The 82,762-nt window shown below is 72.2% G+C and carries 67 protein-coding genes, 1 pseudogene and 2 riboswitches; of the genes and pseudogenes, 45 read left to right on the top strand and 23 right to left on the bottom strand.

Annotated features, from left to right (window positions below; translation table 11 throughout):
- A partial coding sequence (locus ABT232_RS29800) for a maltotransferase domain-containing protein (RefSeq protein ID WP_351845475.1) occupies nucleotides 1-776 on the bottom strand: 776 nt, incomplete at its 3' end.
- Between the two features lie 1,002 nt (nucleotides 777-1,778).
- Here ABT232_RS29800 and ABT232_RS29795 point away from each other — a divergent pair.
- On the top strand, nucleotides 1,779-4,397 hold the full coding sequence (locus ABT232_RS29795; protein WP_351845473.1) for a glycosyltransferase family 1 protein: 2,619 nt from the start codon (nucleotides 1,779-1,781) through the stop codon (nucleotides 4,395-4,397).
- Between the two features lie 7 nt (nucleotides 4,398-4,404).
- On the opposite strand, the gene ABT232_RS29790 is transcribed toward ABT232_RS29795, so the two are convergent.
- The 9 genes from ABT232_RS29790 to glgX all read right to left on the bottom strand — a co-directional run bounded on the left by ABT232_RS29790 (nucleotide 4,405) and on the right by glgX (nucleotide 20,369).
- Nucleotides 4,405-4,917: a DUF1990 domain-containing protein gene (locus tag ABT232_RS29790; RefSeq protein WP_351845471.1), complete on the bottom strand. Its 513-nt coding sequence runs from the start codon at nucleotides 4,915-4,917 to the stop codon at nucleotides 4,405-4,407.
- A gap of 70 nt (nucleotides 4,918-4,987) precedes the next feature.
- Nucleotides 4,988-6,655: a M4 family metallopeptidase gene (locus ABT232_RS29785; RefSeq protein ID WP_351845469.1), complete on the bottom strand. Its 1,668-nt coding sequence runs from the start codon at nucleotides 6,653-6,655 to the stop codon at nucleotides 4,988-4,990.
- Between the two features lie 213 nt (nucleotides 6,656-6,868).
- Complete coding sequence (locus ABT232_RS29780) at nucleotides 6,869-8,917, bottom strand: M4 family metallopeptidase (RefSeq protein ID WP_351845467.1); 2,049 nt, start codon at nucleotides 8,915-8,917, stop codon at nucleotides 6,869-6,871.
- A gap of 256 nt (nucleotides 8,918-9,173) precedes the next feature.
- The gene (locus ABT232_RS29775; RefSeq protein WP_351845465.1) at nucleotides 9,174-10,943 is read right to left on the bottom strand and encodes an ABC transporter ATP-binding protein; all 1,770 of its coding nucleotides are present in this window, start codon (nucleotides 10,941-10,943) and stop codon (nucleotides 9,174-9,176) included.
- Nucleotides 10,940-12,658: an ABC transporter transmembrane domain-containing protein gene (locus ABT232_RS29770; protein WP_351845481.1), complete on the bottom strand. Its 1,719-nt coding sequence runs from the start codon at nucleotides 12,656-12,658 to the stop codon at nucleotides 10,940-10,942. The genes ABT232_RS29775 and ABT232_RS29770 overlap by 4 nt, the downstream gene beginning before the upstream one ends.
- A gap of 56 nt (nucleotides 12,659-12,714) precedes the next feature.
- On the bottom strand, nucleotides 12,715-14,565 hold the full coding sequence (locus tag ABT232_RS29765) for an ABC transporter ATP-binding protein (protein ID WP_351845463.1): 1,851 nt from the start codon (nucleotides 14,563-14,565) through the stop codon (nucleotides 12,715-12,717).
- Complete coding sequence (locus ABT232_RS29760; protein ID WP_351845461.1) at nucleotides 14,562-16,445, bottom strand: ABC transporter ATP-binding protein; 1,884 nt, start codon at nucleotides 16,443-16,445, stop codon at nucleotides 14,562-14,564. The genes ABT232_RS29765 and ABT232_RS29760 overlap by 4 nt, the downstream gene beginning before the upstream one ends.
- Nucleotides 16,446-16,498: 53 nt before the next feature.
- Nucleotides 16,499-17,908: a sulfatase family protein gene (locus ABT232_RS29755; protein ID WP_351845459.1), complete on the bottom strand. Its 1,410-nt coding sequence runs from the start codon at nucleotides 17,906-17,908 to the stop codon at nucleotides 16,499-16,501.
- A gap of 229 nt (nucleotides 17,909-18,137) precedes the next feature.
- A complete protein-coding gene (gene glgX, locus ABT232_RS29750; protein ID WP_351845457.1) occupies nucleotides 18,138-20,369 on the bottom strand; it encodes a glycogen debranching protein GlgX in 2,232 nt (743 codons plus the stop codon).
- Between the two features lie 153 nt (nucleotides 20,370-20,522).
- Between glgX and ABT232_RS29745 the strand changes: the two genes are divergently transcribed.
- From ABT232_RS29745 to ABT232_RS29725, 5 genes are all read left to right on the top strand, one after another.
- Nucleotides 20,523-21,770 (top strand): L,D-transpeptidase, encoded by a 1,248-nt coding sequence (locus ABT232_RS29745; protein ID WP_351845455.1) that lies wholly within the window; start codon nucleotides 20,523-20,525, stop codon nucleotides 21,768-21,770.
- Between the two features lie 160 nt (nucleotides 21,771-21,930).
- A complete protein-coding gene (locus tag ABT232_RS29740; protein WP_351845453.1) occupies nucleotides 21,931-23,190 on the top strand; it encodes a L,D-transpeptidase in 1,260 nt (419 codons plus the stop codon).
- An 89-nt stretch (nucleotides 23,191-23,279) separates the two neighbouring features.
- Nucleotides 23,280-24,047, top strand: a complete 768-nt coding sequence (locus ABT232_RS29735) for an enoyl-CoA hydratase/isomerase family protein (protein ID WP_351845451.1) — start codon at nucleotides 23,280-23,282, stop codon at nucleotides 24,045-24,047.
- A gap of 262 nt (nucleotides 24,048-24,309) precedes the next feature.
- The gene (locus tag ABT232_RS29730; protein ID WP_351845449.1) at nucleotides 24,310-24,813 is read left to right on the top strand and encodes an ATP-binding protein; all 504 of its coding nucleotides are present in this window, start codon (nucleotides 24,310-24,312) and stop codon (nucleotides 24,811-24,813) included.
- A 117-nt stretch (nucleotides 24,814-24,930) separates the two neighbouring features.
- A complete protein-coding gene (locus ABT232_RS29725; RefSeq protein WP_351845447.1) occupies nucleotides 24,931-25,566 on the top strand; it encodes an ADP-ribosyltransferase in 636 nt (211 codons plus the stop codon).
- Here the strand turns inward: ABT232_RS29725 and ABT232_RS29720 are convergent.
- A complete protein-coding gene (locus ABT232_RS29720; RefSeq protein ID WP_351845445.1) occupies nucleotides 25,520-26,197 on the bottom strand; it encodes a GNAT family N-acetyltransferase in 678 nt (225 codons plus the stop codon). The two genes, ABT232_RS29725 and ABT232_RS29720, sit on opposite strands and share 47 nt — an antisense overlap.
- Before the next feature lie 47 nt (nucleotides 26,198-26,244).
- Here ABT232_RS29720 and ABT232_RS29715 point away from each other — a divergent pair.
- The 3 genes and pseudogenes from ABT232_RS29715 (at nucleotide 26,245) to ABT232_RS29705 (ending at nucleotide 27,963) form a co-directional block, all read left to right on the top strand.
- Nucleotides 26,245-26,891 (top strand): annotated as a pseudogene (locus ABT232_RS29715) (helix-turn-helix domain-containing protein).
- 50 nt (nucleotides 26,892-26,941) lie between these two features.
- A complete protein-coding gene (locus ABT232_RS29710) occupies nucleotides 26,942-27,154 on the top strand; it encodes an EF-hand domain-containing protein (protein ID WP_351845443.1) in 213 nt (70 codons plus the stop codon).
- The gene (locus tag ABT232_RS29705; protein WP_351845441.1) at nucleotides 27,151-27,963 is read left to right on the top strand and encodes an NADPH-dependent F420 reductase; all 813 of its coding nucleotides are present in this window, start codon (nucleotides 27,151-27,153) and stop codon (nucleotides 27,961-27,963) included. Before ABT232_RS29710 ends, ABT232_RS29705 begins: the two co-directional genes overlap by 4 nt.
- A gap of 1 nt (nucleotide 27,964) precedes the next feature.
- Here the strand turns inward: ABT232_RS29705 and ABT232_RS29700 are convergent, their stop codons facing one another.
- The 5 genes from ABT232_RS29700 to gcvT form a co-directional block, all read right to left on the bottom strand.
- Entirely contained in the window at nucleotides 27,965-28,507 is a 543-nt protein-coding gene (locus ABT232_RS29700; protein WP_351845439.1) for an MOSC domain-containing protein, read from the bottom strand.
- A gap of 32 nt (nucleotides 28,508-28,539) precedes the next feature.
- Nucleotides 28,540-29,907 carry an L-serine ammonia-lyase gene (locus ABT232_RS29695; protein WP_351845437.1) on the bottom strand — a complete coding sequence of 456 codons (1,368 nt, stop codon included), beginning with the start codon at nucleotides 29,905-29,907 and terminating at the stop codon, nucleotides 28,540-28,542.
- 63 nt (nucleotides 29,908-29,970) lie between these two features.
- A complete protein-coding gene (gene glyA, locus ABT232_RS29690; protein WP_351845435.1) occupies nucleotides 29,971-31,233 on the bottom strand; it encodes a serine hydroxymethyltransferase in 1,263 nt (420 codons plus the stop codon).
- 14 nt (nucleotides 31,234-31,247) lie between these two features.
- Nucleotides 31,248-31,625 (bottom strand): glycine cleavage system protein GcvH, encoded by a 378-nt coding sequence (gene gcvH / locus ABT232_RS29685; protein WP_351845433.1) that lies wholly within the window; start codon nucleotides 31,623-31,625, stop codon nucleotides 31,248-31,250.
- A gap of 120 nt (nucleotides 31,626-31,745) precedes the next feature.
- Nucleotides 31,746-32,864: a glycine cleavage system aminomethyltransferase GcvT gene (gcvT, locus tag ABT232_RS29680; RefSeq protein ID WP_351845431.1), complete on the bottom strand. Its 1,119-nt coding sequence runs from the start codon at nucleotides 32,862-32,864 to the stop codon at nucleotides 31,746-31,748.
- Nucleotides 32,865-32,911: 47 nt separating this feature from the next.
- Nucleotides 32,912-33,023, bottom strand: a riboswitch (glycine riboswitch).
- Nucleotides 33,024-33,123, bottom strand: a riboswitch (glycine riboswitch).
- Nucleotides 33,124-33,302: 179 nt separating this feature from the next.
- On the opposite strand from gcvT, the gene ABT232_RS29675 reads away from it, so the two are divergent.
- The 10 genes from ABT232_RS29675 (at nucleotide 33,303) to ABT232_RS29630 (ending at nucleotide 44,170) form a co-directional block, all read left to right on the top strand.
- Nucleotides 33,303-33,971 carry an AAA family ATPase gene (locus ABT232_RS29675; protein WP_351845429.1) on the top strand — a complete coding sequence of 223 codons (669 nt, stop codon included), beginning with the start codon at nucleotides 33,303-33,305 and terminating at the stop codon, nucleotides 33,969-33,971.
- Nucleotides 33,972-34,041: 70 nt separating this feature from the next.
- Entirely contained in the window at nucleotides 34,042-34,836 is a 795-nt protein-coding gene (locus ABT232_RS29670) for an enhanced serine sensitivity protein SseB (RefSeq protein ID WP_351845427.1), read from the top strand.
- A 141-nt stretch (nucleotides 34,837-34,977) separates the two neighbouring features.
- On the top strand, nucleotides 34,978-35,775 hold the full coding sequence (locus ABT232_RS29665) for an enhanced serine sensitivity protein SseB C-terminal domain-containing protein (RefSeq protein ID WP_351845425.1): 798 nt from the start codon (nucleotides 34,978-34,980) through the stop codon (nucleotides 35,773-35,775).
- A 327-nt stretch (nucleotides 35,776-36,102) separates the two neighbouring features.
- Nucleotides 36,103-37,110, top strand: a complete 1,008-nt coding sequence (locus tag ABT232_RS29660; protein WP_351845423.1) for an ABC transporter permease — start codon at nucleotides 36,103-36,105, stop codon at nucleotides 37,108-37,110.
- A gap of 70 nt (nucleotides 37,111-37,180) precedes the next feature.
- Nucleotides 37,181-38,980 carry an ABC transporter substrate-binding protein gene (locus tag ABT232_RS29655; protein ID WP_351845421.1) on the top strand — a complete coding sequence of 600 codons (1,800 nt, stop codon included), beginning with the start codon at nucleotides 37,181-37,183 and terminating at the stop codon, nucleotides 38,978-38,980.
- A 108-nt stretch (nucleotides 38,981-39,088) separates the two neighbouring features.
- Nucleotides 39,089-40,087: an ABC transporter permease gene (locus tag ABT232_RS29650; protein ID WP_351845419.1), complete on the top strand. Its 999-nt coding sequence runs from the start codon at nucleotides 39,089-39,091 to the stop codon at nucleotides 40,085-40,087.
- Nucleotides 40,084-41,178, top strand: a complete 1,095-nt coding sequence (locus ABT232_RS29645; protein ID WP_351845417.1) for an ABC transporter ATP-binding protein — start codon at nucleotides 40,084-40,086, stop codon at nucleotides 41,176-41,178. Before ABT232_RS29650 ends, ABT232_RS29645 begins: the two co-directional genes overlap by 4 nt.
- A 14-nt stretch (nucleotides 41,179-41,192) precedes the next feature.
- Nucleotides 41,193-42,554, top strand: a complete 1,362-nt coding sequence (locus ABT232_RS29640; RefSeq protein ID WP_351845416.1) for an ABC transporter ATP-binding protein — start codon at nucleotides 41,193-41,195, stop codon at nucleotides 42,552-42,554.
- Nucleotides 42,555-42,618: 64 nt separating this feature from the next.
- On the top strand, nucleotides 42,619-43,296 hold the full coding sequence (locus ABT232_RS29635; protein ID WP_351845415.1) for a trimeric intracellular cation channel family protein: 678 nt from the start codon (nucleotides 42,619-42,621) through the stop codon (nucleotides 43,294-43,296).
- A gap of 25 nt (nucleotides 43,297-43,321) precedes the next feature.
- Nucleotides 43,322-44,170 (top strand): thioesterase family protein, encoded by an 849-nt coding sequence (locus tag ABT232_RS29630; protein ID WP_351845413.1) that lies wholly within the window; start codon nucleotides 43,322-43,324, stop codon nucleotides 44,168-44,170.
- Between the two features lie 304 nt (nucleotides 44,171-44,474).
- Here the strand turns inward: ABT232_RS29630 and ABT232_RS29625 are convergent, their stop codons facing one another.
- Entirely contained in the window at nucleotides 44,475-45,101 is a 627-nt protein-coding gene (locus tag ABT232_RS29625; RefSeq protein WP_351845411.1) for a TetR family transcriptional regulator, read from the bottom strand.
- Nucleotides 45,102-45,213: 112 nt separating this feature from the next.
- On the opposite strand from ABT232_RS29625, the gene ABT232_RS29620 reads away from it, so the two are divergent.
- From ABT232_RS29620 to ABT232_RS29610, 3 genes are read left to right on the top strand one after another with little or no spacing between them, the layout of a single operon-like run.
- A complete protein-coding gene (locus ABT232_RS29620) occupies nucleotides 45,214-45,381 on the top strand; it encodes a hypothetical protein (RefSeq protein WP_351845409.1) in 168 nt (55 codons plus the stop codon).
- 44 nt (nucleotides 45,382-45,425) lie between these two features.
- On the top strand, nucleotides 45,426-45,692 hold the full coding sequence (locus ABT232_RS29615) for a DUF4190 domain-containing protein (protein ID WP_351845407.1): 267 nt from the start codon (nucleotides 45,426-45,428) through the stop codon (nucleotides 45,690-45,692).
- 53 nt (nucleotides 45,693-45,745) lie between these two features.
- Nucleotides 45,746-46,909, top strand: a complete 1,164-nt coding sequence (locus tag ABT232_RS29610) for a cysteine desulfurase family protein (protein ID WP_351845405.1) — start codon at nucleotides 45,746-45,748, stop codon at nucleotides 46,907-46,909.
- A 332-nt stretch (nucleotides 46,910-47,241) separates the two neighbouring features.
- Here ABT232_RS29610 and ABT232_RS29605 read toward each other — a convergent pair whose 3' ends face one another.
- Nucleotides 47,242-47,907 carry an N-acetylmuramoyl-L-alanine amidase gene (locus tag ABT232_RS29605; RefSeq protein ID WP_351845403.1) on the bottom strand — a complete coding sequence of 222 codons (666 nt, stop codon included), beginning with the start codon at nucleotides 47,905-47,907 and terminating at the stop codon, nucleotides 47,242-47,244.
- Between the two features lie 60 nt (nucleotides 47,908-47,967).
- Between ABT232_RS29605 and mnmA the strand changes: the two genes are divergently transcribed.
- A complete protein-coding gene (gene mnmA / locus ABT232_RS29600; protein WP_351845401.1) occupies nucleotides 47,968-49,098 on the top strand; it encodes a tRNA 2-thiouridine(34) synthase MnmA in 1,131 nt (376 codons plus the stop codon).
- 106 nt (nucleotides 49,099-49,204) lie between these two features.
- Here mnmA and ABT232_RS29595 read toward each other — a convergent pair whose 3' ends face one another.
- Together ABT232_RS29595 and ABT232_RS29590 are read right to left on the bottom strand one after the other, a co-directional pair.
- Nucleotides 49,205-49,990, bottom strand: a complete 786-nt coding sequence (locus ABT232_RS29595; protein ID WP_351845479.1) for an alpha/beta fold hydrolase — start codon at nucleotides 49,988-49,990, stop codon at nucleotides 49,205-49,207.
- Between the two features lie 37 nt (nucleotides 49,991-50,027).
- Nucleotides 50,028-50,351 (bottom strand): DUF427 domain-containing protein, encoded by a 324-nt coding sequence (locus ABT232_RS29590; protein WP_351845399.1) that lies wholly within the window; start codon nucleotides 50,349-50,351, stop codon nucleotides 50,028-50,030.
- A 51-nt stretch (nucleotides 50,352-50,402) separates the two neighbouring features.
- Here ABT232_RS29590 and ABT232_RS29585 point away from each other — a divergent pair, with 51 nt between their 5' ends.
- From ABT232_RS29585 to gatB, 9 genes are all read left to right on the top strand, one after another.
- Nucleotides 50,403-50,942 (top strand): LOG family protein, encoded by a 540-nt coding sequence (locus tag ABT232_RS29585; RefSeq protein ID WP_351845397.1) that lies wholly within the window; start codon nucleotides 50,403-50,405, stop codon nucleotides 50,940-50,942.
- A gap of 27 nt (nucleotides 50,943-50,969) precedes the next feature.
- Nucleotides 50,970-51,659 carry an SDR family oxidoreductase gene (locus ABT232_RS29580; protein WP_351845395.1) on the top strand — a complete coding sequence of 230 codons (690 nt, stop codon included), beginning with the start codon at nucleotides 50,970-50,972 and terminating at the stop codon, nucleotides 51,657-51,659.
- Between the two features lie 48 nt (nucleotides 51,660-51,707).
- The gene (locus tag ABT232_RS29575; protein ID WP_351845393.1) at nucleotides 51,708-52,715 is read left to right on the top strand and encodes a methionine synthase; all 1,008 of its coding nucleotides are present in this window, start codon (nucleotides 51,708-51,710) and stop codon (nucleotides 52,713-52,715) included.
- Nucleotides 52,716-52,730: 15 nt separating this feature from the next.
- A complete protein-coding gene (gene ligA, locus ABT232_RS29570; protein WP_351845391.1) occupies nucleotides 52,731-54,923 on the top strand; it encodes an NAD-dependent DNA ligase LigA in 2,193 nt (730 codons plus the stop codon).
- A 258-nt stretch (nucleotides 54,924-55,181) separates the two neighbouring features.
- Entirely contained in the window at nucleotides 55,182-57,425 is a 2,244-nt protein-coding gene (locus ABT232_RS29565) for a putative bifunctional diguanylate cyclase/phosphodiesterase (RefSeq protein WP_351845389.1), read from the top strand.
- A gap of 290 nt (nucleotides 57,426-57,715) precedes the next feature.
- Nucleotides 57,716-58,012 carry an Asp-tRNA(Asn)/Glu-tRNA(Gln) amidotransferase subunit GatC gene (gene gatC / locus ABT232_RS29560; protein WP_004925108.1) on the top strand — a complete coding sequence of 99 codons (297 nt, stop codon included), beginning with the start codon at nucleotides 57,716-57,718 and terminating at the stop codon, nucleotides 58,010-58,012.
- A gap of 6 nt (nucleotides 58,013-58,018) precedes the next feature.
- Complete coding sequence (gene gatA / locus ABT232_RS29555) at nucleotides 58,019-59,512, top strand: Asp-tRNA(Asn)/Glu-tRNA(Gln) amidotransferase subunit GatA (RefSeq protein WP_351845387.1); 1,494 nt, start codon at nucleotides 58,019-58,021, stop codon at nucleotides 59,510-59,512.
- On the top strand, nucleotides 59,509-59,748 hold the full coding sequence (locus ABT232_RS29550; RefSeq protein WP_215166631.1) for a hypothetical protein: 240 nt from the start codon (nucleotides 59,509-59,511) through the stop codon (nucleotides 59,746-59,748). Before gatA ends, ABT232_RS29550 begins: the two co-directional genes overlap by 4 nt.
- Nucleotides 59,749-59,760: 12 nt before the next feature.
- On the top strand, nucleotides 59,761-61,278 hold the full coding sequence (gene gatB / locus ABT232_RS29545) for an Asp-tRNA(Asn)/Glu-tRNA(Gln) amidotransferase subunit GatB (RefSeq protein ID WP_351845477.1): 1,518 nt from the start codon (nucleotides 59,761-59,763) through the stop codon (nucleotides 61,276-61,278).
- Between the two features lie 56 nt (nucleotides 61,279-61,334).
- Here the strand turns inward: gatB and ABT232_RS29540 are convergent, their stop codons facing one another.
- Nucleotides 61,335-62,138 (bottom strand): SAM-dependent methyltransferase, encoded by an 804-nt coding sequence (locus tag ABT232_RS29540; RefSeq protein ID WP_351845385.1) that lies wholly within the window; start codon nucleotides 62,136-62,138, stop codon nucleotides 61,335-61,337.
- A 188-nt stretch (nucleotides 62,139-62,326) separates the two neighbouring features.
- On the opposite strand from ABT232_RS29540, the gene ABT232_RS29535 reads away from it, so the two are divergent.
- From ABT232_RS29535 to ABT232_RS29505, 7 genes are all read left to right on the top strand, one after another.
- A complete protein-coding gene (locus ABT232_RS29535; RefSeq protein ID WP_351845383.1) occupies nucleotides 62,327-62,644 on the top strand; it encodes a hypothetical protein in 318 nt (105 codons plus the stop codon).
- 157 nt (nucleotides 62,645-62,801) lie between these two features.
- Complete coding sequence (locus tag ABT232_RS29530; RefSeq protein ID WP_351845381.1) at nucleotides 62,802-65,060, top strand: MMPL family transporter; 2,259 nt, start codon at nucleotides 62,802-62,804, stop codon at nucleotides 65,058-65,060.
- A complete protein-coding gene (locus ABT232_RS29525; protein ID WP_351845379.1) occupies nucleotides 65,038-65,613 on the top strand; it encodes a GNAT family N-acetyltransferase in 576 nt (191 codons plus the stop codon). Before ABT232_RS29530 ends, ABT232_RS29525 begins: the two co-directional genes overlap by 23 nt.
- A gap of 35 nt (nucleotides 65,614-65,648) precedes the next feature.
- Nucleotides 65,649-66,302, top strand: a complete 654-nt coding sequence (locus ABT232_RS29520) for a hypothetical protein (protein WP_351845377.1) — start codon at nucleotides 65,649-65,651, stop codon at nucleotides 66,300-66,302.
- Between the two features lie 173 nt (nucleotides 66,303-66,475).
- Complete coding sequence (locus ABT232_RS29515) at nucleotides 66,476-66,661, top strand: hypothetical protein (protein WP_351845375.1); 186 nt, start codon at nucleotides 66,476-66,478, stop codon at nucleotides 66,659-66,661.
- 332 nt (nucleotides 66,662-66,993) lie between these two features.
- On the top strand, nucleotides 66,994-70,050 hold the full coding sequence (locus ABT232_RS29510; protein ID WP_351845373.1) for a helix-turn-helix transcriptional regulator: 3,057 nt from the start codon (nucleotides 66,994-66,996) through the stop codon (nucleotides 70,048-70,050).
- A gap of 37 nt (nucleotides 70,051-70,087) precedes the next feature.
- Nucleotides 70,088-70,303 (top strand): DUF6191 domain-containing protein, encoded by a 216-nt coding sequence (locus tag ABT232_RS29505; protein ID WP_351845371.1) that lies wholly within the window; start codon nucleotides 70,088-70,090, stop codon nucleotides 70,301-70,303.
- 9 nt (nucleotides 70,304-70,312) lie between these two features.
- Here the strand turns inward: ABT232_RS29505 and ABT232_RS29500 are convergent, their stop codons facing one another.
- Nucleotides 70,313-71,485 carry a PQQ-dependent sugar dehydrogenase gene (locus tag ABT232_RS29500; protein WP_351845369.1) on the bottom strand — a complete coding sequence of 391 codons (1,173 nt, stop codon included), beginning with the start codon at nucleotides 71,483-71,485 and terminating at the stop codon, nucleotides 70,313-70,315.
- Nucleotides 71,486-71,627: 142 nt separating this feature from the next.
- The gene (locus tag ABT232_RS29495; protein WP_351845367.1) at nucleotides 71,628-72,626 is read right to left on the bottom strand and encodes an aldo/keto reductase; all 999 of its coding nucleotides are present in this window, start codon (nucleotides 72,624-72,626) and stop codon (nucleotides 71,628-71,630) included.
- A gap of 76 nt (nucleotides 72,627-72,702) precedes the next feature.
- Here ABT232_RS29495 and ABT232_RS29490 point away from each other — a divergent pair, with 76 nt between their 5' ends.
- From ABT232_RS29490 to serA, 6 genes are all read left to right on the top strand, one after another.
- Nucleotides 72,703-73,677: a 2-hydroxyacid dehydrogenase gene (locus ABT232_RS29490; protein ID WP_351845365.1), complete on the top strand. Its 975-nt coding sequence runs from the start codon at nucleotides 72,703-72,705 to the stop codon at nucleotides 73,675-73,677.
- Between the two features lie 197 nt (nucleotides 73,678-73,874).
- A complete protein-coding gene (locus tag ABT232_RS29485) occupies nucleotides 73,875-77,066 on the top strand; it encodes a putative bifunctional diguanylate cyclase/phosphodiesterase (protein WP_450871962.1) in 3,192 nt (1,063 codons plus the stop codon).
- Between the two features lie 237 nt (nucleotides 77,067-77,303).
- Complete coding sequence (locus ABT232_RS29480) at nucleotides 77,304-79,160, top strand: acetolactate synthase large subunit (protein ID WP_351845361.1); 1,857 nt, start codon at nucleotides 77,304-77,306, stop codon at nucleotides 79,158-79,160.
- A gap of 29 nt (nucleotides 79,161-79,189) precedes the next feature.
- Nucleotides 79,190-79,714: an acetolactate synthase small subunit gene (gene ilvN, locus ABT232_RS29475; RefSeq protein ID WP_043504310.1), complete on the top strand. Its 525-nt coding sequence runs from the start codon at nucleotides 79,190-79,192 to the stop codon at nucleotides 79,712-79,714.
- 129 nt (nucleotides 79,715-79,843) lie between these two features.
- On the top strand, nucleotides 79,844-80,842 hold the full coding sequence (gene ilvC, locus ABT232_RS29470; protein WP_351845359.1) for a ketol-acid reductoisomerase: 999 nt from the start codon (nucleotides 79,844-79,846) through the stop codon (nucleotides 80,840-80,842).
- 227 nt (nucleotides 80,843-81,069) lie between these two features.
- Entirely contained in the window at nucleotides 81,070-82,659 is a 1,590-nt protein-coding gene (serA, locus tag ABT232_RS29465) for a phosphoglycerate dehydrogenase (protein ID WP_351845357.1), read from the top strand.
- Nucleotides 82,660-82,762 lie beyond the last annotated feature (103 nt).

Below are 82,762 nucleotides of genomic sequence, written 5' to 3'. Positions count from 1 at the left end.
CGCTCCGCCGTCCGGAACGTGCCGTGCGGCCGCTCCGCCGTCCCCTCGGAACGCGGGAAGAACTCGTACCAGGACCCGAACAGCGCCCGCTCCCGCTCCACCAGCAGGGGCAACGGGTCCGAGGCGGTGACCAACTCCCGCAGCGGGTACCGGGCGAGAACCGCCTCCACCTCCGGCGTCAGCGCCGCGGCCAGCCGGGCGGCGGCGGACCGGGACTCGTCGCGCAGGGCCTCCGCGGCGGCCAGGACCGGCCCCCGCTCCCCGGCGGGCGCCTCCTCGGCCGCTCGTTCGTACAGCCGTGCGCCCTCCTCCAGGACGAGGTCGGTGTCGATGCCGGCCGGGATCTTGATCCGGGCATGGTGCCGCCAGGTGGCGACCGGGTCGCTCCAGGCCTCGACCGTGTAGGTCCAGCGGCCGGGCGCCCCCGCGGTGACGGTGGCGCCCCAGCGGTCGGTGCCGGGGGCGAGTTCACGCATCGGGGTCCACGGGCCGGGCCGGCCCTCGGGATCCCGCAGGACCACATTGGCCGCGACGGCGTCATGGCCTTCGCGGAACACGGTGGCCGAGACCTCGAACGCCTCGCCGGTGACCGCCTTCGCGGGCCGGCGGCCGTGCTGGACGACCGGGCGGACGTCGAGGACCGGTATGCGCCCGACGGCGGTGACGTCTCCCGCGGAGGATGGCTCCGGGGCCGACGGGCCGGTGCCCGGCGGGTGCGCGGGAGGGGCTTCGGGCTTGAGGGTCGGGGGTGCTGACGAGTGGTGCGTGGCGGGCATCACCGCTCCTGTCCGCGTCAACGTGGGTGGGCGGATTGCTGTGGGGAGGTGGTTCTGCGTGAGGTGCCTGTGAGGTGTACCGCAGGAGCCTTCCCACCCTATTCGGGTGGGCAATCCGGCACTTTGTTAACTACTCACGCGTATGTCTACACACAAGACCGGCCCCGCCCGGGACGAACGGAGCCGATGGCCGGACTGTGCCATCAACAGCGCGGTATTTGAAGAAGTCCGCGCGCTGGGCCGGGCCCCCGGTCCGGCACCCCGCCGGTCGCCGCACCCGCCGTGAGCGCGCCCGCGAACGGGTCCCGCCCGACCCTCGGACGGCCCGCCGGACACCGCGCGGCAACGCCCGTGACATGCGAGGACGCCATGGCCGTACCGGAGTGCGCCGCCTTCGCCGGGCCGCTCCCGCGCGACCCCGGGGTGAGGCCGGCACGGCAGGCTCACAGGTGCCCCGCGGGGCCGTGGCCGCGGCGGGACGAGCGGGTGTGCCGCGGCCCGGCGGGGCTCGCGACGGGGGCCCGGCGGGCGCTCACTTGCGACGAAAGACTGGCCGGAAGTACACCCTCGCGAGGCGGCGCCGCGGCCGCCACCGACGGCCGTGCGCGACCCACGCGGTCCGAGCTGTCCGTGCCGTCCCAGTCGTCCGTGCCGTCCGAGGCGATGGCGTCACCGCGGCGATGGCGTCGCCGTCGGCGAAGTCCCGGTCGCGTCCCGCTCGCTCGTACGGCCCAGCCGGCGCGGACCGTGCCGCGGGGGTGGCTGAGGCGCCCCCGTACTTCTCGGCGATGCCGGGTCCGGCAGCCGACGCAGGGTCCGTTCCCCCTTTCGGCGTCACCGGGCGACTGCCGCGGGCGGAGCCGGGTCACGGGAAGCGGCGCATCGGGGCGGGCCGGGCGCGGCGGACCCCGGAGTCGGCCACGGCGACGCGGGGTAGCCACTACCGTCGAGAAGGACAAACGACGCACACCGCGTCCGTCAGCGCAGCGACAAGGTGGAACCGTGAAGGCGATCCGTCGATTCACCGTCCGTCCCGTTTTACCCGAACCCCTCCGGCCGCTGAGCGACCTGGCGCGCAATCTGCGCTGGTCCTGGCATGCGGAGACGCGCGACCTCTTCCAGTCCGTCGACCCCGACCGCTGGGCCGCCTGCGGCGGCGACCCGGTACGGCTGCTGGGCAGCGTGCCGCCGGCCCGGCTCGCCGAGCTGGCCGAGGACCGCCGCTTCCTGCGGCGGCTGACCACGGTCACCGACGATCTGCACGACTACGTCACCGGCGACCGCTGGTACCAGACGCAGACCGGGGAACTGCCCGCGGCCGTCGCCTATTTCTCCCCCGAGTTCGGCATCACCGCCGCCCTGCCCCAGTACTCCGGCGGCCTCGGCATCCTCGCCGGCGACCATCTGAAGGCGGCCAGCGACCTCGGCGTCCCGCTGATCGGGGTCGGCCTGCTCTACCGGCACGGCTACTTCCGCCAGACCCTGTCCCGGGACGGCTGGCAGCAGGAGCACTATCCCGTCCTCGACCCCAACGAGCTGCCGCTGGCCCTGCTGAAGGAGCCCGACGGCACCCCCGCCCAGGTGACCCTGGCGCTGCCCGGCGGCCGGTCGCTGCGGGCCCGGATCTGGCTGGCCCAGGTGGGCCGGGTGCCGCTGCTGCTGCTCGACTCGGACGTGGAGGAGAACGACCTCGGTGAACGCGGCGTCACCGACCGGCTCTACGGCGGCGGCAGCGAGCACCGGCTGCTCCAGGAGATGCTGCTCGGCATAGGAGGAGTGCGGGCCGTGCGGACGTACTGCCGGCTCACCGGCCATCCGCGGCCCGAGGTCTTCCACACCAACGAGGGCCACGCGGGCTTCCTCGGCCTGGAGCGGATCGCCGAACTGTGCGCGCAGGGCCTGGAGTTCGACGCGGCGCTGGAGGCGGTCAGGGCGGGCACCGTCTTCACCACCCACACCCCCGTCCCGGCCGGCATCGACCGCTTCGACCGTGAGCTGGTAGCCCGGCACTTCGGTGCCGACGCCGAGCTGCCCGCCATCGATGTGCACCGCATCCTCCAGCTCGGCATGGAGACCTATCCCGGCGGCGAGCCCAATCTGTTCAACATGGCGGTGATGGGCCTCAGGCTGGCCCAGCGCGCCAACGGCGTGTCCCTGCTGCACGGCAGGGTGAGCCGCGAGATGTTCTCCGGGCTGTGGCCGGGCTTCGACCCGGAGGAGGTGCCGATCACCTCCGTCACCAACGGGGTGCATGCCCCGACCTGGGTGGCGCCCGAGGTGCTGCGGCTCGGCGCCCGGCAGATCGGCGCCCAGCGCACCGAGGACGCGCTGACCATCGGCGGCTCCGACCGCTGGGACGCGGTCGCCGACATCCCCGACCAGGACATCTGGGAGCTGCGCCGCTCCTTGCGCGAGCAGCTGGTGACGGAGGTCCGGGAGCGGCTGCGGACGGCCTGGCGGCAGCGCGGGGCCGGGACGGCGGAGCTGGGCTGGATCGACGGGGTGCTCGACCCGGACGTGCTGACCATCGGGTTCGCCCGCCGGGTCCCCTCGTACAAGCGGCTGACGCTGATGCTCCAGGACCGCGACCGGCTGATGGACCTGCTGCTGCATCCGGAGCGGCCGGTGCAGATCGTGGTGGCGGGCAAGGCGCACCCGGCCGACGACGGCGGCAAGCGGCTGATCCAGGATCTGGTCCGGTTCGCCGACGACCCGCGGGTGCGGCACCGGATCGTCTTCCTCCCGGACTACGGCATGGCGATGGCGCAGAAGCTCTACCCGGGCTGCGACATCTGGCTGAACAATCCGCTGCGCCCGCTGGAGGCGTGCGGGACGAGCGGGATGAAGGCGGCGCTGAACGGCTGTCTCAACCTGTCCGTGCTGGACGGCTGGTGGGACGAGTGGTTCCAGCCGGACTTCGGCTGGTCGATCCCCACCGCCGACGGCGCCGCCACCGACGCGGAGCGGCGGGACGCCATCGAGGCCGCGGCCCTGTACGACCTGCTGGAGCAGCGGATCACCCCGCGCTTCTACGAGCGCGGGCAGGGCGGGCTGCCCGACCGCTGGATCGAGATGGTCCGGCAGACCCTCACCCTGCTGGGTCCGAAGGTGCTGGCGGGCCGGATGGTCCGCGAGTACGTGGAGCGGCTGTACGCCCCCGCGGCGCACGCCCATCGCGCCATGGACCCGGACGCGGCACGGGATCTGGCCGAGTGGAAGGCGCGGGTGCGCTCCGCCTGGCACGGGGTGACGGTCGACCATGTGGAGACCTCCGCGACGCGGGCCACCGCCGAACTGGGCACCACCCTCACCCTGCGGGTCCGGGTCGGCCTCGGTGAGCTGGCCCCGGACGACGTCGAGGTGCAGGCGGTCTCCGGCCGCGTCGACTCCGAGGACCGCATCGCCGACGCGGCCGCCGTCCCGCTGAAGCCGGCCGGCGGTCCGGATCTGGAGGGCCGCTGGGTGTACGAGGGTCCGCTGTCGCTGGACCGCACCGGGCCCTTCGGCTACACGGTCCGCATCCTGCCGGCCCACCGGCTGCTGGCCTCCGGGGCGGAGCTGGGGGTGCTCGCGGTGCCGGCGGACGAGCTGGGGGAGGCGGCGGGGGTGCTGATGAGGTGAACCGCCGTCACTGCGCCGACTCGCACAGCCGGCGCAGCACCTTTCCGCAGCGGCGGGCGTAGGCGTGCTGCACGCCGCGGGTGGCCGGGCCGCCGGCTTTGGCGTACCACCTGGCGGCGCGGCTGAAGGCGGAGATCGTCAGCCAGACCGTGCCGTCGCCGGTGCGGTGCACGACGAAGGACTCCTCGCCGCACTCGGGGTGGCCGGGCAGGGTGCCGTAGGCCCAGCCGGCGCGGCGGGGTTCCTCGACCGTCCACACCACGCGGCAAGGGGCCTTGAGGATCCCGGCGACGGTGACGGTGACGTCGACGTCCGGTGCGGCGCGGTCCGCGCCGGCGTCGATGCCGACGCCCATCGCCCGGTGCATCTCCCAGGTGCACACCGCCTCGGCGGCCCGGTGGAAGACGGCCTCGCCCTCGCCTATCCGGGTGCGGACGTGCAGGGGCCGGAAGCCGGGCGGGCAGAAGCCCGGCCGGCGGGTGGCGCCGACGTCCTCGTACGTGAACTCCCCAAGAGACATGCGCCCCAGAGTAGGGCGGCACCCGGCGTCGACCGCCCGCCGGGTGCCGTCTCGTGGGCCCAGCCGTGCGTCAGGCGACGTTGACGGCCGTCCAGGCCGCCGCCACCGCCTTGTACTCGGTGCTGGAGGCGCCGTACAGGGCCGACGCCGCGCTCAGGGTCGCGGTGCGGGCGCCCTTGTAGTTCGTCGTCGACGTCATGTACGTGGTCAGCGCCTTGTACCAGATCGCCGCGGCCTTGGCGCGGCCGATGCCGGTGACGGCGGCGCCGTTGTAGGTCGGCGAGTTGTAGCTGACCCCGCCCACCGTCTTGGCGCCGCTGCCCTCGCTGAGCAGGTAGAAGAAGTGGTTCGCCGGGCCGGAGGAGTAGTGCACGTCGAGGCTGCCGAGGCTCGACGACCAGTAGTCCGCCGACGCGCCGTCCTTGCTGGGCTTGTCCATGTAGCGCAGCGGGGTGCCGTCGCCGTTGATGTCGATCTTCTCGCCGATGAGGTAGTCACCGGGGTCGGAGGCGTTGTTCGCGTAGAACTCCACCGCCGTGCCGAAGATGTCGGAGGTGGCCTCGTTGAGGCCGCCGGACTCGCCGGAGTAGTTCAGGCCGGCGGTGTTCGAGGTGACGCCGTGGGTCATCTCGTGGCCCGCCACGTCCAGCGAGGTGAGCGGCTTGGTGTTGCCCTCGCCGTCGCCGTAGGTCATGCAGAAGCAGCTGTCCGACCAGAACGCGTTGACGTAGGCGTTGCCGTAGTGGACCCGCGAGTACGCGGCCTTGCCGTCGTTCTTGATGCCGCTGCGGCCGAAGGTGTTCTTGTAGTAGTCCCAGGTCACCTGGGCGCCGTAGGCGGCGTCGACGGCGGCCGTCTGGTCGCTGGTGGAGCTGGAGGCGGTGCCGGTGCCCCAGGTGTCGTCGGCGTCGGTGAACAGGGTGCCGGCCGCGGAGCTGGTGGAGCGGGCCTTGTTGTACGTCTTGTGGCCGCCGCGCGAGGTGTCGTGCAGCTGGTACGTCGAGCCCGACAGATAGGTGCCGAGGGTGACGGTGCCCGAGTAGAGGCCCTTGCCGGTGCCGGTCTCGATGCCCTGGTACTCGTAGAGCTTCTCCCCGGTGGCCGCGTCGGTGACGACGTGCAGCTCGTTCGGGGTGCCGTCCTCCTGGAGGCCGCCGACGACGGTCTCGTAGGCGAGGACCGGCTTGCCGTCGCCGGCCCAGACGACCTTGCGGGGTGCCTGGGCGGCGTCGGAGTCGGTACCGCCGAGCGCCTTGGCGCGCTTGACGGCCTGGGACTCGGCGGCGGCTCTGGTGATCTCCGGGGTGAGGTCGGCGACCGCGATCCGCGCCTTCGTCGCCCTGGTGACGCCCTCGCGCTCGCCGGTCGGGCTCCGGTGGACGACGAGGTCGCCGCCGAGGACGGGCAGGCCGTCGTAGGTGCGCTCGTAGCGGGTGTGCAGGCTGCCGTCGGCGTCCTTGACGACGTCCCGGACGACCAGTTCCTCCTTGGCGCCGAGGCCTATCTCGTCGGCGGTCCGCCCGGTCGCGGCGTCGGCCTGGCGGATCAGGGCCGTACGGGTCGCGGCGGAGAGCGCCAGCGGGGTGGCGGCGCGCGCGGCCGTGGTGTCGGAGGGGGTCTGGGCGGTGGCGGAGCCGGTGGTGAGACCGGTGGTCAGGAGGGCTCCGGCGGCGACGGCGGTGGCCAGCGCCAGGGTGGTGCGCTTGTGACGCGCGTAGAGGCGGGTCGTGGGGGACACACAAACTCCTTGGGTGGGGGCCTGCTGGGAAGTCGTGCGGCGGGTGAGGGAAGAGTGACACCTGTGGTGTGCACATGTCAGGACCCCCGAAGTGATGTTGACCGAAAACCAACTCCCAAAAAAACGTTTCGGGAATGTAAAGAGAAAACCGGAAAGGGCGCCGCCCCAAGGGATTTGCCCCTGGAGCGACGCCCGCGCGCTGCCCGGTCCGGTCTACGGGAAGGTCAGCTTCCAGCTGTTGATGTAGCCGGTGTCCTGCGCCGCCTGGTCCTGGACCCGCAGCTTCCAGACGCCGTTGGCGACCTCGGAGGAGGCGTTCACCGTGTAGGTGGTCTGCACGTTGTCCGCCGAGTCGGAGGAGCTGAAGTTCTTCAGCCGGTACGCCGTCCCGTCCGGAGCCACCAGATCGATCACCAGGTCACCGCGCCAGGTGTGGATGATGTCCACGCCCACCTGGAGGTTGGAGGGGGCGTTGCCGGTCCGGCCGGTCACCGTCACCGAGGAGGTCACCGCGGCGCCGTTGTCCGGGACCGAGACGTCGGCGGTGTTCTCGAAGGAGGTGCCGCCGCCACCGCCGCCGCCGGAGCGGGAACCGACCGCGACGCCGGCCCACGCGTCCTGCACCGCCTTGTACTCGGCGCTGGTGGTGCCGTACAGCTCACCGGCGACCGCGAGGGTGCCGGTGCGGGCGCCCGCGTAGTTGGTGGTCGAGGTGAACTTGGTGGTGAGCGCCTTGAACCAGATCTGCTCCGCCTTGGCGCGGCCGATGCCGGTGACCGGCAGCCCGTCCGAGGTCGGCGAGTTGTAGGTGACACCGTTGATCGTCTTGGTGCCGCTGCCCTCGCTGAGCAGGTAGAAGAAGTGGTTCGCCGGGCCGGAGGAGTAGTGCACGTCGATCGAGCCGATACCGGAGTACCAGCTGTCCTTCGACGCGCCGTCCTTGCTCGGCTGGTCCATGTAGCGCAGCGGGGTGCCGTCGCCGTTGATGTTGATCTCCTCGCCGATGAGGTAGTCACCGACGTCGGAGGAGTTGTTGGCGTGGAACTCGACGGCCGCGCCGAGGATGTCGGAGGTCGCCTCGTTCAGACCGCCGGACTCGCCGCTGTAGACGAGCTTCGCGGTCACCGACGTCAGACCGTGCGTCATCTCGTGCGCGGCCACGTCGATCGAGGTGAGCGGGTTGGCGTTGCCGGAGCCGTCGCCGTAGGTCATGCAGAAGCAGCTGTCCGACCAGAACGCGTTGACGTAGTTGTTGCCGTAGTGGACCCGCGAGTAGGCGCCGACGCCGTCACCGCGGATGCCGCTGCGGCCGTGCACGTTCTTGTAGTAGTCCCAGGTGAGCGCCGCCCCGTAGTGGGCGTCGGCGGCGGCCGACTCCAGGTTGGACGGGCTGCCGTTGCCCCACACGTCGTCGGCGCCCGAGAACAGGGTGCCGGTGCCGGAGGTGCCGCGGTTCAGGTTGTACGTCTTGTGGCCGCCGCGGGCGCCGTCGGTCAGGTTGTACGTCGACCCCGACTGGGTGGTGGTGAGCGGGACCGTGCCGCTGTACACGGTGTTGCCCGTACCGGTCTGGACCGCCTCCCACTCGAACAGCTTCTTCCCGGTCGCCGCGTCCGTGACGACGTGCAGCTCCTGCGGGGTGCCGTCGTGCTGGAAGCCGCCGACGACGGTCTCCCAGGCCAGGGTCGGGGTGCCGCTCGCGGCCCAGATCACCTTGCGCGGGGCGCGGTTGACGTCCGGGCTGTCGGCGTCCTCCGCCTCGGCGGCGGCCAGCGCCTGCCGCTCGGCGCGCGCGGCGGCGACCGCCGGGGTGAGCGTGGCCGGCTTGACGGCGGCCCGGGTGGCGCGGGTGATGCCCTCGGTCGAGCCGTCCTTCGCCGTCTCGACCACCAGGTCGCCGCCGAGGACCGGCAGACCGTCGTAGGTCCGCTCGTAGCGGGTGTGCAGGGTGCCGTCGCGGTCCTGTGCGACGTCCCTGACCACCAGCCTCTCCTCGGCGCCGAGACCGAGGTCCTTCGCGGTCCGCGCCTTCGCCGCCTCGGCCTCGCGTATCAGCTCGGCGCGCTGGGCGGGGGTGAGCTTCTTCGGCAGGGCGCCGGGGTCGGCCTCGGCCGAGAGGGACGGCGCCCGCTCGGGGGCCGCGGTCGCGGCGCCGGACTGCACGGCGGCGGCGACCAGGGCGGCGACGCCGACCAGGGCGACGGCCGCGGCACGACGGTGGGGGGTGTGGGAGGTGCGTCTGTGAGAGGGACTGCTGCTCAACACTGACTCCTTCTGCGCGGCCGCGGATCGCGCGGCCAGGGGAGACCGGGCGGCGGGTGGGCCGTCCGGGCGTGCGTGGAGCTGGGCCGTCGGCACAGCGGCGGTGCGCCGAGCTGTGGGGTTGCTGTGAGGCGGCCGTGGGAAGAGTGGCAGCAGTGCGCGGCTCCTGTCAGGAGCGCGTCAGAAAGTTGGCCGGAAATCGTCCGTTGTCCGGGAGTTCACGTTCGATATACGGACCGGCTGCCGAAGCGGGCCCCTACGGGCGCGCCTCCCCGTGCCAGGTCCGCCACAGCCGCGCGTACGCCCCGCCCGCCGCCACCAGCTCCTCGTGCGTGCCGAGTTCGGTGAGCCGCCCGGCCTCCATCACGGCCACCCGGTCCGCGTCGTGCGCCGTGTGCAGCCGGTGTGCGATCGCGATGACCGTACGGCCCTCCAGCACGGCCGCCAGCGCGCGCTCGGTGTGCCGGGCCGTCGCCGGGTCGAGCAGGGCGGTCGCCTCGTCCAGGATCAGCGTGTGCGGGTCCGCCAGCACCACCCGCGCCAGCGCCAGCTGCTGCGCCTGCGAACCGTCCGTGCGGTGCCCCGTCGCGCCCAGCCCGGCGTCCAGCCCGCCCGGCAGCTCGCGCACCCAGCCGTCCGCGCCGACCGCGGTGAGCGCCGCCCACAGCCGCTCGTCACCGGCGTCCGGCTCGGCGATGCGCAGGTTGTCGCGGACCGAACCCAGGAAGACATGGTGCTCCTGGGTGACCAGGACGACCTGCCGTCGCAGCCGCTCCGGGCCCAGCCCGGCGACCGGCACCCCGCCCACCGTCACCGAGCCCGCGGTCGGCGCGTCGACACCCGCCAGCAGCCGGCCCAGCGTGGACTTGCCCGCGCCCGACGGGCCCACCACCGCCAGCCGCTCCCCGGGCCGCACCGTCAGATCGACCCCGTGCAGCACCTCGCCGCCGCGCTCGTAGGCGTACCGCGCGCCGGTGACGTCGACGCGGTCGCCGTCCGGGTCCGGGCCGTCGGCCGGTGTCGCCCGCGGCGCCTCGGCCAGGCCCTCCACCCGGGCGAACGAGGCGTTGCTGCTCTGCAACTGCTCGACCCGCACCAGGATCTCGTCCAGCGGCTCGGTCAGCTGCCGCAGATACAGCGCCGCCGTCACCACCGCCCCCACGCTCACCTGCCCCCGCGCGTGCAGCGCGCCCCCCGCCAGCAGCACCGCCACCACCGGGACGACGTAGGAGAAGTCCACCGGAAGAAAAAAGCCGGTCCGCAGGGACAGCGTGCGCAGCCGGGTGCGGCGGGCCTCGGCGAGCGCGTCCCGCGAGGCGGCGATCCGGCGCTCCTGGAGACCGAACGCCTCGACCGTGCGGGCGCCGGCCGCGGTGGCGGCCAGGATCTCCGCGACCTCGGAGGTGGCCGCGCCCTCGGCGAGATACGCGGGCCGCGCCCGGCGCAGGTACCAGCGCACCGGGAACCAGATCCCGGCCAGCGACAGCAGCGCGCACAGCCCGAGCAGCGGGTCGAGCACCACGACCGCGCCGACCAGGAACAGCGCCTGGAGCGAGGCGATCAGCAGCACCGGACCGGCGTCGCGCAGCGTGGTGCCGACCGTGGCGACGTCGGCGGTGCCGCGCGCGGTGAGGTCACCGGTGCCCGCCCGCTCCACGACCGAGGCGGGCAGCGCCAGCGCCCGGTCGACGAAACGCTCCCGGATCCGGGCCAGCGTCCGCTCGCCGAACCGGTGGCCCGCGTACCGGGCCCAGCGGGCGAGCAGCAGCTGAGCCAGCGCACAGGCCAGGAGCACCAGGGCCAGCCGGTCCACGACGTCCACGCCCGCGCCGCCGCGCACCTCGTCGACGATCCGGCCCAGCACCCACGGCCCGGCCAGCCCCGCCACGGCGGCCAGCGCGTTCAGCGCCACCACCGCCGCGAACCCCCGCCCGTCCGCCCGCACCAGGCCCAGCACGGCCTGCCGCACTCGCGCGGGCGCGGCCACCGGCAGGCCGCCCGGCGGCCGTCCCGTCCGTCCGCTCATCGATGGTCCTCCGCCACTCCGGTGCCGGCGTCCCGCGCCACCAGCGCCCGGTAGCCCGGTGAGCGGGCCAGCAGATCGTCATGGCTGCCGGTCGCCTCGACCTTGCCGTCGACCAGGTGGTGCACGAGGTCCGCCACGTCCAGCACCAGCGGGGACGTACTGGTCACCACCGTCGTACGGCCGCCGCGCGCCGCCCGCAGCCGGGCCGCCACGGCCGCCTCGGTGTGCGCGTCGAGCGCGGACGTCGGCTCCACCGCGAGCAGCACCTCCGGGTCGGCGAGCAACGCCCGTGCCAGCCGGACGCGTTGCCGCTGGCCGCCGGAGAGATTGCGGCCCTGCGCGTCGATGGGGGTGTCCAGGCCGTCCGGCAGCCCCCGGACGATGTCGTCGGCGGCCGCCGCGTACAGCGCCCGCGCGACCGCCGTCTCGTCCCGCTCCCGGCGCCCGCACAGCACCTCGCGCAAGGTCCCCGCGAACAGGTCGGCCTCGTGGTCGGCGACCAGGACGCGGCCTCGTACCCGCGCCGACGCGATCCGGTCGAGCCGCACCCCGCCCCAGGTCGCCTCCGACGACGTGTACCGGCCCAGCCGGTCGACGACGGCCGAGGCGTCGGCGGACCGGGCCGCGGCCAGCACGGTCAGCCGCCCCGGCGGCACCCGCACCCCCGACTCCGGATCGTGCAGCGCCGACGGCTCGGCCGGGGCGTCGAGGTCACCGACGTCCGCCGGCGGGTCGAGCCGCAGGAACCGCACCACCCGCCGCGCCGCCACCAGCCCCCGGCTGATCTGGTGGCCGAACTCCAGGACGTACGCCACCGGCACCACCAGCACCGCCACATAGCCGTACACCGAGACCAGCTCACCCACGGTGATCTCGCCCCGCGCGACGAGCCGGGCCGCGAGCCAGGTGACCAGCGCCAGGAACACCGTCGGCAGGCCGAGACCCAGCGCCTGGATCCAGCTGGTCACCGCGCCCACCCGGTACCCCTCGTCGCGCAGCCGCCGCGAGTCCCGCCGGAATGCCTCGGCGACCAGCTCCTTGCCGCCGAGCCCGCCCAGCACCCGCAGTCCGCCCGCCAGATCGGCGATCCGCGCGGTCAGCGCCAGCTGCCGCTCCCGGTAGGCGGTCTCCACCCCCTGCAACCGGCCCATCAGCGGCCCGACGAGGACGGCGGTCACCGGCACGCCCAGCAGCACCACCACCGCCAGCAGCGGTGACACGGCCAGCAGCAGCCCGGCCACCAGCCCGTACGCCGCCACCGCGCCCACCCCCGGCCCGACGACCGTCAGCGACTGGCTGATGGTCTGCACATCGCCCACGCCGATGGTCACCACCTCCCCGGCCGCCACCTGCCGGGGCAGCGAGGCGCCGAGCCGGACCGCCTGCCCCATCACCACCTTCACCGTGCGGAAGTTGGCGTCCATCCGGACCCGGGTCATCGTGCGGTGCCGCATGATGTTCAGCCACGCCTGCACCGCCCCGGCCGCCAGCACCACGCCGGACCACCCGGCCAGCGCCGCCCCGTCGCCCGGCTCCAGCCCGTCGTCGATCGCCCGCGCCAGCAGATACGGCACCAGCGCCGGCACCGCCAGCGACACACAGCCCAGCAGCGCCCCGGCGGCCGACCGGCCCGGCTGGCTGCGCACCAGCCACCACAGATACCGGCCCGCGCCACGGTGGTCCGGACGCCCCGGATCCTCGTGCGCGTCGATCACCGGCCGCCGAACCGGCCCGCCCGCGCTCGCACCCGTGCTCACGCCCGCGCCCGCGCTCACGCCAGGCTGTCCCGCCACGCGCGGTGCAGATCCGCGAACCGGCCGGTCCCCGCGACCAGTTCGGCCGGGCTGCCGTCCTCCACGATCCGGCCGCGCTCCATCACCAGCACCCGGTGCGCGATCTCCACCGTCGACAGCCGGTGCGCGATGACCACCGCGGTACGGCCCCGCAGCACCGTCGCCATCGCCCGCTGCACCGCCCGCTCCCCGGGGATGTCCAGCGAACTGGTCGCCTCGTCGAGGATCAGCACGCCCGGGTCGGCCAGCAACGCCCGCGCGAAGGCCACCAGCTGCCGCTGACCGGCCGAGATCCGGCCACCCCGCTTGCGCACGTCCGTGTCGTAGCCGTCGGGCAGCGCGGTGATGAAGTCGTGCGCGCCGATCGCCTTCGCCGCCTGCTCGATCTCCGCGCGGCTCGCGTCCGGACGGCCGATGGCGATGTTGTCGGCGACCGTGCCGGAGAACAGGAACGCCTCCTGCGTCACCATCACCACCCCGCGCCGCAGCTCCGCCACGGCCAGGTCGCGCAGATCCACCCCGTCCAGCAGCACCCGGCCGTCGGTCGGGTCGTAGAACCGGGCGAGCAGCTTGGCCAGCGTGGACTTGCCGGCGCCGGTGGAGCCGACCACCGCGACGGTCTGCCCGGCCGGCAGGGTGAGGTCGAAGCGGGGCAGCACCTCGCCGCCGGTGCGGTAGGCGAACCGCACCCCGTCGAAGACCACGGTGCGGCCGGGGTGCTCCGCGCTGCTCAGGGGCGGCAGCGGGGTGGGCGTCGCCGGCTCCGGCACGGTCGGCGTCTGCGCCAGCAGCCCGGCGATCTTCTCCAGCGAGGCCGCCGCCGACTGGTACGAGTTGAGGAACATGCCGAACCGGTCGATCGGGTCGTACATCCGCCGCAGGTACAGCACCGCCGCCGCCAGCACACCCAGCGCCAGCGTGCCGTCCGCCACCCGGTAGGCGCCCCACAGCACGATCAGCGCGACCGCGGTGTTGCCCACGATCCGCGAGCCGGTGACATAGCGGGCCATCTCCAGCAGCGCGTCTCCGTTGGTCCGCTCGTGGCGCCGGTTCAGGACCGCGAACTGCGCGTCGTTGGCGGCCTCCCGGCGGAAGGCGCGGACCGGCCGGATGCCGTTCATGGTCTCCACGAACTTCACGATCACCGCGGCGATCGCGCTGGAGCGCTGGAGATACACCCGCTGCACCCGGCGCCGGTACAGCCGCACCAGCCACCACAGCGGCAGGAACGACGCCACCGCCACCCCGCCGAGCCCCAGGTCCAGCCAGAGCAGCAGCACCGCCGTGTACACACAGGACAGGATCACCATCACCAGCTCCTGGAGACCGTCCTCCAGCAGCTCGCGCAGGGACTCCACGTCGCTGGTGGAGCGGGAGATCAGCCGGCCCGAGGTGTAGCGCTCGTGGAAGTCGACGCTGAGCGCCTGGGCATGGCGGAAGATCCGGCCGCGCAGATCCAGCAGCACGTCCTGGCTGACCCGGGCGGAACCGCGTACGAACGCGTACTGCAAGGCGCCGGCCGCCAGCGCGCACAGCAGATAGCCGGCCGCCACCGCGATCAGCGGACCGTGGTCGTCGGCGCGCAGCGCGGGCACCGCGCGGTCGATGGCGTAGGCCACCAGCAGCGGGCCCGCCTGCACCGCCGCCTGCTGGAGCAGCAGCACCAGCGCGGTCAGCGCGACCCGGGCCCGCATCGGGGCGAGCAGGGAGCGCAGCAGGGCGCCGGTGGCGCCGGGCGGGGTGGGCAGGACGTCCTGGTCGAACGGGTCGCCGCCGGGTGCGCGGTCGCCGGGTTCGTCCTTCGGCGGCGCGCTGGTGGTCACCGTCATCGGCGGTCCTCCTGTTCCCCCGAGCGGTCCTCGCAGTCCCCGCCCGACATCAGCCGGGCGTATTCGGCGTTCTCGCGCAGCAGTTGGTGATGGGTGCCGACGGCGGTGATCCGGCCGTCGGACAGCAGGGCGACCCGGTCGGCCAGCAGCACGGTCGACGGGCGGTGGGCCACGATCAGGGCGGTGGTGTCGGCGAGGACGTCCCGCAGCGCGGCCTCCACGGCCGCCTCGGTGTGCACGTCCAGTGCCGACAGCGGGTCGTCCAGCACCAGGAACCTCGGCCGCCCGACGACCGCCCGCGCCAGCGCCAGCCGCTGCCGCTGGCCGCCGGACAGACTCAGGCCCTGCTCGCCGACCTGGGTGTCCACACCCTGGGGAAGAGCGTGCACGAAGTCCGCCTGGGCGACCGCCAGCGCCCGCTCCACCTGTGCCGGGCCCGCGGCGGCGGACGCGCCCATCAGCACGTTCTCGCCGACGCTCGCGGAGAACAGGGTGGGCTCCTCGAAGGCGACGGCGACCTGGCCGCGCAGCTCCTCGCGGGACATCGCGGTGATGTCCGCCCCGTCCAGCGTGATCCGCCCGGCCGTCACCTCGTGCAGCCGCGGCACCAGCGCGGTCAGCGTCGTCTTGCCGCTGCCGGTCGCGCCGACGAGCGCCAGCGACTCCCCGGGCCGCACGTGTAGATCGACCCGGTCGAGCACCGGCGGTGAGCCGGGCGGGGCGTCCGGGTAGCGGAAGGTGACGCCGTGGAACCGCAGACCCCGGTCGTCACTGTCGCTGTCGCTGTCGCCGTCGCCGTCACCGCCGGCCGCCCGGTCCGCCGGTCCGCCGTCCGCGGCCGGCTCCGGCTCCGGCTCCGCGTCCATCACCTCGAAGTAGCGCTCCGTGGCCGTCGCGGCCTCCTGGCTGAGGGCGAGGAGGAAGCCGATGGAGTCCACCGGCCAGCGCAGGGCCAGTGCCGTGGAGAGGAAGGCGACCAGGGTGCCCGCCGACAGGTCCCCGTCGGCGACCCGCACGGCGCCCAGCACCAGAGCCGCGCCGACGGCCAGTTCGGGCAGCGCCATCATCGCGGCCCAGATGGTCGCCAGCAGCCGCGCCTTGTACAGCTCGGTGCCGCGCAGGGTCCGCGACAGCTCCCGGAACGCCCGCGCCTGACTGCGATGGCGGCCGAAGCCCTTGATGATGCGGATGCCGAGCACGCTCTCCTCGACGACCGTCGTCAGATCGCCGACCTGGTCCTGCGCCTGCCGCGCGGCCAGCGCGTACCGCTTCTCGAAGACCACGCAGACGACCATCACCGGCAGCGCCGGACCCAGGATCACCAGCCCCAGCGTCCAGTCCTGGACCAGCATGATGATCACGCCGACGAGGATCGTCACCCCGTTCACCAGCAGGAAGGTCAACGGGAAGGCGAGGAACATCCGCAGCAGCATCAGATCGCCGGTGCCCCGGGACAGCAACTGTCCCGAGGCCCAGCGGTCGTGGAACGCCACCGGCAGCCGCTGGAGATGCCGGTACAGATCCGCCCGCATCGCCGCCTCGACACCCGCCAGCGGCCGGGCCACCAGCCACCGCCGGAACCCGAAGAGCAACGCCTCGGCGAACCCGAGCAGCAGCAGGTACAGCGCTCCCAGCCACACCCCGGCCGGGTCGCGCCCGGCGACCGGTCCGTCCACCAGCCACTTCAGCACCAGCGGGATGACCAGGCCGACGCACGAGGCGACGACCGCGACGAACGCGGCGGTGAACAGCCGCGCCCGCACGGGTCTCACGTACGGCCAGAGGCGGAGCAGGGAGCGTACGGCTGAGCGGTCCTCGACCTGGTCTTGTGGACGGTCCCCGGAACGCTCTTCTTCGGCGGTGGCACGTGTCGTCGGCATCACTGGTGAGGTTACGGACAGCCACCGGCGACGCCCACCGGATTTCGCCCGGCTCAGGCGCCCGGGTAGGGCAGCAGCCCCTTCGCGATCGCCTCCCACGCGCCCTTCAGCTCGGCCAGCAGCTCCGGCCGGCCGGCGGCCAGGTCGGCCTGCTCGCGGACGTCGTCGGCGAGGTTGTACAGGTGATCCTTGCCCGAGGAGTCCTGGTAGTACTTGAAGTCACCGCGCCGCAGCGCCCGGTTGCCCCGCACCCGCCAGAACAGGTCCCGCTCGGGCAGGGCCTGGCCGCGCAGCAGATAACCGGCGAGGCTGTGGCCGTCGAGCGGGTAGGCCGGGTCGGGGCGGGCGCCGCCGAGCTCCAGCAGCGTCGCCGTCCAGTCCGGGGAGTACACCGGCTCGTGGCTGACCTGCCGCCCGTCGATCCGGGCCGGCCAGCGCAGGATGGTCGGCACCCGGATGCCGCCCTCCAGCAGCTGCGACTTCGCGCCGCTGAGCGGCCACTGGTAGGAGAACCGCTCGCCGCCGTTGTCGCTGGCGAAGACCACCACGGTGTTCTGCTCCTGGCCGGACCGGCGCAGCGCGGTGAGCACCCGGCCGATCGCGGTGTCCAGGCTCTGCACCATCTCCGTGTACTTCTCCACCGAGCCGCCGTCGTTGTGCAGCAGCCCCGGCAGCACCTGTCCGGCGCGGATCTTCGCCGCGACCTCGGCGCCCGCCTCCTCGTCGCCCTCGGCGAGCCACGGCCAGTGCGGGGTGGTGAAGTTCAGGTTGAGCAGCCAGGGACGCTCGTGGTCCCGGCCGACGTAGTCGACGGCCCGCTCGGTGAGGACGGTCGTGTAGTAGCGCAGGTCCTGGTAGGTCGCGTCACCCTCGTAGAGGTCGTACTCGCCGAGCTGGCCCAGCTTGGAGAAGTACTCCAGGGCGCCCCCGAAGTTGCCGAAGAACTCGTCCCAGCCGGACCGGGTCGGGCTGTAGTCGGGCAGGAAGCCGCAGTGCCACTTGCCGATCAGGGCGGTGTCGTAGCCGGCCTTCTTCAGCAGCGAGGCCAGGGTGGGGTGGTTCGGGTCGAGGCCCTGGGTGCGGTTGCCGATGGGTTCGGCCAGTCCGCCGCTGGTGCGGCCCGGGTAGCGCCCGGTGTAGAGGCTGAACCGGGTGGGGGAGCAGGTCGCCGAGCCCGAGTAGCCGTCGGTGAAGCGCACGCCCTGCGCGGCGAGCCGGTCCAGGTTCGGCGTCTTGATGTGCGGGGCGCCGTACACCGAGAGGTCGGCCCAGCCGAGGTCGTCGGCGAGGATGAACAGGAAGTTGGGCCGGCGCTGCGAGCCCTGGCCGGCGGGGCGCGCCCGGAAGGGGCGTTCGGCGGTGGCGGTGGGGGTGGCGGCCTCGGCGGGGGCCGTGCTCGCGAGCGTGGCCGCGGCGCCACCGCCGACGAGACCACCGAAGACACGGCGGGATATTTCGGGCATGACGGAATCCTCTGGGCAGACGTGTCCCAGGGCGGGGACACGCGAAGGGGAAGAACGGCGGAGCCGGGGGACGGCTCAGCGACAGCGCGAGGGGGACGGCCTCATGACCATGGACGGTGCCAGCGGGCGTACCGCGAGGTCAACGCTTCTCCCGGGTAGTTCATGGACTGGCAACACCTTCACCCGCCCGCAACACTCCGGCACCTTCACCCGCCCGCGACACTCCGGCTCAGCCCGCCACCTTCAGCAGCAGCACCGACCGCGGCGGCACCGTGATCACCGCCCCCGCGCGGTGCTCCGTCCCGGGGGCCGCCGCCTGCTCCTCCAGCGAGGTGTCGACGACCACCTCGTAGCGCTCCGCCCACGGCGGCCCCGGCAGCACGAACTCCACCGGCCGCTCACCGGCGTGCAGCAAGGCCAGGAAGCTGTCGTCGACGATCGGCGCGCCCCGCTCGTCGCGGCCCGGGATGTCCCGCCCGGAGAGGTACATGCCGAGCGTGGCGGCGGGCGCGTACCAGTCGCGTTCCGTCATCTCGGTGCCCCGCGCGGTGAACCAGGCCAGGTCCCGCAGGCCGTCCACCGAGTGGGCCCGCCCCGAGAAGAAGGCCCGGCGGCGCAGCACCGGATGCCGGTGCCGCAGCGCGATCAGCCGCGAGGTGAGGTCGAACAGCGCCTTCCAGCCGGGGTCCGACAGCAGCCCCCAGTCGATCCAGCTGATCTCGTTGTCCTGGCAGTAGGCGTTGTTGTTGCCGCCCTGGGTGCGGCCCAGTTCGTCGCCCGCGACCAGCATCGGCACGCCCGTGGACAGCAGCAGGGTGGTCAGCAGATTGCGCAGCTGGCGGCGGCGCAGCGCCCGGACCCGCTCGTCGTCGGTCTCGCCCTCGGCGCCGCAGTTCCAGGAGCGGTTGTCGTTCGAGCCGTCCCGGTTGCCCTCGCCGTTGGCCTCGTTGTGCTTGCGCTCGTAGGACACCAGGTCGCGCAGGGTGAAGCCGTCGTGCGCGGTGACGAAGTTGACCGAGGCGTACGGCCGCCGCCCGCCCCAGGCGTACAGGTCGCTGGAGCCGGACAGCCGGTAGCCCATCTCCCGCACATCCGGCAGCGCGTGCCGCCAGAAGTCCCTGACGGCGTTGCGGTACCGGTCGTTCCACTCGGTCCACAGCGGCGGGAAGGCGCCCACCTGGTAGCCGCCGGAGCCCACGTCCCACGGCTCGGCGATGAGCTTGACCCGGCGCAGCACCGGGTCCTGGGCGATGACCGCGAGGAACGGGGAGAGCATGTCGACGTCGTGCATGGAGCGGGCCAGCGCCGCCGCCAGGTCGAAGCGGAAGCCGTCGACGCCCATCTCGGTCACCCAGTAGCGCAGCGAGTCCGTGATCAGGCGCAGCACATGCGGCTGGACCACGTGCAGGGTGTTCCCGCAGCCGGTGTAGTCGGCGTACCGGCGGGCGTCCGACTGGAGGCGGTAGTAGCCCCGGTTGTCGATGCCCTTCAGGGAGAGCGTCGGGCCCAGCTCGCCGGCCTCCGCGGTGTGGTTGTAGACCACGTCGAGGATGACCTCGATGCCGGCCGCGTGCAGCGCGCGGACCATCCGCTTGAACTCGCCGACCTGCTGCCCTCGGGTGCCGGAGGCGGCGTAGGCGGCGTGCGGGGCGAAGTAGCCGACGGAGTTGTAGCCCCAGTGGTTGACCAGCCCGCGGCTGAGCAGGTGGTCCTCGTGGGCGAACTGGTGGACGGGCAGCAGCTCCACGGCCGTGACGCCCAGCTTGGTCAGGTGTTCGATCGCCGCCGGGTGGGCCAGCCCGGCGTAGGTGCCCCGCAGGTCCTCGGGGATGCCCGGGTGCAGCTTGGTGAAGCCCTTCACGTGCAGCTCGTAGATCACCGAGTCGGCCCACGGGGTCTTCGGGCGGCGGTCGTCGGCCCAGTCGTCGTCGTCGTGGACGACGACGCCCTTCGGCACGAACGGCGCCGAGTCCCGGTCGTCCCGCACGGTGTCGGCGACCTGCTGCTGCGGCCAGTCGCGGACATGCCCGTACACCTCCGGCGGCAGCGCGAACTCGCCGTCCACCGCCCGCGCGTACGGATCGAGCAGGAGCTTCGCCGGGTTCCAGCGACCACCGGTCCACGGGTCCCAGCGGCCGTGCACCCGGTAGCCGTAGCGCTGTCCGGGCAGCACGCCCGGCACGAAGCCGTGCCAGATCTCGTGGGTCAGCTCGCTCAGCCGCACCCGCCGCTCGTCGCCCCGGTCGTCGAAGAGGCACAGCTCGACCGCCTCCGCCCCGCCCGCCCACAGCGCGAAGTTGGTCCCCGCCACCCCGTCCGGGCCGACCCGGAACCGCGACCCCAGGGGCATCGCCGCCCCCGGCCACACCGGCACCGGCGGCGCCTGGCGCGCGGCGCCGTTCACGAGAGCGGCAGGGCGCCCTTCCCCGACACGCGTCTCCTGCTCGGCTGCGCTGGACACCAGTACGCCTCCCACGGCTCATGGAACAACGCGCCGAGGGCCCTGTGGCGTCCCGACCGCGGCTCCCCGTCGCGTCGTCCTCCCCACTGTTCTGCCCAGAGCTTGGCTCGCACTCACGTTTCCCCAGGGCCGCCGCCGTCGTTGGACACTTTTGTGAGGCACGTACAAGGGCGCGCACGGCGCGCGAGGGCCGCACTGGCCGCCGTAGTGACATGGGCAGGACTGCTGGCCGGGACCGTCGGCTGCACCGGAGAGGCGCCGGGCGCGGTCGGTCTGGGAGGGCTGGGCAAGCCACCGGCCCCGCAGGACGTCGTCCGGGTGCATCCGGACGACGGCAGCAAGGGCGTCAGACCCGACACGGAGCTGGCCGTCCGGGTGCCCGGCGGCCGGCTGGAGTCGGTGAAGGTGACGAAGACCCAGGACGCCCGAAGGACACCGGTGCCGGGCCGGATCTCCGCGGACGGCCGGCACTGGGAACCGCACGACGACCGGCTGGCGCTCGCCGCCGAGTACACCGTCGACGCGGTCGCGGTCGACGCCGAGGGCCGCCGCTCGGCCCGGCACACCACCTTCACCACCTACGTCCCGAAGGAGCGCTTCATCGGGTACGTCAGCCCGGAGGACCGCGCCACGGTCGGCACCGGCATGATCGTCTCCCTGGAGTTCAACCGGGAGATCCGGCGCCGCGCGGCCGTGGAACGCGCCATCCGGGTCACCTCGGAGCCGGCCGTCGAGATCCGCCCGCACTGGTTCGGCGACGGCCGGCTGGACTTCCGCCCCGAGCACTACTGGAAACCCGGCACCGAGGTCACCGTCGACCTGCGCCTGCGCGACGTCGAGGCGGCGCCCGGCGTCTACGGTCTCCAGCACAAGACGTTCACCTTCACCGTCGGCCGCAGCCAGGTCTCGGTCGTCGACGCCGCCGACCACACCATGGAGGTCCGGCGCGACGGCGAACTCCTCGGCACCGTGCCGATCACCGCGGGCGCCCCGAAGACCACCACCTACAACGGCAAGATGGTCATCACCGAGATGCTCGAAGTGACCCGGATGAACGGCGCCACGGTCGGCTTCAAGAAGAAGAACGGCAAGGGCGAGTACGACATCCCGGACGTCCCGCACGCCATGCGCCTCACCGAGTCCGGCACCTTCCTGCACGGCAACTACTGGGCCCCGGCGAGCGTCTTCGGCCGCTCCAACGTCAGCCACGGCTGCGTCGGTCTGCGCGACGACAAGGGCGGCGGCTCCGACACCCCGGCCGGCTGGTTCTTCGACCGCAGCCTCGTCGGGGACGTCGTCGAGGTGGTCAACAGCAATGACAAGGTGGTCTCTCCGGACAACGGCCTCGGAGGCTGGAACATGAGCTGGAAGGAGTGGCGGGCGGGCAGCGCCGTGAAGTGACCCGGCGGGGGGAACGGTTGGGACCGAACGGTGACATTTCCGGGGCGTTCACCGCGCTGACCATATGGTTAATATGCGCCGAGCGCGCGGGACGCGCTGGGGAGCGGGCCCGACGGGGCCCGGTGTGGGCCCGGTTCCGGGCCCGTTGAGGGGAGACAACTTGAACGTGCGGCCGATATCGGGGGCGTCGGTTGACGCGCGCGGGGGGCGCGGCGGCAGGGGACTGCTCGCGCTGATACTCGGGGTGCTGCTGCTGGCCGTCACCGCGTGCGGTGGCGGCTCCGGCTCGTCCGGCTCCGGATCGGGTGACGGCAAGGGCGAGGGCAAGGCCTCCGGCTCGGCCGCCACCGAGAGCAAGCAGTCCGAGGCGGTCGTCTCCATCGCCCCGAAGGACGGCGCCGATTCGGTCGACACCAGCGGCGCGCTCAAGGTGAGCGCCGCGAAGGGCAAGCTCACCGAGGTCGTCGTGAAGGACGCCGAGGGCGGGAAGATCGACGGCGAGATATCCGGGGACGGCGCCACCTGGACGCCGTCCACCCACCTGGCCGCGGCCACCACCTACCAGGTGCACGCGGTCGCCGAGGACTCCGCCGGGCGCACCGCCGCCGAGGACTCCAGCTTCACCACCCTGACGCCGCAGAACACGTTCATCGGCACCTTCACCCCCGAGGACGGCTCCACGGTCGGCGTCGGAATGCCCTTCTCGCTCCGCTTCACCCGGGGCATCACCAACCCCGACGACGTCGAGAAGGCCATCGAGATCAAGACCGAGCCGGCCGTCGACGTCGAGGGCCACTGGTTCGGCAACGACCGCCTCGACTTCCGGCCCGAGGCGTACTGGAAGGCCGGCACCAAGGTCACCGTCCGCCTCAACCTCGACGGCGTCGAGGGCCGTCCCGGTGTCTACGGCGAGCAGGACAAGTCGGTCTCCTTCACCATCGGCCGCGAGCAGGTCTCGGTCGTCGACGCCAAGAAGCTGACCATGAAGGTCACGCGGGACGGCAAGGTCCTCAAGACGATCCCGGTCACCACCGGCGCCCCCGGCTACGAGACCTGGAACGGCCAGATGGTCATCAGCGAGAAGCTGACGGTCACCCGGATGAACGGCGAGACGGTCGGCTACGGCGGCGAGTACGACATCAAGGACGTGCCCCACGCCATGCGGCTGAGCACCTCCGGCACCTTCATCCACGGCAACTACTGGGGCGGCGACGCCTTCGGCAACCGCAACGCCAGCCACGGCTGCGTCGGCCTGCGCGACGTGCGCGGCGGCTGGGACGAGAAGGCGCCGGCGGCCTGGTTCTTCGACCAGTCGATGATCGGTGACGTGGTCGTGGTCAAGAACTCCGACGACGCCACCATCGCCCCGGACAACGGCCTCAACGGCTGGAACATGTCCTGGGAGGACTGGAAGGCGTAACCGGCGCGCGATCGCCGCGGACCCGGTGCCGGCTCGGTGTGAGCTACGGCACCGGGTCCGCTGCCGTTAGTCCCCGTTAACCTGCCTGCATGACCGTACATCTCGAAGTCGCGGACGGCGTCGGAACGCTGCGCCTGGACCGCCCCCCGATGAACGCGCTGGACATCGCCACCCAGGACCGCCTCAAGGAGCTGGCCGAGGAGGCCACGCGCCGGGACGACGTGCGGGCCGTGGTGATCTACGGCGGCGAGAAGGTGTTCGCGGCGGGTGCGGACATCAAGGAGATGCAGGAGATGGACCACACGGCGATGGTCCTGCGCGCCCGCGCCCTCCAGGACTCCTTCACCGCGGTGGCCCGCATCCCCAAGCCGGTGGTGGCGGCGGTGACCGGCTACGCGCTGGGCGGCGGCTGCGAGCTGGCGCTGTGCGCGGACTTCCGGATCGCCGCGGAGAACGCCAAGCTCGGACAGCCGGAGATCCTGCTCGGCCTGATCCCGGGCGCCGGCGGCACCCAGCGGCTGGCCCGGCTGGTCGGCCCCTCGAAGGCGAAGGACCTGATCTTCACCGGCCGCCAGGTCAAGGCCGACGAGGCGCTGACGATCGGCCTGGTGGACCGGGTGGTGCCGGCCGACGAGGTGTACACACAGGCGCACGCCTGGGCGGCCCGGCTGGCCCAGGGGCCGGCGCTCGCGCTGCGCGCGGCGAAGGAGTCCGTCGACACCGGACTGGAGACCGACATCGAGACGGGTCTCGCCGTCGAGCGCAACTGGTTCGCGGGCCTGTTCGCGACGGAGGACCGGGCGATCGGGATGCGCAGCTTCGTGCAGGACGGACCGGGCAAGGCGAAGTTCCTCTGAGGCAGAAGTAATTGACGGGGTGTCCGATACGGATCCCTCGATGGGGCGGTTTGTGGAACCCTTGGGGCGACCTTGGGCCCGCCGCGTCGAGGGAGTCCGTCCTTTGCCGTCGATCGAGTCGTCCTCGCAGGTCAGCGGGGCCGCCACCGGCTCCGCTTTGCCTGCGGCACATGCCGATCGAAACGCGCAGGACGAAGCTCCCCGGGGGGCGTATTCGCCGGGAACGGCCCCGGGGGGCGCGCGGGGCGGCCATGATGGGGGCATGGCGGGGCTGGAGGGCATCGAACAGCCGCGGGGACGCGGCCGTGCGACCGCGGCGCGCTGGTCGCCCGCGGTCGAGGACGAACAGGCGCTCAAGGCACTGGAGTCGTACGGCAACCCGACGGAACGGGAAGTCGCGCTGCCGTCCCGCCCCGAGTCCGCGGCGATCGCACGGCGGCTGGCCCAGGTGGTGGTCCTGCGCCAGTGGGGCCTGTCGCCCAAGACGACCGAGGACGTCGTCCTGCTCGTCTCCGAGCTCGTCGGCAACGCCGTACGCCACACCGGCGCCCGTGTCTTCGGCCTCCGGATGCGCCGCCCCCGCGGCCGTATCCGCATCGAGGTCCGCGACCCGTCCCGGGGCCTGCCCTGTCTGATGCCGGTGCAGGAACTCGACGTCAGCGGCCGGGGCCTCTTCCTGGTCGACAAGCTGTCCGACCGCTGGGGCGTCGACCTGCTGCCCCGCGGCAAGACGACCTGGTTCGAGATGCGGGTGGCGGACCGCTGAGCCACTCGCCGGGGCCACCGCCCCCCGGCATCTTCCGCTGACCCGTAGTCAGTTGACACGCCGCCGGGCGGGTGACGGTCCGCACCGCGCCACCCTGGACGGACCATCGTGCACAGCATGATCACTACTCGTGTGCGGCGGCGTGCCGCCGCCGTCCTCTCCCTGTCCGCCGTCCTCGCGACGACCGCCGCCACCTCCCCGGCGTCCGCCGGTGCCGCCGCCCCCGCCTCCGCTCCCGCCTTCGTACGGGCCGCCGCCGAACCCGGCACCTGCCCGGTCCAGTACGACGACAAGGTCAAGGCGGCCGCCGACCGCCGCGTGGACGTCGACCGGATCACCCCGGAGCCGGTCTGGCGCAAGAGCTGTGGCACGCTCTACCGCGCCGACGGCCGCGGCCCCTCGGTGGTCTTCGAGGAGGGCTTCAAGCCCAAGGACGTCGTGAACGGCCAGTACGACGTGGAGCAGTACGTCCTGGTCAACCAGCCCTCCCCGTACGTGTCCACGACCTACGACCACGACCTGTACAAGAAGTGGTGGAAGTCGGGCTGGAACTACTACATCGACGCCCCGGGCGGCGTCGACGTCAACAAGACCATCGGCGACACCCACAAATGGGCCGACCAGGTCGAGGTGGCCTTCCCCGGCGGCGTCGACCGGAAGTACATCATCGGCGTGTGCCCGGTGAACAAGACCACCAAGGTCGAGATCATGAGCGGCTGCGAGAGCAACCCGCACTACGAGGCCTGGCACTGAGCAGCGCCTCCGAGCCCACCGGCCGGTAGCCCGCCGCCTGGAACGCCCGCAGACTGCGGGCGTTCCCCGCCGACACCTGCGCCCACACCGGCTCGCCCCCGGCCAGCTGCCGCGCCGCCGTCGCCAGGGCCCGCCCCAGCCCCCGGTGCCGCGCCCCCTCGGCCACCTCGACCGCCACCTCCAGACGGCCCGCGACGCCCCGGCCGAGCACCAGCAGCCCGCCGTCCGCCGCCCACACCCGCACCTCGTCGCGCCGCCGCAACGAGCTGACCACCCGGGGATGACCGGGGTCGTCGATCCGCCGCAGGGCGACCCGCGGTTCGCCCGGCAGCGGCGCGGCGGCCGTCAGCACGTCGACGGTGTCCATCCGGCGCCCGGTCCGCGCCATGAGCGCCGCGAGGAACAGCGGGTTCATCGTCGCCGCCAGCGCGTCGCAGTCCGCCTCGGTCTCCCGCAGCGCGGCCCGGACCCACTCGGGGTCCTCGTCCGTGAAGACGACCGAGTGCGCGGTGAGGGCGAGCACGCCCGCGTCCCGCCCGGACGGCTGCGCGACCACGGTCGTACGGCCGTCCGCGGGCGGGAAGACGCCCCGCGCCGCCGCGTCGAGTATGTCCCGCAGGCTCCCCGCCACCACCGCTCCTTGAGTCTCCACCCACTGGAAGGCCCAGACTCGCAGACATGATCGACGACGGCACCGGACTTCTCACCATCGGCGAGCTGGCCCGTGCGACCGGACTGACCGTGCGCACCATCCGCTACTGGTCCGACGAGGGCGTCCTGACCCCGGTGACCCGCTCCACAGGCGGCTACCGGCTCTACGACGCCGCCTGCGCCGCCCGCCTGGAGCTGATCCGCACGCTGCGCGAGCTGGGGCTGGGCCTCGACGACGTCCGCCGCGTGCCGGCCGGGGAGCGGACCGTCGCGGAGGTCGCCGCGGCCCATGTCGTGGCGCTGGACGCGCGGATCCGTTCGCTGCGGACGACCCGTGCGGTGCTGTCGACCGTGGCGCGACGCGGCTCGACCGCGGAGGAGATGACGTTGATGAACAATCGTCCCTGTGGTTCGCCCGCCGGCTGATCCAGCTGGCCGGCGCGGCCCGGGCGCGCGGGATCGCCCCGACCGCACCCGAGGCCGACGAGGTGCTGGGCGAACTGCTCGGCGACGCGGATCGGGCGGCGGTGCTGGAGCGCATGGAGTCGGCGTCCCACGACCGCCTCGCCCGCTACCGCGAACTCCTCGGCGTGCTCAAGGGCACACCCGTGCCGGCGCACCGGGAGGAGTTCGCGTGGGTGGTCGCCGCGCTGCGCGCTCGGGCGGGCCGTTAATCTGACCTGCGTCAGTACGACAGCAAGGCATGAGGAAAAGGGGCGGACCGGTGGCCGACATCGAGGAAGCACGCAAGCAGTTCGAGCGGATCGACACGGACGGTGACGGTCAGATCACCGCGGCCGAGTTCAAGACCGCCCTGGCCCAGGGGGGCGACTGGAACGTCACGGAGACGGTCGCCGAGGCGATCATCGCCAGCCGTGACCTGAACGGCGACAGCCTGCTGTCGTTCGACGAGTTCTGGGCCCACCTGAACAAGTGACGCGTGCGCCGCAGGGGCGCCCGTCCCGCACCGGGACGGGGCGCCCCTGCGTCGTCACCCGTACGCGTGATGCCCGGAATAGCCCGCTCCGAGCGGCGGTTGGTGCTCGTCACACGACAGGAACACCGACAGCGGAAAGGCCGGCCATGAAGATCGGCATCATCGGCGCGGGCAACATCGGCGGCAACCTCACCCGGCGGCTCACCGCCCTGGGCCACGACGTCTCCGTCGCCAACTCCCGCGGCCCGCACACCCTCACCGCGCTCGCCGAGGAGACCGGCGCCACCCCCGTCCCGGTGGCGGAGGCGGCCCGCGGCGCCGAGATCGTCGTCGTCACCGTCCCGGTGAAGGCGGTGCCGGACCTGCCGTCCGGCCTGCTGGACGAGGCGGCCGACGGGGTCGCCGTCATCGACACCGGCAACTACTACCCGCGGCACCGGGACGGCCGGATCGCCGGGATCGAGGACGAGGGGCTCACCGAGAGCGGCTGGACGCAGCGGCAGCTCGGCCACCCCGTCGTCAAGGCGTTCAACGGCACCTACGCCCAGGACATCCTCGACCGCCACCGCCCGGCCGGCGACCCCGAGCGGCAGGCGCTGCCGGTCGCGGGCGACGACGAGGCGGCCAAGCGCAAGGTGCGGGCGCTCATCGACGAACTCGGCTTCGACACCGTCGACGCGGGCGGCCTCGACGAGTCCTGGCGCCAGCAGCCCGGCACCCCGGTGTACGGGCTGCGCGCCGGAGTCGAGGGCGTCCTCAAGGCGCTGGCTGAGGCGTCGCCGGAGCGCACCCCGGAGTTCCGGGGCTGAGCTAGACGATCTCCAGCGGCCGGTGCGGTCCGTCCGGCGGCTCGACCCGCACCGGGTCCCCGGGCCGCACCACGCCGCCGGTGAGGACGACGCTCATGATCCCGGCCTTGAAGCGCGTCCCGCCGTCGGCGTCCCGCTCCACGACCTGCTTCATCAGGCCCTTGCGGAACCCGTCGATCTGCGCGCACGGGTTCCGCAGCCCGGTCACCTCGACCACGGCCTCGTCGCCGAGCCGCAGCCGGGTGCCGGTGGGCAGGCCCAGCAGATCGATCCCGCGAGTGGTGACGTTCTCGCCGAGCTGACCGGCGGCGACCTCGAAACCGGCGTCGCGGACCTCGGCGAACAGCTCCTCGTGGATGAGGTGCACCTGCCGCAGGTTCGGCTGCGACGGGTCCCGCTTCATCCGGAACCGGTGCTTCACCGTCGTCCCGGCGTGCACGTCGCCCTCCACGCCGAGACCCGCGAGCAGTGTGATGCCGTCGCGGTTCGGCTTGGAGAAGGAGTACGTGCCGTTGCTGCTGACCGCAGCGATCGTCCCACCCATGCGCACAGGGTATCGAGCGGGTGTGCGCGCGGTCAGCACTCGATGATGTTCACCGCCAGCCCGCCCCGGGCCGTCTCCTTGTACTTGACCGACATGTCCGCGCCGGTGTCCTTCATGGTCTTGATGACCTTGTCCAGGGACACCTTGTGGGAGCCGTCGCCGCGCATCGCCATCCGCGCCGCCGTGACCGCCTTCACCGCGGCCATGCCGTTGCGCTCGATGCACGGGATCTGGACGAGGCCGCCCACCGGGTCGCAGGTCAGACCGAGGTTGTGCTCCATGCCGATCTCGGCCGCGTTCTCCACCTGCTCCGGGGAGCCGCCCAGCACCTCGGCGAGCGCGCCCGCCGCCATGGAGCAGGCGGAGCCGACCTCGCCCTGGCAGCCGACCTCGGCGCCGGAGATGGAGGCGTTCTCCTTGAAGAGCATGCCGATGGCGCCGGCGGCGAGCAGGAAGCGGACCACGCCGTCCTCGTCGGCGCCGGGCACGAAGTCGATGTAGTAGTGCAGGACCGCGGGGATGATGCCGGCCGCGCCGTTGGTGGGGGCGGTCACGACCCGTCCGCCGGCCGCGTTCTCCTCGTTCACGGCCATCGCGTAGAGGGTGATCCACTCCATCGCGTGGGCCAGCGGATCGCCCTCGGCGCGCAGCTGGCGCGCGGAGACCGCGGCCCGGCGGCGCACCCGCAGTCCGCCCGGCAGGATGCCCTCGCGGGACATGCCGCGCGACACGCAGGCCCGCATGACCCGCCAGATCTCCAGCAGGCCCTCGCGGATCTCCTCCTCGGTGCGCCAGGCCCGCTCGTTCTCCAGCATCAGCGAGGAGATCGACAGCCCGGTCTCCTTCGTCAGGCGCAGCAGCTCGTCGCCCGTGCGGAAGGGGTACTTCAGGACGGTGTCGTCCAGCTTGATCCGGTCCGCGCCGACCGCGTCCTCGTCGACGACGAAGCCGCCGCCCACCGAGTAGTACGTCTTGGTCAGCAGCTCGGCACCGGACGCGTCGTAGGCCCACAGCGTCATGCCGTTGGCGTGGTACGGCAGCGCCTTGCGGCGGTGCAGGACCAGGTCGGTGTCGAAGTCGAAGGCGATCTCGTGGTCGCCGAGGAGCCGGATGCGGCCCGACTCCTTGATCTGCTCCACCCGCTCGTCGGCGCTCTCCACGTCGACCGTGCGCGGCGAGTCGCCCTCCAGGCCGAGCAGCACCGCCTTGGGCGTGCCGTGGCCGTGGCCGGTGGCGCCGAGCGAGCCGTACAGCTCGGTGCGGACCGAGGCGACCGAGCCCAGCGTGTCCTCGTTGCGCAGCCGGCGGGCGAACATGCGCGCGGCGCGCATCGGGCCGACCGTGTGGGAGCTGGAGGGGCCGATGCCGATCGAGAACAGGTCGAAGACCGAGATGGCCACGTCAGACTCCTCAATGCGGGTGGTGGCGGGGCACCCGGTGGGGTGCCCCGCGCGGGGTGGTGCTTACTTGCCCACGCTCGGGTAGAGCGGGTGCTTGTCCGCCAGGGCGGTGACCCTGGACTTGAGCGCCTCGGCGTCGTAGGACGGCTTCAGCGCCTCGGCGATCACGTCCGCGACCTCGGTGAAGTCCTCGGCGGTGAAGCCGCGGGTGGCGAGGGCGGGGGTGCCGATCCGCAGGCCGGAGGTCACCATCGGCGGGCGCGGGTCGTTCGGGACCGCGTTCCGGTTGACGGTGATGCCGACCTCGTGGAGCCGGTCCTCGGCCTGCCGGCCGTCCAGCTCGGAGTCGCGCAGGTCGACGAGGACGAGGTGGACGTCGGTGCCGCCGGTGAGGACGTTGATCCCGGCTTCGCGGGCGTCCGGCGCGGTCAGCCGGTCGGCGAGGATTTTCGCGCCTTCCACTGTACGGCGCTGGCGCTCCTTGAAGTCCTCCGAGGCGGCGACCTTGAAGGAGACCGCCTTGGCGGCGATCACATGCTCCAGCGGGCCGCCCTGGAAGCCCGGGAAGACCGAGGAGTTCAGCTTCTTGGCGAACTCCTGCCTCGCCAGGATGATGCCGCCGCGCGGGCCGCCCAGCGTCTTGTGGGTGGTGGACGTCACGACGTCCGCGTAGGGCACCGGGTTCGGGTGGAGGCCGGCCGCGACCAGGCCCGCGAAGTGCGCCATGTCGACCCACAGCCGGGCCTCGACCTCGTCGGCGATCCGGCGGAACTCCGCGAAGTCCAGCTGCCGCGGGTACGCCGACCAGCCGGCGATGATCACCTTCGGGCGGTGCTCCTTGGCGAGGCGCTCGACCTCGGCCATGTCGACCAGGCCGGCCTCGTCGACGTGGTACGCGACCACGTCGAACTGCTTGCCGGAGAAGTTCAGCCGCATCCCGTGGGTGAGGTGGCCGCCGTGCGCCAGGTCCAGGCCCAGGATGGTGTCGCCGGGCTGGGCGAGGGCGAAGAGCGCCGCCTGGTTGGCGGAGGCGCCCGAGTGCGGCTGGACGTTGGCGTACTCGGCGCCGAACAGCTCCTTGACCCGGTCGATCGCGATCTGCTCGGCGACGTCGACGTGCTCGCAGCCGCCGTAGTAGCGGCGGCCCGGGTAGCCCTCGGCGTACTTGTTGGTGAGGACCGAGCCCTGCGCCTCCATGACCGCCAGCGGGGCGAAGTTCTCGGAGGCGATCATCTCCAGCGTGGACTGCTGGCGGCGCAGCTCGGCGTCGACCGCGGCGGCGATCTCCGGGTCGAGCTCGTGCAGGGACGTGTTCAGGACAGTCATCGGTGGCGGGCTCCTCAGCCGGCGGTGTGGGCGGCGTACTCGTCGGCGGAGAGCAGGTCGGCCGGCTCCTCCGCGACGCGCACCTTGAACAGCCAGCCGCCCTCGAAGGGGGCGGAGTTCACCAGCGACGGGTCGCTGACGACGTCGTCGTTGATCTCGGTGATCTCACCGGAGACGGGCGAGTACAGGTCGCTGACGGACTTGGTCGACTCCAGCTCGCCGCAGGTCTCGCCCGCGGTCACCGTGGAGCCGACGGCCGGGAGGTCGGCGTAGACGACATCGCCGAGCGCGTTGGCCGCGAACTCGGTGATACCGACCGTCGCGACGCCGTCCTCGGCGGCCGACAGCCACTCGTGCTCCTTGCTGTAGCGCAGCTGCTGGGGGTTGCTCATGGCCTGAATTCTCCTGTACGCGGGGGAGTGGTGATGAAGAGGGGACTGCCGGCGCCATGCCTGAGCAGCGGGAATGTGCCCGGGTTCACACAGGTGCCGGGTGCGGACCGTGCTCGGTGGCTACTTCTGGCGCTTGTAGAAGGGGAGTGCCACGACCTCGTACGGCTCATGGGTGCCCCGGATGTCCACGCCGACCCCGGACGTGCCCGGCGCGGCGTGCGCGGCGTCGACGTACGCCATCGCGATCGGCTTGCCCAGCGTCGGGGAGGGCGCCCCGGAGGTGACCTCGCCGATCACCTCGCCGCCGGCGACCACGGCGTACCCGGCGCGCGGCACCCGGCGGCCCTCGGCGACCAGCCCGACCAGGACCCGCGGCGGGTTCTGCTCGGCGCGCGCGGCGGCCTCGGCGAGCGCCTCGCGGCCCACGAAGTCGCCCTCCTTGTCGAACTTGACCACCCGGCCGAGCCCGGCGTCGAACGGCGTCAGGGAGGTCGACAGCTCGTGCCCGTACAGCGGCATGCCCGCCTCCAGGCGCAGGGTGTCGCGGCAGGACAGCCCGCACGGCACCAGGCCGACGCCCTCGCCCGCCTTGGTCAGCGCCTGCCACAGCTCCACGGCGTGCTCCGGCTTCACGAACAGCTCGAAGCCGTCCTCGCCGGTGTAGCCGGTGCGGGCGATCAGCGCCGGGACGCCGGCGACGGTGCCGGGCAGACCCGCGTAGTACTTCAGACCGTCCAGGTCGGCGTCGGTGAGCGAGGCGAGGATCCCCGGCGACTGCGGTCCCTGCACGGCGATCAGCGCGTACGCGTCCCGGTCGTCGCGCACCTCGGCGTCGAAGCCGGCCGCCCGCTCGGTGAGGGCGTCCAGCACCACCTGGGCGTTGGAGGCGTTCGCGACGACCATGTACTCGGTCTCGGCCAGCCGGTAGACGATCAGGTCGTCCAGGATGCCGCCGTCGGCCCGGCAGATCATCGTGTAGCGGGCGCGGCCCACGCCCACGGAGGCGATGTTGCCGACCAGGGCGTGGTTCAGCAGCCGCGCGGCCTCGGCGCCGGTGACCGTGATCTCGCCCATGTGGGAGAGGTCGAAGAGACCCGCCCTGGTGCGGACGGCGAGGTGCTCGTCGCGCTCGGAGCCGTAGCGCAGCGGCATGTCCCAGCCGGCGAAGTCGGTCATCGTCGCGCCCAGCGAACGATGCAGGGCATCGAGCGCGGTGTGACGGAGTTCGGAACTGCTCATCGGTCGGTCGTCTCCCAGGGCATGAACGCATGACGGGCGAGGAAAGGTCCTCCCCATCTGTCATCGGAACCTGAGAGGTTCGCCGAGACCCCCGCACGGGGTAGGTCACGGCTTGCACCTTGGGTGGAGCCGCGGCAGCGGCTCGCTTTTCAGATGTGCCTCGCCCGCGCGGTAACGGGGCCTGAGAGATTCAAGGGAGGGACTTGCTCCTTCGGCGCCCCGGCGACACGACTGCCGGGAACTCTCCCGCGCGGATTCAAACGGCCGGTATGCAGTTGGCGGGCTCATCATTGCACGCCGCGCCGGATCGTGGCAGGCCGCATCTGTAACCGTGTTGTGGCGCTCCGCGTACGAAAATGCAAGGCATTGCGTATTACCTTCTCTTTACACTCGACGGGGAGGGGAACTCGTGAACCGCCCCAGGGGAGGACGATCACGGTGAAGAGGACCACGGCGTACGCCACCGGCACCGGCTACGCGGTGCCCGGTCAGTTGGCCGCCCCCGCCGGGGAGGCGTGCGCCCCGCTGCCGTCCCCCGTCGTCCGCGACCTGCGCGAGCGCGCCGGCCGCAGCCCGCGCGCACTGCTCTTCGGCCCCCGCGACCTGGTCGTCGTCACCGGCCTGCCCGGCAGCGGCAAGTCCACCCTGATGCGGCGCACCGTCCGCGGCCCGCGCGTCGACTCCCAGGACACCCGCGACCGCTGGGACACCCGGATGCCCCGCTTCCTGCCGTACGCGCTCTACCGGCCGCTGGTCCGCCTCGCGCACTACGCCGGACTGCGCCGCGCCCTGCGCACCGGCGAGGGCGTCGTCGTCCACGACTGCGGCACCCAGGCCTGGGTGCGCGCCTGGCTGGCCCGCGAGGCCCGCCGCCGGGGTGGCGCCCTGCATCTGCTGCTGCTCGACGTCAGCGCCGAGCAGGCCCTGGCCGGCCAGCGCGCCCGCGGCCGCGGCGTCTCGCGGTACGCCTTCCTGCGCCACCGCTCCGCCGCCACCCGCCTGCTGCGCGCCACCCGCCGCGGCGCCCTTCCGCACGGCTGCGGCTCGGCGATCCTCCTGGACCGCGCCGCGGCGGACACCTTGAGCCGGATCGGGTTCACGGGCTGAGGCCGGGCGCGGCGCCGGGTGCGGTTAGCCTGTGCGGTCCAGGCAGTGGTACGAAGCAGGCGGTAGGCAGATGGACTTCCCGGCGGACTTCTCCGCGGACTTCCCGGCACAGGCGCACCCCCAGCCGCACGGCGGCTGGCCCGGCAACGAGCTGGAGGAGGTGCTGTCCGCCGCCCTCGGCGCGGGACCCGCGGCCGGCGGCCGGATCGTCGAGGTGCTGAGCCGCAGCTTCGTCTGGGTTCCGCTGCCCGGCGGCGGCGGTCCGGACAGCGCCGCCCTCGACCTGCCCGCCGTGGAGATCGACGGCCAGGCCTACGTCCCGGTGTTCAGCTCCGAGGAACAGCTCCGCCAGATCGCCGGCGCCCACATGTCGTACACCATCGCCCCCGCCGTCGAGTTCGCCCGCGGCCTGCCCCCGCAGGCGGGCCTCGTGCTGAACCCCGGTGGCGTCGTCGGCATACCCCTGCCGCCGCCCGCCGTCGCCGAGCTCTGCCGGGCCGGCCGCACCCCGCTGGACGGCCCCGCGGCCGGCGGCCGGGTCCGGCTCTTCGAACCGGACTGGCAGGAGGACCCGGTCGACTTCCTCACCGCCGCCTCCGCCGAGTTCGACGCGACCGGCGTCGTCCTGACCGCCCGCCGCTGCCTCGCCGTCGTCGAGACGGCCGACCCGGTGATGTTCGTCGGCGTCGAACTCTCCCAGTGGGAGGGCGACGTCCGCACCGTGCCCCTGGACGCGCTCGGCCGCGCCCTCGGCGGCACCCCGGTGAAATGGCCCGTCAACCTGATCCTCCTGGACGTCGCCGACGACCCGGTGGGCCACTGGATGCGCGAGCGGGTCCGCCCCTTCTACACCCGGGGGCACTAGCGGGACCCCTGGGGCTCGGGGAACCGCGCGGGCAAGCACCCGCGGCCCGTACCCCGACACGACACAACCCCGGAGTCAGCAGGCACCCTTAAGCTAGGGTCACGGCTCGAATCAGGGTGTTGTACGAAGGGGCGGTAAACAGTGAGCGCGAGCGGCACCGCCGCGGCCGGCCAGGTCGAGCACATGCTGCGCCAGGTCACCCCCGGACGCTACGACGCCTACGAGGCACTGCTGCGCGCCCTCGCCACCCCGTCCTCCGGCCAGGTCTGGATGCTGCTGTGGCACGGCCAGGCCGGCAGCCCCGACGCGCAGTACGGGAACATGGAGGTCGACGGCCACGGCTACGCCCCCTGTGTCACCTCCGCCCAGGAGCTCTCCGCCAGCGGCTGGAACCGCTCGTACGAGGTCGTCGACGGCGTCGACGTGGCCCGCACCCTCTACCCGGACCACTACGGCCTCTGGCTGAACCCGCACGCCCCCGGCGGAGGCGTCGGCGTCCCCTGGCCCGACCTGCGGCGGATCGCCACCGGCCTGGACCGCCAGCCCGCCGGCCCGCTCCGGCTCGCCGAGCCGACCATCGAGATCCCCGCGTTCTACGCCCTGCTCACCCAGAACGCCCACCGCACCCCGGCCGTCCGCTCGTTGCGCCGCGCCTGGGTGCAGCCCGCGCTGGGCGCGCCGTACCTCGCCATCGGGCTGGACGTGTACGACACCTCCCCGGCGACCGTGGACTCGGTGCGCGCGATGATGCAGCAGTCCATCGGCGCCGTACCGGACGGGCTGCCGGTGTCGACGGTGGCGATGTCCGACGCCTACGACCCGGTCGCGATGTGGCTGCGCGCCCACGCCCGCCCGTTCTACGACCGCGAGGCGCACGCCGCGCCGGCCCCGTCCCCCGCGTCGGGCTACGGCTACCCGCCGGTGCCGGGCCGGTACTGACCGGGCGTCCGGACCGTGGTCAGCTCCGGACCGACGGCGCCTCTGCGCGCGTAGAAGTGGGGTGGAAGCAACCACCCTGTCCCAGTTGCCCCAACTCGTCCGTGTCCGGGTCCCGTTACGTGCTGTTCGGATAACGGAACACCCCAGACAGCATCACGGTTACGCATCCATTCACCGTCAAGTCTGGCAACAGATCGCCAAAGCGTTGAAGACTCCCCAGCCAGGGGGGTTCGCCCGGGTGTTCGCCCCCGTGTACGACGGACTGATCACGCCGCTACAGCGGCAAGTGCGGGCCGGCTACCGCCGGTTGAGAGGGGTCCCTGCCAGATGACGGCACCATTGCACGAGCCGACCGCGGAAGCGGCTCCGAGTGCGGCCGAGGAAGCGGCGTCGGTCAGCGGCGGCGCGAAGGCCGTACAGGGGCGCTCCCTGGGGCGGATCGCCTGGGAGCGGCTCAAGCGCGACAAACTGGCCCTGGCGGGCGGCATCGTGGTGCTCTTCCTGATCCTGGTCGCGGTTCTCGCGCCGGCGATCACCGGTCTGGTCGGGCAGGATCCCGAGGCCCACCACGAGGACCTCATCGACCCGCTGTTCGGCACGCCGATCGGATCCCTCGGCGGGATCAGCGGCGAGCACTGGCTGGGCATCGAGCCGGTCAACGGCCGCGACATCTTCGCCCGCATCGTCTACGGCGCCCGGATCTCGCTGCTCGTCGGCTTCCTGTCGGCGATCGTCGCCGTCGTCCTCGGCACCGTGCTGGGCATCCTCGCCGGCTTCTTCGGCGGCTGGGTCGACACCGTCATCAGCCGGGTGATGGACGGTCTGCTCGCCTTCCCGCAGCTGCTGTTCATCATCGCGCTGGTCTCCGTCATGCCGAACGAGATGCTGGGGCTGACCGGCACCGGCGTCCGGCTGTTCGTGATGATCCTGGTCATCGGCTTCTTCGGCTGGCCCTACATCGGACGTGTGGTGCGCGGCCAGACGCTCTCGCTGCGTGAGCGCGAGTACGTCGAGGCGGCCCGCTCGCTGGGCGCCGGGCGGTTCTACATCCTGTTCAAGGAACTGCTGCCCAACCTGGTCGCGCCGATCATCGTGTACACGACGATGATGATCCCCACCAACATCCTCACCGAGGCGGCACTCAGCTTCCTGGGCGTGGGCGTCAAGCCGCCCACGGCCTCCTGGGGGCAGATGCTTTCGAGCGCGCTCGACTACTACGAATCGGATCCCATGTACATGGTGATCCCGGGCGTGGCGATCTTCATCACCGTTCTTGCCTTCAACCTCTTCGGCGACGGCGTGCGTGACGCGCTGGACCCGAAGGGCTCCCGCTGAACTGCCGTACCGCAAGCGACCCGTGGCGCAACGCACGGGGTCTCTCATCAAATCCGGAGGATCCGAGATCGTGACTACCCAACGCACCTCAGGGCGGCGCAAGCAGGCCATGGCCGCTGCCGCCGTGGTCGCGGCGCTGCTGACCACGGCGGCGTGCGGCGGCGACGGCGGGGGCAACGGCGACAAGGGCTCGAAGAACGGCGCGGCCGGCTTCGACGCCGCGAACAACAAGGTCGCCCAGGCCTCCGCCGCCAAGAAGGGCGGCACGCTGAAGTTCGCCAGCGCCCAGGACGCCGACTCGTGGGACACCACGCGCGGCTACTACGGCTTCATGTGGAACTTCTCGCGCTACTACAGCCGTCAGCTCGTCACGAACAAGACGGAGCCGGGCAAGGCGGGCGCCGAGCTCACGCCGGACCTCGCCACCGGTCTCGCCAAGGTCTCGGACGACGGCAAGACCTACACGTACACCCTGCGTGACGGCGTCACCTGGGAGGACGGCAAGCCGATCACGTCCAAGGACGTCAAGTACGGCATCGAGCGCGTCTGGGCGCAGGACGTGCTGTCCGGCGGTCCGACGTACCTGAAGGAGGTGCTCGACCCCAAGGGCGAGTACCAGGGTCCGTACAAGGACAAGTCGGCGGACAAGCTCGGCCTGAAGGCGATCGAGACGCCGGACGACAAGACCGTCGTCTTCAAGCTCCCGAAGGCCAACTCGGACTTCGAGGAGATGCTGGCGCTGATCTCCGCCTCCCCGGTCCGCCAGGACAAGGACACCAAGTCCAAGTACGCCCTGCACCCGTTCTCCTCGGGCCCGTACAAGTTCGAGTCCTACAACCCGGGCAAGGACCTCACGCTGGTCCGCAACACCGAGTGGAAGCAGGCCTCGGACCCGATCCGCAAGGCGTACCCGGACAAGATCACGATCAAGTTCTTCTCCAACGCCAACGACCTGGACGCCCGCCTGATCGCCGGCGACTACGACCTGGACCTCGCCCAGACCAGCCTCTCCCCGCAGGGCCGTTCCACCGCCCTGAAGGAGCACAAGGCCAACCTGGACAACCCGGTCTCCGGCTACATCCGTTACGCGGCCCTCGCGCAGAACGTGAAGCCGTTCGACAACATCCACTGCCGCAAGGCGGTGCTCTACGGGGCCGACCACGTGTCCCTGCAGACCGCGCGCGGCGGCCCCGTCGCCGGCGGTGACATCGGCACCAACATGCTCCCGCCCGGCATCCCCGGCGGTGAGGGCCAGAAGTACGACCCGTACGAGATGGCCGGTGCCAACAAGAGCGGCAACGTCGCCAAGGCCAAGGAAGAGCTGAAGGCCTGCGGCAAGCCGAACGGCTTCAAGACCACCATCGCGGTCCGCAACAACAAGCCGGTCGAGGTCGCCACCGCCGAGTCGCTCCAGGCGTCGCTGAAGAAGGTCGGCATCGACGTCGAGATCGACCAGTACGACGGTGCGCAGAACTCCAGCGTCGTCGGCAGCCCTTCGAACGTGAAGAAGAAGGGCTACGGCATCATCATCATGGGCTGGGGCGCGGACTTCCCGTCCGTCCAGGGCTTCGGTCTGCCGCTGTGGCACAGCAAGTACATCCTCGAGAGCGCCAACAACAACTACGCGCTGATCAAGGACAAGGCCATCGACGGTCTGTTCGACGACTACGTCAACACGCTGGACGACGCCGAGAAGGTCCAGATCGCCACGGAGATCAACCACAAGGTGATGGACGGCGCCTACTACCTGCCGTTCGTCTTCGAGCGGTTCCTGAACTGGCGCTCGGACCGACTGGCGAACGTGTACACCACCGACGCGTACAGCGGTCAGTACGACTTCGTCAACCTCGGCCTGAAGAACACGAAGTAACCGGCACACCCGCCGTACGGCACGAAAGGCAGGTGAAGGCCGGCGCGGCGTGACCGCGGGCCGCCGGAAGACCTCCGGCGGCCCGCGGAGCGCGGCGGGCCGTTAGCTGTGCTCGCTTACCTCATCAGGCGGTTGTTCGCCGCCGCAGTGATGCTCGTCGTCATCGTCATGGTGGTCTTCAGCATCTTCTTCCTCATCCCCAAGTGGGCCGGCGTCGATGTCGCCCTGAGCTTCGTGGGCAAGCAGGCCGACCCCGCCGCCGTCGAGGCCGTGCGGACGAAGCTGGGCCTGGGGGAGCCCATCTACGTTCAGGTGTGGGAGTTCTTCAAGGGCATCTTCACGGGCCGCACCTACGCGGCCGGCGGCGATGTCACGCACTGCTCCGCGCCGTGCTTCGGCTACTCCTTCCGTACCGAGCAGGCCGTCTGGCCGGTGCTGACCGACCGTCTCCCGGTGACCCTGGGACTGGCGCTCGGTGCCGCCGTGCTGTGGCTGCTCCTGGGTGTCTCGGCCGGTGTGCTCTCCGCCCTCAAGCGGGGCAGCCTCTGGGACCGCGGCGCGATGATCGTCGCCCTGAGCGGCGTCTCGCTGCCCATCTACTTCACCGCGATGCTCGCCCTGGCGATCTTCGACTACGGGCTCGGCTGGCTCCAGGGTGAGTTCGTCCCCCTGTCGGACAGCTTCGGCGGCTGGTTCCAGAGCATGCTGCTGCCCTGGGTGACCCTGGCCTTCCTGTACGCGGCGATGTACGCCCGGATCACCCGCGCCACGATGCTGGAGATCATGGGCGAGGACTACATCCGCACCGCCCGTGCCAAGGGTCTGACCGAGAAGGTCGTCATCGGCAAGCACGCCATGCGCTCCACGATGACGCCCATCCTGACCATGCTCGGCATGGACCTCGGCGCCCTCATCGGCGGCGCGATCCTGACCGAGACGGCGTTCAGCCTGCCCGGCCTCGGCCAGGCGGTGCTCAACGGCATCAAGACCCAGGACCTGCCCGTCATCCTGGGTGTCACCCTGATCACCTCCGTCGCGGTGCTCATCGCCAACCTCGTGGTGGACGTCCTGTACGCCGTGATCGACCCCCGAGTGAGGCTCGCATGACCGAACTCAGCAAGACCGGCGCTGCCGTGGGCGAGCCCACCACCTCCGGCGCTCCGTCAGCCTTCCTCGAAGTGCGCGACCTGAAGGTGCACTTCCCGACCGACGACGGCCTGGTCAAGTCCGTCGACGGGCTCAGCTTCCAGCTGGAGAAGGGCAAGACCCTCGGCATCGTGGGCGAGTCCGGCTCCGGCAAGTCGGTGACCTCGCTCGGCATCATGGGCCTGCACACGGCCGGCCAGTACGGCAAGCGCAAGGCGCAGATCTCCGGCGAGATCTGGCTGAACGGCACCGAGCTGCTGTCCGCGCCGGAGGACCAGGTCCGCAGGATGCGCGGCCGCGAGATGGCGATGATCTTCCAGGATCCGCTGTCCGCGCTGCACCCGTACTACACGATCGGCCAGCAGATCGTGGAGGCGTACCGGATCCACCACGACGTCGACAAGAAGACCGCGAAGAAGCGCGCGGTCGAGATGCTCGACCGGGTGGGCATCCCGCAGCCCGACAAGCGCGTCGACAGCTACCCGCACGAGTTCTCCGGCGGTATGCGCCAGCGCGCGATGATCGCGATGTCGCTGGTGAACAACCCCGAACTGCTCATCGCGGACGAGCCGACCACCGCCCTGGACGTCACCGTCCAGGCGCAGATCCTGGACCTGATCCGGGACCTGCAGACGGAGTTCGGCTCGGCGGTCATCATCATCACCCACGACCTGGGCGTCGTCGCCGAGCTCGCCGACGACCTGCTGGTGATGTACGGCGGCCGGTGCGTCGAGCGCGGTCCCGCCGAGAAGGTGTTCTACGAGCCCCGCCACCCCTACACCTGGGGTCTGCTCGGCTCGATGCCGCGCCTGGACCGCGACCAGCAGGAGCGGCTGATCCCGGTCAAGGGCTCCCCGCCCTCCCTCATCAACGTCCCGTCCGGCTGCGCCTTCAACCCGCGCTGCCCGTACGCGGACCTGCCGAAGGACAACGTCACCCGCACGGTCCGCCCGGAGCTGACCGAGGTCGGCAGCCGGCACTGGGCCGCCTGCCACATGACGCAGGAGCAGCGGGAGCGTATCTGGACCGAAGAGATTGCGCCGAAGCTGTGAGTGACGAGAAAGCAGTGACGATCCCTGCGCAGAGCAGGTCCGAGGGGCGCGCCGACGGCGAGGTGCTGCTGAAGGTCACCGGCCTCCAGAAGCACTTCCCGATCAAGAAGGGCCTGCTCAAGCGGCAGGTCGGCGCGGTGCACGCGGTCGACGGCATCGACTTCGAGGTGCGCGCCGGCGAGACCCTGGGCGTCGTGGGCGAGTCCGGCTGCGGCAAGTCGACGATGGGCCGGCTGATCACCCGGCTGCTGGAGCCGACCGGCGGCACGGTGGAGTTCGAGGGCAAGGACATCACGCACCTCGGGGTGGCGGGCATGCGTCCGCTGCGCCGCGATGTGCAGATGATCTTCCAGGACCCGTACTCGTCGCTGAACCCGCGCCACACCATCGGCACCATCATCGGCGCTCCATTCCGGCTCCAGGGCGTCGAGCCCGAGGGCGGCATCAAGAAGGAAGTGCAGCGGCTGCTGTCGGTCGTGGGTCTCAACCCCGAGCACTACAACCGCTACCCGCACGAGTTCTCCGGCGGTCAGCGCCAGCGCATCGGCATCGCCCGCGCGCTCGCGCTCAACCCGAAGCTGGTCGTGGCCGACGAGCCGGTGTCCGCGCTGGACGTGTCGATCCAGGCGCAGGTGGTGAACCTGCTGGACGACCTCCAGGAGGAGCTCGGCCTGACGTACGTGATCATCGCGCACGACCTCTCGGTCGTCCGGCACGTCTCGGACCGGATCGCGGTGATGTACCTAGGCAAGATCGTGGAGCTGGCCGACCGTGACCTGCTCTACAAGACGCCGATGCACCCGTACACCAAGGCGCTGATGTCCGCGGTGCCGATCCCGGACCCGAGCCGGAAGAACGCCAAGAGCGAGCGCATCCTGCTCAAGGGCGACGTGCCGTCGCCGATCTCGCCGCCGAGCGGCTGCCGGTTCCACACCCGGTGCTGGAAGGCGACGCAGATCTGCAAGACGACCGAGCCGCCGCTGCTGGAGCTGCGCCCCGGCCAGCGGGTCGCCTGCCACCACCCGGAGAACTTCGAGGACCAGGCCCCGCAGGACACCGTCCTGCTGTCCGCCGCGAAGGAAGCCGGGGAACTGGTGCCGGACGCGGTGCTGGAGGAGTCGGCGGAGACGTCGGCGGCGGTGAAGAAGGCCGTCGAGGAGACCTCGGCGGAGGAGGCCCCGGTCGAGGAATCCGCCGCGGCGGAAGCCCCGGTCGAGGAAGCGCCGGTCGAGGTGACTCCGGCCGAGGAAGCGCCCGCCGCCGAGGCGCCTGTCGAGAAGGCGTCTGTCGAGACGGGGCCCGCCGACGAGGCGCCTGTCGAGAAGGCGCCCGTCGACAAGGCCTCCACCGAGAAGGCCTCCGGCGAAGAGAAGTGAACGACCGAGGGGGGTGCACCTGGCACATGCAGGTGCACCCCCCTCGGCACGTCAGAATGTTCGGGTGCTCCAGCAACTGTTCACCCCGTCCGTCCAGCACACGCTCGACCTCATCGGCATCTTCGTCTTCGCGATCTCCGGCGCCCTGCTGGCCGTCCGCAAGAATTTCGACGTCTTCGGCATCGCCGTCCTCGCCGAGGTCACCGCGCTGGGCGGCGGTCTCTTCCGTGACCTGGTCATCGGCGCCGTACCGCCGGCCGCCTTCACGGATCTGGGGTACTTCCTCACCCCGCTGCTCGCCGCGCTCCTGGTCTTCTTCCTCCATCCCGAGGTGGAGCGCATCCAGCTGGGCGTGAACGTCTTCGACGCCGCCGGACTCGGTCTGTTCTGCGTCTCCGGCACGATCAAGGCGTACGAGTACGGGCTGGGGCTGACCGCCTCGGCGGCGCTCGGCCTCGCCACGGCGGTCGGCGGCGGTGTGCTGCGCGACGTCCTCGCCAACGAGGTGCCGTCGCTGCTGCGCTGGGACCGGGATCTGTACGCGGTGCCCGCGATGGTCGGTGCCGCGATGGTGGTGCTGTGCATCCGGTTCGACGCGCTGACCACGGTCACCTCCGCGGTCGCCGTCGTCACCGCCTTCGTGCTGCGGCTGCTGGCCATGCACTTCCACTGGCGGGCGCCGCGCGCGTGGAACCGGCGGTCGACGGTACGGGAGGACGACCCCGCAAAAGCTACCGCTTAGTAGTTTGTTGTTGTACCGTACCGCCATGGCTCAGGCATCCCAGGCGACCATCGGCGACAGCGAGTTCGACCGCGACACCGCGGTCACCCGCCGCGCGGAGGGCGTGTACGACATCGACCTCTCCGCCGGCTGGACCATCATCAGCGCCGTCAACGGCGGCTATCTCCTCGCCGTCCTCGGCCGGGCCCTCGCCGACGCCCTGCCCCACGCGGACCCCTTCACCATCTCCGCGCACTACCTGACCGCCTCCCAGCCCGGCCCCGCGGTCGTCCGTACGGAGGTCGTGCGCACCGGCCGCACCCTCTCCACCGGCCAGGCCTGCCTGCTCCAGTACGACGAGCAGGGCAACGAGGTCGAGCGGATCCGTGTCCTCGCCTCCTACGGCGACCTCGACACCCTCCCCGACGACGTGCGCACCACCGCGCGGCCGCCCGCGATCCCGCCGATCGAGCAGTGCTTCGGCCCCGAGGACGGTCCCGCCCCGGTCCCCGGCAGCTCCGCCATCACCGACCGGCTGATGCTCAAGCTGGACCCGTCCACCCTCGGCTGGGCGCTGGGCGCGCCCTCCGGCAAGGGGGAGATGCGGGCCTGGTTCGGGCTCAAGGACGGCCGCGACGCCGACCCCTTCTCGTTGCTGCTCGCGGTGGACGCGCTGCCGCCCACCGCGTTCGAGCTCGGCATCTCCGGCTGGGTGCCCACCGTCGAGCTCACCGTGCACATCCGCTGCCGTCCGGCTCCCGGCCCGCTGCGCGTCGCGATCACCACCCGCAACCTCGCGGGCGGCTTCCTGGAGGAGGACGCCGAGGTCTGGGACAGCGCGGACCGTCTGGTCGCCCAGTCCCGCCAGCTCGCCCGGGTGCGACTGGCCGGCTGACCCGCCGGCCCGCCCACCGGACTCCCGGCCGGACTCCTGGCCGGACTCCGGCCGGACGATGCACAGGCTGCCGACAGTGCGGCCCCAAGGAAGCCCTAAACGAGCGGCGCGCCGTCAGGGGTTCCGTCGGGGGAGCCGTCGGGGATGCCCTCAGGTGTTCCCTCGGGCGCTCCTTCCGGTGCCCCCTCGGGCGCGCCCTCCGGTAGGCCCGGCGGTCCCGGCGGCGGTCAGGGTGCCGGTGGCTGCGGTGCTCCGGGCGGGGGCCAGGCGGCCCAGGGCTGACCCCGCCGCGCCCGTACGGGCGTCAGTCGCGCCAGTGGGCGCGGCCGATGGTGATCAGCCGCAGCCGGCGGGTGGCCACCTCGGCGACGCGGCGGCGCTCTTCCTCGGAGGCCTCCAGGGTCTCCAGGAAGAGCGAGGCGGTGATCAGCATCTGGTCGACGTAGAGACCGGCGAGCATCAGCAGGTCGTCGTCGTTCCAGCCCTCGGCCTCGCGGTCCTCGGCCAGCTCGGCCTTCACCTCCTCGGCGAACCGGGCCAGCTGCTCCCGGATGGCCTCGCGCACCGGCTGGACCCCGCCGTGCCGTTCCCGGGCGATGAAGCGGACATGGGCGGGGTACTCGTCCACATGACGGGCGATCAACTCGACGGCGCGCGCGATGCGTTCGTCGTGGTCGTCCACCGCGGACACCGTCGTCCGGATCATCGGGTGCAGGCTGCCCAGCGCCTCCTCGACCAGGGCCACGCCGAGATCCGCCGTGGAGCGGAAGTGCCGGTAGAAGGCGGTCGGGGCGACACCGACGGCCCGGGTGACCTCGCGCAGACCCAGACTGCTCAGGCTCTGCTCCTCCAGCAGCCGCAACGCCGCGTCCAGGAGCGCCTGCCGGGTCTTCTGCTTCTGGGCCTGCCGGATGCCGAGGGTGTGACTCATGCCATGCAGTTAACAACTGTTCTCTGTCATTGGAAAGGCATACGACGAGTTAGACTGGGAAGTCAGTGAACAAGTGTAACCACAACCGTTCACCGAAGAGGGGGTTCCTCCGATGCTGTTCCTGGTCGCCGCCCTGCTTCTGCTGGGTGTGGTCATGGGCACCGTGGCCCACGCGCCGCTCACCTTCTCCGTCGTGGCCGCGGCGCTGATCGCCGCCTGGCTCGCGGTGTTCGCCGTGCGCGAGCGGCACGCCCGCCGGCGCCGCACGCCGAGCCACTGACCGTCGCAACACGCCGACCCACCGACCGTCGGGAGCTGACCGACATGCATCTCACCGCACCGGCCACCCGCCGCACCGGCATCCGCGACACCGACGGCATGGCCGTCGCGTCCTTCGTCCTCGGCCTGCTGGGCCTGCTCGTCCTCAACGTCTTCCTCGGCCCCGTCGCCATCACGCTGGCGGCCGTCGCGCTGTGGCGCGGCACCCGCCGTCGCGGCCGCGCCTGGCTCGGGCTGGCGCTGGGCGTCGCCGACCTCCTGGTGCTGGTGGCGTTCATGCACGCGGACAACACGATCTCGTGGAGCTTCTGAGTCACCCCGTCCGCTGAGGTGCCCCGGGGCCGGGCCGTAGAATCGGCGTCACCATGGCATACCTCGACCACGCCGCGACCACCCCGATGCTCCCGGAGGCGGCGGAGGCGCTCACCGCCCACCTCGGCATCACGGGCAACGCCTCCTCCCTGCACGCCTCCGGCCGGCAGGCCCGGCGCGCCGTCGAGGAAGCCCGCGAGACCCTCGCGGAAGCCCTGGGCGCCCGTCCCAGCGAGGTCGTCTTCACCTCCGGCGGCACCGAGGCCGACAATCTCGCCGTGAAGGGCCTGTACTGGTCCCGGCGGGACGCCGACCCGGCCCGCACCCGCGTCCTGGCCAGCCCCGTCGAGCACCACGCGGTCCTGGACGCGGTGCACTGGCTCGGCGAGCACGAGGGCGCCACCGTCGAGTACCTGCCGGTCGACGCCCATGGCCGCGTCCACCCGGACGCGCTGCGCGAGGCGATCGCCCGCGACCCCGACGACGTCGCCCTCGCCACCGTGATGTGGGCGAACAACGAGATCGGGACCGTCATGCCGGTCCGCGAACTCGCCGACGCCGCCGCCGAGTTCGGCGTCCCGCTGCACGCCGACGCGGTCCAGGCGGTCGGCCAGCTGCCGGTCGACTTCGCCGCCTCCGGCCTCGCCGCGATGACCGTCTCCGGACACAAGATCGGCGGCCCGTACGGGATCGGCGCGCTGCTGCTCGGCCGGGAGTACACCCCGGTTCCGGTGCTGCACGGCGGCGGTCAGGAGCGTCACGTCCGCTCCGGCACCCTCGACGTGCCCGCGATCGCCTCCTTCGCGGTCGCCGGCCGGCACGCCGCCGAACACCGCGAGCGTTTCGCCCACGAGATCGGCGCCCTGCGCGACGACCTGGTCGCCGCGGTCCGTACGGCCGTACCGGACGCGATCCTCGGCGGTGACCCCGTCGACCGGCTCCCGGCCAACGCGCACTTCACCTTCCCCGGCTGCGAGGGCGACTCGCTGCTGCTGCTCCTGGACGCCCAGGGCATCGAGTGCTCCACCGGCTCCGCCTGCACCGCGGGCGTCGCCCAGCCCAGCCATGTGCTGCTGGCCACCGGCACCGATCCCGACCTGGCCCGCGGCACCCTGCGCTTCTCCCTCGGTCACACGTCCACGGCGGCGGACGTCGAGGCGGTCGCCGAGGCGATCGGTCCGGCGGTGGAGCGGGCGCGCGCGGCGGGGCTGACCTAGCCGACGCGGAACCCGGGGCGTGCGGGGCGGGCGCGGAGTCCGGTGCGCACGGGGCGCGCGCGGAATCCGGGGCGTGCGGGCGCGCGAAACGACCTATGAGACGGGTTCCCTTCGCCGGTATGGCCCGGATCAGGTGGTTAGGGGTCGCCTTCCGGTCCGGTACTGCGACCTTCCGGCCTCTCAGCGCGACCGTAGATGTCGGCCTCAGCGGATACCTGAGTGTCACGCAAAAGTCGGCTACTCCGGTCGAGCTCCCTCACTCATCCCATAGGTCTACTTGAAGGATAGAACGCCTGGACGGGAATGGAAGAGGGTAAACCGGAAATTTTTCCCTATGTGGTCGCCGCCGACCTCGCCTGCCGCACCAGCCTCAGATACCGGTTCCAGTCCCAGTGCGGCCCCGGGTCGGTGTGGTCCGTGCCCGGCACCTCCACATGCCCCACGAGGTGCTCACGGTCGACCGGTATGTCGTACCGCCGGCAGATCCCCGCCGTCAGCCGCGCCGACGCCGCGTACATCGCGTCGGTGAAGTCCTGCGGCCGGTCGACGAAACCGGCGTGCTCGATGCCGATGCTGCGCTCGTTGTAGCCGCGGTTGCCCGCGTGGTAGGCCACGTCCAGCTCGCGGATCATCTGCGCCACCCGGCCGTCCTGGCCCACGATGTAGTGCGACGCGGCGCCGTGCCCCGGGTCCTGGAAGACCCTCACCGCGCTGTCGAAGCTGCCCTGGGTGACATGGACGACCACCCGGTCTATCGCGTAGTCGTCCGGCCGGTCCGCCCAGCGGAAGTTGGCCGAGGAGGCCGCCACCCACCGCGCGCCCCGGTAGTCGACCGCGCCCTCGACCCGCGGCTTCTCCACCCCCGGCACCCGCCACCACAGCCGCGCCAGCTCGTCGCCCGCCAGCACGGCACCGGTGCCCAGCACGGCCGCCGCGCCGCCGACGATCAGCGAGCGCCGCCCGAGCCGCCGCTGCGCGCCGTCCTTCGTCTGCTCCATGTGAGCCAGAACGGATACTCGCGGGCTCCGGTTCCCGCGCCCCCGTACCCTGGAGGGGTTATGACTGACACCTCGCAGCGCTCCCGCCCGCTCCGCGTCCTCGCCGCCATGTCCGGCGGTGTCGACTCCGCCGTCGCCGCCGCCCGCGCCGCCGAGGCGGGCCATGACGTGACCGGCGTCCACCTCGCGCTCTCCGCGAACCCGCAATCCTTCCGTACGGGCGCGCGGGGCTGTTGCACCATCGAGGACTCCCGGGACGCCCGCCGCGCGGCCGACGTCATCGGCATCCCGTTCTACGTCTGGGACCTCGCCGACCGCTTCCGCGAGGACGTCGTCGAGGACTTCGTCGCCGAGTACGAGGCGGGCCGCACCCCCAACCCGTGCCTGCGCTGCAACGAGAAGATCAAGTTCGCCGCGCTGCTGGACAAGGCGCTCGCCCTCGGCTTCGACGCGGTCTGCACCGGCCACTACGCCAAGGTGATCGTCCGCGAGGACGGCACCCGCGAACTGCACCGCGCCTCCGACATGGCCAAGGACCAGTCGTACGTCCTCGGCGTCCTGGACGACCGGCAGCTCGCCCACGCGCTCTTCCCGCTCGGTGACACCGTCACCACCAAGGACGAGATCCGCGCGGAGGCCGAGCGCCGCGGCCTCGCCGTCGCCAAGAAGCCCGACTCGCACGACATCTGCTTCATCGCCGACGGCGACACCCAGGGCTTCCTGGCGAAGAGGCTCGGCAAGGCCGAGGGCGACATCGTCGACGAGACCGGCACCAAGCTCGGCACCCACGAGGGCGCCTACGGCTTCACCATCGGCCAGCGCAAGGGCCTGCGGATCGGCACCCCGGCCGCCGACGGCAAGCCGCGCTACGTCCTCGACATCTCGCCGGTGAACAACACGGTCACCGTGGGTCCCGCGGAGGCCCTGGACGTCACCGCCCTCACCGCGATCAAGCCCCGCTGGTGCGGCACCGCCCCCTCGGGCCCCGGCACCTACACCGCCCAGCTCCGCGCCCACGGCGGCGAGACGGAGGTGACGGCGGAGCTGATCGACGGCTCCCTGGAGGTCACATTCACCGAGCCGGTCCGCGGTGTCGCCCCCGGCCAGGCGATCGTCCTCTACGACGGCACCCGCGTGGTCGGCTCGGCGACGATCGCGACCACGGTGCGGGCGACCGCGGGCGTGGCCTGAGCCGAGGGCCGTTCCGGCCGAACGGCAGGGCGCCGGTGCCTCGGCGGAGGCCCGGCGCCACGCGGTCGGTCCGCCCACGGCAGGCCGCCGCGGCGCGGACGCCGGCTCAGCCGCCGGTGAAGAAATCCGCCAGCACCGGCGCGAGCACGGCCGGGTCCACCATGTGGGTCTGGCCCTCCAGCGTGCGGTACGTGCCGTCGGGCACCGCCTCCGCGACCGCCCGGACCGCCTCGCGCAGCCACCCGGGGCTCTGCGCGCCGGCCACGGCCAGCACCGGCACGGACACCTCGCGCAGCCGCTCGCGCGGCAGCAGCCCGTCGCCCATCACCGCGTCGTCATGGGCGAGGCTCGGCGCGATCGCCTCCATCTCGGCCCACATCGGGGACTGCCGGGCGCCCGCGATCATCTGCGGCTCCATGCCGGTCAGCCGCAGGAACAGCTCCACGGCGTCCCCGCGGCGCCCCTCGGCCAGCGCCCGCGTCAGGTTCTCGGTGTACGCGGCCCGCTCCTCCGCCCCGGACGGCGCGAAATCGGCGAACGGCGGCTCGTAGACCGCGGCCTGACGGACCGGCAGTCCGCTCGCCGCCGCCTCCAGGGCCAGCGCGCCGCCCGACGACACGCCGTACAGCGCCGCCTCGCCGCCCACCGCCTCGATCAGCGCCGCCAGGTCCTCGACCTCGCGGGCCACCGCGTAGGGCGCGGTGTCGCCGCTGGCGCCGCGGCCCCTGCGGTCGTACACCACGACGTCGCACCGGTCCCTCAGGGCCGCGGCCAGCGGCGCCACTGTGGCACCCGTCGACATCGCTCCGCTGATCAGGACGACCGCGGGGCCCTCACCGGTGCGCTGGTACGCGAGCTGTGTGCCGTCGCGCGAGATGGTCTCCATGTCCATGCCCCCGGAGACTGCCACGGGATGCCGGACTCATCGGTCACAACACTTCGACGTCGTAGAAACAGAGGTGGTCCTTGATCTCGGCGACGTCCGGCTTCGGATCCGGATACGCCCACACGAGATCGGCCGCGTCCGGCAGCGACCAGTAGGACGCGGTGCCCTTGAACGGGCAGTGGGTGTGGGTGTCGGACGGGGTCAGGAGGTCGAGCCGGACGTCCTCGGCGGGCAGGTAGTAGCGCACGGGGCAGCCGGTCTCGCGCAGCACCAGGGGCCGGTCGCTCTCGGCCAGCACCCGGCCGCCGTGCACCACCCGCACCCGCTGCGTGCCCCGCTCGATGGTGATCGTGTGTCCATGGGCCATACCGGGACAGCGCGCGCGGAGCGGCGGTTGTTCCCGCGTACGGTGGACGCCATGAACATCTGCGTCTTCCTCTCCGCCGCCGACCTCGACGACCGCTACACACGCCCCGCGCGGGAGTTCGCCGAACTCCTCGGCAAGGGCGGCCACGCGCTCGTCTGGGGCGGCTCCGACGTCGGCCTGATGAAGGTCGTCGCGGACGGCGTCGAGGAGGCGGGCGGCCGGCTCGTCGGCGTCTCCGTGGACTTCCTGGCCGCCAAGGCGCGCCCCGGCGCCGACGAGATGGTGATCGCGCGGGACCTCGCCGAGCGCAAGCGGCTGCTGCTGGAGAAGTCCGACGCCGTGGTGATCATGGTGGGCGGCACCGGGACGCTGGACGAGGCCACCGAGATCCTGGAGCTGAAGAAGCACGGGAAGACCGAGAAGCCGGTCGTGCTGCTGAACACCGCGGGCTTCTACGACGGCCTCAAGGAGCAGTTCCGGCGCATGGAGGACGAGGGCTTCCTGCCCCGGCCCCTGACCGACCTCGTGTTCTTCGCCGAGGAGCCGGTGGGGGCGCTGGCCTACCTGGAGGAGAGCCAGGGCGTTGCCTGACCGCGCGGTGATGCGAGCATGGCGGGCATGGCTACCCATGTGATCACCGGAGCGGGCTCCGGCATCGGCGCGGCCGTCGCCCGCCGCCTGCACGCGCGCGGGGACGACCTCGTGCTGCACGCGCGCGACGCCGGCCGCGCGAAGGAACTGGCCGCCGAGTTCCCCGGCGCGCGGACCCTCGTCGGCGACCTCTCCGACCCGGACAAGCTGAGCTGGGCCTTCTCCCACCAGGCGCTCCCCGACCGGGTGGACTCGCTGCTGCACGTCGCGGGCGTGGTGGAGCTGGGCCGGGTCGGCGACCTGACCCCCAAGGCGTGGCGCCACCAGCTCAACGTCAACCTGATCGCGCCCGCCGAACTGACCCGCCACTTCCTGCCGCAGCTGCGCGCCGCCCGCGGCCATGTGCTCTTCGTGAACTCCGGAGCCGGCCTGAACGCCCACGCCGACTGGTCCGCGTACGCCGCCTCCAAGCACGGTCTGAAGGCCCTCGCCGACTCCCTGCGCCATGAGGAGCACGCGAACGGCGTCCGGGTCACCTCCGTCTACCCGGGGCGCACGGCGAGCCCCATGCAGGCCAAGGTGCACCAGCAGGAGGGCAAGGAGTACGACCCCGCGCGGTGGATCGACCCCGAGTCGGTCGCCACGACCGTCCTCATGGCCCTGGACCTGCCGCGGGACGCCGAGGTCAACGATCTGACGGTCCGTCCGGGACGCTGAGGGACCGGCTGTCGCGGAGCGCCCGGGAGCGTTACGTAGGCTTCCCGGGTGAGCGAAAACAGCCAGGCCGCCTTCGGTTCCGCCACCGGTGTGGGTTCCCTGCCCGGAGGGGACGCCCTGGAGGCCGCCAAGACCGTCACCGGGTCCTTCGAGGACTTCCCCTTCCTGGCCGAGCTGCCCGCGCGCGGCCCCGGCGCGGACATGATCGGCCGCACCGCCGGGATGCTCGTCGAGCTGTACGCGCGCGTGGAGCCCAGCGGCTGGCGGATCGGCGACCGGCCGGGACGGGACACCAAACGGGCCCGCTCCTGGCTCGGCCAGGACCTGGACGCCCTGGAGGAGTTCACCCAGGGCTACGAAGGACCGCTGAAGGTGCAGGCCGTCGGCCCCTGGACGCTCGCCGCCGCACTGGAGCTGCGGAACGGCGAGGCCGCCCTCTCCGACCCTGGCGCCTGCCGCGACCTCGCCGCCTCGCTCGCCGAGGGCCTGCGCCTCCACCTCGACGAGGTGCGCCGCCGCGTCCCCGGCGCCCGCCTCGTGCTCCAGCTCGACGAGCCGTCCCTCACGGCCGTGCTGCGCGGCCAGGTGAAGAGCGCCAGCGGCTACCGCACCCACCGCGCCGTCGACCGGCAGCTCGTCGAGGCGACCCTGCGCGACGTCGCCGGCGCGCACGGCGGCGGCCCGGTCGTCGTCCACTCCTGCGCCCCGGACGTCCCGTTCGCGCTGCTGCGCCGGGCCGGGGTGGCGGGCATCTCCTTCGACTTCTCGTTGCTCACCGAACGTGACGACGAGGCGATCGGTGAGGCCGTGGAGAGCGGCACCCGGCTGTTCGCCGGTGTCGTGCCGAGCACGGACGGCCGATTGTCGGACCCTGCCGGTAGCGTCATGGGTGTCAGGACGCTGTGGCGCAGGCTGGGGCTGTCTCCGGCGCTTCTCGCGGAGGCGGTCACGGTCACGCCGACGTGCGGACTCGCGGGGGCCTCCCCGGACTACGCGCGCCGGGCCCTCGCCCACTGCGTCCGGGCGGCGAGATCCCTCGCGGACAACCCTGAGTAACGGGAGGACAACACGGTGGCCGGCGACAAGCAAGCGGAGACGACGGTGCCCGCCGAGGCACGCGACCAGCACGCGCAGCTCGCTGAGCAGATCGAGGAGCACCGCTTCCGGTACTACGTGAAGGACGCTCCCGTCATCAGCGACGCGGAGTTCGACCGGCTGCTGCGCACCCTGGAAGGGCTGGAGGAGCGGTATCCGGAGCTGCGCACCCCGGACTCCCCGACCCAGAAGGTGGCGGGGGCCTACGAGACGGAGTTCACCTCCGTCGAGCACCGGCAGCGCATGCTGTCGCTCGACAACGCCTTCGACGACCTGGAGCTGGCCGCCTGGGCCGAGCGCGTCCACAAGGACGTCGGCAGCTCCCCGCACCACTTCCTGTGCGAGCTGAAGGTCGACGGCCTGGCCGTCAACCTCACCTACGAGCACGGCCGCCTCACCCGCGCGGCCACCCGCGGCGACGGCCGCACCGGCGAGGACATCACGCCCAACGTGCGGACCATCGCGGAGATCCCGGACCGCCTCACCGGCGACCGCGTCCCGGACCTGGTGGAGATCCGCGGCGAGGTCTACTTCCCGATGGAGAAGTTCGAGGAGCTGAACGCCCGGCTGACCGCGGCCGGCGACAAGCCCTTCGCCAACCCCCGCAACGCCGCCGCCGGTTCGCTGCGCCAGAAGGACCCCCGCGTCACCGCCACCCGCCCGCTGCACATGGTCGTGCACGGCATCGGCGCGCTGGAGGGCTTCAGCGGCCTGACCCGCCTCTCCGAGGCCTACGAGCTGCTGCGGACCTGGGGCCTGCCCACCTCCCGGCACAACAAGGTGGTCGACGGCCTCGACGGCGTACGGGAGTTCATCGCGTACTACGGCGAGAACCGCCACTCCGTGGAGCACGAGATCGACGGCGTCGTCGTCAAGCTCGACGAGATCCCGCTCCAGGGCCGGCTCGGCTCCACCTCCCGTGCGCCCCGCTGGGCGATCGCGTACAAGTACGCGCCGGAGGAGGTCAACACCAAGCTCGTCAACATCCGGGTCGGCGTCGGCCGCACCGGCCGGGTCACGCCGTACGCCCAGGTGGAGCCGGTCACCGTCGCGGGCTCGGAGGTCGAGTTCGCCACCCTGCACAACCAGGACGTGGTCAAGGCCAAGGGCGTCCTCATCGGGGACACCGTGGTGCTGCGCAAGGCCGGTGACGTGATCCCGGAGATCCTCGGACCGGTCGTCGACCTCAGGGACGGCAGCGAGCGCGAGTTCGTGATGCCGGCCGAGTGCCCGGAGTGCGGGACACCGCTCCGGCCCATGAAGGAGGGCGACGTCGACCTGCGCTGCCCGAACTCCCGGACCTGCCCGGCCCAGTTGCGTGAGCGGCTGTTCTATCTGGCGGGGCGCAAGGCGCTGGACATCGAGCACTTCGGCTACGTCGCCGCGGCCGCCCTCACCAAGCCGCTGGAGCCCGCCGAGCCGCCGCTGAGGGACGAGGGCGACCTGTTCGACCTGACCGTCGAGCAACTGCTGCCCATCAAGGCGTACGTCCTCGACCAGGACAGCGGTCTGCCCAAGCGGGACCCGAGGACCGGCGAGGAGAAGATCGTCACGATCTTCGCCAACCAGCAGGGCGAGCCGCGGAAGAACGCGGTGGCGATGCTGGAGAACATCGCGGCCGCCAAGCAGCGTCCGCTGGCCCGGATCCTGACGGGCCTGTCGATCCGGCACGTCGGCCCGGTCGCCGCCGAGGCGCTGGCCCGGGAGTTCCGGTCCATCGAGCGCATCGAACAGGCGACCGAAGCGGAGCTGACGGCGGTCGACGGTGTCGGCGCGATCGTAGCCAAGGCCCTCAAGGAGTGGTTCGCCGAGGAGTGGCACCAGGAGATCATCCGCAAGTGGCGGGCGGCCGGCGTCCGGATGGAGGACGAGCGCTCCGGCGAGGACGAGGGTCCGCGCCCCCTGGAGGGCCTCACCGTGGTCGTCACCGGCACCCTGGAGCACTTCACCCGGGACGGCGCCAAGGACGCCCTGCAGAACCAGGGCGCGAAGGTGACCGGTTCGGTCTCCAAGAAGACGTCATTCGTCGTTGTGGGTGACAACCCGGGATCGAAATACGACAAGGCCATGCAGCTCAAGGTGCCCGTCCTGAACGAGGACGGCTTCAACGTCCTGCTGGAGCAAGGGCCTGAGGCGGCGTCGGAGGCAGCGCTTCCGACCGAGGAGTAGCGGTTGAAGGCCACCCGATCGGCGCATATCAGATGCATAAGGGCGGCCGGGGCGCATTCGGGCAACCGTCGACGACCGCTGCCCGTGGAAGCCTTCTGCGGCCTACTGTTGAGATGTGCGCCTGCCGTGCCCAGCCGCGGTCGGCGCATCCCCTGCTCGTGACGGGCACGGGGAAGGGTTTTCCAACGCGGTGCCGTTGATGGTTGTCGGGCATCGGGCCGCGGGGCGTGGGCACCGCCGGCTGTGAGAGGGACGGGAATGGAACCGACCGAGAGCGCCGCCCCGGATGCATGGCTGCGCCGGTTGGCCGGCGTCTGGCGAGGCGGCCGCCGGCCCGCCGGGAGCGCGGGCGGACAGGAACGCGCCAACGGCACCTCCGCCGGGCCCGACACACCCGAGACTGTGCCCCTGACCATCGGCGTCGGCACCGGCATGGAGGACCCCGACGGCGAGCGGCACCCGTCCTGGCCCGCGCTGCCCGCGGCCGTCGTCGCGGCGGCCGGGTTCGCGCTCGGCGCCGGTTTCCTGAGCGCCTACACCGGCCACCACGCGCTCTTCCCGTCCGGCACCGCCGGCTGGTCGCTGGCCGTGCTGACCGGAATCATCGTCGGCCACCTGGTGCTGCTCGGCCGCGCCCGCTGGTGGGGCGGCACCGGCTCCGGCGCCGCCCTCACCCTCGCCGTCCTGCTGCTCTACGGCTGGGTGCCGGCCGGCATGGTCAGCCTGACCGTCGTCGTGCTGGTCGGCATAGCCCGGCGCCACCGCTGGCGGCAGGGCGTCCTGCACGGCGCGGTGGACATCCTCGGCATCAGCGCCGGTGCCCTGGTGCTGGCCGCCTTCGGCCGCGTCCCGTCCGTCGAGAACCCCTGGAACCCCGACTCCTGGACGTTCTACACCGCCCCCGGAGTGGTGCTGGTCGCGGCCGCCTACCTCGCGGTCACCCGCATCCTGCTGTGGTACCTCAACGCCCCCCGCTCCGGCGGCCTGCCCACCGTCGCCCGCACCGCCCTGGTCAGGCAGGGCCTGGTCGCGGTGGCCCTGCTCGGCATCGCCCCGCTGATCTGCGTGGTCGCGGTCGCCGAGCCGATCCTGCTGCCGCTGTTCGCCATCCCGCTCATCGCCCTCGACTCCACCCTGTGGATAGCCCGGGCCCGGGCGGAGGAGCAACTGCGCGACCCGCTGACCGGACTGCCCAACCGGCAGTGGCTGCTGGAACGCATCTGGACCGCCCTCGACGACGCCGAGCGCGTCGGCGCCCGGGCCGCCCTCGTGCTGATCGACCTCGACCGTTTCCGATCGGTCAACGACACCCTCGGCCATCTCGCCGGTGACCGGCTGCTGCTCCAGACCGCCGACCGGCTGCGCCTGGCCCTGCCGCGCGGCGCCGAGGTCGCCCGGCTCGGCGGCGACGAGTTCGCCGTCTTACTGCCGATCGCCGACTCCACCACCTCCGCCACCCGGATCGCCCGCGGCCTGGTGGCCGCGCTCAGCTCCCCGCTCGACCTCGACGGCCTCACCCTCGTCCTGGAGGCCAGCGCCGGAGTCGCCGTCTTCCCCGACCACGCCCTCGACGCCGAGGGCCTGCTGCGCCGCGCGGACGTGGCGATGTACCAGGCCAAGCGGGACCGCACGGGCGTCGAGGTCTACGAGTCCAAGCGCGACTCCAACACCCCCGACCGGCTCGGCCTCCTCGCCGATCTGCGCCGCGCGCTGGACGCGCACGAGGTGCAGCTGCACTACCAGCCGAAGGTGCGCTTCGACGGCCAGGTGGCCGGCCTGGAGGCGCTGGTGCGCTGGGTGCACCCGGAGCGCGGGAAGGTGCCGCCGGACGAGTTCATAGCGATCGCCGAGTCCTCCGGGCTGATGCCCATCCTCACCGAGTACGTCCTGGAGACGGCGCTCGGCCAGGTCGCCCTGTGGCGGTCCCAGGGCCTGTTCGTGCCGGTCGCGGTGAACGTCTCCCCGCGCGATGTGCACACCCCCGGCTTCGCCGGCTCCGTCGCCGCCCGCCTCGCCCGCCACGGCGTCCCCGCCGGAGCGCTCCAGCTGGAGATCACCGAGCACGTCCTGCTGGAGGACCCGCAGCGCGCCGCCGACACCCTCGCCGGACTCACCGGCCACGGCGTGAAGATGTCCCTGGACGACTTCGGCACCGGCTACTCCTCCCTCGTCCACCTGCGCCGGCTCCCGGTCAGCGAGCTGAAGATCGACCGCTCCTTCGTGGCCCGTCTCGCCGTCGACACCGAGGACGCCGAGATCGTGCGCTGCACCGTCGACCTCGCGCACTCCCTGGGCCTGCTGGTGGTCGCCGAGGGCGTCGAGGACGACGAGACCTGGGAGCGGCTGCGTGACCTCGGCTGCGACGCCGTACAGGGGTGGCTGGTCGCCGCGGCGATGCCGCCGGAGGAGACCACCGCGTGGCTGCGCGCCCGCGGCTCCCGCGGCTGGCAGCGGCCGGCCCGCCCGGCCGCGGCGCTGCCGGCCGCGGCGGCGGAGGAGTAGGCCGGGGCGGCGCGCGGCGCGTCGCCCGTGGCGTGTCGTGCGGGGTGCGTCGTGGAGGGTGCGGTCGCCGTTCGGGCGGGGGCCGCCGGGGCCGCTCGCGCCGTTCCCCGCGCCCTCAGGGGCGGACCGCGTGCCGCCGGGCGTCGCGGCCGTGGCGCGGTCCGGGGCGTCTCGGGGCGGTCGTGGTGAGGTCGTCCGCCGCGGGCCCCGGCACAACCGTTTAACGGGCATGGGGCGGCGCCCCATAGGATTGGGCCAAAACACTCACACTCACCCCAGAGGATCGCTGCATGCCTGGCATCACGCGCGAGGAGGTCGCCCACCTCGCCCGGCTGGCGCGTCTGGAGCTGAAGCCCGAAGAGCTCGACCACTTCGCGGGACAGCTGGACGACATCATCGGCGCGGTCGCACGCGTCAGCGAGGTCGCCGACCAAGACGTACCGCCGACCTCGCACCCGCTCCCGCTGACGAACGTCATGCGCCCGGACGAGGTCCGCCCTTCGCTCACCCCCGAGCAGGCGCTCTCCGGCGCCCCGGCCCAGGAGCAGCAGCGTTTCAAGGTGCCGCAGATCCTGGGGGAGGAGTAATCCGTCATGACGGACATCATCAAGCTGACCGCGGCCGAGACCGCGGCGAAGATCGCCGCCGGTGAACTCACCGCCGTGGAGGTCACCGAGGCGCACCTGGCCCGGATCGAGGCGGTCGACGAGAAGGTGCACGCCTTCCTGTACATCGACCGTGAGGGCGCCCTCGCCCAGGCCCGTGCGGTGGACGCCAAGCGCGAGCGCGGCGAGAAGCTGGGCCCGCTGGCCGGCGTCCCGCTCGCGCTGAAGGACATCTTCACCACCGAGGGCGTCCCCACCACCGTGGGTTCCAAGATCCTCGAAGGCTGGATCCCGCCGTACGACGCGACGCTCACCAAGCGGCTGAAGGCGGCCGACGTGGTCATCCTCGGCAAGACCAACATGGACGAGTTCGCCATGGGGTCGTCGACGGAGAACAGCGCCTACGGCCCGACCGGCAACCCGTGGGACCTCACCCGGATCCCCGGCGGCTCCGGCGGCGGTTCCTCCGCCGCGCTGGCCGCGCACATGGCCCCGCTCGCCATCGGCACCGACACCGGCGGCTCCATCCGCCAGCCGGCCGCCGTCACCGGCACGGTAGGCGTGAAGCCGACCTACGGCGCGGTCTCCCGCTACGGCATGGTCGCCTTCTCCTCCTCCCTGGACCAGGGCGGCCCGTGTGCCCGCACGGTCCTGGACGCGGCGCTGCTGCACGAGGTGATCGCCGGGCACGACCCGCTCGACTCCACCTCCATCGACGCCCCGGTCCCGCCGGTCGTCGAGGCCGCCCGCAACGGCTCGGTGGCCGGGATGCGCGTCGGCGTCGTCAAGCAGTTCCGCGGCGAGGGCTACCAGGCCGGCGTCATCCAGCGCTTCGACGAGTCGGTCGAGCTGCTGAAGGAGCTGGGCGCCGAGATCGTCGAGCTGGACTGCCCGTCCTTCGACCTCGCGCTGTCGGCGTACTACCTGATCGCCCCGTCCGAGTGCTCCTCCAACCTCGCCCGCTTCGACGGCCTGCGCTACGGCCTGCGGACCGGCGACGACGGCAGCCACTCGGCCGAGGAGGTCACCTCCCTCACCCGTGAGGCGGGCTTCGGGCCCGAGGTCAAGCGCCGCATCATGCTCGGCACGTACGCGCTCAGCTCCGGCTACTACGACGCGTACTACGGCAGCGCCCAGAAGGTCCGCACCCTCATCACGCGGGACTTCGAGAAGGCGTTCGAGCAGGTCGATGTGATCGTCTCCCCGACGACCCCGACCACCGCCTTCCCGATCGGCGAGCGCGCCGACGACCCGATGGCGATGTACCTCGCGGACCTGTGCACCATCCCGACCAACCTCGCGGGCAACGCGGCCATGTCGCTGCCCTGCGGTCTCGCCCCGGAGGACAACCTCCCGGTCGGTCTGCAGATCATCGCCCCGGCGCTCAAGGACGACCGGCTCTACAAGGTCGGCGCCGCCGTCGAGGCCGCGTTCGTGGAAAAGTGGGGCCACCCGCTTCTCGAGGAGGCTCCGTCGCTGTGAGCAAGCTGTCGAAGGCCAAGGGCTTCAAGAAGTCCAAGAACGGCCTGTACCTGTCCATGGCCACCACCGCGTTCGGCGCGTTCAGCGTCGCCAAGCAGGCGAAGCTCGCCCGCACCGAGAGCGACACGCTCCGTCTGGTCGACGCCGCCGTGTCGGCCGCCGCGATCGTCACCGGCCTGGCGATCCTCTACCGCGAGCTGAAGCGGCTGGGCGACGACGACGTCCTGCTGGGCTGAGAGGGAAGTTTCATCGTGACCACCACGACCGACCTGGTGTCGTACGAGGACGCGCTGGCGTCGTACGACCCCGTCATGGGCCTCGAGGTCCATGTCGAACTCGGCACGCGCACCAAGATGTTCTGCGGCTGCTCGACCTCGCTCGGCGCCGACCCGAACACCCAGACGTGCCCCGTCTGCCTCGGCCTGCCCGGCGCCCTCCCGGTCGTCAACGCGACCGGCGTGGAGTCCGCGATCAAGATCGGCCTCGCGCTGAACTGCGAGATCGCCGAATGGTGCCGCTTCGCCCGGAAGAACTACTTCTATCCGGACATGCCGAAGAACTTCCAGACCTCCCAGTACGACGAGCCGATCGCCTTCAACGGCTACCTCGACGTGCAGCTGGAGGACGGCGAGACCTTCCGCGTGGAGATCGAGCGCGCCCACATGGAGGAGGACACCGGCAAGTCGACGCACGTCGGCGGCGCCACCGGCCGTATCCACGGCGCGTCCCACTCCCTGCTCGACTACAACCGCGCGGGCATCCCGCTCATCGAGATCGTCACCAAGCCGATCGAGGGCGCGGGCGAGCGGGCCCCGGAGGTCGCCCGGGCCTACGTTCGTGAGCTGCGCGAGCTCATCAAGGCGCTCGGCGTCTCCGAGGCCCGGATGGAGATGGGCCAGATGCGCTGCGACGTGAACCTGTCGCTGCGCCCGAACGGCACCGAGAAGTTCGGCACCCGCTCGGAGACGAAGAACGTCAACTCGCTGCGGTCCGTGGAGCGCGCGGCCCGCTTCGAGATCCAGCGGCACGCGGCCGTGCTGTCCTCCGGCGGCACGATCATCCAGGAGACCCGCCACTTCCACGAGGACACCGGGTCGACGACCTCGGGCCGCGTGAAGGAGGAGGCCGAGGACTACCGGTACTTCCCGGAGCCCGACCTGGTGCCGGTCGCCCCGTCCCGCGAGTGGGTCGAGGAGATCCGGGCCGGCCTGCCCGAGCTGCCGCTGGTGCGGCGCAACCGGCTCCGCGAGGAGTGGGGGATCTCCGGCACCGACATGCAGGCGATCCTCAACGCCGGTGCGCTGGAGCCGATCGTCGCCACCATCGAGGAGGGCGCCGACGCCGCGTCGGCCCGCAAGTGGTGGATGGGCGAGCTGGCCCGCAGCGCCAACGAGTCCGGCACCGCGCTGGACGAGCTGGCGATCACCCCGGCGCAGGTCGCGCGGGTCACCGAGCTGGTGGCCAAGGGCGATCTGAACGACAAGCTGGCCCGCCAGGTCATCGAGGGCGTCCTCGCGGGCGAGGGCACCCCGGACGAGGTCGTCGACAAGCGCGGTCTGAAGGTCGTCTCGGACGAGGGCGCGCTGACCGCCGCCGTCGACGAGGCGATCGCCGGCAACCCGGGCGTCGCGGACAAGATCCGCGGCGGCAAGGTGGCGGCGGCCGGCGCCCTGGTCGGCGCGGTCATGAAGGCCACCCGCGGCCAGGCCGACGCGGCCCGCGTCAAGGAGCTGATCCTGGAGAAGCTGGGCGTCAGCGAGGGCTGAGTTCCCGTTTCCCCGGCCCTGGGGGTGCATCGGATCCGATGCACCCCCAGGTGTGTTCAGGGGCGGCGGCCCACCACGCGGGCGAAGCCCAGGGACCGGCCCTGGTCCACGCGCAGCATCTCGGCGCACTGCCCGGCCATCCGGACGTGCCACTCGTCCGGGCTCTCCTCGGCCACGACCTCGCTCCACAGCAGCCACTCACGCCAGCCGTCGGTCAGCCAGTCGGCCGTCTCGACCCGCACGGCCCCGCTGCGGGTCCAGTGGCGGCGCCACCATTCGGGTGAGTGGAAGCACCAGTAGCCCGCGTCCCACCACGGCGTGAGGTGCTCGGGCGGCTCGGCGCCCTCCGGCTCCTCCCGCAGGGACGGGACGACGACGCCGATCCTCCCGCCGGGCTTCAGCAGCCGGGCCAGCGACGGCAGATAGAGGTCGTCGGTGCCGAAGTACTGGTACGCGTCGATGGACACGATCGCGTCGAAGCCGCCCTCGCCGAACGGCAGGTCGTGCGCCTCGGCGTGCACCGGCAGCACCCGGTCCGCGACGCCCGCCTCGGCGATCCGCGCGGCGTTCTCGTCCGGCCTGATCCACAGGTCGGCGGCGGTGACCTGGACGCCGTACTCCTTGGCGAGGAAGACGGACGTCATCGCCCGGCCGCAGCCCAGGTCGAGGACGCGGGCGCCGGGCGGCAGGGTGTCGAGGCCGAGGGCCGGAGCCAGCCACTCCAGCAGCCACAGCGCGTTCGGGCCCATCTGGTTCTCGACGGTCCAGCGGGCGTCGTAGCCGTTGCTGCGCGGGTAGTGGGGGAGGGCGACTCGGTCAGTCAGAGGGATGTTCGAGGTCCTGGAATCGATGTCGGACATCGGTGAACGGGCTCCTTGGGTCCTGAAGGGGGAACGTGGTGGCGTCGGAGCTCGACCGGACCTTCAAACAACGCACCTGCTTCGGTGGGGCGGCGCGGGGGCCGCGGAGGCGGACCGACGGACGCTAGCAGGCACCCGGGCGGCCCCGCACGGGGTTTTCCGAGGCGTACGCGCTACGCTCCCGCGCCATGAGTGGACCCGCTGATTCCGAGACGCCCGCCGAGCCCGCCGAGGCCGCCGAGCCCGCCGACTCGGGGACGACCGAGGCGCGGCGGGCCCGTTGGACCGCCGCCGGGGCCGGATCGCTGCTCGCCGTCGCCGGGATCGCCGCCTCCGGACTGCGCCTGGCCGACCCCGCTCCGGTGCTCGTCCCGGCCGCGTACGCCGTCGGTGCCGCGGTGTGCGCCCTCGCGGCCGTCCTGGGCTCCCGGGGCCGCACCCGCAGGGCGCTGTGGCTGCTGGTCGCCGGGGTGATGGTGATGGCGCTGGGCGATCAGTTCGACTGACCCGGGCATGGTGTGAACAAGCACACCAAACAGCCAAACGATCATTTGCTCCTGCAAGAGTGACAGGAGCAGCTCATCTGTTCTTTGCGGGCGGTTCAGCGCATGCACGACTGTTCCCGGTCAAAGATCCACACGTCACCACACTGGGAGCACGTCCGTGGCAGCTCTGGCACGCTGGTGTGTCCGAAACCGTCTGGTCGCCGTACTGCTGTGGCTTCTCGCCCTGGGCGGGACAGGCACGGGCGCGATCGTCGCCGGCAGCGCGTACTCCGACGACTACGAGGTCCCGGGCACCGAATCGGGCCGGGCCGCCGACCTGCTGACGGACGGTTTCCCCGGACTCGGCGGGGACAGCGACACGATCGTCTGGCACACCGACCGGGGCTCCGTCCGCGCCGCCGACGTCGAGCAGACCATGACCCGGACGCTGCACCGCATCGCGGAACTGCCCGGTGTCGCCTCCGTGACCGGCCCCTACGAGGGCCCGGGAGCCGGCCGGATCAGCGAGGACGGCCGTACCGCGTACGCCACCGTCACCTTCGAGAAGCGGTCCGAGGACATCGGCGCCGCCGAGGCCGAGGCCGTCGTCGCCACCGCGCGGGCCGCCGAGGGGGACGGGCTGCGGGTGGAGCTCGGCGGCAGCGCCGTCGCCCTCACCGAGTCCTCCGGCGGGCACCTCGCCGAGGTGGTCGGCGTCGTCGTCGCCGCGGTCGTGCTGTTCCTCGCCTTCGGCTCGCTCGCCGCCTCGCTGCTGCCCATCGCCACCGCGCTGGTCGGCGTGGGCACCGCGTACGCCGGGACCGTGCTGCTCGGCCACGCCATGACGGTCGCCGACTTCGCGCCGATGCTGGGCATGCTGATCGGCCTCGGCGTCGGCATCGACTACGCGCTGTTCATCGTCACCCGGCACCGCCGCGGCCTCAAACGCGGCCTCGGAGTCGCCGAGGCCGCCGTCAACGCCGTCGCGACCACCGGACGCGCGGTCGTCTTCGCCGGCGCCACCGTGTGCATCGCCCTGCTCGGCATGCTGATCCTGCGGCTCGGCTTCCTCAACGGCGTGGCCGTCGCCGCCTCGCTGACCGTGGTCCTCACCGTCGCCGCGTCCGTCACCCTGCTGCCCGCCCTGCTCTCCCTCATCGGCACCCGGGCCCTCAGCCGCCGCGAACGCCGCAGGCTCGCCGAGCACGGGCCCGAGCCGGAGCTGCCCACCGGGTTCGCCGCCCGCTGGTCCGCGTTCGTCGAACGCCACCCGAGGAAGCTCGGCGCGCTCGCGCTCGCCGTGATGACCCTGCTCGCCCTGCCCGCGCTCTCCCTCCACCTGGGCACCTCCGACCAGGGCAACGACCCCGAGACGACCACCACCCGGCAGGCCTACGACCTCCTCGCCGACGGCTTCGGCCCCGGCGTGAACGGCCCCCTCACCCTCGTCACCGAAGTGCACGGCGCCGAGGACCGGCTCGCCCTCGACAACCTCGACGCCACCCTGCGCGGCACCGAGGGCGTCGCCTCCGTGACCCCCGTGACGTTCGACGCCGGCGGCGACACCGCGTACCTGACCCTGGTGCCGGACTCCTCCCCGCAGTCCGAGCGGACCAGCGACCTGGTGGACCGGCTGCGCACCGAGGTGCTGCCCCGCGCGGAGACGGGCACCTCGCTCGACCTCCAGGTCGGCGGGGTCACCGCCGGCTACGACGACTTCGCGGACGTGATCGTCGGCAAACTGCCGCTGTTCGTCGGCGCCGTCGTCGCCCTGGGTTGTCTGCTGCTCCTGCTCGCCTTCCGCTCCATCGGCATCCCGCTCAAGGCCGCCGCGATGAACATCGCCGCCGTCGCCGGGGCGTTCGGCGTGGTCGTCGCGGTGTTCCAGTGGGGCTGGGGCAGCGAACCCCTCGGCCTCGGCAGCGCGGGCCCCATCGAGCCCTTCCTGCCCGTGATCATGGTCTCGGTGCTCTTCGGCCTCTCCATGGACTACCAGGTCTTCCTGGTCAGCCGGATGTACGAGGAGTGGCTGGAGACCGGCGACAACCGGCGGGCCGTGCGGATCGGTCTCGCCGAGACCAGCCGGGTGATCAACTCGGCCGCGGTGATCATGATCGCGGTCTTCCTCGCCTTCGTGCTCAGCGGCGACCGCGTGATCGCGATGTTCGGCATCGCCCTCGCCGCCGCCGTCGCCCTGGACGCCTTCGTCCTGCGCACCCTGCTCGTGCCCGCCCTGATGCATCTGCTCGGCGGCGCCAACTGGTGGCTGCCGCGCTGGCTGGACCGGCGCCTGCCGCGGATCAGCATCGAACCGCCCGACCACCGCCCCGAGCCGCAAAAGCCGGCGGACGCCGACGCCGGACGTGACAAGCTCGCGGGCGTCGTTGACGTACAGCAGAAGGAGCGGCAACCCGATGTACGCGATATCCCTGGGTGACGACGGCGCCGAACTGCGTCCCCTGGAGCCCTGGCACGCCGAGGAGTTCCTGGCTCACCTGGAGCGCGGCAGGGAGTTCATCAACCGGTTCGTCCCCTTCGGCGAGAAGGCCACCGACTTGGCCTCCGCGCGGACCGCGCTCCAGCGGTACGCCGACATGCGCGCCGCCGACACCGCCGACCTGCACGGCCTGTGGCTGGACGGCACCCTCGTCGGCGGGGTGCTCACCCTGAACTTCGACGCCGCCCGGGGCAACTGCGAGGTCGGCTGCTGGCTGGAACCCGCCGGCACCGGGCGAGGGCTGATCACCCGCGCGATGCGGGTGCTGATCGACTGGGTCGTCGAGGAACGCGGCATCCACCGCGTGGAGTGGCACGCCGCCGCGGGCAACGAGGCCAGCGTGAACGCCGCCCGCCGGCTGGGCATGACCAAGGACGGCGTGCTGCGCCGGAGCTACCCGCACCGCGGGGTGCGGCACGACATGGAGGTCTGGTCGGTGCTCGCCCCGCAATGGCGTGCCGCGCGCGCCGCCGCCGCTCACAGCGTTCGTTAAGGGACCTCTCAGACTCCGTCCGTACGGTGCGGTGCATGGGTACGAAGACTGAGGACGAGGCCGCGACGAAGACCGCCGGCGCGGCGGAAGCCGACGGGGCGACGACCGGCGAAGCGACTGAAGCGACCGAAGCGACTGAAGCGACTGAAGCGACCGTAGCCGCCGATGGGGCGGACGAGTCGGAGGGCGCGGTCGGTGCCGCCGGTGCGGCCGGTGCGGCCGACGCCGGCGGCGCGGGTGGTGTCGTGAAGGAGGACGGCGAGGAGCAGCCGCCGGCCGAGGGGACGGCCGGGCCCTCCGGAGTCGGCCAGGGTGCCGGAGCCGTCGTCTCCGCCGCCCTCGGCATCGTCTCGCTGACCGGCAGCTGGGTCGGCACGGTCGCCTCCGCGCGCGAGTCGCTGGTCGGCCAGCTGGAGACCTCCACCTCCTCCAGCGTCGCCACCATGGTCAAGGAGGGCTACGGCGACGCCTGGCAGGCCAACGCGCTGTGGGCCGGGCTGTTCGCGCTGGCCGCGCTGATCGTGGGCGTCGTCGTCCTCGTCCGGCCGGCGTTCGGCGTCCCCGGCAGGCCGCAGGCCCCGTGGATCAAGTCGGTCGCCTGGGCGGGCGTCTCGCTCGGCGTCCTCGGCCTCCTGCTGGCCGTCCTCAAGTACACCGACGTCCTGCTGGGCCTGCCGGCCACCGGCTGAGGCCCTTAGGGGGCCTTACGGGAGCCCTAAGACCCCTGCGCGCGCGTCTAAGGTCCCGCAGGGGACCTCAAGATGCGGAACTCTCCCGATGTGGCGGACCCCGCTGGGAGACGAAGGTGGAGGCATCGCGGCAAGCGATCCCGAAACCCGGATCTCACCAGGAGAAACCCGCCATGTACGAGTACGACTACCAGCAGATGCGCTCCGCCGAACTGATCCGCAGGGCCGAGCACTCCCGGCTGGTCCGCGAGGTCCTGCGCGGCAAGCGCGCCGCCCGGCGCGAAGCGGCCGCACGCACCGAGGAGAGCGAGTCCCATAGCGGCCGCCCCCGCCGGCACCGCTTCCCGCGCACCGCGTGACGGCGGCGGTCCGGGGAGCGGCCGGGCGGGAGCCGGCCCGTTCCCCCGCGACACACGGCACCACCGCACCGAACACCGCACCGAACACCGCTCCGAGCACCGCTCCGAGCACCGCTCCGAGCACCGCTCCGAGCACCGCACCGAACACCGCTCCGAGCACCGCACCCGACCGGCCCGGCGCCTCTCCGACAGGCGCCGGGCCGGCCCCGTCACGTCCGGCCCCCGCCCCCGCCGGTCACGTCCCGCCGGTCTCTGCCCAAGTCTCTGCTCAGGCTTCTGCTCAGGCCTCTGCTCAGCGGAAAACAGGTGCCGCGCCGTCGGATCCGCGTGCAATGCTCGGGGCCGTGGAGACCAGGTCCGTCAGTCCCGTGTTCATCGGCCGCGCCGAGGAGTTGGAGACGCTTCAGGACGCGCTCGCCCGTGCCGCCACGGGCGAGCCGCAGGCGTTGCTCCTCGGCGGCGAGGCCGGGGTCGGCAAGACCCGCCTCGTCGAGGAGTTCGCGGACCTCGCCGCACGAGCGGGCGCCGTCGTCGCCCTCGGCGGCTGCGTGGAGATCGGCGCCGACGGACTGCCCTTCGCCCCGTTCTCCACCGCCCTGCGCACCCTGCGCCGCGAACTGCCGGCGGAACTGGCCGCCGCGGCCGCCGGACAGGAGGAGGAACTGGCCCGCCTCCTGCCCGAGCTGGGCGAGTTCGGTGCCGGACGGCACGGCGACGAGGAGGGCGTGGCCCGCCTCTTCGAACTCACCGCCCGCCTCCTGGGCCGCGCCGCCACCGACCGCACGGTCGTGCTCGCCCTGGAGGACCTGCACTGGGCCGACGCCTCCACCCGCCATCTGCTCTCCTACCTGCTGCGCACCCTGCGCACCGGCCGCCTGGTCGTCCTCGCCACCTATCGCTCCGACGACATCCACCGCCGCCACCCGATGCGCCCGCTGCTCGCCGAACTCGACCGGCTGCGCACCGTCCGCCGCCTCGAACTCGCCCGCTTCAACCGCGAGGAGGTCGGCCGCCAGATCGCCGCCATCCTCGCCGCCGAACCCGACCCCGCCCAGGTCGACGAGATCTTCGAACGCTCCGACGGCAACGCCTTCTTCGTCGAGGAACTGGCCGTCGCCGCCCACGACGGCTCCTGCCCCGGACTGACCGACTCCCTGCGCGACCTGCTCCTCGTGAGGGTCGAGACCCTGCCGGAGAGCGCCCAGCGCGTCGCCAGGATCGTCGCCGAAGGCGGTTCCACCGTCGAATACCCGCTGCTCGCCGCCGTCTCCGGACTCACCGAGGACGATCTGATCGAGGCGCTGCGGGCCGCCGTGAACGCCAACCTCCTGCTCGCCTCCCCGGCCGGCGACGGCTACCGGTTCCGCCACTCCCTGGTCCGCGAGGCCGTCGGCGACGACCTGCTGCCCGGCGAACGCTCCCGTATCAACCGCCGCTACGCCGAGGCCCTGGAGGCCGACCCGACCCTGGTCCCCGCCGACCAGCGCGTCACCCGGCTGGCCAGCTACTGGTACCACGCCCACGACGCCGCCAAGGCGCTCCCCGCCGTCCTCGTCGCCGCCACCGCCGCCCGCCGCCGCCACGCCTACTCGGAGCAACTGCGGCTCCTGGAACGGGCGATGGAGCTGTGGGACGTCGCCCCCGAGGAGATCCGCGCGACCCTGCGCCCCGCCGACCACACCGAGGTCTATCCGCCCTGCGGCTGTGACCCCGCCACCACACCGCTGCGCTACCTCGACCTGATGGCCGAGGCCGCCGTCGCCGGCCGGCTCTGCGGAGAGCGGGAACGCGCCCTGAAGATCACCAAGCGGGCCCTGAACCTGCTGGAGGACGACCCCGACCCGCTGCGCGCCGCCTGGTTCTGGACCCAGCGCGCCCAGCTGGTGCAGAACCAGGCCCGCGGCGACGGCTGGACGGAACTGGCCACCGCCCAGGAACTGGTCCGCGGCCTGCCGCCGTCCCAGGTGCACGCCGACGTCCTGGTGGCCGTCGCCGGCTGGCTGATGCTGCGCGCCCCGGGCCCGGAAGCCTTCTCCGCGGCCGAGCGGGCGGTGGAGTACGCCCGCATGGTGGACGCCCGGGAGACCGAGATGAACGCGCGGCTCACCCTCGGCGGCCTCATCGTCGAAGCGGGCGACCCGAAGGCCGGACTCCCGGTGATGTACGAGGTGCTGGAGCGCACCCTCGCCGAGGGCATGTCCTACGTCGCCGGCCGCGCCTACATCAATCTGCCCTCCGTGCTGGAATCCGTGGGCCGCTCCCGCGAGGCCGTGCCGCTGCTGGAGCGGGGCGTCGAGCACAGCCGGACCTTCGGCCTGCTCAACACCGAGGCCTGGGTATGGGCCAACCTCTCCGACTCGCTCTACTCACTGGGCCGTTGGGACGAGGCGGCGCAGGCCGCCGAGCACGCCCACCGGCGCGGCCAGAACGCCAAGCCGCAGGGCACCGGCACCATGTGCGTGGCCCGAGTCGCCCTGGGCCGCGGCGAAGTGGCCGAGGCGGCCCGCCATCTGAGCGCCGCCCGCGGCTACTTCGGCACCCATGACCCCATGCCCCAGCAGTCGCTGCCCCTCGCCGCCGTCAGTCTCGGTGTCGCCGCGGCCGAGGGCCGCCTCCTCGACCTCCGAGCCGAACTCGCCGCCACCCTGGACGCCGGCTTCCCGCCCGGCACCCACCGCTACGGCTGGCCCCTGCTGCTCGTCGCGGCCACCGCCGAGGCCGACGGCCGCTATCAGCCCGCCGCCTGGCAGGGCCGCCCGGAGGCGCTCGCCCGCATCCGCGACACCGCCAAGCGCCTGACCACCGGCGCCCCCATCTGGCTCGCCCACGAGAAGTGGGTCCGCGCCGAGCTGGACCGCGCCGAGGGCGCCGCCGACCCGGACGCCTGGTCCGAGGTGGTCACCGCCTTCGAAGGCCTGGAGCGCCCCTACGACCTGGCGCGCGTCCGGTACCGCCTGGCCCAGTCCCTGCTCGGCTCCGGCGGCGAGGACGACCGCGACCGTGCCGCCGAACTGCTGCGCCTCGCCCTCGCCGTCGCCCGCCACCTCGGGGCCCGCCCGCTCGCCGACGCCGTCACGCTGCTCGCCCAGCGCGCCCGTCTCTCCCTGAACCGCGCCGCGCCACCGGCCCTGGCCCCCACCGCCCCCGCCGACCCCGCCGAGGCGCTGGGGCTGACCAGCCGGGAGCGGGACGTGCTCCGCCTGGTCTCGGCCGGCCGCACCAACCGCCAGATAGCCGAGGAGCTGTTCATCTCCCCGAAGACCGCCAGCGTCCATGTCTCGAACATCCTCGGAAAGCTCGGGGTGTCCGGCCGCGGCGAGGCGGCGGCGGTCGCCCACCGGCTCGGCCTCTTCCCCGCAGAACCGCTCCCGGCCGGTCCGGCGGTGTGAGACGTACGCTGGAGGGACGCCGGCCCATGGAGGTTCCGTGTTCAACCCCTTCGAGGAACTGTTCGCCCCGGGTCGCAAACACACCCGTGACGAGCAGAAGCGGCTGGAGCTGACCCGCGAGGACGTCGGCGACGCCGATCCCGGGCGCGGACCGATAGACCTCGCCTCCGGCAAGGTCGTCGTCCGCCGGCCCGAGCCGGAGGACGCCGAGGAGCGGCCGGAGGGGGACCGAACGGAGACGGAACGGGACTGACGGCGGCCGTCAGCTCACCCGCAGCTCCAGGATCCGGTCGTCCGCCTCCCCGGGAGAGCCGCGGCCGTCCGTCTCGCTGGTGATCAGCCACAGCTTGCCGCTCCCCGCGGCGACCACCGTGCGCAGCCGGCCGTAGTCGCCCTCCAGGAAGGCCTGCGGATCGGCCGAGGTCTCCGTGCCCTTCAGCGGGATCCGCCACAGGCGCTGGCCGCGCAGCCCGGCCATCCATATCGAACCCTCGGCATAGGCGATGCCGCTGGGGGAGGCCTCGTCGGTGCTCCACTGGGCCACCGGATCACGGTAGGCGGAGTCGCCGGACCTGCCCTCGGCCTCCGGCCAGCCGTAGTTGCCGCCCGGCACGACGGCGTTGAGCTCGTCCCAGGTGTCCTGGCCGAACTCCGCGGCGAACAGCCGCTGCTTGTCGTCCCAGGCGAGGCCCTGCACATTGCGGTGGCCGTACGAGTAGACCGGCGAGTCCGGGAACGGGTTGCCCGGAGCCGGCTCGCCCTCCGGCGTCAGCCGCAGGATCTTGCCGCCGAGGGAGTCCTTGTCCTGGGACAGGCCTTCCTCGCCGCTCTCGCCGGTGCCCGCGTAGAGCATCTTGTCGGGGCCGAAGGCGATGCGGCCGCCGTTGTGCACAAAGCCCTTGGGAATGCCCCTGAAGACGGTGTCGGGCGCGCCGAGCCGCTCTCCGGCGGGCCGCTGCTCGTCGTACCGCATCCGGACGATGCGGTTGTCGGAGGCGGAGGTGAAGTAGGCGTAGACCATCCGGTCCGAGGCGTAGTCGGGGGAGAGGGCGATGCCGAGCAGGCCGCCCTCGCCGGCCGCGGAGACCCCGGGCACCTCGCCCACCTCGGTCTTCTTGCCCGTCCGGTCGTCGACGCGGACGATCGTGCCCTCTTCGCGGGAGGAGACGAGCAGGTCGCCGTCCGGCAGCGGGGCGAGGCCCCAGGGGCTGTCCAGGCCCTCGGCGACCGTGCGCACCACCTCGACGCCGCCCTTGGCGGGCGGGGTCCGCTCGGCCTGCGGGCCGGAGGACGACGACGGGGCCGTCGTACCACTCGGGGCGGCGCTCTCGGTGCCGCCCGGTGTCCCTCCGCCGTCCTCGGAGGAGCAGCCTGCCGTCAGCACGAGGGCGGCCGCGGCCAACACGGCCGTCACAGCTCGACGTTGCACGATCATGGTCCCTTCGACGCGGCGGTCTCCAGCCCGGGGCTTCTCCTTGTCATACACCGCTCGCGCCCCACAGGTTCCCGTTCACCGGCACCCGAACCCCGAAGGACCCGGGGCGGCGGCCCCGGTGCCGCCCGGCGTTCCGCCGGCCTCACTCCCAGGATCCCTGCGCCCCCGGCAGCCCCGCCACCTCCGCCAGATCCCGCGGCGACAGGCGCAGCCCCGCCGCGGCCGCGTTCTGCGTGACCCAGCGCTCCTGCTTGGTGCCCGGCACCGGCACGACGTGGCGGCCCTGCGCCAGGATCCAGGCCAGGGCGACCTGGGCCGGGGTGACGTCGTCGCCGTGCCGGGCGGCGATCCGGCGCAGGCCGACCACGATCGGCTGGTTGGCGGCCATCATCTCGGCGGTGAAGCGCGGGTGGCGGGCCCGCATGTCGTCGGGTTCGAAGCCCTCGCCGGGCCTCAGGGTGCCGGTGAGGAAACCGTTGCCCAGCGGCATCGCCGCCAGGAAGCCGATGCCGCGCGTCTCGCACCAGGGCAGCAGGGTGTCCAGCGCCTCAGGCGACCACACCGACAGCTCCGCCTCCACCGCGCCGATGGGGAACACCTGCTGCACCCGCTGGAGTTGGCGGATCGTCGCGTCGTGCAGACGGCCGCCGGACCGGCGCCCGCCGCGCGCGCCCACCGCGCAGAACCCCAACGCCCGTACCTTTCCGGCCTGGACGAGCTCCGCCATCGCGCCCCACGTCTCCTCGACCGGGACCTCGGGGTCGGCGCGGTGCAGCTGGTAGAGGTCGATCACGTCGGTCTGGAGCCGCCGCAGGGACGCGTCGCAGGCCCGCTTCACATAACCGGGACGGCCGTTGGCCACGATGTGCTGCTCACCCACCAGCAGCCCGACCTTGGTCGAGACGAAGGCGTCGGACCGCCGCTCCTTCAGGACCCGGCCCAGGAGCAGCTCGTTGGTGAAGGGGCCGTACATGTCGGCGGTGTCCAGCAGCGTCGAGCCCAGGTCGAGCGCCCGGTGCACCGCTCTGACCGATTCGTCGCCGCGCTGTCCTGATGCGCGGTACGCCCAGCTCATCGGCATGCATCCGAGTCCGATGGCCCCCACCGAGAGCGCCGCCGCGCCGATCGTCCTGCGCTCCACCTGGTCGTGACCCTCCCTCTCCTGGATGCCCAACCTAACCTCTGCGCCCGCGCGGCCCTGACATAGCCTCCGGACCATGAGTGCTGACGTGTGGCTGCCCATCCCGCCGGAGGAGATCGAGGGCCTTCCGGAGGGGCCGACGTACCGTTTCTGGAACGGCGCGGAAACCTTTCCCTCGGACCCGGCCGCGTGCGTCTTCTACGTGGTCCCCTACATGAAGCCCGCTCCCCTGGGACAGCGGCCGCTGGCCGAGATGACCTCCCTGGAGGTCGTCCAGACGCTGTCGGCCGGCATCGACCACGTGGAACCGGCGCTCGGCCGGGTCCGCGCGGGGGTGCGGCTGTGCAACGCCCGCGGGGTGCACGAGGCGAGCACCGCCGAGCTGACGCTCACCCTGATCCTCGCCTCGCTGCGCGGTGTCCCCGACTACGTCCGGGCCCAGGACCGGGGCGAGTGGCGGGGCGGGTTCCGGCCCGCGCTCGCCGACAAGAGCGTCCTGATCGTGGGCTACGGCTCGATCGGATCGGCCATCGAGGACCGGCTCGCGCCGTTCGAGCTCGCGCGGGTGGCGCGCGTCGCGCGCTCGGGGCGCACCACGGCGCGCGGTCCCGTGCATCCGCTCACCGACCTGCCCGCCCTGCTACCGGAAGCGGACGTCGTCGTCCTGTCCACCCCGCTCACCGAGGACACCCGGGGCCTGGCCGACGCCGGGTTCCTGGCGCGCATGAAGGACGGGGCGCTGCTGGTCAACGTCGCCCGCGGGCCCGTCGTCGACACCGAGGCGCTGCTCGCCGAGCTGAAGAGCGGCCGGATCACCGCCGCCCTCGACGTCACGGACCCCGAGCCGCTGCCGCCGGGCCACCCCCTGTGGCAGGCGCCGGGCGTGCTGATCAGCCCGCACGTCGGCGGCCCCACATCCGCGTTCCTGCCGCGCGCCAAGCGCCTGCTGGTGGACCAGTTGCACCGTTTCGTGAACCGCGAGCCGCTGCGCAACGTGATCCTTACGACGGGCGGCGAGGGGACTGGCGCGTCCGGCCCGGCGGGCGTGTAATCCGCTTCGGGCACCCTCCGCAACCTCACGGACGCGGTCCGTACCCGCGTTCCCGCTGGTGGTCACGGAGCGTAGAGAAGCTATGTCCCTGAGTGACGAGACTGGTGTATCGTCCCGACAGGGGCTGCGCCGCGCACCGTCGGCGCCGGGGATGGACATTTCAGACTGCGAGGGGGGCGACGGGCGATGCACGGCCTATGGACCAACGATCCGACTCGGCGGGGCCGCCGACGGCGACCCTGGCGCTCGGCCACGCGCAGGCGTGGCCACCACGCCGGTCATGGCGGACGCCACGGCAGCCACAACCTCAGTCGTCACCACCGCCGGCACAGCGGCCGCAGGAACGCGCATCCCGCCCGGCGGGACCCTCGCGACACCGGGCCGGCGCGGACCGGGAGCGACCGGTGAACGCGCCGTCGCCCCCCACCACCTTGGACGCGCGCCCGCGGACCCAGCGCGCCCCGGGGGCGCTGCGCCCCCGCCCGCCCCTCGCACAGGGCGGCCCCAGCGCGGTCCACCAGCTGCTCCTGGCCGTGACGTGCGCGGCCTACGCCATCGGTTCCGCGCTCGGCTGGGGCTCGGAACAACTCGCGCTCGTCATGGGGGACTTCGGGCTCAGCGCCGCGGCCGGCGCGGCCGCCGTCTCCTGCCTGCTGTACGCCCGCAGCCGCCGGGTGCGGTTCCGCCCCGCCTGGCTGCTGTTCGCCCTGTCCTCGGCGATGGCGGCGATGGGCAACCTGGTCTGGGGCTGGTACGAGGTCGTCCTCGGACTGCCCGTCCCCAGCCCCTCCTACGCCGACCTGTTCTTCCTCTGCTTCGCACCGCCCGCCATCGTGGGGCTCCTGGTCCTCGCCAAGCGGCCGGTGACGAAGGCGGGATGGGTCTGCCTGGCCCTGGACGCCTGGCTGATCGGCGGCTCGCTGCTCACCCTGTCGTGGAGCCTGGCGCTCGCCCAGGCGGCCAAGGGCGGCGGCCCCGGAGTGGCCCACGCCGCACTGTCGCTCGCCTACCCGCTGCTCGACATCGCCCTGGTCAGCATGGTGCTCGCGCTGCACTTCCGGCGCTCGGGACCGCACCGCTCCGCCGTCAACACGGCCGTCGGCGCGCTCGCCCTGACCGTGATGTGCGACGCCCTGTTCACCTCGCCGCTGCTGCACCACAGCTACCGGTCGGGCCAGCTGCTCGACGCGGGCTGGTTCGCCGGTTCGCTGCTCCTCGCGTACGCCCCGTGGGTGCCGCCCCGGCAGGGCGAGGAGCAGTACACCCGCGTGGTCCACGAGCACCTGCCCGGACGGCGCGGCGCCGGCCACCCGCCGCACGGGCCCGTACCGCCCGGCGAGCACAGCCGCTATCCGGCCACCCGCCCGCTCACCGGCTCGCTGGCCGCCCTCACGCCGTACCTGGCCGCCGCCGTGTGCACGCTGGGGATCCTCTACAACGTGCTCAACGGCCGCAGTGTCGACCGCGTGGTGCTGCTCACCGGCGGCACCGTGGTGCTCGCGCTGGTGGTGCGCCAGGGGATCATGCTGCTCGACAACATCACCCTCACCCAGGAGCTGGCGCAGAAGGAGAACCACTTCCGCTCCCTGGTGCAGGGCTCCAGCGACGTCATCATGATCGCCGCTCCCAACGGCATCCTCCGGTACGTCTCCCCGGCCGCCGCCGGGGTCTACGGCCGGCCAGCCGAGGAGCTGGTCGGCTCCGAGCTGGCCGATCTCATCCACCCGGAGGACCTGGGCTGTGTGGTGCACGAGGTGCGCCGCTTCCTCGCCGCCAGCCCTCAGGAGGAGCCCACCACCCGCATCGAGTGCCGCTTCCGGTCCGGCGACGGCGGCTGGCTGAACGTGGAGTCGACCGTCAACCGCCACCACGGCGGCCTGATCTTCAACAGCCGGGACGTGACCGAGCGGGTGCGCCTCCAGGCGCAGCTGCAGCACAACGCCGAGCACGATCCGCTCACCGACCTGCCCAACCGCGCGCTGTTCACCAAGCGCGTCCAGCAGGCCCTGTCCGGCCGTCGCGCCTCCGACCGGGGCGCCGCGCTGCGGGGCACCGCCGTGCTCTTCATCGACCTGGACGGCTTCAAGGCCGTCAACGACACCATCGGGCACCAGGCCGGGGACGAACTCCTCGTGCAGGCCGCCCGCCGGCTCCACGAGGCGGTCCGCCAGGGCGACACCGCCTCCCGGCTGGGCGGCGACGAGTTCGCGGCCCTGATCGTCGGCGACGGCACCCGCGACCGAGCCGCCCGCGAACGCAACATCCTGGAGCTCGCCGACCGCCTCAGGGTGAAGCTGTCCCAGCCGTACGTCATCGACGGCAACGACGTCCGGGTCGCCGCCTCCATCGGCGTCGCCTTCGCCGAGCCGGGCCTCGGCGCGGGCGAGCTGCTGCGCAACGCCGACCTCGCGATGTACCGCGCGAAGTCGGCCGGCAAGGGCCGCGTCGAGCTGTACAAGCCGCAGATGCAGCAGGACGTCGTCCGCAAGGCGGAGCTGGCCACCCGGCTGCGGGCCGCGCTGCACGACGGCGAGTTCACGCTGCTGCACCAGCCCGTGGTCTGCCTCGCGGACGGCCGGATCTCGTCGGTCACCGCGCAGGCGCGCTGGCGGTCCTCGCAGGGTGTGCTGTTCACGCCCGCCGAGTTCCTGCGGGTGGCCGAGGACAGCGACAAGACCGCCGAGCTGGGCCGCTGGCTCGTCCAGGAGGCCGTCGAGCAGGCCGCCGAGCGTGCCGCGACCGGACTGGCGGTGCCCGTGGCGGTCCGGATGGCCGCCCGTCGGCTGCTGGACCGCTCACTGCCCGTCGGCTCCGTGGAGGCCCTGCTGACCCGGCACGGGCTGCCCTCCGGGTCGCTGATCGTCGAACTGTCCGACATCGACCAGCGGGTCCCGCTGGACGAGCTGGAGCGCCGGCTCGGCGGTCTGCGGCGGCTCGGGGTGCGGATCGCGCTGGACGCCTTCGGCACCGGCTGCCCGGCCGTCACGGCGCTGCGGCGGCTCCCGCTGGACGTGCTGAAGCTCGACCGCGGACTGGTCGAGGGCGTCGTGGAGTCCGCGCGGCTGCACAAGATCACCAGTGGGCTGCTGCGGATCGCGGGGGACCTGGGCCTCCAGTCCGTGGCCGAGGGCGTGGACCTGCCGGAGCAGGTCGTCGCCCTGCGCGCGATGGGCTGCACCCATGGCCAGGGCATGGCGTTCGCCGGTCCGCTCGACGAGTACCGGCTGCGCCGGGCGCTCGGATCCGGCCACTATCCGGTGCCCAACGGACCGGCCGAGCCGGCTCTGGCGGGCGGTGGCGCGGGGGTGTACACGAGTGGTGTGACCGCCGTCTTCGGAGGCGGGACGGCCCTTCGCTCACATAATGAGACTCCCGTCCCACCCACTTGACAGTGGGTGCGTGCCGGGGGGAGGGTCAGTGCCATGCGCACCCGAATTCTCGTACTTGGACAGCGCGTCGGCTGAGCTGGGACTCACCGGAGGACGATCCGGAATCCCCAGCGACCTCACCGGCGCGCTCCCCTCGCTTGCCTTCTGGCACGAGGGGTTTTTTGTTGCACAGGCACCTGCCGTCCAGCAGCCGAACACCGCTCAAAACTCGCAAAAACCCTCAGCATCGAGAAGAGAATGCCGATGACCGAGCAGGCCACCGGGGCCCATCATCCGCAGCCGCGGCCCCGATCCGGAGGACAGCACTCCGCCCCCGAGCACGTCACGGGCGCGCAGTCCCTCATCCGCTCCCTCGAGGAGGTCGGCGCCGACACGGTATTCGGCATTCCCGGCGGTGCGATCCTCCCGGCGTACGACCCGCTGATGGACTCCACCAAGGTCCGGCACGTCCTGGTCCGCCACGAGCAGGGTGCCGGCCACGCCGCCACCGGCTACGCGCAGGCCACCGGCCGGGTCGGCGTCTGCATGGCGACCTCCGGCCCCGGCGCCACCAACCTGGTGACCCCGATCGCCGACGCCCACATGGACTCGGTGCCGCTGGTGGCGATCACCGGCCAGGTCGCCTCCAAGGCGATCGGCACGGACGCCTTCCAGGAGGCGGACATCGTCGGCATCACCATGCCGATCACCAAGCACAACTTCCTCGTCACCAAGGCCGAGGACATCCCGCGGGTGATCGCGCAGGCGTTCCACATCGCCTCCACCGGCCGCCCCGGCCCGGTGCTGGTCGACATCGCCAAGGACGCGCTCCAGGCGAAGACCACCTTCTCCTGGCCGCCCACCATGGACCTGCCCGGCTACCGCCCGGTCACCAAGCCGCACGCCAAGCAGATCCGCGAGGCCGCCAAGCTGATCACCGCCGCCAAGCGGCCGGTGCTCTACGTCGGCGGCGGCGTCATCAAGGCGAAGGCCACCGCCGAGCTGAAGGTCCTCGCCGAGCTCACCGGAGCGCCCGTCACCACCACCCTGATGGCGCTCGGCGCGTTCCCCGACAGCCACCCGCTGCACGTGGGAATGCCGGGCATGCACGGAGCGGTCACCGCCGTCACCGCGCTGCAGAAGGCCGACCTGATCGTCGCCCTCGGTGCCCGCTTCGACGACCGCGTCACCGGCAAGCTGGACAGCTTCGCCCCGTACGCCAAGATCGTGCACGCCGACATCGACCCGGCGGAGATCGGCAAGAACCGCGCCGCGGACGTGCCGATCGTCGGTGACGCCCGCGAGGTCATCGCCGATCTGATCCAGGCGGTGCAGAAGGAGCACAGCGAGGGCCACCAGGGCGACTACACCGCCTGGTGGAAGGACCTGAGCCGCTGGCGCGACACCTACCCGCTCGGCTACGACCAGCCCGACGACGGCTCGCTCTCCCCGCAGCAGGTCATCGAGCGCATCGGCAAGCTCGCCCCGGAGGGCACGATCTTCGCCGCGGGCGTCGGCCAGCACCAGATGTGGGCCGCGCACTTCATCGACTACGAGAAGCCCGCCACCTGGCTGAACTCCGGCGGCGCCGGAACCATGGGATACGCCGTCCCGGCCGCGATGGGCGCCAAGGCCGGAGCCCCGGACAAGGCGGTCTGGGCGATCGACGGCGACGGCTGCTTCCAGATGACCAATCAGGAGCTCACCACCTGCGCCCTGAACAACATCCCGATCAAGGTCGCCGTCATCAACAACGGCGCCCTCGGGATGGTCCGCCAGTGGCAGACCCTCTTCTACAACCAGCGGTACTCCAACACCGTCCTGCACTCCGGCCCGGAGCACGACGGCAAGGCGCCCGCGCAGGGCACCCGGATCCCCGACTTCGTGAAGCTGTCGGAGGCGATGGGCTGCTACGCGATCCGCTGCGAGGACCCGGCCGACCTGGACAAGGTCATCGAGGAGGCGAACTCGATCAACGACCGTCCGGTCGTCATCGACTTCATCGTCCACCAGGACGCGATGGTGTGGCCGATGGTCGCCGCCGGCACCTCCAACGACGAGATCATGGCCGCTCGGGACGTCCGCCCCGACTTCGGCGACAACGAAGACGACTGACTCCGACCGGCAAGGAAGAGCAGAACACCATGTCCAAGCACACGCTCTCCGTCCTGGTGGAGAACACCCCGGGCATCCTCGCCCGGATCGCCGCCCTGTTCTCCCGGCGCGGCTTCAACATCGACTCGCTCGCCGTCGGTGTCACCGAGCACCCCGACATCTCCCGCATCACCATCGTGGTGAACGTCGAGGACCTGCCGCTGGAGCAGGTGACGAAGCAGCTCAACAAGCTGGTCAACGTGCTCAAGATCGTCGAGCTGGAGCCCGGTTCGGCCGTGCAGCGCGAACTCGTCCTGGTGAAGGTGCGCGCCGACAACGAGACGCGCTCCCAGATCGTCGAGATCGTCCAGCTGTTCCGCGCCAAGACCGTCGACGTCTCCCCGGAGGCCGTCACCATCGAGGCCACCGGCAGCAGCGACAAGCTGTCCGCCATGCTCAAGATGCTGGAGCCGTACGGCATCAAGGAGCTGGTGCAGTCCGGCACCATCGCGATCGGACGCGGAGCGCGCTCGATCACGGACCGGTCGCTGCGCGCCCTCGACCGGTCGGCATAGGGCCGGGTTCGGACGGCCGGGTGACACCGGCCGTCCGGATCCCGCCCGTATGGCGAGACCCCCAGACTTCCCTTCCCCCCGCCGTCATACGGTGGGACGCAACACCTGCACTCAAGGAGAGAACCCAAAGTGGCCGAGCTGTTCTACGACGCCGACGCCGACCTGTCCATCATCCAGGGCCGCAAGGTCGCGGTCATCGGTTACGGCAGCCAGGGCCACGCGCACGCCCTGTCGCTGCGTGACTCGGGTGTCGACGTCCGCGTCGGTCTGCACGAGGGCTCCAAGTCCAAGGCGAAGGCCGAGGAACAGGGTCTGCGCGTGGTGACCCCGGCGGAGGCCGCCGCCGAGGCCGACGTCATCATGATCCTGGTCCCGGACCCGATCCAGTCCCAGGTCTACGAGGAGTCCATCAAGGACAACCTCAACGACGGCGACGCGCTGTTCTTCGGCCACGGCTTCAACATCCGCTTCGGCTTCATCAAGGTCCCGGCCGGCGTGGACGTCTGCATGGTCGCCCCGAAGGGCCCGGGCCACCTGGTCCGCCGCCAGTACGAGGAAGGCCGCGGCGTTCCCTGCATCGCCGCCGTCGAGCAGGACGCCACCGGCAACGCCTTCGCGCTCGCGCTGTCGTACGCCAAGGGCATCGGCGGCACCCGCGCCGGCGTCATCAAGACCACCTTCACCGAGGAGACCGAGACCGACCTGTTCGGTGAGCAGGCCGTCCTCTGCGGTGGTACGGCCGCGCTGGTGAAGGCCGGCTTCGAGACGCTGACCGAGGCCGGTTACCAGCCGGAGATCGCGTACTTCGAGTGCCTGCACGAGCTGAAGCTGATCGTCGACCTCATGTACGAGGGCGGCCTGGAGAAGATGCGCTGGTCGGTCTCCGAGACCGCGGAGTGGGGCGACTACGTCACCGGCCCGCGGATCATCACCGACGCCACCAAGGCCGAGATGAAGAAGGTCCTCGCCGAGATCCAGGACGGCACCTTCGCCCAGACCTGGATGGACGAGTACCACGGCGGTCTGAAGAAGTACAACGAGTACAAGCAGCAGGACGCCGAGCACCTGCTGGAGACCACCGGCAAGGAGCTGCGCAAGCTGATGAGCTGGGTGAACGAAGAGGCGTGAGCCTGGACCGGCGGGGCCGGAGCGCTGCGCTCCGGCCCCGTTGTCCAACCCGTCGAATCACGGACGGGTGATCCTTCCGCAGAGGCGCGGGACGACCCTGACAGCGCCACTACACTGCCGTACTAATACGCGTCAGGCCCACAGCGTCGTGCGTCTCCACGCGGCTAGCCCCTCCACCGCCTGCGGCCGTCGGGACGGCCGTCCGCACTGCACCTGTGAGGACTCACGTGAGCTCGAAACCCGTCGTACTCATCGCTGAAGAGCTGTCGCCCGCGACCGTGGACGCACTCGGTCCGGACTTCGAGATCCGGCACTGCAACGGAGCGGACCGAGCCGAACTGCTCCCGGCCATCGCCGAGGTCGACGCGATCCTGATCCGCTCGGCCACCAAGGTCGACGCCGAGGCGATCGCCGCCGCGAACAAGCTGAAGGTCGTCGCCCGCGCCGGCGTCGGCCTGGACAACGTCGACGTCTCCGCCGCCACCAAGGCCGGCGTGATGGTCGTCAACGCCCCCACCTCCAACATCGTGACCGCCGCCGAGCTGGCCTGCGGTCTCCTCGTCGCCACCGCCCGCCACATTCCGCAGGCCAACGCCGCGCTGAAGAACGGCGAGTGGAAGCGCAGCAAGTACACGGGTGTGGAGCTGGCCGAGAAGACCCTCGGTGTCGTCGGCCTCGGTCGCATCGGCGCGCTCGTCGCCCAGCGCATGTCGGCCTTCGGCATGAAGGTCGTCGCCTACGACCCCTACATCCAGCCCGCGCGGGCCGCGCAGATGGGTGTCAAGGTGCTGTCGCTGGACGAGCTGCTGGAGGTCTCCGACTTCATCACCGTCCACCTGCCCAAGACCCCCGAGACGGTCGGTCTGATCGGCGACGAGGCGCTGCGCAAGGTCAAGCCGAGCGTGCGCATCGTCAACGCCGCGCGCGGTGGGATCGTCGACGAGGAGGCGCTGTACTCCGCCCTCAAGGAGGGCCGGGTCGCCGGTGCCGGTCTCGACGTGTATGCGAAGGAGCCCTGCACGGACTCCCCGCTGTTCGAGTTCGACCAGGTCGTCGCCACCCCGCACCTCGGGGCCTCCACCGACGAGGCGCAGGAGAAGGCGGGCATCGCGGTCGCGAGGTCCGTGCGGCTCGCCCTCGCCGGTGAGCTGGTCCCGGACGCGGTGAACGTCCAGGGCGGCGTCATCGCCGAGGACGTCAAGCCGGGTCTGCCGCTCGCCGAGCGCCTGGGCCGGATCTTCACCGCGCTGGCCGGCGAGGTCGCGGTCCGCCTCGACGTCGAGGTGTACGGCGAGATCACCCAGCACGATGTGAAGGTGCTGGAGCTGTCCGCCCTCAAGGGTGTCTTCGAGGACGTCGTCGACGAGACGGTCTCCTACGTCAACGCCCCGCTGTTCGCGCAGGAGCGCGGTGTCGAGGTGCGGCTGACCACCAGCTCGGAGTCGCCGGACCACCGCAACGTGGTCACCGTGCGCGGCACCCTCTCGGGCGGCGAGGAGGTGTCGGTGTCCGGCACGCTGGCCGGCCCGAAGCACCTCCAGAAGATCGTCGCGGTCGGTGACTACGACGTGGACCTCGCCCTCGCCGATCACATGGTCGTCCTGAAGTACGAGGACCGTCCGGGTGTCGTCGGCACCGTCGGCCGGGTCATCGGCGAGGCGGGCATCAACATCGCCGGTATGCAGGTGGCCCGGGCCGCCGTGGGCGGCGAGGCGCTGGCCGTGCTGACCGTGGACGACACGGTGCCGGCCGGGGTGCTGGCCGAGCTGGCGTCGGAGATCGGCGCGACGTCGGCGCGTTCCGTCAACCTCGTCTGAGGTCGTTCCACCACGAAGCGCCGGACGGGCTGGACGCCCGTTCGCCGGCTCACCGTGGACCAGGGGTCCCCGCAGGACGGCCTGGACCGCAGGGTGCCGATGC

Source organism: Streptomyces sp. NPDC001532 (genome assembly GCF_040298625.1).
Classification (GTDB): Bacteria; Actinomycetota; Actinomycetes; order Streptomycetales; family Streptomycetaceae; genus Streptomyces.
This window is presented reverse-complemented; position numbering and strand designations above follow the sequence as displayed.

Excerpts from the sequence above, each read along its gene's own strand:
- ABT232_RS29790 (WP_351845471.1), bottom strand. The coding sequence starts at position 4,917 with ATGTCTCTTGGGGAGTTCACGTACGAGGACGTCGGCGCCACCCGCCGG.
- ABT232_RS29775 (WP_351845465.1), bottom strand. The coding sequence starts at position 10,943 with ATGAGCGGACGGACGGGACGGCCGCCGGGCGGCCTGCCGGTGGCCGCG.
- ABT232_RS29765 (WP_351845463.1), bottom strand. The coding sequence starts at position 14,565 with ATGACGGTGACCACCAGCGCGCCGCCGAAGGACGAACCCGGCGACCGC.
- ABT232_RS29760 (WP_351845461.1), bottom strand. The coding sequence starts at position 16,445 with ATGCCGACGACACGTGCCACCGCCGAAGAAGAGCGTTCCGGGGACCGT.
- ABT232_RS29755 (WP_351845459.1), bottom strand. The coding sequence starts at position 17,908 with ATGCCCGAAATATCCCGCCGTGTCTTCGGTGGTCTCGTCGGCGGTGGC.
- ABT232_RS29735 (WP_351845451.1), top strand. The coding sequence starts at position 23,280 with ATGACCGTACATCTCGAAGTCGCGGACGGCGTCGGAACGCTGCGCCTG.
- ABT232_RS29730 (WP_351845449.1), top strand. The coding sequence starts at position 24,310 with ATGGCGGGGCTGGAGGGCATCGAACAGCCGCGGGGACGCGGCCGTGCG.
- ABT232_RS29725 (WP_351845447.1), top strand. The coding sequence starts at position 24,931 with ATGATCACTACTCGTGTGCGGCGGCGTGCCGCCGCCGTCCTCTCCCTG.
- ABT232_RS29700 (WP_351845439.1), bottom strand. The coding sequence starts at position 28,507 with ATGGGTGGGACGATCGCTGCGGTCAGCAGCAACGGCACGTACTCCTTC.
- glyA (WP_351845435.1), bottom strand. The coding sequence starts at position 31,233 with ATGACTGTCCTGAACACGTCCCTGCACGAGCTCGACCCGGAGATCGCC.
- gcvH (WP_351845433.1), bottom strand. The coding sequence starts at position 31,625 with ATGAGCAACCCCCAGCAGCTGCGCTACAGCAAGGAGCACGAGTGGCTG.
- gcvT (WP_351845431.1), bottom strand. The coding sequence starts at position 32,864 with ATGAGCAGTTCCGAACTCCGTCACACCGCGCTCGATGCCCTGCATCGT.
- ABT232_RS29670 (WP_351845427.1), top strand. The coding sequence starts at position 34,042 with ATGGACTTCCCGGCGGACTTCTCCGCGGACTTCCCGGCACAGGCGCAC.
- ABT232_RS29660 (WP_351845423.1), top strand. The coding sequence starts at position 36,103 with ATGACGGCACCATTGCACGAGCCGACCGCGGAAGCGGCTCCGAGTGCG.
- ABT232_RS29645 (WP_351845417.1), top strand. The coding sequence starts at position 40,084 with ATGACCGAACTCAGCAAGACCGGCGCTGCCGTGGGCGAGCCCACCACC.
- ABT232_RS29630 (WP_351845413.1), top strand. The coding sequence starts at position 43,322 with ATGGCTCAGGCATCCCAGGCGACCATCGGCGACAGCGAGTTCGACCGC.
- ABT232_RS29625 (WP_351845411.1), bottom strand. The coding sequence starts at position 45,101 with ATGAGTCACACCCTCGGCATCCGGCAGGCCCAGAAGCAGAAGACCCGG.
- ABT232_RS29620 (WP_351845409.1), top strand. The coding sequence starts at position 45,214 with ATGCTGTTCCTGGTCGCCGCCCTGCTTCTGCTGGGTGTGGTCATGGGC.
- ABT232_RS29615 (WP_351845407.1), top strand. The coding sequence starts at position 45,426 with ATGCATCTCACCGCACCGGCCACCCGCCGCACCGGCATCCGCGACACC.
- ABT232_RS29610 (WP_351845405.1), top strand. The coding sequence starts at position 45,746 with ATGGCATACCTCGACCACGCCGCGACCACCCCGATGCTCCCGGAGGCG.
- ABT232_RS29605 (WP_351845403.1), bottom strand. The coding sequence starts at position 47,907 with ATGGAGCAGACGAAGGACGGCGCGCAGCGGCGGCTCGGGCGGCGCTCG.
- mnmA (WP_351845401.1), top strand. The coding sequence starts at position 47,968 with ATGACTGACACCTCGCAGCGCTCCCGCCCGCTCCGCGTCCTCGCCGCC.
- ABT232_RS29595 (WP_351845479.1), bottom strand. The coding sequence starts at position 49,990 with ATGGACATGGAGACCATCTCGCGCGACGGCACACAGCTCGCGTACCAG.
- ABT232_RS29590 (WP_351845399.1), bottom strand. The coding sequence starts at position 50,351 with ATGGCCCATGGACACACGATCACCATCGAGCGGGGCACGCAGCGGGTG.
- ABT232_RS29585 (WP_351845397.1), top strand. The coding sequence starts at position 50,403 with ATGAACATCTGCGTCTTCCTCTCCGCCGCCGACCTCGACGACCGCTAC.
- ABT232_RS29580 (WP_351845395.1), top strand. The coding sequence starts at position 50,970 with ATGGCTACCCATGTGATCACCGGAGCGGGCTCCGGCATCGGCGCGGCC.
- ABT232_RS29565 (WP_351845389.1), top strand. The coding sequence starts at position 55,182 with ATGGAACCGACCGAGAGCGCCGCCCCGGATGCATGGCTGCGCCGGTTG.
- gatC (WP_004925108.1), top strand. The coding sequence starts at position 57,716 with ATGCCTGGCATCACGCGCGAGGAGGTCGCCCACCTCGCCCGGCTGGCG.
- gatA (WP_351845387.1), top strand. The coding sequence starts at position 58,019 with ATGACGGACATCATCAAGCTGACCGCGGCCGAGACCGCGGCGAAGATC.
- ABT232_RS29540 (WP_351845385.1), bottom strand. The coding sequence starts at position 62,138 with ATGTCCGACATCGATTCCAGGACCTCGAACATCCCTCTGACTGACCGA.
- ABT232_RS29535 (WP_351845383.1), top strand. The coding sequence starts at position 62,327 with ATGAGTGGACCCGCTGATTCCGAGACGCCCGCCGAGCCCGCCGAGGCC.
- ABT232_RS29525 (WP_351845379.1), top strand. The coding sequence starts at position 65,038 with ATGTACGCGATATCCCTGGGTGACGACGGCGCCGAACTGCGTCCCCTG.
- ABT232_RS29520 (WP_351845377.1), top strand. The coding sequence starts at position 65,649 with ATGGGTACGAAGACTGAGGACGAGGCCGCGACGAAGACCGCCGGCGCG.
- ABT232_RS29515 (WP_351845375.1), top strand. The coding sequence starts at position 66,476 with ATGTACGAGTACGACTACCAGCAGATGCGCTCCGCCGAACTGATCCGC.
- ABT232_RS29510 (WP_351845373.1), top strand. The coding sequence starts at position 66,994 with ATGCTCGGGGCCGTGGAGACCAGGTCCGTCAGTCCCGTGTTCATCGGC.
- ABT232_RS29500 (WP_351845369.1), bottom strand. The coding sequence starts at position 71,485 with ATGATCGTGCAACGTCGAGCTGTGACGGCCGTGTTGGCCGCGGCCGCC.
- ABT232_RS29490 (WP_351845365.1), top strand. The coding sequence starts at position 72,703 with ATGAGTGCTGACGTGTGGCTGCCCATCCCGCCGGAGGAGATCGAGGGC.
- ABT232_RS29485 (WP_450871962.1), top strand. The coding sequence starts at position 73,875 with ATGGACCAACGATCCGACTCGGCGGGGCCGCCGACGGCGACCCTGGCG.
- ABT232_RS29480 (WP_351845361.1), top strand. The coding sequence starts at position 77,304 with ATGCCGATGACCGAGCAGGCCACCGGGGCCCATCATCCGCAGCCGCGG.
- ilvN (WP_043504310.1), top strand. The coding sequence starts at position 79,190 with ATGTCCAAGCACACGCTCTCCGTCCTGGTGGAGAACACCCCGGGCATC.